Annotated in this window: 80 protein-coding genes, 1 tRNA gene, 3 rRNA genes and 1 riboswitch (2 of these 85 cut by a window edge); of the genes, 67 read left to right on the forward strand and 17 right to left on the reverse strand. The window is 47.6% G+C overall.

The window, feature by feature from the left end; translation table 11 throughout:
- The 29 genes from ACUC6J_RS00275 to ACUC6J_RS00415 all read left to right on the forward strand — a co-directional run.
- A protein-coding gene (locus ACUC6J_RS00275; protein ID WP_016818909.1) for a protein kinase domain-containing protein crosses the window boundary here: on the forward strand, positions 1–490 show its 3' portion. 449 nt of this gene lie to the left of the window's left edge; only the last 490 of its 939 coding nucleotides appear in the window; its start codon lies beyond the left edge, outside the window; its stop codon occupies positions 488–490.
- A 66-nt stretch (positions 491–556) separates the two neighbouring features.
- The gene (tilS, locus tag ACUC6J_RS00280; protein ID WP_016818908.1) at positions 557–2,005 is read left to right on the forward strand and encodes a tRNA lysidine(34) synthetase TilS; all 1,449 of its coding nucleotides are present in this window, start codon (positions 557–559) and stop codon (positions 2,003–2,005) included.
- Between the two features lie 47 nt (positions 2,006–2,052).
- Entirely contained in the window at positions 2,053–2,592 is a 540-nt protein-coding gene (gene hpt, locus ACUC6J_RS00285) for a hypoxanthine phosphoribosyltransferase (RefSeq protein ID WP_013368693.1), read from the forward strand.
- A 97-nt stretch (positions 2,593–2,689) separates the two neighbouring features.
- Positions 2,690–4,729 carry an ATP-dependent zinc metalloprotease FtsH gene (gene ftsH, locus ACUC6J_RS00290; protein ID WP_017427052.1) on the forward strand — a complete coding sequence of 680 codons (2,040 nt, stop codon included), beginning with the start codon at positions 2,690–2,692 and terminating at the stop codon, positions 4,727–4,729.
- A 280-nt stretch (positions 4,730–5,009) separates the two neighbouring features.
- Positions 5,010–6,623: an L-aspartate oxidase gene (gene nadB / locus ACUC6J_RS00295; protein WP_113050362.1), complete on the forward strand. Its 1,614-nt coding sequence runs from the start codon at positions 5,010–5,012 to the stop codon at positions 6,621–6,623.
- Positions 6,613–7,503: a carboxylating nicotinate-nucleotide diphosphorylase gene (nadC, locus tag ACUC6J_RS00300; RefSeq protein WP_016818905.1), complete on the forward strand. Its 891-nt coding sequence runs from the start codon at positions 6,613–6,615 to the stop codon at positions 7,501–7,503. The genes nadB and nadC overlap by 11 nt, the downstream gene beginning before the upstream one ends.
- Before the next feature lie 6 nt (positions 7,504–7,509).
- Entirely contained in the window at positions 7,510–8,277 is a 768-nt protein-coding gene (locus ACUC6J_RS00305; RefSeq protein WP_263559719.1) for a type III pantothenate kinase, read from the forward strand.
- Positions 8,278–8,494: 217 nt separating this feature from the next.
- On the forward strand, positions 8,495–9,379 hold the full coding sequence (hslO, locus tag ACUC6J_RS00310; protein ID WP_016818903.1) for an Hsp33 family molecular chaperone HslO: 885 nt from the start codon (positions 8,495–8,497) through the stop codon (positions 9,377–9,379).
- A 20-nt stretch (positions 9,380–9,399) separates the two neighbouring features.
- Positions 9,400–10,350 (forward strand): peptidyl-prolyl cis-trans isomerase, encoded by a 951-nt coding sequence (locus ACUC6J_RS00315; RefSeq protein ID WP_017427050.1) that lies wholly within the window; start codon positions 9,400–9,402, stop codon positions 10,348–10,350.
- 240 nt (positions 10,351–10,590) lie between these two features.
- Positions 10,591–11,529, forward strand: coding sequence for a cysteine synthase A (gene cysK, locus ACUC6J_RS00320; RefSeq protein WP_016818901.1), 939 nt, complete (start codon positions 10,591–10,593; stop codon positions 11,527–11,529).
- A 128-nt stretch (positions 11,530–11,657) separates the two neighbouring features.
- Entirely contained in the window at positions 11,658–13,280 is a 1,623-nt protein-coding gene (locus tag ACUC6J_RS00325) for an anthranilate synthase component I family protein (RefSeq protein WP_044787818.1), read from the forward strand.
- Between the two features lie 5 nt (positions 13,281–13,285).
- A complete protein-coding gene (gene pabA / locus ACUC6J_RS00330; RefSeq protein WP_016818899.1) occupies positions 13,286–13,861 on the forward strand; it encodes an aminodeoxychorismate/anthranilate synthase component II in 576 nt (191 codons plus the stop codon).
- A 3-nt stretch (positions 13,862–13,864) separates the two neighbouring features.
- Complete coding sequence (locus ACUC6J_RS00335; RefSeq protein WP_017427048.1) at positions 13,865–14,752, forward strand: aminotransferase class IV; 888 nt, start codon at positions 13,865–13,867, stop codon at positions 14,750–14,752.
- The gene (folP, locus tag ACUC6J_RS00340; protein ID WP_017427047.1) at positions 14,749–15,615 is read left to right on the forward strand and encodes a dihydropteroate synthase; all 867 of its coding nucleotides are present in this window, start codon (positions 14,749–14,751) and stop codon (positions 15,613–15,615) included. The genes ACUC6J_RS00335 and folP overlap by 4 nt, the downstream gene beginning before the upstream one ends.
- A 71-nt stretch (positions 15,616–15,686) precedes the next feature.
- Entirely contained in the window at positions 15,687–16,049 is a 363-nt protein-coding gene (folB, locus tag ACUC6J_RS00345) for a dihydroneopterin aldolase (RefSeq protein ID WP_013368705.1), read from the forward strand.
- A 9-nt stretch (positions 16,050–16,058) separates the two neighbouring features.
- Positions 16,059–16,607, forward strand: a complete 549-nt coding sequence (gene folK, locus ACUC6J_RS00350) for a 2-amino-4-hydroxy-6-hydroxymethyldihydropteridine diphosphokinase (protein WP_017427046.1) — start codon at positions 16,059–16,061, stop codon at positions 16,605–16,607.
- Positions 16,559–16,759 (forward strand): helix-turn-helix domain-containing protein, encoded by a 201-nt coding sequence (locus ACUC6J_RS00355; protein ID WP_080561116.1) that lies wholly within the window; start codon positions 16,559–16,561, stop codon positions 16,757–16,759. The genes folK and ACUC6J_RS00355 overlap by 49 nt, the downstream gene beginning before the upstream one ends.
- A gap of 46 nt (positions 16,760–16,805) precedes the next feature.
- Positions 16,806–17,834, forward strand: a complete 1,029-nt coding sequence (gene dusB / locus ACUC6J_RS00360; protein WP_017427045.1) for a tRNA dihydrouridine synthase DusB — start codon at positions 16,806–16,808, stop codon at positions 17,832–17,834.
- Positions 17,835–18,048: 214 nt separating this feature from the next.
- Positions 18,049–18,525, forward strand: a complete 477-nt coding sequence (gene greA, locus ACUC6J_RS00365) for a transcription elongation factor GreA (protein WP_013308160.1) — start codon at positions 18,049–18,051, stop codon at positions 18,523–18,525.
- Positions 18,526–18,637: 112 nt separating this feature from the next.
- Entirely contained in the window at positions 18,638–20,164 is a 1,527-nt protein-coding gene (lysS, locus tag ACUC6J_RS00370) for a lysine--tRNA ligase (protein ID WP_016818894.1), read from the forward strand.
- Between the two features lie 87 nt (positions 20,165–20,251).
- Complete coding sequence (locus tag ACUC6J_RS00375) at positions 20,252–21,589, forward strand: TrkH family potassium uptake protein (protein WP_017427044.1); 1,338 nt, start codon at positions 20,252–20,254, stop codon at positions 21,587–21,589.
- Between the two features lie 288 nt (positions 21,590–21,877).
- Positions 21,878–22,411: a hypothetical protein gene (locus ACUC6J_RS00380; RefSeq protein WP_016818892.1), complete on the forward strand. Its 534-nt coding sequence runs from the start codon at positions 21,878–21,880 to the stop codon at positions 22,409–22,411.
- 409 nt (positions 22,412–22,820) lie between these two features.
- Positions 22,821–23,591 (forward strand): enoyl-ACP reductase FabI, encoded by a 771-nt coding sequence (fabI, locus tag ACUC6J_RS00385; RefSeq protein ID WP_017427043.1) that lies wholly within the window; start codon positions 22,821–22,823, stop codon positions 23,589–23,591.
- 12 nt (positions 23,592–23,603) lie between these two features.
- Entirely contained in the window at positions 23,604–25,064 is a 1,461-nt protein-coding gene (locus tag ACUC6J_RS00390) for a class I adenylate-forming enzyme family protein (protein WP_090891354.1), read from the forward strand.
- A 44-nt stretch (positions 25,065–25,108) separates the two neighbouring features.
- Positions 25,109–26,332, forward strand: a complete 1,224-nt coding sequence (locus tag ACUC6J_RS00395; protein ID WP_016818889.1) for an aldehyde dehydrogenase family protein — start codon at positions 25,109–25,111, stop codon at positions 26,330–26,332.
- On the forward strand, positions 26,329–28,029 hold the full coding sequence (locus ACUC6J_RS00400; RefSeq protein ID WP_330721662.1) for a thiamine pyrophosphate-binding protein: 1,701 nt from the start codon (positions 26,329–26,331) through the stop codon (positions 28,027–28,029). The genes ACUC6J_RS00395 and ACUC6J_RS00400 overlap by 4 nt, the downstream gene beginning before the upstream one ends.
- A gap of 20 nt (positions 28,030–28,049) precedes the next feature.
- Positions 28,050–29,294: a beta-ketoacyl-ACP synthase II gene (gene fabF / locus ACUC6J_RS00405; protein ID WP_016818887.1), complete on the forward strand. Its 1,245-nt coding sequence runs from the start codon at positions 28,050–28,052 to the stop codon at positions 29,292–29,294.
- 4 nt (positions 29,295–29,298) lie between these two features.
- On the forward strand, positions 29,299–29,706 hold the full coding sequence (locus ACUC6J_RS00410) for a 3-hydroxyacyl-ACP dehydratase FabZ family protein (protein WP_016818886.1): 408 nt from the start codon (positions 29,299–29,301) through the stop codon (positions 29,704–29,706).
- Positions 29,707–29,801: 95 nt separating this feature from the next.
- On the forward strand, positions 29,802–53,531 hold the full coding sequence (locus ACUC6J_RS00415) for a non-ribosomal peptide synthase/polyketide synthase (RefSeq protein WP_447249586.1): 23,730 nt from the start codon (positions 29,802–29,804) through the stop codon (positions 53,529–53,531).
- Positions 53,532–53,646: 115 nt separating this feature from the next.
- Here ACUC6J_RS00415 and ACUC6J_RS00420 read toward each other — a convergent pair whose 3' ends face one another.
- Positions 53,647–54,681 (reverse strand): alpha/beta hydrolase, encoded by a 1,035-nt coding sequence (locus ACUC6J_RS00420; RefSeq protein WP_016818884.1) that lies wholly within the window; start codon positions 54,679–54,681, stop codon positions 53,647–53,649.
- A 612-nt stretch (positions 54,682–55,293) separates the two neighbouring features.
- On the opposite strand from ACUC6J_RS00420, the gene ACUC6J_RS00425 reads away from it, so the two are divergent.
- The 13 genes from ACUC6J_RS00425 to ACUC6J_RS00485 all read left to right on the forward strand — a co-directional run bounded on the left by ACUC6J_RS00425 (position 55,294) and on the right by ACUC6J_RS00485 (position 69,196).
- Positions 55,294–56,847: ribosomal RNA gene (locus ACUC6J_RS00425) — 16S ribosomal RNA — on the forward strand.
- 346 nt (positions 56,848–57,193) lie between these two features.
- A 23S ribosomal RNA gene (locus ACUC6J_RS00430) occupies positions 57,194–60,121 on the forward strand.
- 145 nt (positions 60,122–60,266) lie between these two features.
- Positions 60,267–60,383, forward strand: a 5S ribosomal RNA gene (gene rrf, locus ACUC6J_RS00435).
- The 16S, 23S and 5S rRNA genes sit together here, the layout of an rRNA operon.
- A gap of 352 nt (positions 60,384–60,735) precedes the next feature.
- Entirely contained in the window at positions 60,736–62,193 is a 1,458-nt protein-coding gene (guaB, locus tag ACUC6J_RS00440) for an IMP dehydrogenase (RefSeq protein WP_017427215.1), read from the forward strand.
- A gap of 331 nt (positions 62,194–62,524) precedes the next feature.
- Complete coding sequence (locus tag ACUC6J_RS00445; RefSeq protein WP_016818537.1) at positions 62,525–63,913, forward strand: D-alanyl-D-alanine carboxypeptidase family protein; 1,389 nt, start codon at positions 62,525–62,527, stop codon at positions 63,911–63,913.
- A 132-nt stretch (positions 63,914–64,045) separates the two neighbouring features.
- The gene (pdxS, locus tag ACUC6J_RS00450) at positions 64,046–64,927 is read left to right on the forward strand and encodes a pyridoxal 5'-phosphate synthase lyase subunit PdxS (protein ID WP_013368723.1); all 882 of its coding nucleotides are present in this window, start codon (positions 64,046–64,048) and stop codon (positions 64,925–64,927) included.
- A 16-nt stretch (positions 64,928–64,943) separates the two neighbouring features.
- Positions 64,944–65,510, forward strand: coding sequence for a pyridoxal 5'-phosphate synthase glutaminase subunit PdxT (gene pdxT, locus ACUC6J_RS00455; RefSeq protein WP_017427217.1), 567 nt, complete (start codon positions 64,944–64,946; stop codon positions 65,508–65,510).
- Positions 65,511–65,546: 36 nt separating this feature from the next.
- Positions 65,547–66,830 carry a serine--tRNA ligase gene (serS, locus tag ACUC6J_RS00460; protein WP_013368725.1) on the forward strand — a complete coding sequence of 428 codons (1,284 nt, stop codon included), beginning with the start codon at positions 65,547–65,549 and terminating at the stop codon, positions 66,828–66,830.
- 90 nt (positions 66,831–66,920) lie between these two features.
- Positions 66,921–67,009 (forward strand) — tRNA-Ser (locus tag ACUC6J_RS00465).
- Positions 67,010–67,154: 145 nt separating this feature from the next.
- Complete coding sequence (locus ACUC6J_RS00470) at positions 67,155–67,496, forward strand: hypothetical protein (protein ID WP_017427219.1); 342 nt, start codon at positions 67,155–67,157, stop codon at positions 67,494–67,496.
- A gap of 27 nt (positions 67,497–67,523) precedes the next feature.
- Positions 67,524–67,694, forward strand: a complete 171-nt coding sequence (locus ACUC6J_RS00475; RefSeq protein ID WP_017427220.1) for a hypothetical protein — start codon at positions 67,524–67,526, stop codon at positions 67,692–67,694.
- Positions 67,695–67,766: 72 nt separating this feature from the next.
- Positions 67,767–67,922 carry a small acid-soluble spore protein P gene (locus tag ACUC6J_RS00480; protein WP_014599349.1) on the forward strand — a complete coding sequence of 52 codons (156 nt, stop codon included), beginning with the start codon at positions 67,767–67,769 and terminating at the stop codon, positions 67,920–67,922.
- A gap of 197 nt (positions 67,923–68,119) precedes the next feature.
- Complete coding sequence (locus ACUC6J_RS00485) at positions 68,120–69,196, forward strand: hypothetical protein (RefSeq protein ID WP_031462570.1); 1,077 nt, start codon at positions 68,120–68,122, stop codon at positions 69,194–69,196.
- Positions 69,197–69,319: 123 nt separating this feature from the next.
- On the opposite strand, the gene ACUC6J_RS00490 is transcribed toward ACUC6J_RS00485, so the two are convergent.
- Both ACUC6J_RS00490 and tadA read right to left on the reverse strand, forming a co-directional pair.
- A complete protein-coding gene (locus ACUC6J_RS00490) occupies positions 69,320–69,877 on the reverse strand; it encodes a GNAT family N-acetyltransferase (RefSeq protein WP_447249587.1) in 558 nt (185 codons plus the stop codon).
- Positions 69,878–69,936: 59 nt separating this feature from the next.
- Positions 69,937–70,437 (reverse strand): tRNA adenosine(34) deaminase TadA, encoded by a 501-nt coding sequence (tadA, locus tag ACUC6J_RS00495; protein ID WP_017427224.1) that lies wholly within the window; start codon positions 70,435–70,437, stop codon positions 69,937–69,939.
- Between the two features lie 328 nt (positions 70,438–70,765).
- Between tadA and ACUC6J_RS00500 the strand changes: the two genes are divergently transcribed.
- A complete protein-coding gene (locus tag ACUC6J_RS00500; protein WP_019685757.1) occupies positions 70,766–73,042 on the forward strand; it encodes a PAS domain S-box protein in 2,277 nt (758 codons plus the stop codon).
- Positions 73,043–73,092: 50 nt separating this feature from the next.
- Positions 73,093–73,794, forward strand: coding sequence for a 23S rRNA pseudouridine(2604) synthase RluF (rluF, locus tag ACUC6J_RS00505; RefSeq protein WP_153794285.1), 702 nt, complete (start codon positions 73,093–73,095; stop codon positions 73,792–73,794).
- Positions 73,795–73,930: 136 nt separating this feature from the next.
- Here rluF and motB read toward each other — a convergent pair whose 3' ends face one another.
- Together motB and motA are read right to left on the reverse strand one after the other, a co-directional pair.
- Entirely contained in the window at positions 73,931–74,758 is an 828-nt protein-coding gene (gene motB / locus ACUC6J_RS00510; RefSeq protein ID WP_016818543.1) for a flagellar motor protein MotB, read from the reverse strand.
- Entirely contained in the window at positions 74,751–75,545 is a 795-nt protein-coding gene (gene motA, locus ACUC6J_RS00515; protein WP_013368736.1) for a flagellar motor stator protein MotA, read from the reverse strand. Before motA ends, motB begins: the two co-directional genes overlap by 8 nt.
- Before the next feature lie 187 nt (positions 75,546–75,732).
- Between motA and ACUC6J_RS00520 the strand changes: the two genes are divergently transcribed.
- Positions 75,733–76,026: a hypothetical protein gene (locus ACUC6J_RS00520; protein ID WP_028542600.1), complete on the forward strand. Its 294-nt coding sequence runs from the start codon at positions 75,733–75,735 to the stop codon at positions 76,024–76,026.
- Between the two features lie 117 nt (positions 76,027–76,143).
- Positions 76,144–76,443: a 4a-hydroxytetrahydrobiopterin dehydratase gene (locus ACUC6J_RS00525; RefSeq protein ID WP_007428083.1), complete on the forward strand. Its 300-nt coding sequence runs from the start codon at positions 76,144–76,146 to the stop codon at positions 76,441–76,443.
- 78 nt (positions 76,444–76,521) lie between these two features.
- On the opposite strand, the gene ACUC6J_RS00530 is transcribed toward ACUC6J_RS00525, so the two are convergent.
- The 4 genes from ACUC6J_RS00530 to ACUC6J_RS00545 form a co-directional block, all read right to left on the reverse strand.
- Positions 76,522–77,028: a GNAT family N-acetyltransferase gene (locus ACUC6J_RS00530; protein WP_016818545.1), complete on the reverse strand. Its 507-nt coding sequence runs from the start codon at positions 77,026–77,028 to the stop codon at positions 76,522–76,524.
- 302 nt (positions 77,029–77,330) lie between these two features.
- Positions 77,331–77,831 (reverse strand): C40 family peptidase, encoded by a 501-nt coding sequence (locus ACUC6J_RS00535; protein ID WP_016818546.1) that lies wholly within the window; start codon positions 77,829–77,831, stop codon positions 77,331–77,333.
- A 5-nt stretch (positions 77,832–77,836) separates the two neighbouring features.
- Positions 77,837–77,974, reverse strand: a riboswitch (cyclic di-AMP (ydaO/yuaA leader).
- 276 nt (positions 77,975–78,250) lie between these two features.
- On the reverse strand, positions 78,251–79,078 hold the full coding sequence (locus ACUC6J_RS00540) for a hypothetical protein (RefSeq protein WP_447249588.1): 828 nt from the start codon (positions 79,076–79,078) through the stop codon (positions 78,251–78,253).
- An 11-nt stretch (positions 79,079–79,089) separates the two neighbouring features.
- Entirely contained in the window at positions 79,090–81,102 is a 2,013-nt protein-coding gene (locus ACUC6J_RS00545; protein ID WP_447249589.1) for a M1 family metallopeptidase, read from the reverse strand.
- Positions 81,103–81,226: 124 nt separating this feature from the next.
- Here ACUC6J_RS00545 and ACUC6J_RS00550 point away from each other — a divergent pair, with 124 nt between their 5' ends.
- The 3 genes from ACUC6J_RS00550 (at position 81,227) to ACUC6J_RS00560 (ending at position 83,104) form a co-directional block, all read left to right on the forward strand.
- On the forward strand, positions 81,227–81,733 hold the full coding sequence (locus ACUC6J_RS00550) for a YwhD family protein (RefSeq protein ID WP_242210395.1): 507 nt from the start codon (positions 81,227–81,229) through the stop codon (positions 81,731–81,733).
- A 348-nt stretch (positions 81,734–82,081) separates the two neighbouring features.
- Positions 82,082–82,588, forward strand: a complete 507-nt coding sequence (locus ACUC6J_RS00555) for a PTS sugar transporter subunit IIA (protein WP_019685763.1) — start codon at positions 82,082–82,084, stop codon at positions 82,586–82,588.
- Between the two features lie 165 nt (positions 82,589–82,753).
- Positions 82,754–83,104, forward strand: coding sequence for a YunG family protein (locus tag ACUC6J_RS00560; protein WP_447249590.1), 351 nt, complete (start codon positions 82,754–82,756; stop codon positions 83,102–83,104).
- A 367-nt stretch (positions 83,105–83,471) separates the two neighbouring features.
- Here the strand turns inward: ACUC6J_RS00560 and ACUC6J_RS00565 are convergent, their stop codons facing one another.
- Positions 83,472–84,284: a pentapeptide repeat-containing protein gene (locus tag ACUC6J_RS00565; RefSeq protein ID WP_016818552.1), complete on the reverse strand. Its 813-nt coding sequence runs from the start codon at positions 84,282–84,284 to the stop codon at positions 83,472–83,474.
- 89 nt (positions 84,285–84,373) lie between these two features.
- Positions 84,374–84,766: a VOC family protein gene (locus tag ACUC6J_RS00570; protein ID WP_016818553.1), complete on the reverse strand. Its 393-nt coding sequence runs from the start codon at positions 84,764–84,766 to the stop codon at positions 84,374–84,376.
- A gap of 122 nt (positions 84,767–84,888) precedes the next feature.
- On the opposite strand from ACUC6J_RS00570, the gene ACUC6J_RS00575 reads away from it, so the two are divergent.
- Both ACUC6J_RS00575 and ACUC6J_RS00580 read left to right on the forward strand, forming a co-directional pair.
- Complete coding sequence (locus tag ACUC6J_RS00575) at positions 84,889–85,938, forward strand: hypothetical protein (protein ID WP_447249591.1); 1,050 nt, start codon at positions 84,889–84,891, stop codon at positions 85,936–85,938.
- A gap of 135 nt (positions 85,939–86,073) precedes the next feature.
- Complete coding sequence (locus ACUC6J_RS00580) at positions 86,074–86,538, forward strand: transporter (protein ID WP_164965646.1); 465 nt, start codon at positions 86,074–86,076, stop codon at positions 86,536–86,538.
- A 148-nt stretch (positions 86,539–86,686) separates the two neighbouring features.
- On the opposite strand, the gene ACUC6J_RS00585 is transcribed toward ACUC6J_RS00580, so the two are convergent.
- Positions 86,687–88,744, reverse strand: a complete 2,058-nt coding sequence (locus tag ACUC6J_RS00585) for a transglycosylase domain-containing protein (protein ID WP_447249592.1) — start codon at positions 88,742–88,744, stop codon at positions 86,687–86,689.
- 283 nt (positions 88,745–89,027) lie between these two features.
- Here ACUC6J_RS00585 and speE point away from each other — a divergent pair, with 283 nt between their 5' ends.
- Positions 89,028–89,855 (forward strand): polyamine aminopropyltransferase, encoded by an 828-nt coding sequence (gene speE / locus ACUC6J_RS00590; RefSeq protein ID WP_447250276.1) that lies wholly within the window; start codon positions 89,028–89,030, stop codon positions 89,853–89,855.
- A gap of 264 nt (positions 89,856–90,119) precedes the next feature.
- Complete coding sequence (locus ACUC6J_RS00595; protein ID WP_447249593.1) at positions 90,120–91,412, forward strand: MFS transporter; 1,293 nt, start codon at positions 90,120–90,122, stop codon at positions 91,410–91,412.
- A 119-nt stretch (positions 91,413–91,531) separates the two neighbouring features.
- On the opposite strand, the gene ACUC6J_RS00600 is transcribed toward ACUC6J_RS00595, so the two are convergent.
- Together ACUC6J_RS00600 and ACUC6J_RS00605 are read right to left on the reverse strand one after the other, a co-directional pair.
- On the reverse strand, positions 91,532–93,271 hold the full coding sequence (locus tag ACUC6J_RS00600) for an ABC transporter ATP-binding protein (RefSeq protein ID WP_017427233.1): 1,740 nt from the start codon (positions 93,269–93,271) through the stop codon (positions 91,532–91,534).
- Complete coding sequence (locus tag ACUC6J_RS00605) at positions 93,268–95,019, reverse strand: ABC transporter ATP-binding protein (protein WP_447249594.1); 1,752 nt, start codon at positions 95,017–95,019, stop codon at positions 93,268–93,270. The genes ACUC6J_RS00600 and ACUC6J_RS00605 overlap by 4 nt, the downstream gene beginning before the upstream one ends.
- 150 nt (positions 95,020–95,169) lie before the next feature.
- On the opposite strand from ACUC6J_RS00605, the gene ACUC6J_RS00610 reads away from it, so the two are divergent.
- The 3 genes from ACUC6J_RS00610 to argS all read left to right on the forward strand — a co-directional run bounded on the left by ACUC6J_RS00610 (position 95,170) and on the right by argS (position 98,271).
- The gene (locus tag ACUC6J_RS00610; RefSeq protein ID WP_016818561.1) at positions 95,170–96,060 is read left to right on the forward strand and encodes a LysR family transcriptional regulator; all 891 of its coding nucleotides are present in this window, start codon (positions 95,170–95,172) and stop codon (positions 96,058–96,060) included.
- A gap of 94 nt (positions 96,061–96,154) precedes the next feature.
- Positions 96,155–96,595, forward strand: a complete 441-nt coding sequence (locus tag ACUC6J_RS00615; RefSeq protein ID WP_016818562.1) for a DUF1934 domain-containing protein — start codon at positions 96,155–96,157, stop codon at positions 96,593–96,595.
- A complete protein-coding gene (argS, locus tag ACUC6J_RS00620; protein WP_016818563.1) occupies positions 96,592–98,271 on the forward strand; it encodes an arginine--tRNA ligase in 1,680 nt (559 codons plus the stop codon). The genes ACUC6J_RS00615 and argS overlap by 4 nt, the downstream gene beginning before the upstream one ends.
- 126 nt (positions 98,272–98,397) lie before the next feature.
- On the opposite strand, the gene ACUC6J_RS00625 is transcribed toward argS, so the two are convergent.
- Both ACUC6J_RS00625 and ACUC6J_RS00630 read right to left on the reverse strand, forming a co-directional pair.
- Positions 98,398–99,258, reverse strand: a complete 861-nt coding sequence (locus tag ACUC6J_RS00625) for a hypothetical protein (RefSeq protein WP_447249595.1) — start codon at positions 99,256–99,258, stop codon at positions 98,398–98,400.
- A 141-nt stretch (positions 99,259–99,399) separates the two neighbouring features.
- Entirely contained in the window at positions 99,400–100,278 is an 879-nt protein-coding gene (locus ACUC6J_RS00630) for a LysR substrate-binding domain-containing protein (protein WP_447249596.1), read from the reverse strand.
- Positions 100,279–100,479: 201 nt separating this feature from the next.
- Here ACUC6J_RS00630 and ACUC6J_RS00635 point away from each other — a divergent pair, with 201 nt between their 5' ends.
- Genes ACUC6J_RS00635 through ACUC6J_RS00650 form a run of 4 tightly spaced genes read left to right on the forward strand, consistent with a single transcriptional unit; the run spans position 100,480 to position 105,628 of the window.
- A complete protein-coding gene (locus ACUC6J_RS00635; protein WP_019685774.1) occupies positions 100,480–101,478 on the forward strand; it encodes an ABC transporter ATP-binding protein in 999 nt (332 codons plus the stop codon).
- A 19-nt stretch (positions 101,479–101,497) separates the two neighbouring features.
- Positions 101,498–102,571 carry an ABC transporter substrate-binding protein gene (locus ACUC6J_RS00640; RefSeq protein WP_447249597.1) on the forward strand — a complete coding sequence of 358 codons (1,074 nt, stop codon included), beginning with the start codon at positions 101,498–101,500 and terminating at the stop codon, positions 102,569–102,571.
- Positions 102,572–102,575: 4 nt separating this feature from the next.
- Complete coding sequence (locus ACUC6J_RS00645; RefSeq protein WP_447249598.1) at positions 102,576–104,246, forward strand: ABC transporter permease; 1,671 nt, start codon at positions 102,576–102,578, stop codon at positions 104,244–104,246.
- Complete coding sequence (locus ACUC6J_RS00650; RefSeq protein ID WP_447249599.1) at positions 104,243–105,628, forward strand: MBL fold metallo-hydrolase; 1,386 nt, start codon at positions 104,243–104,245, stop codon at positions 105,626–105,628. The genes ACUC6J_RS00645 and ACUC6J_RS00650 overlap by 4 nt, the downstream gene beginning before the upstream one ends.
- An 18-nt stretch (positions 105,629–105,646) precedes the next feature.
- Here ACUC6J_RS00650 and ACUC6J_RS00655 read toward each other — a convergent pair whose 3' ends face one another.
- Positions 105,647–106,807, reverse strand: a complete 1,161-nt coding sequence (locus ACUC6J_RS00655; RefSeq protein WP_019685778.1) for a S8 family peptidase — start codon at positions 106,805–106,807, stop codon at positions 105,647–105,649.
- Between the two features lie 405 nt (positions 106,808–107,212).
- Between ACUC6J_RS00655 and rpoE the strand changes: the two genes are divergently transcribed.
- The 7 genes from rpoE to ACUC6J_RS00690 all read left to right on the forward strand — a co-directional run.
- On the forward strand, positions 107,213–107,764 hold the full coding sequence (gene rpoE, locus ACUC6J_RS00660) for a DNA-directed RNA polymerase subunit delta (RefSeq protein WP_013368770.1): 552 nt from the start codon (positions 107,213–107,215) through the stop codon (positions 107,762–107,764).
- Between the two features lie 401 nt (positions 107,765–108,165).
- Positions 108,166–109,767: a CTP synthase gene (locus ACUC6J_RS00665; protein WP_016818572.1), complete on the forward strand. Its 1,602-nt coding sequence runs from the start codon at positions 108,166–108,168 to the stop codon at positions 109,765–109,767.
- Positions 109,768–109,980: 213 nt separating this feature from the next.
- Positions 109,981–110,349 (forward strand): response regulator, encoded by a 369-nt coding sequence (locus ACUC6J_RS00670; RefSeq protein ID WP_014599366.1) that lies wholly within the window; start codon positions 109,981–109,983, stop codon positions 110,347–110,349.
- Positions 110,350–110,597: 248 nt separating this feature from the next.
- Positions 110,598–111,452: a class II fructose-1,6-bisphosphate aldolase gene (gene fba / locus ACUC6J_RS00675; protein ID WP_016818574.1), complete on the forward strand. Its 855-nt coding sequence runs from the start codon at positions 110,598–110,600 to the stop codon at positions 111,450–111,452.
- Between the two features lie 225 nt (positions 111,453–111,677).
- Positions 111,678–112,931 (forward strand): UDP-N-acetylglucosamine 1-carboxyvinyltransferase, encoded by a 1,254-nt coding sequence (locus ACUC6J_RS00680; RefSeq protein ID WP_016818575.1) that lies wholly within the window; start codon positions 111,678–111,680, stop codon positions 112,929–112,931.
- Positions 112,932–113,190: 259 nt separating this feature from the next.
- Positions 113,191–114,528 carry a transcription termination factor Rho gene (gene rho, locus ACUC6J_RS00685; RefSeq protein ID WP_019685779.1) on the forward strand — a complete coding sequence of 446 codons (1,338 nt, stop codon included), beginning with the start codon at positions 113,191–113,193 and terminating at the stop codon, positions 114,526–114,528.
- A 94-nt stretch (positions 114,529–114,622) separates the two neighbouring features.
- On the forward strand, positions 114,623–115,343 hold the 5' portion of the coding sequence (locus ACUC6J_RS00690) for a radical SAM protein (RefSeq protein WP_447249600.1). Its footprint extends 551 nt past the window's final position; 721 of the gene's 1,272 nt are visible here — the first part of the coding sequence; it begins with the start codon at positions 114,623–114,625; its stop codon lies off the right edge, out of view.

Raw genomic sequence — 115,343 nt, forward strand, 5'->3', positions numbered from 1 at the left:
CCTGAAGCCTCAAAATATATTGGTCAATGCCTATGGAGAGGCTGAGTTGATTGATTATGGTGGCGTGTCCCTTGCAGGTCGGAGTGTTAAACAATTTACAGAATGGTACGATAGGGGATTTTGGAATGCTGGTAGCCGAAATGCTGATCCCCAGTATGATCTGTTTGCCTTTGCTCTTTTAACGGTTCATATATTGGAGAGCGAATCGTTAAAGGCGGCTGCGAGTAGGCTGCCGCAGCTACGTAATACGGCAGAATTGACAGTCATCATTCGTCGCAGTCGTGTATTACGCCCCTACGCCGAATGGCTGCTGGGTGCAGTACGTGGAGAATATTCCGATACTCGTGCAGCGGCCCGAGCTTGGTCGCGTCTGGCTTCCGCGCATGTCAGGCAATCATCTGTCAAAAGAGGAAATCCACGCTGGTTGGGATATGCTTTCACGGTATCGCTTTTGCTGCTTGCTGGAGCGCTCTGGATTGCGTTAAGGTAGCAGCATGACTTACATAAGATAACATAGGATCATCATTTTTACGGTCGGGAGAAAAGAGGGTCGTGAATGGGAACAACAAAACCGACCGGTGTTGTACAGGAAGTGCTCGCTTTGGCGCGAGAACATTCCCTGTGGAGCCCCGGAGACCGCATTGTGGTTGCTGTATCCGGCGGACCGGATTCGGTGGCCCTTTTGCACATTTTACATGAAATATCCGTTATACATATGCCATTACAACTTGTCTGCGCTCATGTTCATCATGGCTTCAGGCCAGAGGAATCGGATGCGGAGGCTGAGGAGGTACGCAATATTGCCCGAAAGCTCAAGCTTCCATTTGAAATGATCCGGGTTGATGCACCCGCTTATATAAAGGAAAGCGGCAAGGGTCCACAGGAAGCGGCCCGTGAGCTACGGTACAGCTTTTTACATGATACGGCTACGAAGTGGGAGGCACAGCATATTGCTATGGCTCACCATGGCGATGATCAAGCGGAAACAGTCCTCTTGCACTTGCTGCGCGGTAGCGGACCGGCGGGTTTGGCGGGTATGCGTTTGGCACGCACCGAAAAAAATGTGCAACTCATTCGCCCGCTGCTTCGTATGTACAAGGCTGACTTGATTGAGTATTGTAACTTTTATGGTCTTTCCTATGTGACAGACAGCACTAATTTATCGACCAAATACCGTCGTAATGCCATCCGCATGGATGTGCTTCCTTTTTTGGGGCAATATAATGAGCAACTGACACCGTCCCTGAACCGGCTGGCCGAAACGATGGCTGACGAGAATGATTTTATGGAGGCAGCTACACTGTCGGTATACGAGAAAATGGTGCATTTCAATAATGGCAGGTACATGTTTTCCATCGCATCATACCGTGAGCTATCCGTTGCTTTACAACGGAGGTTGATTAAACTAATATTAAATTATCTGCCTTCGGACAGTGGAAATTTTGATTTTCGTAAAATTGAGACCGTTCGACTAAGACTTCTCCAGGAGACAACTTCTACATGGAGCTTGGACTTGGGCGGCGGTGCGGTTGGAGTCCGCGAATATGACCAGGCGGTTTTGTTTGACCGTACGCAAGTCGTTATGGGTGAATGGAGCTATGGACTGAGCGTATTGCCTATTTCCGGTGAGCTTGAGTTGCCTGAAGCGGGTGGTATACTCCGGTGGCAAAGAGCTTCCTATTTGGATGGACAACATCCGGCGAATGAGGAAGAAGCATGGTTCGACGCAGATGAATTGACTCTGCCGTTGACTGTACGCTCGCGATTACCTGGAGATACCATGTATGTAATGGGATTAAACGGAAGAAAAAAGGTTAAAGATATTTTTATTGATGAAAAAATACCTCCTTCAATGCGTTCCGTTATTCCCATCGTCTGCGACCATTCTGGAGTTGTTCTCTGGATTCCGGGCGTACGACGTTCTGTACATGCTGCGGTGCAAAAGCACACGTCTTCGGTTATATATATGTCATGGCAAAGACGAGAGAGTCCGGGGCACCGGTAATTGCGCAGGAACGGCTTTCATAGTATAAACTTAGGAGGTTTACACCGTTGCAAAATGATATTCAGGAAGTATTGATCAGTGAAGAAGAAATTCAGAGTAAAATCAAGGAATTAGGCGCACAGCTTAGCGTGAAATATGAAGGGAAAAACCCATTGGTGATTTGCGTGCTGAAGGGTGCGTTTATCTTTATGGCCGATTTGGTTAAATCCATTACAGTGCCGTTGGAACTTGATTTCATGGCTGTATCTAGTTATGGAGTATCCACCAAATCATCAGGTGTCGTTAAAATCATCAAAGATTTGGACGCTTCCGTAGAAGGACGCGATGTTCTGATTGTCGAAGATATTATCGACAGTGGTCTGACACTGACACATTTGATTGAATTGCTTAAGAATCGTAATGCCAATTCGGTATGTGTCGTAACTTTGTTCGACAAGCCTGCACGCCGGACAGTTAATCTTGAAGCTGATTACACTGGATTTACACTTCCGGATGCGTTTGTTGTCGGCTATGGTCTGGACTATGCCGAGCACTACCGGAACCTCCCATACATAGGGATTTTGAAGCCGGAAATCTACACCAGCTAATCTCAGCCTCCAGTCCTAGGACTAAATAGGGTCCTTTGTTGAGAAGGGCTTACAGGCTATGGTAAAATAACTTAAGTGTCTCGAGAGGAGGTAGGGGATGAATCGGTTCATCCGGAATTCTGGTTTTTATTTGATTCTTTTTTTAGTTGTGGTGGGTATCGTTCAGTTTGTTAGCAACAGTAACGAAGCCTCCGATCTCCCTAGATATGACCAATTACGGCAAGAGGTTAAAGCTAATAACATCTCTAAAGTAACGGTCCAATTTGACGGTTACGCCTATCTTGTAACCGGTGCATATAAGAAGCAGCCGGCTAATGCTAAATCAACCAATTTTTCCGTATACGTTCCGCCAACGGATCAAGCACTAAGTGAACTGGTGAATGCCAGCGAAACGAACGGGTTTGAATACGTACAGAAGAAAATGGAAGGCGAAAGCATTTGGCTGACATTTTTGACTTCTATCATTCCTTTGGTGATCATGTTCCTGTTGTTCTTCTTCCTGTTTAATCAGGCACAGGGCGGTGGCGGCAAAGTAATGAACTTCGGCAAGAGCAAAGCCCGTCTGTATAACGAAGAGAAGAAGAAAGTTACCTTCGAAGACGTAGCAGGGGCTGACGAAGAGAAGCAGGAGCTTGTCGAAGTCGTAGAATTCTTGAAGGACCCACGTAAGTTCGCAGCCGTGGGCGCTCGTATTCCAAAAGGTGTTCTGTTAGTGGGCCCTCCAGGTACGGGTAAAACACTCTTGGCGAGAGCTGTTGCAGGCGAGGCCGGAGTGCCGTTTTTCAGTATCTCAGGTTCTGATTTTGTAGAAATGTTCGTCGGGGTCGGTGCTTCCCGTGTTCGCGACCTGTTCGAGAATGCGAAGAAGAACGCACCTTGTATTATTTTCATTGATGAAATTGATGCCGTTGGACGTCAACGTGGCGCCGGATTGGGTGGCGGACATGATGAACGTGAGCAAACGCTCAACCAATTGCTCGTAGAGATGGACGGATTTGGCGCAAACGAGGGCATCATCATCGTTGCTGCTACTAACCGTCCGGACATTCTAGATCCAGCCTTGCTTCGTCCAGGACGTTTTGACCGTCAAATTACGGTTGACCGTCCAGATGTTAAAGGTCGCGAAGCAGTATTGCATGTACATGCACGCAACAAACCATTAACGAAGGATGTTAAATTGGACGTGATTGCGAAACGTACAACAGGCTTTACGGGCGCTGATCTGGAAAACTTGTTGAACGAAGCTGCCTTGCTGGCCGCTCGTCGCAACCGTAGAGATATTTCGATGCGAGAAGTAGATGAAGCTATCGACCGCGTGATCGTAGGTACTGAAAAACGCAGCCGCGTAATCAGTGACCGCGAGAAACGAATTGTTGCTTATCATGAAGCAGGGCATACGATTATCGGTTACTTCTTGGAGAATGCCGATATGGTTCACAAGGTAACCATTATTCCACGTGGACGTGCAGGCGGATATGTCATCATGCTTCCGAAGGAAGACCGCATGCTGACAACCAAGCAGGAATTGCTGGACAAAATCACTGGATTGTTGGGTGGACGTGTTTCCGAGGAGCTGTTTATTGGTGAGATCGGAACAGGGGCTTATAGTGACTTCCAACAAGCGACAGGCATTGCGCGTAGCATGATCGTGGAATACGGTATGAGTGAGAAGCTCGGCCCGATGCAGTTCGGAACTTCCCAAGGTCAAGTATTCCTTGGACGTGATATCGGTCATGAGCAAAACTACAGTGATCAGATCGCTTATGAGATTGACCAGGAGATGAATCGCTTCATCACTGACTCCTATGAGCGTGCTAGAGAACTCTTGACGAAGTATTCGAAAGAGGTTCATTTGATCGCTCAAACCTTGTTGGAAGAAGAAACTCTGGAGCTTGAACAAATCAAACGTTTGATCGAGACAGGTTCTTTGAACGGCAATACGAATGAGGGAGAAGGAACACCGGAAAACGGTGAGCCTGTGATCGACAACATCGGTGATGTTCGTGTACGTATTCAAGGTAAGGATGACGAGCCTAAGAATACAACAGATCAACCGAACGATATCCCTAATCTGCAAAAACCAGAGGATGATAACAATTCAGGCAATTCCGGCGGTACTCCACCGACAACAACCTGATTATCTGGTGGATAGTTGAATAAGCATATATGTAAGCTTCGGGGAACCAGATCCTATTGGTTTCCCGAAGCTTTTTTAAATGTGGAAGATTATTGCTAACGTGATTTGACAGACACAGGAACGTTGTGTACATTTATTGTTAAATAAACGGCTGTCGCCTTCCTAGCTTAAAAGGCCAACAGCCGCTGCAATCGACTTACTATCATTTTGAACATATCCGTGAGCGCATACTGTACGATCTATGGTGTGCGCTATTCTTCTGTGAAATCAGGTGAAAGGCATGATTCCAAGATATCTAGTTGATTTTGATGTAGCGGAATTGACCCAATACGAAGCCGACGTCTTAATCATCGGCTCCGGCATTGCGGGCTTATATACAGCGATTAAGGCTGCGGAGAATCGGAAAGTGTTGCTGATTACCAAGAAAACTTTAATGGAAAGCAACACACGTTATGCTCAAGGCGGCATTGCTGCTGTCACATCGGACGAGGATACACCGGCTTACCACATGCAAGATACTCTGATTGCTGGTGCAGGTCTGTGTGAACCCGAGGCGGTCAGAACGCTTGTTCATGAAGGACCAGACGGTATTAAAGAGTTAATACGATTGGGGACAGCCTTTGACCGTGTGAATGGTGAACTAGCGCTAACCCGAGAGGGGGCGCATAGTCATCGTCGCATTTTGCATGCAAATGGAGATGCCACTGGTTATGAAATCGTGCGTGCCTTGTCACATCAGGTTGTCGCCCATCCCGGTATTCAGGTGTGGGAAGAGTGCATGGTCATTGACCTGCTGACTGAGCATGGTGAGTGTATTGGGGCCCTCGTTCAAATGCCAGATGGAGAAAGGTCGTACATCACTGCCAATTCAACCATTTTGTGCTCAGGAGGTAGCGGGCAATTATACCGTTACACGACTAACCCGGATATCGCAACTGGGGACGGTATTGCTATGGCTTATCGTGCGGGGGCAGTTGTACGGGATATGGAATTCGTACAGTTTCATCCTACGGCGTTGTGCCATCCGGGCGCTCCAAGGTTTCTAATTTCCGAAGCCGTACGGGGAGAAGGGGCCGTGTTACGCAACATTCATGGAGAACGCTTCATGGACAAGTACGATTCCCGGCAGGAGCTTGCACCCAGAGATATCGTAGCTCGTGCGATCATCCATGAGATGGAACGCACTCAGTCTACGTTTGTATACCTGGATATTACACACGAGCCGCCTGAGCGGGTAAAGCAACGTTTTCCAACGATTTATCGGACATGTCTGTCATATGGGTTGGATATGACGACAGGCTGGATTCCCATTGCTCCTGCTGCCCATTATATGATGGGTGGTATCCAGACTAATCTATACGGGGAAAGCTCCGTTAGGCGTTTGTTCGCTTGTGGAGAGACTTCTTCCACAGGTGTTCACGGCGCTAATCGCCTGGCGAGCAATTCGCTATCTGAAGCTATTGTGTTCGCCAGTAGGATTATCGAGCGGCTGCATTCATTGCCACCGCTGGTCGGCCATACTTTGATATCTTACAGTGATAACCGTGCAGAGTTCCAGGCTTCATCCGTCGTGGGACAGCGACATAAGCTGCAAGAAACGATGGTTCATTATGCTGGAGTTCGTCGGCATAGTGAAGGGCTGCAAGCAGCTTTAGAAGAGCTGCACGGGCTAGTGCCTGTTTTTCAGGCTGTGATCACCAGCCGGGAAGAGATCGAATTCGCCAATTTGCTCACCTGTGCTTTATTAGTAGCAGATGGTGCGCTACTGCGTGAGGAGAGCCGGGGGGCACACTATCGTGAGGACTTCCCTGAGACAGATGATCGCATGTGGCGAAAGCATGTCCAGCAGCGACGTGAGCAAGGCATAACGGAGGAGAGCGTTCATGACATCTAACAGCGAGCTTTATGGAGAGTTTAGCGGATATCAGGAAGAACTGACGGCACAAATTCGCAGCTGGCTGCGAGAAGATACAGGTTCTGGCGATGTGACCACACGTTGGACGATTGAGCCGGGTCACCAATCCAAGGCTGTCATTCATGCCAAAGAGAGCGGCGTGATTGCGGGTTTACCTGTGGCTGAACTTGTATTTCGAGTAGTGGACCCTTCCTTGTCGTTCACTCCGCTGGTGACCGATGGCCAATGGATTGAAAAGGGGAGCGTTTTGGCAGAAGTGAATGGGAGTACTCATGCGATTTTGACCGGGGAGCGATTGGCATTAAATTTACTTCAGCGGATGTCTGGTATTGCAACGCGGACGCGGACTTTTATAGATCAATTGCATGGACTTTCCACGCGCTTGGTGGACACACGTAAAACAACGCCAGGACATCGACTGTTAGAGAAGTATGCTGTGCGTGTAGGTGGCGGCTCGAATCATCGCTTTGGTCTGTACGATGCGGTTATGATTAAGGATAATCATATTAAGGGCGCGGGTGGGATTGCACAGGCGGTCAGCCGAGCGCGCGCGCATATACCGCATACAATGACGATCGAAGTAGAGACGGAAAACATGACGCAAGTCCGGGAAGCTCTGGAGGCTGGGGCGGATATTATTATGCTGGATAACATGTCCGTCCCAGATATGAAGGAAGCCGTTCGCTTCATTCGTGAACAGGCCCCACACGTCAAAACAGAAGCCTCAGGCAATGTATCGTTGGATACAGTGCGTGAGATGGCTGAGAGCGGCGTAGATGTGATTTCTGTAGGCAGGCTGACATACTCTTTTCATAACCTGGATATCAGCCTTGACCTTAACGCTAAGAAAGATAGGTGACACCGATTGATTCTTGTAGTGGATGTAGGTAATACCAATATTGTTCTGGGGATGTATGAAGGGCGCGAGCTGTTGCACCACTACCGGATCAGCACCTCCAGACAGGCAACCGCGGATGAATACGGCGTACTCATACATAATCTTTTTAGTATGGGCGGCGTATTTAAGGATGACATTCAGGGAGTTATTATTTCCTCTGTCGTTCCGCCGTTGGTTCGTGTATTAGAGGAAATGTGCGATAAATATATAGGCAAAACGCCGTTAATCGTCGGACCGGGAATCAAGACCGGTCTTAACCTGCGTTACGAGAATCCGCGTGAAGTAGGTGCGGATCGGATCGTGAACGCTGTTGCGGCTGTAGAACGGTTCGGCGGGCCTCTCGTTGTGGTGGATTTTGGAACGGCGACGACGTTTGATTGTATTGACGATAAGGGAAACTATCTGGGTGGAGTCATTGTGCCGGGTATCGGCATTTCGACAGAGGCACTGTATCAACGGGCTTCCAAGCTCCCTCGTATCGAGTTGGAGAAACCCAAAAAGGTTATTGGTCGGAATACGGTCCATGCCATGCAAGCCGGGATTATTTTCGGTTACGCTGGACAAGTGGATGGCATTGTGAGGCGCATTAAGGAAGAAATGCAGGCAGAACCTACAGTTATTGCTACCGGAGGTCTTGCAGAGCTAATCGCATCAGAGACAGAGAGCATTCAGAAAGTGTTGCCGATGTTGACGCTCGAAGGATTACGCATCATTTACCAACGTAACGCCGAATAAAAAGTGGATATAAGCTGCCGCTGAGTCAAGCCGATGATCTTATCGGTTTGGATTAGCGGCGTTTTTCGTCTATACTGAAATATGTTACGTTTTTGAACAATTCGGTGATCTGTTAAGGCAGGTTGTTTATATAGTGGGAAATGATGTTTCAAGGATGAGGAAATACTAACGAAAATAAGCAGCATGGCTGCCTTGGATAATAGGGGAGGATATCAATATGGAAAATAAGCAGGATCGACTTATTCGCGGTACAGCCATGGATGGAAGGGTTAGAGCCTTTGCGGTTCGGACAACTCAATTGGTAGAAGAATTGCGGAGAAGACATGATACTTATCCTACAGCAACTGCTGCTTTGGGACGAACTCTCACAGCAGGTGCAATTATGGGTTCCATGCTCAAAGGCAAAGAAAGACTGACCATTCAAGTCAAAGGTGATGGGCCGATTGGTCAAATCGTCGTGGATGCCAATGCTGTAGGGGAAGTGCGAGGGTATGTTACTGAGCCCCATGTGCATTTGCCAAGCAATAGTATGGGCAAACTGGATGTAGCGGGTGCAGTAGGTACAGAGGGATTTATTCATATCATCAAGGATTTGGGATTAAAAGAGCCGTATCGCGGTAGTATCCCGATTATTTCAGGTGAACTTGGTGAAGACTTTACCTATTATTTTGCCAAATCCGAACAGACTCCGTCAGCGGTGGGTTTGGGTGTGCTGGTAGATACGGATAACTCCGTTATAGTGGCCGGCGGGTTTATTATTCAATTGCTTCCAGGTTTGAATGATGATGAGATTACTGCTATCGAAAATGCAGTCGGCTCCATTCCACCCGTTACCGCTCTGTTGGATCAAGGGCTAGAGCTTGACGAAATGCTGCGTTGGATGCTGCCGGACGTTCGAATCCTTGATGAAATGGATATCCATTTTCAATGTGAGTGCTCACGCGAGCGCGTAGAGAAAACATTGATCAGTCTGGGAGAAAGTGAATTGAAGCAATTGATTGAGGAAGAAGGACAGGCTGAGGTCGTGTGTCACTTTTGTAACGAGGCTTATCAGTTTAATAAGGATGAATTGCAAAATCTGTTAGATCAAGCCAAGGCCTAACCGGATAGGCGGTGTAAGCGATGACTACACGGGAAAAGGGATTATGGACAGCTGTCATTATTCTGACCGTTAGCGTCGCCGCCTTGGGTGGTCTTATCATGCTTCGGGGGCTGTTAAAGCCGGGTGATGTAAGCAAGGATGACGGCGATCATACTGTGGCGGAGATGGGTCAGGAAGGCATATCGGAGGAACAGTGGGTAGCGGAACTGAAAAAGCGATATGGAACGAATACGCTGTTGCAAATGTTGAATCGTAAAGCCGTGCAGGCTGAAACCAAGCGTCTCGGTATCAAGATCACCCAAGAGGATTTACAGCAGGTGCTGGAGCAGGATAGCAAAGGGTACGACTCAGAACACGCCTACTTTGAGGAAATGCAGCGACAATTTGGCCTAGATCCGGTTGACTTGCGGAATGAAGCGGAGTACCGAATTGGCTTGGAGAAAATAGCCACGCAAGGTATTCAGGTTGAGGAAACGGAGATTGACGAGTATTGGGAACAGCACCCTGAGGAATTTGCCGTTGGTAAGCAGATCAAACTGGCAGCTCTTTATGTGGCCAAAGCAGAGGAAGCAGAGGTGTTGCTGGATCGGGTTAAGCAAGGAGAAAGCTTCGACACGCTGCTTCGGGAACATTCAGGCTCAGGTAATCTTCTCGGCGAGGATCATAGCGGACAGCTGGGATGGGTGGATGAATATGACCCATATCAACCGGAGGCGATCATGAAGGCGGCAAGAGAACTAAGCTCCGGGGACGTTGCAGGTCCCATCTCCATTAACGATGGCTATGCGGTCATTTATGTACAGGATGTCAGGCTAAAGAGTTCTTCGGATAAGCGGCAGATTCGTCAGCAAATTCGCCGGTCGCTTGCGCTGGCACAAGCCGCTCCTTTGGATGAGGTCGAGAAGAGTCTGCGTGATAAATATGGAGCTCGTATTTTATCTGGGAAAGAGGTACCTTCCGCTTCTCTATAGCGTCGTAAAAGAATCTAGATTTGAAGGAAGCACGGTGCGGATAACGCGGGCGAACAGCATTGTAGCTTATTTACTCGTATTGACAATGGAATTGAAGATTGTTATGATTAGCGTATAAAACCAACTATTTTTATCGGAAATTAAATGAACGGCATAACACGAAGAATGATTTACCTAGAATCATCTACAATATGTTTTCGCAATTTTCAATATATCATCTACAGTCAGGGAGGAATTATCATGGCTAAAGTTGTTAATAACATCACCGACCTTATCGGGGAGACTCCCCTCGTTCGCCTCAACCGGATCGTACCGGAAGATAGCGCCGAAATTTATTTGAAACTGGAATATCAGAACCCGGGCTCCAGTGTAAAAGACCGTATTGCGATTAGTATGGTGGAAGAAGCTGAGCGTGAAGGTCTGCTTAAGCCGGGCGGTACTATTATTGAAGCAACTAGCGGTAACACAGGAATCGGCTTGGCTATGGTTGCTGCTGCGAAGGGGTATAAAGCAGTAATTGTTATGCCAGAAACGATGAGTATAGAGCGTCGTAATTTGCTGCGTGCTTATGGAGCCGAGCTTGTGTTAACACCTGGCTCAGAGGGTATGAACGGATCTGTTAAGAAAATGGAAGAGCTATTGAGCGAAAACCCGGATTATTTCGCTGCCGAGCAGTTCAAGAACAAAGCTAATATCAAAATTCACCGTGAAACGACGGGTCCTGAGATCGTAGAAGCGATTCGTTCCATTGGCGGCACTCTGGACGCTTTTATAGCAGGTATAGGGACTGGTGGAACTATTTCCGGTGCTGGAGAAGTGCTTAAAAAAGAATTCCCTGATATTAAAATCGTGGCTGTAGAGCCCGCTTCTTCCCCATTGCTAGCAGGCGGCAAGCCAGGGCCTCACAAAATTCAAGGGCTGGGTGCCAACTTTATTCCTGAAATTCTAAATCGCGATATCTATGACGAAATTTTTCATGTAGAAAACGATGAAGCTTTCGAGGTAGCGCGTAGAGTGGCCAAGGAAGAGGGCATTTTGTCCGGTATTTCTTCTGGCGCGGCTGTTCACGCGGCCTTGAAGCTTGCTAAGCAATTGGGCAAGGGTAAGCGGATTGTTGTCATTATTCCAAGTAATGGCGAACGTTACCTGAGTACACCACTATACAATTTCGAGCTGTAATTATGTCGTAATTGTGTATACTATACGTAAGGAAACCCTCATTTCCCTGTAACCGGGGGATGAGGGTTTCTTTGTAAGGAGAAGAATGCAGACTTTTGGCAAAGTAATGGAAGGGGTAGCGCACACAGATGAAATGGACAGCTAGAGTGACGGAGGCGCAGTGGCAAACCTGGCAGAAGGAGGGCTGGAGTATACTTCCCTATATTGCTGAGTACCCATTGCCCGGAGGCGGATTGCCTCCATCGTGGCGGAGGGCTTGGGAGGATTCGTCGCCATATGCCTTCTTGCTGGAGAGCGCTAAAGGTGGAAGATATACGTATCTAGCCTTGAATCCGGTTGCTATATTGGAAGGCAAGGGAGAACAAGCAGTTTGGACTGATTTGCAAAGCGGGGAGCATGGTGCTATACATGGACAACCTTTGACAGTCATGAACGATTGGATCGCCCCTTACCGTGCGCCACGTGTACCTGGCATGCCTTTTTTCTCTGGGGGATTTGCAGGCTACCTGGGCTACGATGTAGCTCGCTCGTTAGAGCGTTTGCCAACTCAAGCTGCAGACGATACCGATATACCTGATTATGTGTGGATGCGGGTGAATGAGCTATGGATTTATGATCATGAAACATCATGCCTATACTGTGCTGTTCATATGCCTAACCCTGTCCGCTTCGGTGAATTCAGTAGTCAGACTGATTTGGCAAATGAGGTTATGTTGAATGAGACCGCATCGATACTTGGCAAGCATTATACGGAAGCGGTCCAACGTACAGAACGCATGGTGACTCAGTGGAAGAACATTATACATGCGGGAGAGACTGATCCAGCTTACCCTCTTCGTTGTGCTCGGCTGTCCGAAAAAGGATTAGAGGCTGTTCATCAGGAATCTGAAGGCTGGAAAACGGCATTCAGTCAACAAGATTTTGAACATGCTGTGAAACGTGTGCAGGAATACATTGCTCAAGGAGATGTATTTCAGGTGAACTTGTCGATTCGTCAGCAACGTACGCTTGCAGCCCTCCCCGAGAATATATATGAATGGCTTCGTCTGCTGAATCCTTCCCCTTATATGGGGATGCTGCGCATGCCAGATTTGCGGATCGTCAGTGGCTCACCGGAATTGCTGGTGAAGCTGGAGGATGGACGTGTGAGTGCCCGACCTATTGCAGGTACGAGAAGAAGGGGACTAACACCGGATGAAGATGCCGCTATGGCCGCAGAGCTTCTATCAAGTGAAAAAGAACGAGCCGAGCATATTATGCTCGTCGATCTGGAGCGTAACGATATCGGACGGATTGCTGAATACGGATCGGTGCATGTTCCTGAATTGCTGACTGTCGAATATTATTCGCACGTTATGCATCTGGTTTCTCAGGTTGAGGGGAAGTTAGCCACGGGTCGTACAGCTATAGACGTAATTGCTGCTACCTTCCCGGGTGGAACCATTACCGGAGCTCCTAAGGTGCGTACGATGGAAATTATTGAAGAATTAGAGCCCGTCCGTCGGGGTCCTTATACGGGGTCCCTTGGATGGATTGACTATAATGGTAATATGGAATTAAATATTATAATAAGGACATTAGCTGTTCAGGGCAATACTGCCTATTTACAGACAGGTGCGGGTATCGTCATTGATTCAGACCCGTACAGAGAATATCGGGAGTGTCGGAACAAGGCCAGAGCTGTCATGAAGGCGGTACAATGTGGGGAAGAAGAAGCCGCTTTGAGCAGGAGCGGTATCACAGGAGGGTGAGTTTAATGATTTTGGTGATTGATAATTATGATTCATTTACGTACAATCTTGTTCAATATCTGGGTGAACTTGGCGAAGAAGTAACCGTAAAACGGAATGATGAGATTGATGTGAAAGGCATAGAAGAGCTGGCACCAGATCACATTTTGATCTCGCCGGGTCCATGCACGCCGAATGAAGCGGGAATATCGCTGGATGTAATCAGCCATTTTAAAGGCCGGATTCCGATTTTTGGCGTGTGTCTCGGTCACCAGGCCATCGGACAGGCTTTTGGCGGTAAGGTTATCCGGGCTGATCGTCTCATGCACGGCAAAACGTCACCGATTCTCCATCACAATACCTCAGTATTTGAAGGCCTGCCTTCTCCATTTACAGCCACCCGGTATCATTCATTGCTTGTAGAGCGCGAGAGCCTGCCTGAATGTCTAGAGATTACCGCTGAAACCGCAGAGGGTGAAATTATGGGTTTGCGGCATAAAGAATTTGCCGTAGAAGGAGTCCAGTTCCATCCCGAATCCATTATTACGGACTACGGGCATCAACTGTTGCGCAATTTCCTAAAACGCAAGGTAGGCGTCTGATTTATGAGATATATCGGAGTCAATGGCGTCCTCACGGAAGCCGCAAAAGCCGTGATTCACGTAAGTGATCACGGCTTTTTATACGGAATGGGCTTGTTTGAGACATTCCGCACCTATAACGGGGTTCCCTTCCTGCTGGATCGGCATCTACGTCGACTGGAGGAAGGCTGCCGAATGCTCGGCATTCCTTTTCAACCGGATAAGGAGCAGCTTACGAAACACATCCAGCATCTGATGGTGGCAAATGGGCTGGATGAAGCCTATATCCGCTACACCGTATCAGCCGGTGAAGAGGCACTGGGCTTGCCATCTGGTGACTACACGCGGCCCAACCATATTTTGTTCGCCAAGCCGCTGCCCTCTACAAATACACAAACCTGGCAATCCTCTGCGCTTCAGTTGCTACGAACCCCCAGAAATACTCCGGAGGGGGAGGTTCGATTAAAATCGCTCCATTATATGAATAATATTCTTGCGAAGCGGGAACTTCAGCAGTATGCCGAGGCTGTCCATTATAAGGCTGAAGGAATAATGCTTACAGCCAACGGTTTTCTGGCAGAGGGAATAGTTAGCAATCTGTTTTTTGTGCGGAATAATACGCTGTATACCCCTGACTTGTCTACAGGAATTCTGCCAGGCATTACACGTGAGTTCATTTTGGAGTTGGCGGACCTGCGGGGCATTCCATGTGAGCAAGGGTTATACCACTGGGATGAGCTGAAACAGGCTGATGAAATTTTTATGACCAACTCTATACAAGAAATACGACCCGTGGATTTATTGTTGGAACCGGGAGGCGTAGCAAGTCATTTATCGGTGCCCTTGGCGCAGACCGAGTCCATAACAGCTTTGCTGTTGCATGATTATAGGCAGAAAGCAGGGATGAAGTGAATATACCAACTCTTTATGAACGCAGCTATCAAATGGGGGATGCCAAGCTTACACTCGGGCATTCCACCCAGATTATGGGCATACTTAATGTGACCCCGGATTCATTTTCGGATGGAGGATTAAATTATAATCCAGAGATTGCTGTTTTACATGCATTGAAGCTAGTGGAGGATGGAGCGAATATCATTGATATTGGTGGGGAATCTACCCGTCCGGGTCATGAACCAGTAGGTGTGGAAGAGGAGCTGGCTCGGGTCATTCCGGTCGTCCAGGCAATCCATCGTATTGCACCGCATATCCCGTTGTCTGTGGATACTTACAAAGCCGAAGTAGCCAGACAGGCGCTTGAAGCAGGCGCACACATCATTAATGATGTGTGGGGGTTTAAGGCAGACCCCGATATGGCACGAGTAGCAGCTGAATTCGATTGTCCGGTCATTTTGATGCATAATCGTCACGACCGTAACTATACCGATTTGGTTTCTGATATGCTGTCCGATTTACAAGAAAGTATCCAATTAGCACTGAAAGCAGGGGTCCGTAAGGAGCAGATCATTTTAGACCCAGGCATCGGTTTTGCCAAAGACTATGATGAAAATATTCATGCCATGACTTCTCTTGATACATTAAGTCAGCTGGGATTTCCGCTGTTGTTGGCTACGTCGCGTAAAAAATTTATCCGTACAGCACTGGATTTGCCAGTGGATGATGTAGTGGAGGGAACTGCGGCTACCGTGGCCTTTGGGATTGCCCAAGGGTGCCAGATTGTGCGTGTACACGATGTGGCACAAATCAAGCGCACTGTACGTATGTGTGATGCGATGGTGTACGGGTCTAAAAATCCACTGAGTTATGGTGGGTAAAGCCCGCTTCACGAATCCTTTATGTGGAACTTATATAGATAAAATCAAAAAAACAGGGGGACTTACCTAAGATGGATAAAATGAAATTGCATCGCATGGAGTATTACGGATATCACGGCGTTTTTCCCGAGGAACGTAAGCTGGGACAGCGTTACTATATTGACTTGGAACTGGAGCTTGATCTGCGTGAAGCAGGGGAGCAGGACGCTTTGGACAAAACGGTTAATTATGCTGAGGTGCATTATACCGTGAAAGATATCGTAGAAAAGGAATCTTACCAATTGATTGAAGCTTTAGGCGAACGTATTGCATCTTCCCTACTGGACACTTATACTAGTGTCAATGCACTGACTGTCAAAGTGACGAAGCCGCATCCGCCGTTTGATATTCATTTTCAGGGTGTGACGGTTGAGCTTTATCGCGCAAGAAAGTAGGAACGATACATGAATGCACATTCGACCTCTGAGGCATCAGAGGCTTATATTGCTTTAGGGGCTAATTTGGGGGAGCGTGAGCATACCCTGTATGAAGCCATTACCGCACTGGACGAACATCCGGCGATACGAGTGCTGCGCTGCTCCAGTCTGTATGAAACAGAGCCTGTTGGATATCTGGATCAGCCTTCTTTTTTGAATATGACGGTAGCCGTATCGACAACACTTGCTCCAGAGGAGCTTTTGTTTTATATGCTGGACGTGGAGAGTCGTCTGGGAAGGGTAAGACATATTCCTAACGGTCCACGAACCATTGATCTGGACTTGTTGTGGATGGAAGCGGAACAACTGGCTACGACGGATTTGGAGCTTCCTCACCCTCGTATGTTGGAGCGTGCTTTTGTGCTGGTTCCCTTGGCTGACATTGTTCCGAACCAAGATTCGTCCGGTCTGTACAGTATCGTGCATACTGCATTGAATTCTGTGGATGGAAAGGACGGCATACAGCTTTGGAAAACTTGCAGCTGGCGCAACGACTCCGCGCCTTTCGGAAGCTAAAAGGGTTCACCCAGCAGGAGTTGGCAGACCGAACGGGCATATCTTTGACTGTATTAGGTGCTGTAGAGCGAGGTAACCGTGCAGTAGACCCAGACATGCTAAACATCATTGCCCAAACGCTAGAGATTGAAGTCCGGGAATTGACGGAATGAAGATAAGTATACGATATATAAAGAAGGAGTAAAGGAGGGAACGGATATGCTGAAAATCGGCGACATTGAAATGAAAAACCAAGTCGTCCTGGCACCAATGGCAGGCGTGTGCAACCCTGCTTTTCGCTTGATCGCCAAGGAATTCGGTACAGGCTTGGTATGTGCAGAAATGGTTAGTGATAAGGCCATCATTCACGGCAACAAGCGTACACGCGAGATGCTGTTTGTAGATGAGCGCGAGAAGCCGCTTAGCTTGCAAATTTTCGGGGGCGACCGCAAATCTTTGGTGGAAGCAGCGAAAGTCGTAGACCAGGAGACGAATGCAGATATTATTGACATCAATATGGGCTGCCCGGTTCCCAAAGTGACCAAATGTGATGCAGGTGCTCGTTGGCTGCTCGATCCAAACAAGATTTATGAGATGGTATCCGCAGTAGTGGAATCGGTGAGCAAGCCGGTTACCGTGAAAATGCGTATCGGTTGGGATAGCGAGCATATTTACGCTGTAGAGAACGCTCGTGCTGTTGAACGTGCCGGAGGTCAGGCCGTCAGCGTACATGGCCGTACACGTGAGCAATTGTATACGGGGCATGCGAATTGGGATATTATAAAAGAAGTTAAAGAAGCAGTATCCATTCCTGTCATTGGAAATGGTGATGTGTTAACTCCGGAAGATGCCCGCCGAATGTTGGATTTGACCAATTGTGATGGCGTTATGATTGGACGCGGCGCTCTGGGGAATCCATGGATGCTGTACCGTACGATTGAGTATTTGCAGACGGGTAAGCTGTTGCCCGATCCATCACCGGAAGAAAAAATCCGTATTGCCATTCTGCATATGGACCGTCTGGTGGCGCTGAAAGGCGAAGCAGTAGCTGTTCGTGAAATGCGCAAGCATCTGGCTTGGTACCTCAAGGGGATTAAAGGTTCTGCACGTATTAAGGATGTAATTATGGAAGAAACAAAGCGCGACGATATGGTACGTATTTTGAATCAATTTGTATCTCAATTGCACATGGTGGAAAACGAGGGGGCTTCTACAAGCGCTGCTTCTCCTGTTACTGTTGCGCAATAAGGAAGCAGTTCCGGCTTGTGCATGCGATTGACTTTTCCAATTGCTTGCCCTATAATCGTTCAGTATAAAATCTTGATGTATATTACAAATTGTATGCAGCTCTCAAGACAACAGCAGGAAATGTTCTCATTCCCTCAGAGTGGCATATTATGTTTTGAAAGCGTGCATTCCGATGCACTTTTAAACTTTTCCCATGACAGGAGAATCGGTTGAGATGAGCGATAAAGAAGTCATTCTGACACAGGAAGGCCTTAGAAAGCTCGAAGATGAGCTTGAGAACTTAAAGTCTGTCAAACGCCGCGAAGTGGCTGAACGGATTAAGGTAGCCATCGGATACGGAGATATTAGTGAAAACTCCGAATACGAGGATGCGAAGAATGAGCAGGCCTTTATTGAAGGCCGTGTAATTACTTTAGAGAAGATGCTACGTAATGCCCGTATTATCAATAGCGATGAAATTGACACCGATGTTGTGGGAGTAGGGGCAACTGTAACCGTTGAAGACTTGGAATTCGGGGATATTACAGAGTATGCTATCGTAGGTTCTGCCGAATCCGACCCGCTCCAGAACAAGATCTCCAATGAAAGCCCGGTTGGCAAGGCTATTCTCGGTAAGAAAAAAGGAACTGTTGTAGATGTAACCGTTCCAGCAGGTGTTATTCAATATAAAATCGTGGATATCAAGAAATAAAAACACGGACTTTGGAATTTAATGTAAAAGCTTCCTTGTGGAAGCTTTTTTTCTCTACACCCGAGACGGACCCCGGCCCGTCTATTCATATTGAAGGAGCTGATTTAGCACCATGTCGGATGAAACTACTAACCAGGAATTACAGGAAAATCGCGAGGAATTAAGTGAATTATTGCAAATTCGTCGTGCCAAATTGGACGAGCTTCGCTCATTGGGCATTGATCCTTTTGGACGCAAATACATACGCACGGATGAAGCGGGCGTACTACTGAGCAAGTATGACAGCTTGACCAAGGAAGAATTGGAAGAAAAAAATATTGAAGTTAGCATAGCAGGCCGCATTATGGCTAAACGAGTGATGGGGAAAGCCAGCTTTGCTCATATACAGGATCTTAGCGGACGTATTCAAATCTATGTTCGTCAAGACACTGTACCTGAAGCGAATTATAAAGCATTTGGTATTTTGGATCTCGGCGATATTGTTGGTGTTAAGGGCGTGCTCTTTAAAACCAAGACAGGCGAAACGACGATCAAAGTATTGGATATTGAAGTCTTGTCCAAATCCTTGTATCCATTGCCGGAGAAATATCATGGTTTGAAGGATGTTGAATTGCGTTATCGTCAGCGTTACGTAGATCTGATTATGAACCCAGAAGTACAAAAAACGTTCATTATGCGGTCCCGTATTATTCAATCCATGCGTCGTTATCTGGATTCGCTCGGTTATTTGGAAGTTGAAACTCCAACGTTGCATGCCATTGCTGGCGGGGCGGCGGCGAAGCCATTTATTACGCACCATAATGCATTGGACACACAGCTTTATATGCGTATTGCTATTGAACTTCATTTGAAACGACTAATTGTTGGCGGAATGGAGAAAGTATATGAGATCGGGCGTGTATACCGTAACGAAGGTGTATCGACTCGTCATAACCCTGAGTTTACGTTGATTGAGCTGTATGAGGCGTATGCTGATTATAAAGATATCATGCAATTGACGGAAAACATGATTGCACATATTGCGCAGGAAGTACTGGGCACACAGCACATTCAGTATCAAGGTCAGGAAGTCGATCTGACGCCGCAATGGCGCAGAGTTTCCATGGTGGATGCTGTTAAAGAAGTAACAGGCGTAGACTTTAGTGTGCAAATGAGTAATGAAGAAGCTCATCGCCTTGCGAAAGAGCATAAGGTTCCGGTTGAACCGCACATGACATTTGGACATATCCTGAATGCATTCTTTGAGCATTTTGTAGAGGAAACGCTCATTCAGCCGACCTTTATTACTGGACATCCGGTTGAAATCTCGCCATTGGCGAAGAAAAATGAACAGGACCCGCGTTTTACGGATCGCTTCGAGCTGTTCATGGTCGCTCGTGAGCATGCGAATGCGTTCACTGAGCTGAATGATCCAATTGACCAGCGCCAACGTTTTGAATCGCAATTGCTGGAACGTGAGCATGGCAATGATGAAGCTCATCAAATGGATGATGACTTTATCCGCGCCTTGGAATACGGTATGCCGCCAACAGGCGGGCTGGGCATCGGCATCGATCGTTTGGTTATGTTGCTGACAGATGCGCCTTCCATTCGCGATGTGCTGCTTTTCCCGCATATGCGTAACCGTACAGTAGAATAACATCACATTATGAATATAGAGGATCAGCCGGGGTTCCCGTGTCTAGTTCCTCTTTTTCATAAGAACGGATGGAGAGGAATAGTTCTGATGAAACGCAGCGTCAAGCTTAGTCGGTTCGCATCGCCTCCTTTTATATTGGTCATCGGATATGTATTGATTATTGCATTGGGTACTTTGCTGCTGATGCTTCCTATTGCCAATCATGGTGGACATGCTCCGCATTGGATTGATTCGCTTTTTACGTCCGTCTCTGCTGCTTGTGTCACAGGATTGGTCGTCGTTGACGTCGATTCGACCTATACGGTATTTGGAGAAACCGTCATTTTGGTGCTGATGCAGCTAGGTGGGCTAGGGTTTATGACCTTAGCGACCTTGTTTGCGCTGTTGATGGGACGACGGCTATCGTTGAAGGATCGGCTGCTGCTTAAGGAAGCGATTAACGCTGATAGCATGGAAGGGATCGTGCGCATTATTCGCAAGGTGCTGATCTTTTCTTTTACCATTGAAGCAATTGCGGCTGTCGTCTTAGCTTTGCGGTGGATGCGAGAGATGCCGGTCGGACAGGCGATATATTATGGGATTTTTCATTCCGTATCCCTCTTTAATAACGGGGGATTCGATCTGTTTGGGACCAGCTTTCAACAATACGCTGGAGATTTTGTTTTCAATATGATTGCATCTGTGCTTGTGATTTCGGGAGGATTGGGTTTCCTTGTACTAAGCGACTTGTTCGATTTTCGTCGTACCCGGAGACTGACTTTACACTCTAAAATGGTGCTAAGCGTGTCGGGAGCACTCATTGTCATTGGTGCGCTGGTGATATTTATTTTTGAGTTTACCAATGCACGAACCTTGGGCGGACTGAACTGGGAAGGCAAAGTATATGCTGCTGTCTTCCAATCCGTCTCCACGAGATCATCGGGAACAAGCACGGTCGACATCAGCGGGTTAAGGCAGGCCAGTCAATTTTTTATTATGCTGCTGATGATTATCGGTGCTTCTCCAGGCTCTACTGGAGGAGGAATTAAAACAACTACGTTTCTGCTTATGGTAGGTGCGTTAATCGCCGTCATGCGAGGACAGAAGGAGATTGTGTTTTTCCGTCATAGAGTTCCTCAGGATATCATGATGCGGGCGTTGACCATTATTGTAATGGCGCTATTTATATTCTCGATTGTGGTTATACTGCTCTTAATGACCGAGGATGCCCCGTTTCTCTCTCTTGCATTTGAGGCGGCTTCTGCCATCGGAACGGTAGGGCTGTCTGTAGGAGTGACGCCAGGATTGTCTGACGCAGGCAAGCTGATTATTTGTGTGACGATGTTTATTGGTCGAATCGGTCCTCTTACGATCGCTTATGCCATTCGCCCACGTTCGACCAAGACGTTGTACCGTCGTCCTGAAGGACATATTGTAATTGGATAGCTTATCTATATAAAAGATGCACCCGTGCTGATGACAGGGGCGCATCTTTTTTTATTGCATATAACATAATCCTTTATTTGCAGCATATTATGAAAAATGCCCAATTTGAGAATAAGAGGAAATAGACTAAATAGCCGCAATTTTATTGTAAAAAAACGGCTATTTGTTTCCTTTTATGTAATTATAGACAAAATACTAGGAATATTATGTATAATATTGTATGATAGTGGGCATGAAGGGGGGGACTTAGGGAAATACCAATTTCAAATTTGAAAGGAATCGTCCATTATGTATTTATTTATTATTAGTGCTGAGGTTTTATTTTGGGTTTTTGTTGTTGCAGGGTTAGTCGCAAGGTATATGTTTGGGTTGAAGAAATTAGGGGGCCTTCTTTTACTCTTTACCCCAATTATTGATATCCTGTTGCTGATTGCGGTGTTCATCACGGTGAGAAGTGGCATGGAGATTACGACTGCTACTGGCCTGGCAGCCTGTTATTTTGGTATTACCGTAGCGTTTGGTCATAGGTTAATTAAGTGGGCCGATGTACGATTCTCTCATTGGTTTGGTAAAGGACCCAAGCCTGAACGCAAGTATGGTGCTGCTCATGCAAAAGAGGAGCGTATAGGTTGGTTGCTTCACCTGTTGGGCTGGGCTATAGGCAACGCTTTGTTGCTCGCCATCATTGTATATGTAGGTGATCCGCAGCGTACGGCGGCACTGGAGGGCATCATGCAAACATGGGCGATCGTTCTGGCAATCGACTTTGTTGTCTCCTTCAGCTATACCTTAGCTCCTAAAAAACATAAACATAAGGCTTAGCCAAGAGGAATAGAGCCTCAAGCTTGAAACGAATCAGGATGTTCAAATCGGGAGAGTCATTGACGGTGAAATGAAGTGGTTACTTTCGATAGTGGGATGAGTCTATCGTCGGAATGGAAATATTTATAAGAATATGATATTTTTATATTAAAATCGCTTTGACAGTCATCTTATCGTTGCTTCACCACTTTTTTCACACGCATGGACTCCTTTCGATTTGAACACAGACCAACAGAAACCACATTCACAATTTTTAAAATATTCTTGTCATCTGCCTAAAACGGCGCCTATATAAGTTTGGCAACTGACGAGATAATATTCCAGGAAAGATTATATATGTCTATATATGTAGACAAACGCAATTAAGTTGTTATTATGTTTAAAAATGTAAAAAGGAAAGGTGGTTTCTGTGGCAGTACTACTGAGTGGAAAGAACATTTTGATTATGGGTGTGGCTAATAACAGGAGTATTGCCTGGGGGACAGCCCAATCTTTAGCTGCGGAAGGAGCAAATCTCATTTTTACTTACGAAAATGAGAGGGTTGCAGAACGGGTGCTAAAGCTCGCTGAAACCATTCCGGGTTCCATTGTCTGTCCTTGCAATGTACAGAGCGATGAAGAATTGGATGCACTGGCGGACTTTCTCAAGGAGAAGGTAGGCGTCTTACACGGATATTTCCACAGTGTTGCGTTTGCTAAGGCTGAGGATTTGGAAGGCTCGTTCGTCGATACTTCTCGCGAGGGATTCGCGGTTGCTCAAGAGATCAGTGCCTATTCTCTGGCTGCTGTATCCCGCCGTGTATACCCGCTGATGACGGAGGGTGGAAGTATCGTCACCATGACGTATATCGGTGCAGAACGAGCCATCAAGAATTACAACATTATGGGTGTAGCAAAGGCCTCACTAGAAGCCAGCATGCGCTATCTGTCGAATGATCTGGGTACTTACGGCATTCGTGTAAATGCGATTTCGGCTGGTCCTATACGTACTTTGGCCGCCTATGGCATTAAAGATTTTAACACAATGCTAAAGCATATTGAAGAAACTACGCCCCTACGCAAGACGGTCGATACGTCTGAAGTCGGAGATACGGCGTTATTCCTATTTTCCCATTTATCGAGAGGCATTACGGGTGAAGTTATCCATGTAGATGCTGGATATCATATTACGGGGATGTAAGGAGGGAACGTTGTGCTTATTACGCATACGGATTGCCGTATTATCTCACCTGAAGGAATTATGAGTAGGGAGCGTCTGGAACGGGACGTGGCGATCTTCTCACGGATGTTGACTCTCAGAGGAATTCCTGAAGATAGTAGAGTGATTCTGAAAGCGGCCAATTCTTATTGGTTTGTTGTTTCTCTGTTTTCCCTGTGTCATCTCGCAGTTTCGGTAACTGTGGTGGACGAGCAGACTGTAATTGATGAGGTGGCCCAAATCTATGATGAAGCGGGTGCCTGTTGCATTCTGACGGATTCCGATTTAGAAGTTCCTCATGCTCTCGTTATTCTGATTCAAGATCTCATTCAAGAAGAAGCAGTACACCCGCATTGGGTGGGAGAGCCAAAGCCCGAAGCCCTCGACTTTAACAAGTGGTGCGAGAGACCGGATGCGCTCATTCTGTATTCTTCAGGTACGACGGGAAAACCCAAGGGAATCGTGAAAGCTGGTTCAGCTTTTATGGAGAATATCAGACATTCCATACACGCTATGAACTACATACCGTCTGACCATATGCTCCCCGTAGTGCCTTTCTCTCATTTTTATGGAATTTCACTTATCTTCTCCTGGTGGTTAACCTCATGTTCTCTCATCATCTGCAATCCAAAAAACCTCTGGAGCGTCATTGCAAGTATTACGAAAGACCGGGCGACGGTCGTAGACGCTAACCCCTCTGCTTTTTACACCTTGTTGCGTATGCTAAGCCGAAAACCCGAACAACTGGAATTGATCAAGCAATCCCCAGTCCGCATGTGGTGCGTAGGCGGCTCTCCACTTACTCAAGACCTCGAAGAGAAATTTAACAACATATTTGGACAGCCCCTGCTGAATGGTTATGGCCTTTCTGAACTGGGCAACGTCACGCTGGGGACGCTGGAGTGTCCGAAGGGGTGTGGCAAACCATTACCTGGTGTGGATTTGAAAATACTTGATTCTACTGGCAACCATCAGGTGGACGGTATCGTAGGCGAAGTGTGGATACGAAGTGCCGGATGCATGGAAGGTTATCTGAATCGTCCCGACCTGACACAATCTGTTCTCCAGGATGGCTGGTTTAAGACGGGAGATCTAGGCTATCTGGATGACGGAATGCTGTATGTTATTGGTCGCAGTGGTAAGACAGTCAACCGGATGGGCTACATGGTCTCCCCAGTCTATATCGAGGACCGGATTGGTTCACTAGGTTACCGATCCTGTGTGATTACTTTGGAGGATGAGGCAAAAGGGACTTTGCTTGTTGCATTCATCGAAAGTGAATCCTCACAGGTCTTACCTGTGCTCCGCAAAGAGATGAATCGGGTACTCCCTTCTTACATGTTTCCCGATCTTTTGCTTCCGCTCGACCATTTTCCTCTAAATCGCAATGGAAAAGTAGATCGTCTGGAGATGGAGCGCACTGCTCTAGAGAAAGCTGCTTCTCGCAAAGCATAACAAGATATTTACCAAAATCGCATATAGGAAAGGGAGAATGTGCCATGAGTATAAATCCAGAACTGGCAGAAAACACGCTGTTTTTGAAAAGGCATGAATCTATTCTGAAATGCCTCAATTATTTGATTGAAAATCGGCAAGAAGTGATGGATATTCTCACACAATTTTCATCCTATCGGGCCGCCAATGCAGAAATTGACTCCACGATCCTCACACTTCAAGGTGCATTGCAAGAAGTGCAGACCCATCAGCCAAGCTGGCAACGATCTATGGCTGTATTTATGCCCTCCAACGTCATTTTGTACTCCTATGCATTATACCTCTTGATTCCATCCCTGTACGTTGAAAATATAGACTTTCGTCCTTCTTCTCACGTAAACGAGTATGTCGATATGCTGCATGAAAAGCTGCAAGCAGTACACCAATTACCTATCTATATTCGCAAAGTTAGCCAGAAGGTGTTCATGGAGAATTCCGTGATGCCAGCTGATATTGTGGTGTTCACCGGGAGCTATACCAATGCGGAGAAGATCAAAAAACAGATTCGCAAGGATCAGCTCTACATTTTTTATGGACAAGGGATCAATCCTTTCATCATTGGACCAGATGCCGATCTGGAGCTGGCGGTTACCGATGTGATTCGCATGAGATTGTTCAACTCTGGACAGGACTGCCTGGGGCCCGACATCATCCTGGTACATCAAGAGGTGAGCGAGCCATTTAAAAACTTGCTGATTCAACGGATTGACGAACTCGTATTTGGGGCCAACAATGATCCGAACGCGAACTACTCCCCTATATTCTATAAAGACACGCTATATTCGGTTTCTGAATATTTTAATACGAACGATAAGTTTATTATTTACGGCGGCGGCATTGATTTCCGTACGAAAAAAATGGAGCCAACGGTTGTATATAGCGAATTGGATCAGAACTTGGAGATTATTGAGTATTTTTCGCCTGTGTTCAATGTAGTTAGCTACCAAGACGACGAGCAATTGATCAAGCGCATTTCCTCCAGTTATTTCAGCGAACGGGCAATGGGTTGCAGCTTATACGGGTCAGAGCATCTGGCAGACGTTCTACGAAAGAAGCACACATTGACCATTAATCAAACCCTTGAGGATGTGGATCAAGGCAATAAGCCTTTTGGTGGCTATGGCACAATGTCGAACTATATTTTTTACGACTATAAGCTCGTTTCGAAGCCGATCTTGATCTCGGAAATTGTCGCAGAATATTTGTCAGAAAAGAGGAGTTTGGTATGACCGCGAGCATATCCCCCTGGGATGCCATCATTGGCTACTTACAGTCGGCTGGGGCCCAGCACCTCTTTGGATTACCAAGTGACGATCTCAATATTGTAGCGTCACTCCCCTCATCCGGTATGGATTTTATTTTGTGCAAAGATCAGCGTAATGCTGTGTTTATGGCTGCAGGCTATGCGCTCACAACTAACCAGATGTCCGTATGTGTTGTGGGGAAAGGTCCTGCGCTCAGCAATACACTTACGGGGCTACTGGAAGCCAAGAACCTGGGTGCCCCGCTCCTGCTCTTGGCGCTCGGCACCGGAGGAGACAAGCTGGGTACCCGATCCTTTCAGGAAGCCGATCAAATCTCACTCGTGAAGCCGCTCGTCAAATGGGCTTATCGTGTTGAGCATGTGGATCGGCTTGTATGGGCGATGGAGCGGGCTGCCTTTTTGGCTATCAATGGAGCACCAGGTCCTGTCTATATAGAATTACCCGAGAACCTGATGGACCAGTCTGTGCCAACAGGGATTCAGTTTGCCCCGCCAGAAAAGCTCTCGTGCTCTCCGTCTGTTCGGGAACTGGATGCGGCATGGAACATCATTGAGAATGCCCGTAGACCACTCGTTCTAGTCGGAGGCGGAATGAAGTCAGGGACAAGCGATGTGATTGAGCGGTTCGCTAACCAACATGGAGCGGCTGTGTTCGCAACTGCCTCGGGACGAGGTGTAGTGAATGAAGACCATGAACTTTTCTGTGGTGTTGCCGGTCTTTATACCGATCTTAGTCTGAGACAAATCTGGCAGGAATCCGATGTGGTCATTACGCTTGGTAGTCGATTGGAAGAAACGGCTACGTTCGAGTGGGATATTTTGCTACAGGATACGCCTTTAATTCAAGTCAATGTAGAGCTGGAGGATTTTGCGCACGAATTCAGAGGCATCAAGGTGCTTGGCGATGGATATGCGGCAGTGGAGCAATGGCTAGAACGGCGCGGACAGGAGCCCGATGGAGCGTGGCTTGAAATGATCAGAGGATGTAAACAGAAGGCTTTTTCAGAGAGGACTAATTATTTGGAAGGGTTGAAAAAGGCCCCCGGCATCCACGTTCCAGAACTGTTGGACATGATTCAGACGGAGTTTCCTGAAGACCTAGTGCTTCTACAAGAGAACGGATTGCAGGATATGTGGTCCTACTTTTATCCATATTTCCGTTTTACCACAGGCTCACTTTCCATTGTCCCCAGTGACCAAACGAGTCTTGGATTCGGTGCGGCCGCTGCTCTGGGGGCAAGTGTGGCGACAGAACGCCCGGTAGTAGCGCTTGTAGGTGACGGTGCATTCAATCTATTTTGTTCAGATTTTATGACGGCGGTACAGTATCAAATACCAGTAATTTATCTTGTACTTAATAATGGCGGCTACGGTTGGCTGCAAAACCAGATGAATTATAAGCATATCTCAGGACAAGCCTTCCCATTTGTTTCGGAGGCGGTCAAGACAGGAATCCAAATTCCCCAGTATGAATTTGTCGAAAGTCTGGCAATCCGCAGCAAGGGGGAGGCTCGGGAGCAGCTTCAGCTTGCTTGGCAAAAGTACAAGGAGAACAAGCTTGTGGTCGTCGAGGTGTTTGCTGATCTTGCAGATGTGCATGAGAAAATTAGTCATGTATATGGCGACTTTCCTCTCTACGAGCAACAGGCTTCCAAGAATTAATTTCAGCGAAGGACGTGGGTATGGTGAGAAGACGTGTTGTAGTGACAGGACAGGGAGTCGTAACGCCGATCGGGCTTCATCTTACAGATTTCTGGAATTCACTGCTGGAAGGAAAGAGTGGAATCGGACCTGTCACTGTTTTCGATACAGCAAATATACCAACAAAAATTGGTGCACAAGTTACGGGCTTTGACCCGTTGGAGTATATGAGCAAAAAGGAAGCCCAAAAGGTTGCACAGTTCACTCAATTCGCTTTGGCGGCTGCCCGTCAGGCAGTCGAGCAATCGAGGTTAGTCATAGACGAACGAAATGCAGGTCGTGTGGGTGTTATCGTCGGCTCTGGAGCAGGCGGCCTCGATGTCATAGAGGAGAACTACAGAAAATTAACGGAGCTTGGTCCTAAAAGGGTCTCTCCTTATTTTGTTTCCTCGATGATGATTAATTCCGCGCCTGGCGAAATTTCTATTGCCATTGGTGCTAAGGGACCTTCGTTTGCTGTGGTCACTGCTTGTGCCACAGGAAGCAATGCCATCGGTGAAGCATTACGTACGATCCAATACGGCACAGCTGATGTCGTAGTGGCTGGAGGAGCAGAGGCCAACTTTAGTCAGCTTGATTTGGCTTCTTTTGCGAATATTCACGCTCTTTCCAGACGTAATGAAGAGCCACAGAAAGCCAGTCGCCCGTTTGATACGGATCGCGACGGTTTTGTCATCGGTGGTGGGGCAGGGGTTCTAGTGCTGGAGGAGTTGGAACATGCCTTGAACCGGGGCGCCACCATTTTGGCCGAAGTAGCGGGTTATGGATGCACAACGGACGCATATCATATCACGGCTCCAGATCCCTCGGGCTCCGGCCCGGCAGAAGCGATCAATATAGCGCTGCAAGATGGGGGCTTAACACCGCAGGAGATTGACTATGTCAATGCCCACGGTACGAGTACGCCATTTAATGATCGCATGGAGATTAATGCTATTCAAAAAGTATTTGGAGAGCATGCGCCTCGGTTGGCAATATCGTCTATTAAATCCATGACAGGCCATTTAATGGGCGGTGCTGGGGCAGTCGAATTAATTGCAACGGTACAGAGCATGATCCACAGCAAAGTACCACCGACACTCAATTGTGACAATCCCGAAGCCCCTGAACTGAATTTTGTACCGCATGTATATCAGGAACGTGAAGTCCGTGCGGCGATTAGTAATTCTTTTGGTTTTGGAGGACACAACGTCTGTCTTGCCGTTCGTAAGTGGGAGGGGGTATAAGCCTGTGAGCGAAGAGCTAATCCATATCCAGGATGTGCTTCCGCACAGGTACCCATTTCTTCTGCTCGATGGTGTGACCGGGTACGAAACGTCGCAATGGGCAAAGGGGTACAAGCTTGTTACCTCAAGCGAATGGTTTATTACAGAAGCTAATCCATACATGCCTCCTATGCTGATCGTGGAGTCGCTTGCACAATTAGCGGCATTCGCTGCGATTGACAAAAGAGGTATTTCATACCTAACCAACCTCAATGGCGTTCGCTTTCATAGCCTTGCGAAGCCTGGGGACCGAATAGATCTCTATTTTGAAGTGGTCAAGCGTCGGCGTGGTTATATTCTCGGAAGTGGCCGGGCTACCGTAGGCGAACGATTGGTGGCTGAGGCGGAAGAAATTGTTTCACTTGATCAATGACGGGGTGGAAGCGCGCGTTAAACTGTCTTTTTGTCCTCCTGACTGCCAAGTGCAGCGGGAGGATATTCACATCACGGAAATAGGAGTGAAATGAGATGAATAACATGCAGTTATTTGATTTAACGAATGCGCAAAAGCGTATATGGTATACCGAATTACTCTATCCAGATACATCCGTGTCACAGCTATCCGGTACAGCCAAGATGAAGGGTCACATCAATATCGCTGCCTTCATGCAGTCCATCAATTTGATTATCAAACAGTATGATGCGTTCCGCATTCGTATTACTTCAGTGGATGGAGTGCCCCAGCAGTATGTCGTTCCTTATGAAGAAAGACAGTTGGAGTGCTTGGATCTTACTCATATCGATAGTATTTCCGAGGTGGAAGCCTTACTTGAGCAGCACAAAAGCAAACCTTTGCCATTGCTGGACTCTGAACTCTTCCAGTTTTTGATTGTGAAGATTAGTGAGGAAGAGTATTGGATTAATATCAAAATGCACCATATTATTTCTGACGGGATCTCTATGGTGGTTTATGGAAATCAACTGACAGCCTTTTATATGGATTTAATTCAAGGAAATGAACCTAAGCTGAGCGATGATTGCTCTTATATTGAATATATTGCAGATGAGAACGCATATGAGCTTTCTGACAGGTACCAAAAGGATAAGGCATACTGGCTGGATAAATTCTCCGATTTGCCTGAACTCACAGGCTGGAAGTCATATAACCCGTTATCGCTAAGTACCCAAGCTGTTCGAGAACATTTTACTGTGCCGGAGACGCTATATAACGAGCTACAGGCATTTTGCCAACAAAACAGGATTTCTCTGTTCCAATTCTTCATGGGTGCGATGTATATCTACATACACAAAGTGACGAATCAGCCGGATGTGGTGATCGGTACCTCGTTCGCTAACCGGGGGAACAAGAAAGAGAAGCAAAAGATCGGTATGTTTGTCAGCACGGCTGCCGCCAGAACATACGTTGACAAGGATGTAGAGGTGTTAAGCTTCCTGCAGGAAGTAGCCAGGGACCAAATGTCAGTCTTGCGGCATCAGAAATATCCATACAATCAGTTAATTCAGGATCTTAGAGAAATGCACGGCAACAAGGATATTCAGCGGCTTTTTGGTGTTTCCATGGAATACCGCCTTATCAACTGGGTTGACTTGGATGACGTGCGCATTTTGACGGATTATGATTTTTGCGGCGATGAAGTGAATGATTTCGTGCTTCATATCGTGGAAATCTTGGATGAAGGCGAGCTTGTACTGGATATCGATTATCGGACAGAGCTGTTCGAACGCAGTGAAGTAACGGACATGGTGTCCCAGCTGCTTACGATCGCCGAGCAGATCATTCATACACCGCAGCTTTCCATTGCAGAAGTAAATCTATTGGGAGAAGCAGAAGAGCAATCCATTCTGGCTCTTTCGGAAGGCGATGTAGTGGATTACCCGCGTGATAAGACCATTCATGGCTTATTCGAGGAACAAGCTGAGCGCACGCCGGACCACGTAGCTGTTCAGATGGGCGAGCAGAGCATTACATACCTAGCTCTAAATGAGCAGGCTAACCAGCTTGCGAGATATTTGCGCACCGAAGGCGTTGGTGCAGATGTACTCGTGGGGATTATGGCGGATCGTTCCCTAGATATGGTCGTCGGCATGTTGGCGGTTTTGAAGGCAGGAGGGGCCTATGTGCCAATTGATCCTGAATATCCTGAAGAACGCATTCGTTACATGCTAGAGGATTCAGGAGTCCGTCTATTGCTCACCCAAAGCCATCTATGGGAGAGTACCACTTTTGACGGAAAGCTTGTGAGTTTGGACGAAGCCGCAACGTATACAGGAGATGCTTCTAATCTGGAGAGCATTTCGGGACCGAACCATTTGGCCTATGTTATCTACACATCGGGTACAACTGGCAAGCCAAAAGGAACGCTGATCGAGCACAAAAATGTAGTTCGTCTGCTCTTTAACGATGACAATTTATTTGATTTCAATTCCCAGGATACATGGACGCTGTTCCATTCGTTCTGCTTCGATTTCTCTGTTTGGGAGATGTATGGAGCGCTTCTTTACGGAGGAAAACTGGTAATTGTCCCATCCCTTACAGCTAAAAGCCCGGCAGCCTTCCTGGAGCTGTTGAAAGACAATCGAGTCACCATTTTAAACCAAACGCCGACATATTTTTATCAGGTGATACAGGAAGAATTAGCACAATCGTCCACAGAACTTAGCCTTAGAAAAATTATTTTTGGCGGAGAGGCTTTGAGCCCATCTCTTCTGAAAAACTGGCGGGCAAAGTATCCTGATGTGCAGCTGATTAATATGTACGGAATTACGGAAACGACGGTTCATGTCACTTACAAGGAAATCACAGAACATGAGATAGAAGCAGGCAAAAGCAATATTGGTAGAACCATTCCAACGCTTAGCGCTTATATTTTTGATGAGCACAGACGCTTGCAGCCTGTCGGGGTTCCGGGAGAGCTATACATTGCGGGGGATGGTCTTGCCCGTGGGTATTTGAACCGGCCAGATTTGACGGCTGAGAAATTTGTAGAACATCCGTATCGAGCGGGAGAACGCCTGTACCGAACTGGGGACCTGGCTCGCTGGTTGCCTGACGGCAATATTGAATATTTGGGCCGGATCGATCATCAGGTCAAAATTCGCGGCTACCGAATTGAGCTGGGCGAGGTCGAAGCCCAAATTCTCAAAGCTCCAGGCGTACGGGAAACGATTGTCCTCGCCCGGGACGACGAACAGGGACAAAAATTGCTGTGCGCCTACTATGTAGCCTCCAGCGATCTTTCGCCAGGAGAATTGCGGTCTCAGCTGGCAACGGAATTACCAGCTTACATGATTCCCTCTTATTTTGTTCGGTTGGAGCAAATGCCGCTTACACCTAATGGCAAGCTGGATCGCCGCGCGTTGCCGGCTCCTGAGGGTAGCGTACAATCCGGCGAGGATTATCTGGCTCCAAGAACTGCAGTGGAAGCACAGCTGGTGCTTATTTGGCAGGATATCCTGGGAGCTGCCCGCGTTGGCGTCCACGATAATTTCTTTGAGATCGGTGGTCACTCTTTGCGGGCAACATTGCTCGTTACGCGGATTCGCAAAGAGCTGGGATGCAGCATTTCGCTGCGTGAAGTATTTCAATCGCCTACGGTTGAATCCCTGGCGCGACTGGTGAAGGAACGCATTCCAACCGTGTACGAGTCCATTCCACAGGCTGAAGAAAGCGAAGCATACCCAGTGTCCTCAGCGCAAAAGCGGTTATACGTGCTGAGACAGATGGATGGGGGAGAGCTCAGCTACAATATGCCAGGTGCCTTCACCGTGGACGGACCGTTGGATCGCGTGCGGCTGGAGTCTGCGTTCAAGGCACTGATCCAGCGCCATGAATCGCTGAGAACCGGCTTTTATATGCAGGATGGAGAGCTTGTTCAGCATGTGCATAAGGATGTTCCGTTCACGTTGGGCTACACAGAGGCTTCAGCGGAGGAGACGGATACGCTCATTCACAGCTTTACCCGTGCCTTTGATCTGAGCCAGGCTCCATTGCTTCGTGTTAGCTTAGTGAAGCTGCAGGAGGAGCGTCATCTGTTGCTGTTTGATATGCACCACATCATTTCAGATGGGGTTTCCATTCAAATACTAGTGGAGGAACTCACGCAATTATATCAAGGAGAACAACTACCAGAACTGCATATTCAATACAAGGATTATGCGGTATGGCAACGGGAACAGTCGGAAAGAGAATGGCAAGACCTTGAAGCGTATTGGCTGCAAACCTTTGAAGGAGAGTTGCCGGTATTGGATTTGCCTACGGACTTCCAGCGCCCTTCGGTTCGGAGCTTCGCGGGTAGCCGTATTGATTTTACATTGGACGAGTCTGGCAATAAGGCGATACAAGAGCTTGCATCCCGTACAGGTACTACACTGTATATGGTATTGCTGGCCGCTTATTCGGTGCTGCTGCACAAATATACAGGGCAGAAGGACATCGTCGTAGGTTCTCCAGTAGCCGGCAGACCACAAGCGGAGCTTGAGGGCATCATTGGTATGTTTGTCAATACACTGGCTTTGCGCAGCTACCCGGCAGGAGAAAAAACCTTTCATGATTATCTTCTGGAAGTCAAGGAAACAGCGCTCAAGGCGTTCGAGCATCAGGATTACCCTTTTGAAAAATTGGTCGAAAAACTGGGCGTAGGACGTGATGTCAGCCGCAATCCGCTCTTTGACACCCTGTTGGTATTGCAAAATACGGAGCAGGAAGAGCAAGACATGGATGGCGTGCACTTTACTCCTTACCCGTTGGACACCGTCACAGCCAAATTTGACCTGTCCCTCAATGTAGAGGAGAAAGGCGCAGAACTAGCCTTTGGCCTCGAATATAGTACAGCTTTGTATCGGCGGGAAACTGTAGAGCGACTGGCCACGCACTTGCTTCGGGTTCTGCATGCAGTCGCGGCCAATCCTCAGTTGCAATTGGCCGAAATTGAAATGATTACACCGGAGGAGAAAGTACAGATCATTGAAGTATTCAACGCGACAGCTACTCCTTATCCAAGGGATAAGACCATTCATGAATTGTTCGCGGAACAAGTCAAGCGTACACCAGAGCAGACGGCGTTGGTATTCGGCGATGTCCGGTTAACATACCTTGAGTTGGAAGACAAGGCGAGCCGCTTGGCCCAAACACTGCGTCGTTTGGGGACGCTAAGGGAGCAACCGGTGGCTATTATGGGCGGACGGAGTATCGAGATGGTGGTTGGTATGCTTGCCGTGCTTCAGGCTGGTGGAGCCTATGTGCCGATCGATCCTGATTACCCAGAAGATCGGGTTCGTTATATGCTCGAAGATTCCGATGCCAAGCTACTACTGGTACAAAAGGGCGAGCTTATAAATGTAGACTACGGTATACCGATTGTTGACCTCAGCAGTGAAGAGGCTTATGCGTCTGATCCTGTCCAAGCTGAGGAGACAGTTCAGGGACCACAGGGACTCGCTTATGTGATCTATACCTCGGGTACGACAGGTAGACCGAAGGGCGTTATGGTTGAACATCGGAACGTGGTCCGTCTGGTCAAAGAAACCAATTATGTGGAGCTGAACGAATCCACGCGAATTTTGCAGACAGGAGCCGTGGCCTTCGATGCCTCGACCTTTGAGATATGGGGAGCGTTGCTTAACGGCGGACAGCTTTATTTCGTAGAGAACGACGATATCCTGATTGCCGATCGGCTCAAAGCAGCTATTGCCAAATACGGAATTACGACCATGTGGCTTACTTCACCGCTTTTCAATCAGCTTTCACTGCAGGACGAGTACCTGTTCAGAGGACTGAAAGCATTGCTGGTAGGTGGTGACGTACTGTCCATATCTCATATAAACCGTGTCATTGAGGCTAATCCTGATCTTGTCCCTATCAATGGCTATGGTCCGACAGAGAATACGACCTTCTCCACCACCTACAAGATTCCGGGTCGTGTTGAAGGGGGCGTGCCGATTGGGCGCCCGATTAGTAACTCGACCGCTTATGTAGTCAATGGATCGCTGCAATTACAGCCCATTGGTGCTTGGGGCGAGCTGATTGTCGGCGGTGAAGGTGTAGCGCGCGGATACCTCAATCGTCCTGACCTCACAGCAGAAAAATTTGTCCCTAGTCCTGTTAAGGAAGGGGAACGCTGCTACCGAACTGGTGATTTGGTTCGCTGGCTTCCAGATGGGAACCTGGAGTTTAAGGGAAGAATTGATGAGCAGGTCAAAATACGCGGTTACCGTATCGAACTCCCCGAAATCGAGGCTCAATTAGCCAAGGTGGAGTCAGTAGTTGAAGCCGTGGTCGTCGTTCGTGCGGATGAGCTTGGAGAGAAGCAGCTTTGCGCTTATTATGTGGCAGATCGTACGCTCACGGCAGGCGAAGTACGCCTTGCCCTATCGCAGGTACTTCCGGGCTACATGATGCCATCCTACTTTATCCAGATGGATCGAATGCCATTAACGTCGAACGGAAAAGTGGACCGCAGATCTCTGCCAGCTCCGCAAGTAGGTGCGCATACGGGACGGAAGTATACAGCTCCTCGTACACCGGCTGAGGAAGCTTTGGCATCTGTCTGGCAAGGAGTGCTGGGTGCCGAACAGGTGGGGATCCATGACAATTTCTTTGAATTGGGTGGAGACTCTATCAAGGCCATTCAGGTGTCGTCACGGTTGCTGCAGGCTGGCTATCGGTTAGAGATGAAGCAACTGTTCAAATCCCCAACCATTGCCGAGCTAGGTGCAGAAATACAAACAGCCGTGCATATGGCTGAGCAGGGAGTTGTGCGTGGAGCGGCTCGGTTGACTCCAGTCCAACAGTGGTTCTTTGGGCGGAAACAGGCAGAGCCTCATCACTTCAATCAAGCGGTCATGCTGTATCGTGAACAGGGATTTGAGGAAAAGGCCTTGCATCATGTGCTGAGAAAATTGGCTGAGCACCATGACGCCCTTCGCATGGTTTTTCGGCAGACCGAGCATGGCTACGAAGCTTGGAACCGTGATCTTGGAGAAGGAGAGCTGTATAGCCTGATCACTGCTGATTTACGGAGCGAATCTAATCCGGTTGCAGCCATTACAACGCTGTCGGACGACATCCAGCGCAGCATCAACCTGGCAGAAGGTCCACTGATGAAGTTAGGGCTTTTCCATTGTCAGGATGGAGACCACCTTCTGATCGTGATCCATCATTTAGTGGTGGACGGAGTATCCTGGCGGATTTTGTTCGAGGACTTCGCAGCAGGCTATGAACAGGTGATCCAAGGACAAGCACTGACCTTTCCGCAGAAAACGGATTCCTTCCGTGATTGGGGAGACGCTATTGCCCGTTATTCGGAAGGACCAGAAATCGAGGTGCATCGGGCGTATTGGAGCAAGCTTGGGGATCAGCCACTCGAGCAGTTGCCGAAGGATGAGGCTGTGGAAAGCCTTTTATTGCAGGATAGCGAAGTGGTGACAGCACAATGGACGGTAGAAGAAACCGATCAACTGCTGAGAAAAGCCCATCGTGCTTACCAAACGGAGACGAACGATCTGCTATTGACTGCTCTAGGCATGGCGGTATCCAAATGGTCTGGTATTGGTAAGATCGCTGTGAATCTTGAGGGGCACGGTCGTGAGCCGATTATACCGAATATCGATATTACCCGTACTGTTGGCTGGTTTACAAGCCAATACCCAGTCATTTTAGACTTGGGAAATGATCTTGAGTTGTCAGCCTTAATCAAATCAGTGAAAGAAGAGCTGCGCCGTATTCCGAATAAAGGTATCGGATATGGGTTGCTCAATACGATGGCGAGTCAGGAGGACGCAGACAGTTTCAATTTGCAGCCTGAAATTTCTTTTAACTATCTGGGGCAGTTTGATCAGGATTTGCAAGGAAGCTCGTTGCAGGTTTCTCCTTATCCGACCGGAAGCGCGCAAAGCCTGTTGGGAGAGCCAGCCTATACGCTAGATATTAATGGCATGGTGACAGACGGAGCCTTGACTCTGACGATGAGTTATAACGGAAAACAGTATAAGTCATCTACAATGAAACAGCTCGCTGGATATATTGAAGAAAGCCTACGGCAGCTTCTTCAGCATTGTGTAACCCAGGAAAGAACTGTATTGACACCAAGCGATGTGCTTGCCAAGGGGCTGAGCATTGCTGATCTGGAGGAGCTTTCGAAGCAGACCAGCCACATAGGCGATATTGAGAATGTATACAGCCTGACGCCGATGCAGAAGGGCATGCTGTTTCATGATATGTTCGAGCCGCATACAGGTGCTTATTTTGAGCAGGCCGCCTTTGACTTTAAGGGTAGTTTTGATCCGACCGCTTTCGGACACAGTCTGGATGCAGTGGTGGAGCGTCATGCCATTCTGCGCACGAACTTCTACAGTGGTTGGGGCAGTGAGCCTTTACAAGTCGTATTTCGGCACAGAGGTGCCAAACTGGTGTATGAAGACCTGCGTGAGATGAATGCACCGCAGCGTGAAGCTTATCTAAAGACATTTGCCGCTGAGGACAAAGCACAGGGCTTCAACCTGGCTGAAGATGAGCTTCTCCGTGTATCGATTTTGCAAACAGATGAAGAGAGCTTCCGTCTCTTGTGGAGCTTCCACCACATCGTCATGGATGGATGGTGTGTTCCATTAATTACACAGGAGGTGTTTGAACACTATTTTGCCCTCCTGGAAGGAAGAGAGCCTCAGCTGGCAGAGGTCCAGCCGTATAGCCGATATATTGAATGGCTGGAACAGCAGGATGAAGCAGCTGCGGCCGACTATTGGAGCCGATATCTGGCCGGTTATGAGCAACAGACGCTTTTACCTCAAGTCGGTGGAGCAGTCAAAGGAGAAGGCTATGTAGCAGAAAAGCTGAACTATCCTGTCAGCAGGGAATTGACTGAACGTCTGGAAAAGGTGGCCAGAGATGCTCATGTCACGATGAATATATTGCTGCAGTCCATCTGGGGCATTGCGCTTCAACGCTATAACGGTAGTCGGGATGTTGTATACGGAAGTGTAGTGTCAGGCAGACCGGCTGAAATTCCGGGAATTGACCGGATGATCGGTTTGTTCATTAATACAATTCCAGTTCGTGTGAAGACGGAAGAACATCTCCCCTTCACAGTCCTGATGAAGCAACAGCAGGAGCAATATATGGCTTCTCATATGTATGACACCTACCCGTTGTTTGAAATTCAGGCTCAGACGGACCAAAAGCAGGATCTAATCTCACATATTATGGTATTTGAGAATTATCCTGTGGAAGAGGAAGTAGAGCGTCTAGGAGATGGCGAGGCTGCCTTTGAGATTGAGGAAGCGGAGCTTCTTGAACAAACGAATTACGATTTTAACTTAATTGTTCTACCGGGCAAAGAGATGAGATTGTTGTTCCAATACAATGCGCTCGTCTATGATCCAGCCACGATTGAACAAATCAAGGGTCACTTGTTTCACCTCATGGAACAAATTGTGGAGAATCCTGCAATTTCCGTGGATGCTCTGGAATTGGTTACGCCGCAGGAGAGAGAACAGATTCTGAGCGTATGGGGAGAAACGGAAGCCAGCTCCAAACACCGTACCACGTTTCACGGGCTGTTGGAGGAACAGGCGGCTCGAACGCCGGACGCGACTGCCATTCTGTTTGAGAACGAGATGCTGACCTATGCCGAGCTGAACGCAAAAGCCAATGGATTGGCGAGAAGACTGCGTGCTGAGGGAATCAAGACGGGAGACCTGGTGGGGCTGCTTGTTGAACGGTCAACGGATATGATCGTTGGGATGTACGGCATTATGAAAGCCGGGGGCGCCTACGTTCCAATAGATCCAGAGTATCCGAAAGAGCGAATCAACTACATGCTCGAAGATTCGGGGACGAAGATGATCCTTGCCCAAGCGCATCTTTTGGAGCATATAGGCTGGATGGGAAGTGTCCTGTTGCTGGAAGAACCGTCGACCTATGATGCCGATGAATCGAATTTGAAGGATACGGCCAACTCTGATGACCTGGCTTACGTGATCTATACTTCGGGCACGACGGGTCAGCCTAAGGGCGTATTAGTGGAACACCGCGGACTACGAAATCTGTCGGACGTATATCGGGGACTCTTCGAAGTTACACCGCAGGATCGGATCGTTCAGTTTGCAAGTCTGTCGTTCGATGCATCGGTTTCCGAGATTATAACGGCACTGAGCCACGGGGCTACTCTATGCATTCCTTCTACGCAAGATATTTTAGATCATGCCCTGTTCGAGCAGTTCATGAACAGCAAGGCAATTACGATAGCGACTCTGCCACCAGCTTACATTATTCACCTTGAACCGGAGCGCCTGCCAGCACTGCGATGCCTGCTAACCGCCGGATCGGCCACATCGGTCGAGTTGATCGAAAAATGGAGGAAGCACGTACAGTACTTCAATGGCTATGGCCCAACAGAGGATTCTGTATGCACCACAATGTGGACTGTCCCGGACAGTGAAGAAACGATGGAACGAGTGTCCATTGGACAACCCATTGCTAACCATCGTGTGTATATCTTGGATGACCATTTCAGAGTGCTGCCTGTCGGCGTAGCTGGAGAGCTATGCATTTCAGGTATCGGGTTAGCCCGGGGCTATCATAACCAGCCTGCGTTAATGGATGAGAAGTTCGTGGACAATCCGTTTACTCCAGGAGAGCGTATGTATCGGACGGGTGATTTGGTTCGTTGGTTACCAGATGGAACTATCGAGTACTTAGGCCGAATAGATCACCAAGTCAAAATTCGTGGCTATCGGATCGAGCTGGGCGAGGTCGAAGCACACATGCTCAGAGTGCCGTTCGTTCAGGAAGTCGTAGCCTTGGCTGTGGAAAGTGAGGATGGCTACAAAGATCTAGTCGCTTACTTTGTAGCTGCTCAGAAGCTTGAGGTATCGGAGCTCCGGGCAGTTCTGTCGGAGATGTTACCTGGATATATGATCCCTTCCCGCTTCGTACAACTGGAGGACATGCCTCTGACGTCGAACGGAAAAATAGATCGAAAAGCGCTGCAGGGCGAGCAAGGATGGGCAGTTGCTTCATCTGAGGCTCCACAGACACCTGTAGAAATTCAATTAGCCGAAATCTGGCAAGAGGTGCTGGGTGTAGAGAGCGCGGGAGTAAAGGATAATTTCTTCCATTTTGGAGGCCATTCACTGCGTGCAGCTCTGCTAGTCTCACGAATTCGTAAGGAGATGAACCGCGAGATTAGCCTAAGAGAAGTGTTCGAGTCGCCTACCATTGAAGGCTTGGCTCGTGCCATTGAGGGCTATACACCGCTGAATTTTGAAGAAATTCCTACAGCGGGAGCGCGAGAGCACTACCCATTGTCCTCAGCCCAAAAACGGCTGTTTATCCTTAGCCAGCTGGAAGGCGGAGAGCTGAGCTACAATATGCCAGGTATTCTTACGGTTGAGGGAGCCCTGAATCGGGAACGACTGGAGCAGGCATTCCGTCGTCTGATTCATCGTCATGGTTCACTGCGCACCCGTTTTGTGACGGTTAACGGTGAACCTGTACAGCAGATCCTACCGGATGTTCCGTTTACGGTGGAATATGCGGAGTTGAGCGAGACAGAGGCAGAAGCTGCCCTTCAGCAGTTTGTTCATCCTTTTGACCTTGGCGAAGCACCACTGCTGCGGGTAGGTCTCATTCGAATTGCACACGAGCGCCATTTACTGTTGTTCGATATGCATCATATTGTCTCGGATGGGGTTTCTATGAATATTCTCATAGAAGAGTTCCTTCACTTCTACCAAGAAGAGGACGTATTGCCTGCGTTGCAGATCCAGTACACAGACTATGCGGTATGGCAGCAAGAGCAGCTCGGAAGCGAGCGTCTAAAAGCCCAGGAAGCTTACTGGCTGGATGCATTCCGCGGAAGCTTGCCAGTGCTGGATTTGCCAGTAGATGAAGTTCGTCCTGCGGTACGAAGCTTTGCGGGAGATCGGATTGACTTCCAGATTGATGCTTCTCTGAGCGCTTCACTCCAGGAGCTGGCTACCCGAACAGGTTCTACGCTGTTCATGGTGCTGCTGGCAGCCTATACGACGCTCTTGCACAAGTACACGGGGCAGGAAGATGTCATTGTCGGTTCACCAGTGGCGGGAAGATCCCATGCCACACTCGAGGGCCTTATCGGTATGTTCGTAGGCACAGTGGCACTGCGTACTTATCCAGAGGGCGAAAAGTCTTTCGAGGCTTACTTGAAGGAAGTGAAGGAAACAGCACTGCGGGCCTATGAAAACCAGGATTATCCGTTCGAGGAGCTGGTAGAGAAGCTGGAGCTTCAGCGTGACCTGAGTCGTAACCCACTATTTGATACTATGTTTGTTCTGCAAAATATCGAGCAGGGAGAACAAGAAATAGAGGGATTGCGTTTCACTCCTTACGATCAGGGCCATCCTGCTGCCAAGTTCGACCTCACGCTGACAGTGAGTGAAGCGGATGGGGCATTGAACTGCACGTTGGAATACGCGACTGCAATCTACAAGCGGGAGACCGCTGAGCGGATGGCAGGCCACTTTGTACAGCTTATTCAGGAAGCTATCGCCAATCCGGGATTGTCGTTGTCATCCCTTGATATCGTGACACCGCAGGAAAAGTCGATGCTGATGAAAGATGCGGACGAAGCCAAAGCAGATTATCCTCGTGACCAAACGATTCATGCACTGTTCGAGGAACAGGCTGTCCGTAATCCGGATGCAGTAGCGGTCGTATGTGAAGAGGCAACCTTGTCCTATAGCGAGCTGAATGAGCGGGCCAATGGACTTGCCAGAACGCTTCGCGAGCGTGGTCTGCAACCAGACGGACTGGCTGGAATCATGGCGGATCGTTCCCTTGAAATGGTCGTTGGGATTTTGGCCATCTTGAAGGCGGGCGGGGCTTATGTCCCTGTCGACCCTGAATATCCAGAGGACCGCATTCGCTTTATGCTTGAGGATTCGGGAGCCAAGCTGCTGCTGACACAAGCGCATCTGGAGACACGTATCTCCTTCACCGGGGACATTGTTAATCTGGACGAGGCGGCTTCCTACAAGGAAGATGTCTCAAATCTGGAGCCTACGGCTGGACCGAATCATCTTGCCTACGTTATCTACACATCGGGTACGACAGGCAAGCCAAAGGGAACGTTGATCGAGCACAAGAATGTAGTCCGCTTGCTCTTTAATGATAAAAATATGTTTGATTTCGGTCCTCAGGATACATGGACGCTGTTCCATTCATTCTGTTTCGACTTCTCCGTATGGGAGATGTACGGGGCATTGCTGAACGGAGGTCGTCTGGTCATCGTTCCATCGCTTACTGCGAAGAGCCCAGAGCGTTTCTTGCAGTTGCTTAAGGACCAGAAGGTTACCGTGTTGAACCAGACGCCAACATACTTCTATCAGTTACTACAAGAAGAACTTAGTCATCGCGCTGCAGAATTGAGTCTTCGCATGATTATCTTCGGCGGGGAGGCATTAAGCCCGGCCTTGCTCAAGGACTGGAGAGCGAAATATCCGCAAGTACAGCTCATCAACATGTATGGCATCACGGAAACGACCGTGCATGTAACGTATAAGGAAATTACGGAACTGGAAATTGGACAGGGCCGCAGCAATATCGGTATCCCGATTCCGACACTACGTGCGTACATTCTGGATGAACAACGCCGTCCACAACCGATTGGCATTCCGGGTGAACTCTATGTGGCGGGCGAAGGCCTGGCGCGTGGCTACCTGAACCGACCGGAATTGACGGAAGAGAAGTTTGTAGCGCATCCGTTTGAAGCGGGCGAGCGCATGTACCGCTCAGGTGACTTGGCACGCTGGTTGCCGGATGGCAGCATGGAGTATTTGGGACGGATTGACCATCAGGTTAAAATCCGGGGTTACCGTATCGAACTAGGAGAAGTGGAGGCGAAGTTGCTCCATGCTCCGTCTGTGAGGGAGGCCGTTGTGCTTGCCCGGGAGGATGGAAGTGGACAAAAAGTACTGGTGGGCTATTTCACTGCCGATCAGATGCTGACAGTAGGCGAATTGAGAAAAGCCTTGGCTGCTGAGCTGCCGGCTTATATGATTCCGTCTTACTTCATGCAATTGGAACAGATGCCGTTGACACCAAATGGTAAGCTGGATCGCAAAGCACTTCCAGCTCCTGAGACCAATGTGCAGACTGGAGCGGTTTATGAAGCGCCGAGGAACGCAGCTGAGGAAGCTTTGGCTTCTGTATGGCAAGGTGTGTTAGGAGCACAGCAGGTCGGCATCCATGATCACTTCTTCGATCTGGGTGGTGACTCCATCAAGGCGATTCAGGTGTCCTCTAGATTGTTCCAATTGGGATATAAATTAGAGATGAAGGATCTCTTCAAATATCCGACAATTGCTGAGCTAAGCCCGTATCTTCAAGTAGCCGGACGCACAGCAGAGCAGGGTGAAATCAAAGGTGCAGCGGAGTTAATGCCAATTCAGCGCTGGTTCTTTGAACGTCACACAGCGGAGCCACATCATTACAATCATGCTGTCATGCTCCATCGGAAAGACGGCTTTGATGAGGCTGCACTCCGGTTGACAATGGACCAAGTTGCGATTCATCATGACGCGCTACGTATGGTTTTCCGGTCTACAGAAGCTGGATATGCAGCTTGGAATCGGGGAATTGGCGAAGGCGAACTCTACACATTGGACATCGTCGATATGAGACAGGTAGAAGACCAGGCAGCTGCTGTTCAAGCCCAGGCCGATGCCATCCAGGCAAGCTTCCACTTGGAAGACGGCCCTCTGTTCAAGCTAGGCTTGTTCCATTGTAATGATGGCGATCATTTGTTGATTGTCATTCATCACCTCTTGGTTGACGGCGTATCCTGGCGCATCCTGTTTGAAGACATTGCAACAGGATACGAGCAGGCATTGAATGGAAAAGCGATTGTTCTTCCGCAAAAGACCGATTCGTATCTTGTATGGTCCGAGCAAGCGGCGAAGTATGCAGCAGGCCCTGCCCTGGACGAGGAACGTTCATACTGGCAGCAGATTGAGGAGACGATGCTGGCTCCACTGCCAAAGGATGAGGATCAGGAACCGGGCACCATTCGGGATACCGAGTCGGTTACGGTAACATGGTCTGCTGAAGAAACGGACCTGCTGTTGCGACAAGCAAACCGGGCTTATCATACGGAGACGAATGATTTGCTCTTGACTGCGCTGGGAGCAGCTATTCAGCGCTGGACAGGCATGGAACAGATTTTGGTTAACCTTGAAGGGCATGGCCGGGAAATGATCGTACCAGATCTGGATATTACCCGTACCGTGGGCTGGTTCACCACCCAATACCCTGTTCTGCTGAACCTGCAAGGTGGGCAGGAAGTATCTGCCCAAATCAAGCGCATCAAGGAGAATTTGCGAGAGGTTCCGCACAAAGGCATCGGCTACGGTTTGCTGAAGTATATGGCACCGGAAAAAGGTACTCGATTCAGCGTAGAACCGGAGGTTTCCTTCAACTACCTTGGACAGTTTGATCAGGATTTGGAAGGCAATGCTCTTAGCCTGTCTACACATTCAGTCGGTAAGGCGCTCAGTGATCACACACCACAGCAATATGCTCTGGATGTGAATGGCATGATTGCCGAAGGCCAGCTATCACTGACGATTACGTACAGCAACAGGCAGTACCGTAAGGAGACGGTAAGTCATTTTGCTGAATTATTACAGTCAAGTCTTAGCGAGGTCATCCAGCATTGTGTGACTCAGGAGCGTTCGCAGCTTACGCCGAGTGATGTTCTGTTCCAAGGACTGACCCTGGAGCAGCTTGATCGACTCACAGCCCAAACGGCCCATATTGGAGAGATTGAGGATGTGTACAAGCTAACGGCAATGCAGAAGGGCATGCTCTTCCACAGCTTGCTGGAGCCGGACTCCTCTTCATACTTTGAGCAGGCAACGTTTGAGCTACGTGGCAGCTTCGATGTAGATATCTTCTTCGAGAGCTTCCAGGCTTTGGCGCAACGACATGCCATATTGCGTACCGGCTTTTACAACAATATCACTGATGTACCGCTGCAAGTTGTCTTTAAGCAACGGCCAATCCCTCTGAACTACGTAGATTTGCGTGCCGGTACGTTGCAGGAGCAAGAAGCCCAAATTCAGGCTTATACTACTGAAGATATGGCTAAGGGATTCAGCTTGTCAGAAGATCCGCTGATGCGAGTGACTGTCATGCAAAAAGAACAAAGCCACCTTGTATTGTGGAGCTTCCATCATATTGTCATGGATGGCTGGTGCATCCCGATTATTACACAGGAGCTGTTCGATTATTATTCTGCCCTGCGTCAGCAAGTACAGCCTGTACTACCACCGGCTCAGCCCTACAGCCGTTATATAGAATGGCTTGATGCACAGGATGATCAAGAGTCTTCAACATATTGGAGCCAATATCTCGAAGACTATGACGGTAATACTGTATTGCCGGAAGCTAAAACGAAATCTCAAGCTAAAGTAGAGGGTTACGTTCTGAATGAGCATGTTCTCCATTTGGGCGCGTCCTTGACCCATAAAATGGATGTTGTCGCGAAGCGCAATCATGTGACCGTCAACACACTCATGCAGACAGCCTGGGGCCTGATTCTCCAACATTACAATGCCAGCTCGGATGTTGTTTTCGGTGGCGTTGTATCAGGTAGACCTGCTGAGATTGCAGGGATCGAGAATATGGTGGGTCTGTTTATTAATACAGTACCTATCCGCGTACAGTCATCCAAAGACGAGGCCTTTGTCAATGTGATGAAACGTACACAGGCACATTCGTTGGCTGGTCGTGCCTACGACACCTATCCGCTGTATGAGATTCAGGGGAAAACAAGCCAAAAGCAAGACCTGATTTCTCATATTATGATCTTTGAAAATTATCCGCTCGACGAACAGGTAGAACAGTCGGGTAATCACACAGAGGACAATCTCGAAGTCGCCAACTTCGCCATGTTTGAGCAAACCAACTATGACTTTAACCTCGTTGTCATTCCAGGCGAGGACATTAAGGTCTGCATTCGCTACAACGCTTCGGTCTACGAGCAAGAAAGCATTGCGCGAATCGGAGGACATTTGTTGCAAATGCTCGATCAGGTAGCTACTCGTCCGCAAGCGACGATACAGGAGCTGGAGATTGTAACACCGGAGGAACGGACGAAGCTGCTTGACTGGGGTGGCAAGGCTCATGCCTATCCAAGTGATCAGGGTCTGCATACCTTGTTTGAGGAACAGGTTGTCCGTACGCCAGATAATATCGCAGCAGTAAGCGGCGATATCCAGATCACGTATCGGGAGTTGAACGAGCGGGCGAACAGACTGGCTTCGACCTTGATAGACCAGGGACTGCGGAGTGAACAAGTAGTGGGTCTGTTGGCGGATCGGTCAGTGGAACTGCTGGTTGCCATCATGGGTGTACTCAAAGCAGGCGGAGCCTATGTACCTATTGATCCTGAATATCCGCAGGAGCGGATTCAGTATATTCTGAAGGACTCCGGCGCTGAGATTCTGCTCACACAGAGCCACCTGACGAAGCTGGCCTCCTTTGAGGGAATGGTTATGGAATTGGATTCTCCGCACATCTATGGAGCCGGAGTGGATAATCCTAATATTCCTGTAAGAGGAAACGACCTAGTGTATTTAATCTATACCTCAGGTACAACAGGGAATCCGAAGGGAACCATGATTAACCATAAAGGGATCGTGAACTACATCTGGTGGGCCAATAAGGTCTATTGTGCAGGGCAACCAACGGACTTCCCGCTGTACTCATCCATTTCGTTTGACTTGACGATGACATCAATGTTTACTCCGTTAATAAACGGAGGAATAGTACGGATTTATGATGGTATAGATAAGGCAGAGGTCGTTCAGCATATTTTGCGCGAAAATGCGGTCGATATTCTCAAGCTGACGCCGACGCATCTCAGTCTCATAAAAGACATGACCATTCCAGCGGAAAGTCGTATTCAGCAGCTTATTGTGGGTGGAGAGAATCTGACCACACATTTGTCCAAAACGATTACCGATCTCTTTGGCGGCAACATCAAAATTTACAATGAATATGGCCCAACCGAAACCGTCGTTGGCTGCATGATTCACCTGTACGATCCTGCGAAGGATACACGGGAATCCGTACCGATTGGATTGCCGTCCGACAACATATACATTCATATCCTGGATGAACAGCTTCGTCTTGTACCGTTAGGTGTGGAGGGCGAAATGTACATCGCCGGGGACGGAGTAGCCCGTGGATACCTGAATCGTCCAGATCTTACCGCAGAAAAATTCATTAGGGATCCGTTCGCTGCGGAAGGAAATATGTATCGGACCGGAGATTTGGCTCGTCGCCTTCCTAATGGAGACATTGAGTACATTGGGCGTATTGACCATCAAGTTAAAATACGGGGCTATCGTATTGAGCTTGGTGAGATTGAGGCCAAGTTGCTGGATATGCCACTTGTGGAGGAAGCTCTCGTTGTTGCGTGGGCAGACGCCAATGGACAGAAGTCTCTATGTGCTTACTTTGTAGCTGATCGGGAAATGTCTGTCAGCGAGCTGAGAAATGAACTGTCTGCCGAACTGCCTGCATATATGATTCCGTCTTACTTTGTCCAAATGGACGTAATGCCTTTGACACCAAATGGCAAGCTGGATCGTAAGGCACTGCCTGAACCAAACTCGGGTGTGAAAGCAGGAGCCGCCTTTGCTGCTCCGCGGACGGATGTGGAGAACATTTTGGCTTCGATTTGGCAAGGTGTGCTCGGCGTACCGCTTGTTGGCATACATGATAATTTCTTCGAACTTGGAGGCGACTCGATCAAATCGATTCAGGTTTCATCAAGACTTCTCCACGCAGGCTACAAACTGGAAATGAAGAATTTATTCAGCTATCCAACAATTGCGGAACTGGCTCAGCGTGTTAGCGCAGTCAGCCGAATTGCAGATCAGGGCGAGGTACACGGAACGGTAAAACTGGGACCTGCCCAGCGCAGATTTTTCGAAGAGCAGTCAAAGGATCTACATCACTTTAATCAGTCGGTTATGCTGTACCGACGCGAAGGCTTTAATACCGATGCGCTCGCCAAGGTTATTCAAAAAATTGCAGAACACCATGATGCGCTGCGACTGGTATTCCGCCAAGGAGAGCACGGAGTAGAAGCGTGGAACCGCAGTTTGGGCGAAGGTGAGCTGTATAGCCTCCAAATCCACGATTTGCAGGATGAAAAAGACCCGGCTTTGGCAATAGAAGCTGGTGCAGAAGCCATTCAGCGCAGCATCTCTCTGGAGGATGGGCCACTCTTTAGACTAGGTCTGTTCCGCTGTGCGGAAGGCGAACATTTGTTGATCGTTATTCATCATTTAGCTGTGGATGGCGTATCCTGGCGTATTCTCTTTGAGGACTTGCAGGAAGGCTACGAACAAGCAGCACGTGGAGAAGCGGTCAAGCTCCCACAAAAGACTGATTCGTACCGTGCATGGGTTGATGGGATTACGCAATATGCCAACAGCCCGGCGGCTGAACAAGAACGTAGTTTTTGGGCAGAGGTAGAAGGAGAGGGATTTGCCCTTCTTCCAAAAGACAAGGTAGACGGCGCTCTTCTCATAAAAGACACCGAGGCTGTTACGGTAACATGGTCGCCAGAAGAGACAGAGCAGTTCCTGAAAGAGGCGAATCGCGCTTACAATACGGAAGTTAACGATCTGCTTTTGACGGCCCTAGGTATGGCTGTTCACGAGTGGACAGGGATCGAACGTGTAGGCATCGTGCTGGAAGGACATGGACGGGAGCCTGTTGTACCGGAATTAGATATCACTCGCACAATAGGCTGGTTTACAAGTCAGTATCCTGTCGCTCTTGAGATGGGAGGCGAAATGGAGATCGGCGCCAGAATCAAGCGTATTAAGGAAGGCCTGCGTCGTATCCCGAACAAAGGTGTAGGATATGGTATTTTGAAATATTTGAGTGACGTATCCACTGGCTCCTCCTTCTCGGCAGAACCGGAGATTACCTTCAACTACCTGGGGCAGTTTGACCAGGATCTTGCAGAAGGAACGATGGAGGTGTCCCCTTACTCGGCAGGGTCTGAGGTCAGTGAGGAGATGGTGCAGCATCAGGCCTTGAATATTAATGGACTGATTACCGAAGGACAGCTTCAGCTTTCGGTCAGCTATAACCATCAACAGTTCCATGTGGATTCGGTAGCGAAGTTTGTCGGTATCCTGAAGGAACGTCTCAGTGAAGTCATTGGACACTGTGCACGCAAGGATAGAACCGAGCTTACACCAAGCGATGTACTCCTCAACGATATCAGCTTGGAGGAAATCGAGGAGCTGGAAGAGCAGACACGGCACATCGGTAGCATTGAAAATGTGTATAAACTGACACCGATGCAAAAGGGAATGCTGTTCCACAGCTTGCTGGAGCCTCATTCAGAGGTCTACTTTGAGCAGGCCACATTTGAAATTCAGGGAGTATTCTATCCTGAGGATTTCAAACGCAGCTTACAGCATCTGATGAAACGGCATGCCATACTGAGAACGAATTTCCATGCTGGATGGGGCGACTTCCCTATACAGATTGTGTTCAAAGAAAGAGCATGCGATTTCGTATACGAGGAATTGCATGAGCTGGAACCGGGCGAAATGGAAACGCGTCTTGCAGCTTATATGGACCAGGACAAAGCGAGAGGTTTTGATCTTGCGAATGAAGCCTTGCTGCGTGTTGCTATTCTACGTACTGCAAAAGAGCATTACCATCTGTTGTGGAGCTCTCATCACATCATTTTGGATGGCTGGTGTATGCCTCTTGTGCTCCAGGAAGTGTTTGAAACGTACGGAGCTCTGCGTGAGCAAAGGGAACCTGAACTTCCTGTAGCAGCATCGTACAGCCAGTACATTCAATGGTTAGAGAAACAAGGCGAGGAAGAGGCATCCTCCTACTGGAGAGGGTATCTGGAAGGCTACGAGCAGCAAACGAAGTTGCCGCAGGCCGTCACACAGCCATCGGCAAAAGCAGAAGCCTACGTGTCGGAGAAGCTGGTATTCACGTTGGATGCGGATTTGACTGAGCGCTTGGAACAAGTGGCCAAACAGCATCAAGTGACGATGAACACGCTGATGCAAGCTGCTTGGGGAATCGTATTGCAACGCTACAATAGAAGTCAGGATGTCGTCTTCGGAAGTGTGGTCTCGGGGAGACCTGCCGAGATTCCAGGCATCGAAAGCATGATCGGTCTCTTCATTAATACAGTTCCAGTTCGAGTTCAGGCCGAAGGAAGCGAAACGTTCTCTCATGTGATGAAGAGACAGCAGGAATTATATTTGGCTGGGCATGCTTATGATTCCTATCCGCTCTATGAGATTCAGGCACAGAGCGAACAAAAGCAAGATTTGATTTCCCATATAATGGTATTTGAGAATTACCCGGTAGAAGAGCATCTGGAAGAGAAAATTGCCAATGATGAGGCTGAATACAAAATTACGGATGTTCAGATGTTTGAACAGACAAATTATGATTTTAACCTCATTGTGCTGCCGGGACGTAGTCTGGAGTTCTTGTATCGTTATAATGCCCGTGTCTATGACCGGGAGAGCGTGGAACGGATTCAAGGGCACTTGACGAAAATTCTGACAAGCGTATCTGTACAACCTGCTATCCGTATTGATGAGCTGGAGCTGATAACGCCAGAAGAGAAATCACAAATCATGGAGGTATGGGGAGACACAGCAGCTCCTTATCCGCGTGAGAAGACCCTTCACGGCATATTTGAGGAAAAAGCTGCACTCACACCGGATCATACAGCACTTATTTTCGGCGAAACGGAGCTTACCTACGGAGAACTTCATCAGCAGGCCAACCGCCTCGCACGTACGCTCCGCGCGCAAGGGGTCAGACCAGATCAGCCAGTCGGCATCATGGTCGAGCGTTCGCTTGAGATGATCATAGGTATCCATGCCATTCTAAAAGCGGGCGGCGCTTATGTTCCGATTGATCCGGAATTCCCTGAGGATCGTATTCACCACATGCTGGAGGATTCGGGAGCGAAGCTTCTGCTGACGAAGAGCCATCTCAAGGATCGTTTCCCATTCACTGGCACGATCCTGGCACTGGATGATCCGCAGGCGTATCATGCGGATGACTCCAATCTGGAGCCAATTGCAGGACCAGAGCACCTGGCGTATATCATTTACACGTCAGGTTCAACCGGCAAGCCGAAAGGTGTAATGATTGAGCATCGCTCCGCCGTCCATACATTGAGCCAGTTGGAAGCTGAATATCCGATGTTGGCAGGTGACCGATTCCTGCTCAAAACGACATTCACCTTTGACTTCTCCGTACCGGAGCTGTTCTGTTGGTTCTTTGGACAGGGGACGCTCGTGATCCTTCCACCGGGCGTGGACAAAGATCCGGTGGCACTGCTGGAGGCTGTGGATGCGAACCGAATCACGCATCTTAATTTGGTACCTTCGATGCTCAGCGTGCTCGTTCAATATTTGAAGGAAAGCAGTACCCAAGGATTCCTTACTCTGAAATATCTGTTTGCCTGCGGCGAGACGCTGCCTGCCAAACTTGTGGAAGAGTACTATAAAGTATCACCTTATGCCGTACTGGAGAACATCTACGGTCCTACGGAGGCGGCTGTATATGCGACTCGATATACAACGAGTCGTGAGACTGCGACTCTAACGCATGTGCCTATCGGCAAACCGTACGCTAACGTCCAAGTATGGATGATGGATAGCGCTTCTCAGGTATCACCAGTAGGTGTGCCGGGGGAACTCTGCATTGCAGGCGAAGGGGTAGCGAGAGGGTACTTCAATCAGCCGGAACTGACAGCAGAGAAGTTCATTCCTCATCCGTACAAGTCGGGTGAACGGATTTACCGAACGGGCGATTTGGCTCGGTGGTTGCCTGACGGGAATATTGAGTACTTGGGACGGATTGATCACCAGGTAAAAATCCGCGGTTACCGCATTGAGCTGGGAGAAGTGGAAGCACAAATTCTGAAGGTACCATCGGTGCAGGAAGCGGTTGTTCTAGCACTGGCTGACTCCAGCGGAAGTACTCAGCTTTGTGCATACTTTGTGGCCGAGGAGGCGCTCGCAGCGGGCGTACTACGCGAGGCACTGGCCAGCGAGCTGCCAAGCTATATGATTCCGTCTGCTTTCGTACAGCTCGCACAAATGCCGCTGAATCCAAATGGCAAATTGGATCGCAAAGCGCTACCGGCACCGGAAACACTTCTGCGGAGCACAGCCGAGTATATCGCGCCGCGTACGCAGACAGAAGTAGAGCTTGCTAAGATTTGGTCCGAGGTGCTCGGCGTACAGGAAATCGGGATCAGGGATCAATTCTTCGAACTTGGCGGTCATTCACTGAAAGTATTGGGCTTGATCCAAAGGATCTCGTCCAGTATGGGTGTTCATCTCCCACTTCAAGCCGTATTTAATCTGCCGACTGTGGAAGAAATGGCGCATGAAATTTTCAAGCTGCAGGCAACAACTGCTGCCGATGAACAAGAAATGGAAATTATCCACTTCCCAGGAAAAGGAGCGCTTAAAGTATTTTGCTTCCCTCCTCGGGTAGGTCACTCTCTGGGGTACTATGAGATGGCCAAGGAGCTGGATGGGCTTTGCGAGGTGTACGGGATGGAATTTATCGGCGACCGTTTCCAGGGTCAAGATATGTTGGATCGATACATCGATGCCATCGTAGATATTCAAGTAGAGGGTCCGTATATATTCTTGGGATACTCACTTGGAGGAAATCTTGCCTTTGAGGTAGCTAAAGCCATGGAAAACCGAGGCCACCATGTTGGGGACATTATTATGGTAGATGCTATGAGAAAGATGTCCAAGGATGAATCGACACCTGAGGAGCTTGAAGAGATTGTCGAGACGGTGCTGGACAGCATTAGGGAGCAGTACAAAGCATTCCTGGCCGATCCAGCCGACAGGGAGCGAGTCATGGACAAAATGTTGGTTTACTCCAGCTACCGCGATGAGCTTATTAACGCAGGTGAAGTTCATGCGAATATCCATGCTATGATTGCAGAGGATGATAGTGTTGGTCTGGATACATCATTAGATAAATTGTTATGGCAACAGGCAACACTTGGCCAATACAAAGAATACGGGGTCATTGGAACGCACGATGTGCTGCTTGATTCCGGTTTTGTTGGGGAGAATGCTAAAGTACTGAGACAGATACTTGGTAAAATTGCAGAAGCCTCATCTAAAAACAAGCCTATTTTGTCTTAATATCAATCAACCAGAATAGTAGTGGGCAACAAAGACGCCCGGGTTCCTTTATAAAGGAAGGACCCGGGCGTCCTTTTTATTTTATGAAATCCGCAACATGCAGAGAGTAGTGCCCTTAATGATCAGTGTTTGTTTTAGCAATGGTTGACCGAGAATAATGGATATTGGAGATGAGATCACGGATGACTTGAATGACGAGCTCAGGTTGATCATGGATAATCATATGTTCGCTCTTTTTGGCGACAATAAGCTTGCTGTTGTTAGAGATGTGGAGCATCTCGCGCTGCCCGATTTGCCAGCTTTGTTCGATCTGATCATTTCCACGCTTACTTATACCGAACTGAGTCAAATTTTGCTGAATGCCTCGGGCAATTACGCGTACAGGGAGGTTGCCCAAATGCTGGCCGCGTATGGCATCTTCGGTAGTGCTCGCCAGATCACCCTCCTCGGCAACAGAGCGAAAGTACTTGGGGGAAGCAACAATGTTCACGAAAGATTTTCTATCTCGATACTCCACCCGACCGTTTAGCATTAAGTTGGGGAACAGACGAAAAGCACCCGATCTTTCTAGGAGAATGGATATGAGCGGCGAGGGATTAACCTTAGGCCGTTCTTTGGCATAGATCTTATTTGTCCGGCGGGCATCATTCTCGGGCCTAGCATCCACCAGAACCAATCCTGCGACTTCGTCTCTGTACGTCTGTGCATAGAGTCTTGAGTACATCCCCCCGAGGGAATGGCCTACAAGGATATAAGGAGCTTGGATGTCTGCATTTTTTAGAGCGGTATGAAGCTCCCGAACGATGTTTTCGCCGGTACGTGGAGTATTTGCCTCTTCGCTCCATGCATAGCCTGCCCGATCATAGGATACAACGGTGGCAAAGGATGATAGCTTCTCGGGAATATCTCTCCAAGAAAGGCTACTTTCCCCGCTCCCTGATTCAAGCACTATCGTTGGAGAGCCGGCACCCATTTTATGAATATGGAGACGATAACCTCCAGCGTCGACCATTCTCCCCAGAGGAGGATGTTGCGACTTATCATGTTTGGATGCAATCCACTCATACACAAATCCAGAGATAACGACAAGCAGTAAGCAGGAGATAACCCAAAACACAACTTTCGTCCAGGTCAGCCTTCGTTGCTTCATATAACATCTACTCCTCTATAAGGTCATTATTCAATTCACAACATCTATTTCATATGAGGTAAAATTGCTTTGGTGTGGTTGGGCCGTGATGAACTTTCATGTAAACATTAAGTTGGAGTTCTGTAGTATCTACCTATTCACTATTAAAGGCTGGGGGGAATGGCGCGGGCGTTCCTTATCATTTATACCCATCCTTTGTTTGTCAAATCATCAATATTAAAGAAAAAAACGAATATACAATCTAGGAACCATTTGAACAAAAGCCTAGGGCCCAGCTACAAACATATAGGTGTGAAAATAATTTAATAAAAAAACTTGCATTTAAAAATCCAGAATGATATACTCTAATTCCGGCCAAGAAGACATAGTAGTTGCGAGCGAGAGACACAAAAAAATGTTTTAAAAAATGCTTGCAAAGTTGGTTCGGAAGTGATATGATATAAGAGTTGATGAGGCGATGAGTTGATTCAACGAAAGAAATGTTTGATCTTTGAAAACTGAACAACGAGTGAGTAAATTGATTTTGTTCGCAAAATCAAACAAAGAGATATTTTATCTCGTCAGTTTCAAAATGAGCTAATCGCTCTTTCTATAACCAACTTCGGTTGGTCTTTAATGGAGAGTTTGATCCTGGCTCAGGACGAACGCTGGCGGCGTGCCTAATACATGCAAGTCGAGCGGGGTCAGTTAGAAGCTTGCTTCTAACTGACCTAGCGGCGGACGGGTGAGTAACACGTAGGCAACCTGCCCACAAGACAGGGATAACTACCGGAAACGGTAGCTAATACCCGATACATCCTTTTTCTGCATGGGAGAAGGAGGAAAGGCGGAGCAATCTGTCACTTGTGGATGGGCCTGCGGCGCATTAGCTAGTTGGTGGGGTAAAGGCCTACCAAGGCGACGATGCGTAGCCGACCTGAGAGGGTGATCGGCCACACTGGGACTGAGACACGGCCCAGACTCCTACGGGAGGCAGCAGTAGGGAATCTTCCGCAATGGGCGAAAGCCTGACGGAGCAACGCCGCGTGAGTGATGAAGGTTTTCGGATCGTAAAGCTCTGTTGCCAGGGAAGAACGCTTGAGAGAGTAACTGCTCTTGAGGTGACGGTACCTGAGAAGAAAGCCCCGGCTAACTACGTGCCAGCAGCCGCGGTAATACGTAGGGGGCAAGCGTTGTCCGGAATTATTGGGCGTAAAGCGCGCGCAGGCGGCTCTTTAAGTCTGGTGTTTAATCCCGAGGCTCAACTTCGGGTCGCACTGGAAACTGGGGAGCTTGAGTGCAGAAGAGGAGAGTGGAATTCCACGTGTAGCGGTGAAATGCGTAGAGATGTGGAGGAACACCAGTGGCGAAGGCGACTCTCTGGGCTGTAACTGACGCTGAGGCGCGAAAGCGTGGGGAGCAAACAGGATTAGATACCCTGGTAGTCCACGCCGTAAACGATGAATGCTAGGTGTTAGGGGTTTCGATACCCTTGGTGCCGAAGTTAACACATTAAGCATTCCGCCTGGGGAGTACGGTCGCAAGACTGAAACTCAAAGGAATTGACGGGGACCCGCACAAGCAGTGGAGTATGTGGTTTAATTCGAAGCAACGCGAAGAACCTTACCAGGTCTTGACATCCCTTTGACCGGTCTAGAGATAGGCCTTTCCCTCGGGACAGAGGAGACAGGTGGTGCATGGTTGTCGTCAGCTCGTGTCGTGAGATGTTGGGTTAAGTCCCGCAACGAGCGCAACCCTTATGCTTAGTTGCCAGCAGGTCAAGCTGGGCACTCTAAGCAGACTGCCGGTGACAAACCGGAGGAAGGTGGGGATGACGTCAAATCATCATGCCCCTTATGACCTGGGCTACACACGTACTACAATGGCCGGTACAACGGGAAGCGAAGGAGCGATCTGGAGCCAATCCTAGAAAAGCCGGTCTCAGTTCGGATTGTAGGCTGCAACTCGCCTACATGAAGTCGGAATTGCTAGTAATCGCGGATCAGCATGCCGCGGTGAATACGTTCCCGGGTCTTGTACACACCGCCCGTCACACCACGAGAGTTTACAACACCCGAAGTCGGTGAGGTAACCGCAAGGGGCCAGCCGCCGAAGGTGGGGTAGATGATTGGGGTGAAGTCGTAACAAGGTAGCCGTATCGGAAGGTGCGGCTGGATCACCTCCTTTCTATGGAGAATCGTTTCCTGCAACGGAAACATTCAAATCAGCAGGTACATGTACCTGCGACCGGATATTCAATTCGGTTCATCACGTTCGTGTGAATGAAATGGATATCCTGAACTTACTCACTCGTTGCTCAGTTTTGAGAGTTCAAACTCTCGAGCTTCGACGAATGTTTCATTCACACATCGTGTGGAACCGAAATATTCATCGGGTTTCGCTTCGATGAAGCGAATTGCACCTTGAAAACTGGATACCGAAACGAAATTGCGTTTTAGAATATTCCTTTAAGCTGATCTTGTGTAAACAAGTGAAATAAAGGTAGCAAATCGTATTTACTATGTAGATACTAGGTTAAGCTACAAAGAGCACACGGAGGATGCCTAGGCGCCAGGAGCCGACGAAGGACGTGGCGAACAACGATAAGGCCTCGGGGAGCTGTAAGCAAGCTTTGATCCGGGGATGTCCGAATGGGGAAACCCGGCTGTCTTCATCGACAGTCACTACTCACTGAATTCATAGGTGAGTGAGAGGCAGACCAGGGGAACTGAAACATCTAAGTACCCTGAGGAAGAGAAAACAATAGTGATTCCGTCAGTAGCGGCGAGCGAACGCGGATTAGCCCAAACCAAGGAGCTTGCTCCTTGGGGTTGTGGGACGTCTCACATGGAGTTACAAAGGAACCGGTTAGATGAAGAGGTCTGGAAAGGCCCGCCAGAGAAGGTAAAAGCCCTGTAGTTCAAAACCCGTTCCCTCCGAGACGGATCCCGAGTAGTGCGGGGCACGTGAAACCCCGTATGAATCCGGCAGGACCATCTGCCAAGGCTAAATACTCCCTGGCGACCGATAGTGAAGCAGTACCGTGAGGGAAAGGTGAAAAGCACCCCGGAAGGGGAGTGAAATAGATCCTGAAACCGTGTGCTTACAAGAAGTCAGAGCCCGATCTATGGGTGATGGCGTGCCTTTTGTAGAATGAACCGGCGAGTTACGTTCCCGTGCAAGGTTAAGGTGAAGAGCTGAAGCCGCAGCGAAAGCGAGTCTGAATAGGGCGGATGAGTACGTGGACGTAGACCCGAAACCGGGTGATCTACCCCTGTCCAGGGTGAAGGTGCGGTAACACGCACTGGAGGCCCGAACCCACGCATGTTGAAAAATGCGGGGATGAGGTGGGGGTAGCGGAGAAATTCCAATCGAACCCGGAGATAGCTGGTTCTCCCCGAAATAGCTTTAGGGCTAGCCTCGGAAAGAAGAATCGTGGAGGTAGAGCACTGATTGGGTGCGGGGCCCGCAAGGGTTACCAAGCTCAGTCAAACTCCGAATGCCATAGATTTAGTTCCGGGAGTCAGACAGTGAGTGCTAAGATCCATTGTCGAAAGGGAAACAGCCCAGACCATCAGCTAAGGTCCCCAAGTGTGTGTTAAGTGGGAAAGGATGTGGAGTTGCACAGACAACCAGGATGTTGGCTTAGAAGCAGCCACCATTGAAAGAGTGCGTAATAGCTCACTGGTCGAGTGACTCTGCGCCGAAAATGTAACGGGGCTAAACACACCACCGAAGCTATGGCTTGATGCTTGCATCAGGGGTAGGGGAGCGTTGAATGCGGGTTGAAGGTGTACCGGAAGGAGCGCTGGACTGCATTCAAGTGAGAATGCCGGTATGAGTAACGAAAAGATCTGTGAGAATCAGATCCGCCGAAAGCCTAAGGGTTCCTGAGGAAGGTTCGTCCGCTCAGGGTAAGTCGGGACCTAAGGCGAGGCCGATAGGCGTAGTCGAAGGACAACAGGTGGAAATTCCTGTACCACCGTAATCCGCTATGAGCGATGGGGTGACGCAGTAGGGTAGTGACGCGGACTGATGGATGTCCGTCTAAGCAGTGAGGCTGGTGTGTAGGCAAATCCGCACATCGTGAAGGCTGGGCTGTGATGGGGAGCGAAAATTATAGTAGCGAAGGTCATGATCTCAGACTGCCAAGAAAAGCCTCTAGCCAGGAGAAGGTGCCCGTACCGCAAACCGACACAGGTAGGCGAGAAGAGAATTCTAAGGCGCGCGGAAGAACTCTCGTTAAGGAACTCGGCAAAATGACCCCGTAACTTCGGGAGAAGGGGTGCCTCGGTAGGGTGAATAGCCCGAGGGGGCCGCAGTGAAAAGGCCCAAGCGACTGTTTAGCAAAAACACAGGTCTGTGCGAAGCCGCAAGGCGAAGTATACGGGCTGACGCCTGCCCGGTGCTGGAAGGTTAAGGGGAGTGGTAAGCTCGCAAGAGCGAAGCTATGAACCGAAGCCCCAGTAAACGGCGGCCGTAACTATAACGGTCCTAAGGTAGCGAAATTCCTTGTCAGGTAAATTCTGACCCGCACGAATGGCGTAACGACTTGGGCGCTGTCTCAACGAGAGATCCGGTGAAATTTTAATACCTGTGAAGATGCAGGTTACCCGCGACAAGACGGAAAGACCCCATGGAGCTTTACTGCAGCTTGATATTGAATTTGGGTACGATCTGTACAGGATAGGTGGGAGCCGTAGAACTTTGAGCGCCAGCTTGAAGGGAGGCATCCTTGGGATACCACCCTGATCGTATCTAGGTTCTAACTTGGTACCGTGATCCGGTACGAGGACAGTGTCAGGTGGGCAGTTTGACTGGGGCGGTCGCCTCCTAAAGAGTAACGGAGGCGCCCCAAGGTTCCCTCAGAATGGTTGGAAATCATTCGAAGAGTGCAAAGGCAGAAGGGAGCTTGACTGCGAGACCTACAAGTCGAGCAGGGACGAAAGTCGGGCTTAGTGATCCGGTGGTACCGCATGGAAGGGCCATCGCTCAACGGATAAAAGCTACCCTGGGGATAACAGGCTTATCTCCCCCAAGAGTCCACATCGACGGGGAGGTTTGGCACCTCGATGTCGGCTCATCGCATCCTGGGGCTGAAGTAGGTCCCAAGGGTTGGGCTGTTCGCCCATTAAAGCGGTACGCGAGCTGGGTTCAGAACGTCGTGAGACAGTTCGGTCCCTATCTGTCGTGGGCGTAGGAAATTTGAGAGGAGCTGTCCTTAGTACGAGAGGACCGGGATGGACGTACCGCTGGTGTACCAGTTGTTCCGCCAGGAGCACCGCTGGGTAGCTATGTACGGAAGGGATAAGCGCTGAAAGCATCTAAGCGTGAAGCCCCCCTCAAGATGAGATTTCCCAGTATGTAAGACCCCTTGAAGACGACGAGGTAGATAGGTTGGGGGTGGAAGTGCAGTAATGCATGGAGCTGACCAATACTAATCGGTCGAGGGCTTATCCTAAAGATAAAACGCAATGAAGTTTCGGATCCAGTTTTCAGGGTGTAAGCATCACATCGTATAAGTTCGAGTAGCTTATATGAGACGAGCTAACACACAGCATTTGGCGATGCTGATTCCTGAAAAGAATTTGCGAGGCAAATTCATGTTTGGTGGCGATAGCGGAGGGGTTCCACACGTACCCATCCCGAACACGACCGTTAAGCCCTCCAGCGCCGATGGTACTTGGACCGCAGGGTCCTGGGAGAGTAGGACGTTGCCAAGCAACAACTAAAGAGGACCACGATCTTACTGAGATCATGGTCCTTTTTTGTATATTTTTTTATATAAGTGAATTTATTTATATTCTTACTCCTTTGTTGCTTACTCAAAGTGAAATATGCTTTTGTAAGTAGAGAGGTACCTTTAAACCGTTTGTTTATAATAGTTGTCCTTCGTAGGAGTACAGTTGTTTGTACAGGGAAATACTACGGGTTAGGGCTGTTGATGAAGGCTTGACACCCCTATACCGCTTTGCTAAGATTGCAATAATATATTTTCAGAGAGCCTTGATTTGTCCATGTCGGACAGACAACAAGACCAATACAGACTAAACATTTTGAAGGAGGATCATCTTGGTGTGGGAAGATAAATTCGGTAAGGAAGGCCTTACCTTTGACGATGTTTTGTTGGTACCTCGTAAGTCGGTGGTACTGCCCAAAGAAGTAAGCGTAGCAACTCGTTTGAGTGATAACGTGAAGCTGAACATTCCTTTAATGAGTGCTGGTATGGATACTGTTACTGAGGCAGTGTTAGCAATTGCGATGGCTCGTGAGGGCGGTATTGGTGTTATTCATAAAAATATGTCGATTGAACAGCAAGCGGTAGAGGTAGATCGGGTTAAACGCTCAGAGAGCGGTGTTATCACCAACCCATTCTCATTGACTCCAGATCACTTGGTATCCGATGCTGAGGCAGTGATGGGTAAATATCGTATTTCCGGCGTGCCTGTTGTAAACGAAGAGAACAAACTGGTGGGTATTATTACTAACCGTGATCTTCGCTTTATTCACGACTTTGATCTTAAAATTAGTGAAGTCATGACGAAGGAAGAACTGGTAACTGCACCAGTAGGCACGACTTTACAAGAAGCGGAAGTCATTTTGCAAAAGCATAAAATTGAAAAGCTTCCACTGGTCGATGAAGGGAACTACCTCAAAGGTTTGATCACCATCAAAGATATTGAGAAAGCTATTCAATTTCCGAACGCAGCGAAGGATGCACAAGGGCGTCTTCTGGTCGGTGCGGCTGTCGGCATTTCCAAGGATACGTTTGAACGGACTGAAGCACTTGTAAAAGCTGGTGTGGATTTGATTGTTGTGGATTCCGCTCATGGCCATCATATTAACATTATTGAAGCAGTCCGCGAGTTGCGTAAAACATATCCTGATCTGACGATTGTAGCAGGTAATGTAGCTACAGGTGACGGAACGCGCGAATTGATTGAAGCAGGGGCATCGGTCGTTAAGGTGGGTATCGGTCCAGGTTCTATCTGTACAACACGCGTAATCGCAGGGATTGGTGTTCCACAAATAACAGCTATTTATGATTGTGCAACAGTAGCACGTGAATATAATATTCCGATTATTGCAGATGGCGGTATTAAATACTCTGGTGAAATTACAAAGGCCATTGCGGCAGGGGCCTCTGCAGTAATGTTGGGAAGTCTTTTTGCAGGTACGGAAGAAAGCCCAGGCGAGTCGGAAATTTATCAAGGACGTCGCTTCAAAGTATATCGTGGTATGGGCTCTATGGCTGCGATGAAGCAAGGTAGTAAAGATCGTTATTTCCAAGATGACGACAAGAAATTGGTGCCGGAAGGTATTGAGGGACGCGTTGCTTATAAAGGACCACTTTCCGACACTGTGCACCAGCTGTTGGGCGGTCTTCGTTCTGGTATGGGATATTGTGGTACTGCTAATATTGAGGAGCTTCGTAACGATACAAGCTTTATCCGTATTACAGGTGCAGGTCTGCGCGAGAGCCATCCGCATGATGTGCAGATTACGAAAGAAGCACCAAACTACTCTCTATAAAGTTCGGCTGTAATAGACTTGACGACAGGCAGAGCGCATTTCGCTCTGCCTGTCTTTTTTTAGAGATACCCCTGTGATAGAATAGACAAGTGTCCGCCTTCTCATGAGGTTATGGATGAATTAGGACGCTTAGGTATTTTGGACGATTCCTACCAGTTAAGAAGATTCGGGCACAGAATGCTCATGACAAGCTATATCTTGGGAAACGAAATGACACTAAATTGTATAATACTAAAACATTAATTCTTTGGCCAAGTAAAGGCTGTAACCACCGTCTCGTTATACATAGCATAGCGGTTCGGGTTGAGGTACGAGAGGAGTTTGTATTCATTTGAAAGCGAACAATTTTAAGAAAAATAATAAACGCAGCATGATTAAAAAGAGTGTGACTGCAGTCATGGTGCTTAATATGATGTATATGTCAGCCTTACCTGTTGTAGGCAATTTCGATTCAAGCGTGGCTACTTTTGCTGCTGGAGCGGCAACAGAGGCAACGAATATCACGGGGACAGGTTCTATTAACCCCCCTAGTCTGGCACTTCGTTCAGCTATTTTGATTGAGCCTTCCACTGGGCAGGTTTTGCTCTCTATGAATCCAGATGAGCCGCTCCCGCCAGCCAGTATGACCAAAATGATGACAGAGTACATCGTAGCGGAGCAGGTTAAGCAAGGCAAACTTAAGTGGACGGATAAGGTTACAGTGAACGAGAATGCTTCTAAGAGTATCGGATCACGTATTTTTTTGGCTCAAGGGGATCAACATACGGTAGAAGAGCTTTATATTGCCATGGCAGTAGGTTCTGCCAATGATGCAACAGTAGCTCTTGCTGAACGCGTATCTGGAACCGAGCAGGATTTTGTGAAACTAATGAATGAAACAGCTCAGAAAATGGGTATGAAAAATACGTATTTTATCAACTCGACTGGCTTGGATCGCAAGGATATGCCTGCAGGGTTTCAACCGGACACAGACCGGGAAACTGTGATGACTGCGAGAGACGCAGCTACTCTAGCAGGTTACATCATTAAGGACCATCCAGATTATACACGGTTTACCACAATTCAATCGTACAAATTCCGTCCAACGGATAAAGCACCGATTATTAACTATAACTGGATGCTAGAAGCGAACAAAAATATTACTAACTTTAGAAAGTTTGCTTATCCAGGCTTAGACGGAATGAAAACAGGTCATACGGCTAATGCTGGAAACTGTTTTACAGGTACGGCTGAACGTAATGGAATGCGTCTCATCAGTGTAGTTATGGGCGCTGACTCTGATGCACACCGTTTTACAGAGACGGCTAAAGTGTTGAATTATGGCTTTGATAACTTTGAAGTGAAGCAGGTTGTGGCTCCAAAGACAGTGGTTAAGGGCGTTGAGAATGTGCCTGTGACCAAAGGTACAGAAACAGAAGTGCCGATCGTCACAAAAGATGCAGTAAGTTTTATCGTGCCCAAGGGTGCGAGCAATCCTAAGGTAACCTTTACAACGAATATAACACCAGCAAGCTCTCTCGTGGCACCTTTGAAGCAAGGGGCAAAAGTCGGAACGATTACGTACACATACAAAACGGATGGCGTGGATAAAGGTCAGACGAAAACTGTTGATTTGGTTACAACTACAGCAGTAGAAGAGGGTGGTTGGTTCCGAATGCTTTTCCGGGCAATTGGTGATTTCTTCGGCGATTTGTTCCAGGGAATTAAAAATCTCTTCTAAAGATGAAACGCTAACCGGTCTAACCTGTTCTGCATTACTTATTTTGCAACTTGAAATGATTGTGTATTTGGCGTTCGTACGGTAAAATCTTAAGTTAGAAATCTAAACGTAACCCTTACAGGAGGCAACGACATGGAAACGGGAACTTCGCGTGTAAAAAGAGGTATGGCAGAGATGCAAAAAGGCGGCGTAATCATGGATGTCATGAACGCTGAACAGGCTAAAATTGCTGAGGCAGCAGGTGCTACAGCCGTAATGGCTCTTGAACGAGTGCCTTCGGATATCCGTGCAGCGGGTGGGGTTGCTCGCATGGCTGACCCTACAATTGTGGAAGAGGTAATGAAGGTTGTTTCTATTCCTGTTATGGCTAAGGCTCGTATTGGTCACTTTGTTGAGGCAAAGGTACTGGAATCTCTAGGTGTTGACTACCTCGATGAGAGCGAAGTATTGACACCTGCGGATGAGGTATTCCATATCGATAAGCGGGAGTTCACCGTTCCATTTGTTTGTGGAGCCAAGGATCTAGGGGAAGCATTGCGTCGTATCGGTGAAGGCGCATCTATGATCCGTACAAAGGGTGAGCCGGGAACTGGAAATATTGTTGAGGCTGTTCGTCACATGCGTTTTATCAATGGTCAAATTCGCAAGGTGCAAAACCTGTCAAAGGACGAGCTGTATGCAGAAGCGAAAAATCTCGGAGTTGCTTATGAGCTGCTGTTGGAAGTGCATGAGCTTGGTAAGCTTCCAGTGGTTAACTTCGCAGCGGGCGGTGTAGCAACACCTGCAGATGCTGCGTTGATGATGCATTTAGGCGCTGATGGTGTATTTGTAGGTTCTGGTATCTTCAAGTCGGATAGTCCTGAGAAATTTGCGCGGGCCATTGTGGAAGCGACCACTCATTATACGGATTACAAGCTGATTGCAGAAGTGTCCAAGAATTTGGGGACTCCTATGAAGGGCATTGAAATTTCCAAACTGGCATCGCATGAGCGCATGCAAGATCGTGGTTGGTAAGAAAGAAGGGACCGGCATGAAAATAGGTGTATTGTCGCTGCAAGGCGCTGTAGCTGAGCATATACGAAGTGTTGAACGTGCGGGTGCTGAAGGTATAGCAGTGAAGAAGATCGAACAGCTCGATGAGCTGTCCGGTCTTATCATTCCCGGTGGTGAAAGCACCACTATCGGTAAGCTAATGCGCAAGTATGATTTTATAGAGGCTATACGCCAATTTTCCAATCAAGGGAAGCCTGTATTTGGCACTTGCGCGGGATTGATTGTACTGGCCAAGACGATTCAAGGTCAGGAAGAAGCACATTTGGGACTCATGGATATTACAGTATCGCGTAATGCCTTTGGTCGCCAACGAGAAAGCTTTGAAACTGACTTGAACATTAAAGGGATTGAGGAGCCGGTTCGTGCGGTGTTTATACGCGCGCCTTTAATACAATCTGTCGGAATGGGAGTAGATGTGCTATCTGAGTATAACGGCGAGATTGTAGCAGCCCGTCAGGGTCATCTGCTGGCTTCATCCTTCCATCCGGAATTAACAGACGATTACCGGTTACATCAGTATTTTGTGGATATGGTCCGCGGATAGCGGAAAGTCAGGTTTGTAGTGTAGGAGGGATCACCTGTGTTAGATATAAAGATTTTGCGTAATGAGCTTGGTCGGGTTGAGAAAGCTTTACAGAACAGAGGTAAATCTCTGGATCTGATTAATGGTTTTACAGATCTGGATGTAAGCCGTCGTGAGTTGCTTCAGGAAAGTGAAGGACTCAAAAATCGTCGGAATGTCGTATCTGGCGAAGTAGCCAAGTTGAAGAAGAATAAGGAAAATGCGGATGATCTTATTGCTGAAATGCGCCAGGTCTCCGATCGTATTAAAGAATTGGATGAGCAAGTGCGGGAACTGGAGGTTCAGATCGACGAATTGGTGATGTCGATTCCTAATATTCCTAATGAGACTGTGCCTGTAGGCGCTTCGGAAGAGGATAATGTGGAAATTCGCCGCTGGTCGGAGCCGCGCGAGTTTTCTTTTACACCCAAAGCGCATTGGGAGTTGGCTCAGGATCTAGATATTCTCGATTTTGAGGCTGCAGCTAAGGTGACGGGTTCTCGTTTTACATTCTATAAGGGACTGGGAGCGCGATTGGAACGTGCGCTAATTAACTTTATGATGGATCTGCACAGCAGTGAGCATGGTTATGAAGAAATGCTACCTCCATACATTGTAAATCGAGACAGTCTGTACGGAACGGGTCAGCTTCCGAAGTTTGAAGAGGATTTGTTTAAACTGCGTGATACCGAGTATTATCTTATTCCTACGGCCGAAGTTCCGGTAACGAACTACCACCGTGAAGAGATTATGAATGCAGATCAGCTTCCTAAATATTATGTGGCATACAGCTCTTGCTTTCGCTCAGAGGCAGGATCAGCAGGGCGTGATACACGTGGCTTGATTCGTCAGCATCAATTCAATAAGGTGGAAATGCTCAAGCTGGTTCACCCAGATACCTCTTATGAAGAATTAGAGAAAATGACGAATAACGCTGAGCGTGTTTTGCAGCTGCTCGGACTTCCATATCGGGTGCTGGCACTTTGCACAGGAGATATGGGTTTTACGTCTGCCAAAACGTACGATCTGGAAGTATGGTTGCCGGAGAGCGGCATGTACCGTGAGATTTCTTCCTGTTCCAACACTGAAGACTTCCAAGCGCGTCGTGCAAACATCCGGTTTCGTCCAGATGCGAAGGCAAAGCCTGAATTTGTACATACACTGAACGGTTCAGGATTGGCTGTAGGACGGACTGTAGCTGCTATTTTGGAGAACTATCAGCAAGAGGACGGAAGCATTGTGATTCCCGAAGTGCTACGTTCATACATGCGAGGCATTGAGGTTATAACTCCTAAACAGTAAGCCTTGCATTCTTAAAAATTCTGTGGTAAAATAATTTTGTTGCGCCTGAGTTGTTTAATAGAGGGAAGCAGCTTTATCCATTTACCACCTGGAGAGGTACCGAAGCGGTCATAACGGGGCGGTCTTGAAAACCGTTAGAGTGCAAGCTCACATGGGTTCGAATCCCATCCTCTCCGCCATATTCTAAATAAAACCAAGCCATTCGAATCTGATAGCTGGTACATTAGGCTCTATATGCTAATGATCAGGAATCGTGAAGAATGGCTTTTTTGTTGTATAAAAAACCTGTTTTTTTCACACGTTATCAGATGTGGAGGTGCTGGCATGAATCGAGAAATGACAGTGGATCAGCAAAAGCTGGTAGAGGCCTGGCAGGAACAACTGCCGATTCTTTTGAATTCAGGGGATAAATCACAGGTACAGGCAGATGAAGCTGATAACCGGGCTATACGAATCCATATCGAGGTAGAAGGCCGACAAATGTACTCCTTTAACTTTGCATGTACGTATGTAGATTCTCGGGAGGTACAGGTTAGCTTAGTCGATGTAGAGCGTGACGGACGGTCTGTGGATGAACGAACAGATATCATTCAACAGCTGGTGTCCGATTATACGCGGCACATTCACCAATGCGCCCAAACATTACAGTCATTAACGCACTCGTAGTCATGAAGGTATGAGGAGGAAGGTTACATGACCAAGGCCAAAAACGGATTGGATAAAAACCTGTCCAACATTGTCGATGATTTGGAACAACGTCCAGTCAATAGTCATCAGGCACAGCAAGTGCAGCAGGATCGTAATGATCGTCGTCATCAGGATTCACTGAATCACGATAAAACGGAAGATCTGAACCATCTATAGTCCTATTTTAAATGGTAATAAACGGATTCGTTGATGTGCCAATAATTTAGACTGAGAATGGAGGATGCGTAAATGGGCAAACCTAGAGCTGTTCCTGTTCCCGAGGCTCAGGATTCTGGTGGAAGTAACGAAAAGCGTGAGCGTAGTCATCAACAAGAGCCGTTATCCGGTTCCAAGAAGGTGAAACAGCGCAATCACGTGGATCACCATAACAGACAAGGTTCATAAGCAGTCAGACTTTTCTCCTAAAAATATTAAGAAGTATAGTACACCCTGGTTAGAGAGCCAGGGTGTCTTTGTGCTTATTGCAAGAAAATTTTCCAATAAGTGTTTCGCCGTTTATGAATATGAGTTAAAATAGAGGGTGTGTATTTTTTTGTTAGCATAAAAAAAGGGGTTAATTATGAGAGGAGAGAATCTACACAATGAGTAAAAAATTATCCGTCTTGGTCCTCACTATGGTGTTGCTAATGACGGTAGCGCTGGTAGGTTGTAGCAAGAAGTTAGAACCGAAGGAAGCTGTTACGACTGGTACAGCAAATGCGATGAAGTTGAATTCCTATGAATCCAAAAGTCAATTTACCGTTAAGGAACTGACAATTACCTCCGCTTCTGTGCCAGCTGAGCAAAGTGCAATGGTAACTAGCATGCTGAAAAATGCTGATATTACACTGGATGGCGTATACCAAAAGGAGCCTTTCCAATCTGAAATGACGCTTGGCATTCATTTGAAGGGTGATCTTTCTACTAGCTTTACGATTCCAATGGTAATGACTAAAGATAAATTGTACGTTAAAATTCCTAATATTCCATTTTACCCGCTTCCACAGGATGTTGTAGGTAAATTCCTGCTCATTGATCCACAAGAACTGGCTAAACAAACGGGACAAGAATTTAACCCTGCAACCATGGATCAGGAAAAATCTCAGAAATTTGCGAACGAAGTGATTGCTGCGATCATGGGCGAGTATGATCAAGCTACGTATTTCTTTGATATTGATCCTAAAGATGCTAAATTGCCGCAAGGCGTTGAAGCTAAACAAGTGGTTCAGTTTAAAATCACGAACGATAACGTGAAGCAAGCGACCAATACATTTATCACTAAGGCGCTTCCTAAGGTCCTGGATATAATGTCTAAAGACGAATATGCTGGCATGCTTCAAGTGAAGAAGGAAGAACTGGCTGAAGCGAAAAAAGAACTGCAATCCAACACCAGCGAAGTTAGCAAAAAGCTGGATGAGTTGAAGAACTATTTGACAGTGAAACAGTTTGACATTAACACTGCTTTGAACAAGGATAACGTTCCTGTGTATCAGGATCTGAATGCGAACGTGGAAGTGAATGATCCTTCTACGAAAGATAATGTGAAGTTGTCTGTAACAGGCTATTCGCAATACAGCAAAATCAATGAAAAAGCATCATTTAAAGTGGGGATTCCAACAGCGGACCAAGTCCTCACTATCGAACAACTACAACAAAAAATGCAAACTGTATCTCCTTAAACAGAGGATGACAGGATTACAAACATCATTTCTTCGAATGTGATGTAAGAAAACCGCTCGGCATAGGCCGGGCGGTTTTTTTGTTCATGATTAAGTTGTCCTCTGTGCAGTTGTTCAGATTCGTCACACGTCATCTTCAGCTAGAATCCCGAACATCTGATGATCCTGCCATTCGCCCTGAATCTGTACCAGCTTGCGAGCAATACCTTCCGGTTGAAAGCCACACTTCTGTAATACACGTTGTGAGCGATCATTATGCAGAAGGGTACCTGCTTGGAGACGATGTAGAGATAAGGCGCGGAAGGCATACTGTATGATCAACTTTAAAGCGGCCGTCATATGTCCCTTACCCTGCTCATGTTGATCCATCATATAGCCGACGTCGGCGAATTGTCCAACTCCACGCACCAGATTGGAAATGGAGATGTAACCTATCAGCCGTTCTTGTTTTAAGAGAAAGATACCAAACAAGTACCCTCGATCTTCTTCCGCTTGACGCAATCTCTCACGGATGTAATCCTGTTGTTTTTTTAAAGTGAAAAGTGAATCCTCATACAGTGGCTCATAGGGCGCATGAGAGTCCCTATTTCGAAGTCTAAGGGCGAGAAGGGCTTCGCCATCCTCCAAGCTTAGGGGACGTAAAAAGATACCTTGAGGCGTATTATACAAGCTCATAGGCATAAGAGATCTCCTTTCACGCGGAATTAGCAGTGAGATGAAGAGCTTTGGACTTTTCCTCCTCAGGATGGAGATGAAGGAGGAGACAATTTGGCAGCCGCTCTTTTTTGCCGGAGCTGCCGAAAAAAGTTTGTTAGCATGGAGGCACATTCCTCCTGAAGTACACCGCGGGTTACTTCTGTACAATGATTGAACCGAGGCTCCTGCAATAAATTCATTAGCGTGCCTGCACAACCCGCCTTGGGATCTGTGGTGCCGTATATTAGATGGGGGACGCGTGATTGCACAATGGCTCCAGCGCACATCGGACACGGCTCCAAAGTGACATACAGCCTGCAATCCAGCAGGCGCCAAGCGCCCAAATGCTCACTGGCCTGCCGGATGGCAACCATCTCTGCATGTGCAGTTGGGTCGGTGTCGGTCTCGCGCAAATTGTAGCCGCGACCGATGATTTCATTATCTTTTACAATGACAGCTCCGATGGGGACTTCACCCAACGCTTCTGCCTTGTACGCTTCCTGAATGGCTTCTCTCATCCAATAGGCGTGATCCATAATGGTCACTGGGAAAATGCTCCTTTCAAACGCGGAATTATCCAACGAACAAGTATTCCGTTGTTAACATGATGTGAATAAAATTGTGGATAACACCATACTTGTCCACAGATTTATCCACAGTTTATAATAACATCTGTGTATTTGTGGACTATATGTGGATGATTATCTTAATACATTGTAGGTAAATGCTCGCCTATTGACAACATTGTTCACAGGATGTGTATTTATGTATATCCGGTAAATGTAAATGCTGGTATCCCAGGCACTATTACGGTATCATTGAGTTAGCAATTGCCAGTAATCGCCAGCATACGGCAAGAGGTGAGAAATCAGTGTGTCGATAAAAATCAGAATAACGATCATTTTGTCGGGGTCGGTCCTGTTTATCCTATTGTTAAACATTGCACTCAATTACTACACGACCCACGAAAATCTAAGAAGTGACAGTGAAACCAAAATGGTTCTGACGGCTAAAATCATCGGAGGAGCTATCGAACAAACCCGACATAGCTGGGAGGCCGTTGACAAGCAGCTCGGATATAATCTGTGGCTTTCTGCTACGTTGGCTGCCAATCAGCTCGATCCCGATATTCGTAATATCCAGCAGGAACAGCTACAACAGATAGCTACACTCCACAGGGATATTAATATCTCTTTGATGATCCGAGATGGACAGGGATATAAGGTTGTTAAATCTTCGAATCCTAAAGAGCTAACGTCATCCGATCCATTAATGGGGTATTGGAAAAATGCAGTTGACCAATTATATAAACATGGACAGGTGGCCATGGCGCATGGTCAGAACCTAGATCATTTTTGGACCAGTTCTTTTGATTACACAGATTCAGGTTCCTCACATATTAATAAATGGGGATTTTATTATGACCAAAAACGTAACTACTTAATTCGAATATCCTTCCAGGATACTTCAGTCCAGGATTTTATACCTATCCTGAGCCCAGCTGAGATTGTGAAGCAGACTCAGCAAGTGGATTATCGCATTTTGGAGATAACAGGAATCAACCCTGCAACCTTTGGTGGCGCTACGATGGACAAGAACGGTAACGATCGAAAACACTACTACATGTACAACGAACCGATCCAATTCGGCACGTATCAACTAACGAGAGTGCCTGAGGATCGTTTGGCTGTGTCCAGGGCGATCCTTTCGGGAGAGAGTATCGTACAAGATTGTTATATTAAAGGCGAACGGGTGCTTGTCAGTTACATACCTTTTTATCCGACAAACCGTGATTCCTATGTCATTCGTATTGTCATGAATTATGATACAATCGCTTCTGTTATATCCAAGCAATTAATCAGTTTAGTTGCTATTTCCATTGTTCTATTGGAGGTTGTGATCATTGGAAGCTATGTGCTCGCCAGCCTATTTGTCCGTCCGATTCAGTCGATATTGGGAAAAGTGAACGAGATGGCTGACGGCCATTTTGATACACGGCTAGAAATTAAGGGCGGCCATGAGCTTGCACAGCTGGGTGAGCGCATCAATGCGATGGCCTACAACCTGGGGATGTATACGAGAAGACTTGAACAAATGTATGAAGAAAACCGTTCTGTAAAGGAGCATCTAGAATCGGTTATTAATCAGACGGCAGATGCAATTCATGTAACCGATCAGGAGGATCGTGTTGTTCGGGTCAACCATGCCTTCGAAGCTTTGTACGGGTGGACCAAGAAAGAATTGGTTGGCCGTAAGCTGGAGTTTGTGCCTCCGCAGCAACAGGAGGAGTATGAATTTCAGAAGGAGAGCCTGCTTCAGGGAGAAAGCATCGTATCAAGCGAGACCCTACGAATGCGTAAGGATGGAAGTACAGTAGAGATTAGTATGAGTACTTCACCTATTCTGGATGAACAAGGCGAAATCTTAGGCTTTATCTGTGTCTCGCGTGATATCACAGGGCGTAACCGGATGGAGGAACTGCTACGTAGATCAGAGAAGCTGACAACCGTAGGACAACTGGCGGCAGGCGTAGCGCATGAGATTCGTAATCCATTAACCACGCTACGTGGCTTCCTACAACTACAGCAGCAAAATCAAGTGTTGAATATGAAACACAACGATATTATGATGTCTGAGCTGGATCGCATCAATTTGATCGTTAGCGAGTTTTTAATATTGGCAAAGCCACAGGCAGTACATTTTCAGAAAAAAGATGTTCGTTATATTGTGAGTGATGTTATTTCTTTGCTAGATAGCCAGGCGCATCTGTTGGGTATTGTATTCAACCTTCAGGTTACGGACGAGCCTGCCTTGGTATATGCTGAAGAAAATCAGTTAAAACAGGTATTCATTAATTTACTTAAAAATAGCATGGAGGCTATGAGTAAAGGCGGCATCATCACAATTCATTTGTTCTTAGAGGGAGAAAGCGTTAAAATCTTCATACGGGACCAGGGAACGGGTATTCCCGCAGAAATGCTATCCAAGCTGGGAGAACCTTTTTTCACAAATAAAGAAACAGGTACAGGACTAGGGCTTATGGTCAGCCAGCGTATTATACAGAGCCATAAAGGCACACTGGATATTGAAAGCATAGAGGGAGAGGGAACAACCGCCCTCGTGCAGCTTCCGATTGCCAAGCCCGAGTAACGGGCTGGGGGCAGGAGGAAGTGTGTTCGTAGAAATGGAGGGTACACAGGTTGCGCATTAACAAATTTATCAGCGAAACTGGCTTTTGCTCGCGCCGGGAGGCGGACAAGCTGGTAGAGAGCGGCCGCGTGACGATTAACGGCGAAGTGGCCGTGCTGGGCAGTCAAGCGGAAGAAGGCGATGATGTCCGTGTGAACGGCAAGCCACTGCGCGATAAGTCCGATCACGTCTATATTGCATTGAACAAGCCAGTCGGCATTACTAGCACGACAGAGAGTCACATTAGAGGCAATATTGTCGATTTTGTGGGGCACCCGCAACGGATATTTCCAATTGGACGCTTGGATAAGGATTCGGAAGGTCTCATTTTATTGACCAATGATGGGGACATTGTGAATAAGATTTTACGGGCAGAAGGCAAGCATGAGAAAGAATATATGGTAACAGTGGATCGTCCGGTCACACCATCCTTTGTGCAGGGGATGTCCAGCGGTGTGAAGATACTCGGTCATCGGACGCTGCCCTGTGAGGTAACACGTGTATCTGAGTATGTATTCCGTATTATTCTGACAGAAGGGAAAAATCGTCAGATCCGACGTATGTGTGCTGCCTTCGGTTATGAAGTTAAAAAGCTGCAGCGACTGCGAATCATGAATATTCGATTGGGGTCCCTTCAGAAAGGCGCCTGGCGCGATTTAACAGAGGCTGAAAAGCTGGAACTAGGCCAGATGCTTGATTATACGCTTAGCTAAGGCCAGAGGCCTTCTTATAGCCTTCAGCGCTGGGTTCTCCTATATGGCAGGGCTAGACAACAGGAATCACTAAATCAAAAGGCACCAGCTGCATAAAAAATGCGGCGGTGCCTTTGTTCATATAACATATTCATGATCAACCTTCATTCGAGCTTGAGGTAGGACTAATAACTTGTGTGCCGTTCTGATATTTGCGAAGAACGGAAATTTCGACACGACGGTTTTTGGCGCGTCCTTCTCCAGTCTGATTGCTTGCCAATGGTCGATACTCGCCATATCCGATGGATACAAACTTGGTAGGATCGAGCTGCGGATTGAGCAGCAAAATACGCAAGAAATTGAGCGAGCGCTTGGCACTCAAATCAAAGTTGGACGGGAACTGACTATTGGAAATAGGTACATTGTCGGTATGACCGGATACGATAACATCATAACCAGGAAACTGCTGGAGCATGCTGGAAATGGATTTGGCTAGCTTTCTCGCTTCTGGCTTTACTTCGGCCTGCCCGGATGAAAACAGGGCATTATCACTAATGGTGATCATCAGCTGAGATTGGTTCAGCTTGGTGTTCAGTAGAGTGGACAGGCCGTTATTTTGAATATACTGATCCATTTGTTTTTTAAGCTTCTTTAAATCTTCTTCTTCCCGCTGGGCGAGTTGCTTCTGCAGATCAGAGGTAGAAGTGGCTTTCGATTTTAAAGGTTGCGATACCTCTTCTTTATTTTTGCCCATATCCATGGATTGTGACGACGGATTCGCGGCCGAGTGATCCAGCACGCCAGTACCGCCACTAAAAGCTGAACTCAAGGATTGAGCCATAGTTTCAAATTTTTTGGCATCGAGCGAGCTCATACCGAATAAGACAATGAAAAGAGCCAACAGAAGGGTCATTAAGTCGGAATATGGCAACAGCCAGCTTTCGTCAGCATGCTCTTCATGCGGTTCATGTCTCTTTTTACTCACTGGAATCGCCATCCTTCTGGGTCATCGAAGCCCGTTCGGTTGGAGTTAGGAAGATTGCTAGCTTTTGGCTGATGGCAATCGTCGAGATACCGGATTGAATCGAAAGCAGACCTTCGACCATCATTAACTTAAGTTCCACTTCTTTTTTGGAAAGCCGTTTCAGCTTGTTGGACATTGGATGCCATAGGACATAACCTGTAAAAATACCGAGCAACGTTGCAATAAAGGCGGCCGCAATGGCATGGGACAGTTTTTCCATGTCACTAAGGTCGGCTAGAGCGGCAATCAGACCTACAACCGCACCGAGTACCCCGAGTGTTGGAGCGTACATACCGGCTTGGGAGAAAATTAGTGCGCCTGCGCGGTGTCTATCTTCGGTAGCGTTAATGTCTTCCATCAGAACATCGCGTACGAACTCCTGATCATTACCATCGATAATCATACGCATACCGCCGCGCATAAAGGGATCGTCGATCTCTTCGACCTTGGATTCCAGCGCGAGCAGACCTTCACGACGGGTAATGGATGCCCATTCGGTAAATGTACCGATAAGCTCCTTGCGATCCAGCAATTTCTGCTGGGTGAAAATAATTTTAAACAGCTTTGGCACCCGTTTCATGTCATCCATCGGAAACGCCATGAATATACTTGCTGCTGTTCCGACGAAAATAATCATGTAAGCAGCGGGATTATTGACCAGATTGACGACTGGCGCGCCCTTCAGGATCATCCCGACGACCAGTGACAAAAGCCCGAGCACAAGTCCAATAATGGTTGTAATTTGCATGATACACCTCATCCATGAGAATAGATTTTGAATCCTTTCATGCCGCATGGGTCGTCCTTGCCCCAAGCGCGTCATTATGAGACGGATTATAGTATTTATCGACAAAACTCTCTTTTTTGTTAAGGGCGAATTTCCGGTATAATAAAGTGATTATGTATTGAATCGCTGAACCACTGGAGGAAATAGCATGGGAGTAAAGCATGGGCGCGAGTATGAACAAATTTTGAACGATTTGACAGAGGCTGTGGGACGCATTCCAGATAGCTATGAATTTTTTGAAATGGAAGCAGAAGATTGGGACAGGCTGGACCCAGCGGGGCGCCAGGAAGTCAATGAGGCTTTGGCAGAAGACTTATTTTATGCACTGGGCACAGAACCTATAATCACTGTAGGCAGCGGTGTTGTGATTTATGAGCCGGAGCAGCACCGGATCTATGTACTCATCGGGGATGAGGAGCTGACGTCGGTCCCATTGATTTGATGGCCGTCTTATGGATTTATCAACGGGGCCGTGGTAATATGTACACCAATATATCGTAGTTTTGGCCGCATTTAAGCGGCTAAAAGGCTTCCGTATAAACGGGGAGGAGTTCGTAACATGCCTTTTACACAAGAAGAGATTGAAGCACATCTGGAGAAGCTGGAGGGCTGGGAACTGGAGGAAGGACGTTGGATCGTTCGGAAATATAATTTTTCCAGTTTTATGAAAGGAATTGCCTTCGTGGATGAAGTTGCCGCTATATCTGAGGCATTTAATCACCATCCATTTATTACGATTGATTACAAGACCGTGACTCTGCGTTTGACCTCCTGGGACGATGGCGGTATTATGGCCGTAGATATTAAGGAAGCCCAACAATATAATGAAGCTTTCGAAAAAATGCGCAGCAGTCATTGAGTTTGTAATGATCTGTCGTATATATGAAGAGCGCCTTCGTTATACAACATCGCGGTTGTATAGTGAAGGCGCTCTTATTTATAGAACCCGATTCTGTTGTTCAGGACGATATACCATACAATGGAACGGCTTTCTGCCATCTGGAGTCTGGCGTTCATAGGTATCCGTCAGCTCAAATCCAGCTGCCTTGTAGGCTCGGATAGCCCGCTGATTCCAAGTGAGAACCTCTAGGTCAATTTCATTCTGCGGATGCCGCCGTCTGGCTTCCTCGGCAATGGCCCGGACAAAGTCGGAGCCTGTGCCATGTCCGCATCTTTCGGGATGCATTCCAAGACCCAGCCGGGTCACACCGACCATAGGGAAATATTGAGCAAATCCCGTCAGCTCATTCTCTTCGTCCAGGACCGCAACATATTGCTCTTGGCGAAGCGTGGGACTTCCAAATTCGACTTCAAGTGCCTTCATTTGTTCCCAGGGAAGCCAGCCGTATATGTTGTAGGGGGGATCATAGCGCCACTCACAGATTTCAGCCGCTTGATGCTCGTCCATCGGTACGATCCGGTAGTTGGATATTGAGGCCGGCACTTTTTCATTCCTCCTTATGCAGGTACTTCAATCATTAACCACAGATTGTAGACAAGTTGTAGGAGAATGGCAAGCGTGTTTATTTCGTACCTAAGTCGGGTATACATTCAATAAGAAGGATTTACTGCTCATATGCTCCCCCAGCGGTGACGGTAAAACCGACGATGTTCGCTAAAATTGAAACCTTTTGAGGTGTCAGTTCGTCAGTAATGATAATCATTGCGATGTAGTGGACATAAAAAACCGCAATTCGATTCCGGCCAGAATCAAATTGCGGCTAGGGTTAGCTTGCTGTGCGGTAGTTATTCTACGTTGTCGTCATCAGGAATATCTGAAGCTACAGAATGGTAAGCGTCTGTGCTCATAATTCTTTTTGCACCGACATAACGGTTAGCGTAATAATTTTCGTTCAGTGAGCTAACTACTACACCACGTGAAGTCGAGGAGTGGGCGAATTTCCCTTCACCTACGAAGATACCTACATGGGAAACGCCTCTTCCTGTGGTGTTGAAGAACACCAGGTCGCCTGGTCTCATTTCATCGCGGGATACAGAAGAACCCATTTTGAATTGTGATCCAGATTGATGCGGCAGTTTAATTCCCAGTTTGTTGAATACATACATTGTGAAGCCGGAGCAATCGAATCCCTCGAGTGTAGTGCCTCCGCTTCTGTAGTTCGTTCCTTTGGCATCTTGGATGACCTGGTCCATCTTAGAGTCTGCAAATGCACTGCTGCCACCGAATGTAAAAGATGTAAAGGCAATGGCGAGACCCATGGCTGCGATCGTTAGCTTCTTCTTCAAAAAAAATATACCCCTTCCAATGCCTGCGAGGTTAGCTTAAGGATTCGGTAGAAGGTTCCCCTATGACCACTCTGTTGCGAGATCAATTCACCCAAACTGGTTCCCCCGCTTCCTAGGTGCCAGGAATTAGGCTTAACTTAAGATGTGCACCTTGGAGAGCAGTATTCACGACAACGATGTTTTTAAGATAAAGGTTACAATAAAGATTACAAAGTTGTTACTATCAGTTCACTGCGATTATTGTAACAAAGACAGCAGGCTTTGGCAAATGTTTCATCGCAAAAAGTTACAAAAAAAATCTGTTCCTAACGCTCCAGGAACAGATTCTGTTAACAGTATTCAGTTATGTGCTGTTTGCACGGGAAAGAAAAAAGTTTTTTCGACAGCTGAAAATACAGGAGAGAGCATATTGTGAGGGGTTAGCCTCTCCTGGAGATATCGATGTGCCATAGCCGATACTGTGAACTGATATGCCACAGCCTGACCAGACTGGTAACAAAATGATACGATTGCTGGAGAATCAGCGCCAACATACCCGTCCAAATCATCGCCACGGTGCCAAATAGACCGAAAACTAGCAACACACAAGTACCTAGCAACAGGGATACACCAACAGCCGGAAGAAGCTGGCGAAAGAAGGCGAGCAGGGACGATAGTATGGTGTGACCACTGACAGTGCCCAACTGCATATACAGGATGCACTGCCGAATGACCCAACCGTAAGCTATCCACCCCATGGCATAGGGCAACAAATGTAGCAGGTAAGAGGAAGATTGCAACGTTCCTACTACAATAGGATAGAGTCTCGGTACCACCCAAAAGGCGGGAAGCAGCAGCAAACCCAACTCGATGATGTAATACAATAGCGATGACATACCGTGGCGTTTCATCCCCTTGAAGAAGGACAGGCTTTGCGGTTCAGACGCATCGGTATGCAGGCTTTGATATATGCCAGCTCTAATGAAGGGAGTGATTAGTATGCGCAATACGGTCGCCCCTAGTAATATCCACAAGTACACATGTACTTCCCGGCTGTCCATCAAGGCGATCTGGCCCTCCATCCAAAACAAGGTCTTTCCCAGTTCGTTTTGGCTCTGATCAGGATAACGTAGCAGCAGCGGGATAACGGCAGACTGTACCAGCCTATAGAGAAATACTCCCCACAGCAGACGATACAGAAATAAAATGATAACGATATAAAAGCGTATGCGTACCAGCGCCCAGCCTTCTTTTATAACAGTCCGCATCTATAGACACCTCACCATGACAGACTTCCAAGCAGTGTCTCCAACAGCTTGGTTACACTTACACTCCAACGGGTTTGTTGTTTTTCATCCAATTCAGCCTTCAGGCTATTATTAATATGCTTGTTCTCCAGTGCAATAGTGTATAGAGGATCTACAGTCACATAGGACACGGGGGAAGCGCTTTTGAGTCGGAAAGTTGTACTTTTGCCCGCACCATCCCATGCCTTGAATATCGTTGAGCCATCCTTGAAGGTAAATTGAACAGGGATTTTGGGATAATCTGCTCCTTTTTTGCTGAGCGTCACGACTGCTTCGTATCCATTCTCCAGCTTGTGGTTCATGATGCGATCGACTGAAAAGTCCGCCATCTGGCCGTCATATACATATTGTTCAAAATAGTGGCTCCATGATCGTCCGGTCACTCTCTCCACGACATGTTGAAAATCCTGTGAGGTCGGATGCTTGAATCGATAAGTCTGGACGTAGGTCCGCATAATCCGGTCCATTTTTTTCATACCCACCTGACGCTCAATACCTCGTAGTACTAATTTACCTCGAGAGTAGGCATTTTGTGCATATTCAGCTGCCGATCCATACTTCCAGGACTCACGGTTTAGCGGCTGTGGGGAAGCTACCTGTCCCGATTGTAATGGCAAGTTGGGGGTAAGCCCATATTCTTGTTCCATGAGCCGTTCCTCTGCATAGGAGGTGAAGCCTTCATCCAGCCAAGGCTCCTCAAATTCATTGTTGGCTACCATTCCGTAGAAATATTGATGCCCAATTTCATGAACCAGCGTCCGTTCCAGATTATAGCCAGGATTCAGTTGGTCCGCAGCTGCGGCCGTGATGAGTGTCGGATATTCCATGCCGCCGGCTCCACTGCCTGTTTTGGGTGGAACGACGATGGATAGAGTGGAATATGGATAAGGCCCGTACCATTTGCTGTAGTACGAAAGGGCAGCCTTGGCTGCGCTCATGTAACGTCCTTTGAGTTCCTTATGGGACGGGTCCAGATAGAGCTTGATTTTGACACCAGGAACCTCAGTAGAAGAGAAGGGTTCTTCTACGGCTACGAAGTTGGGTGAAGCAGACCAGGCAAAATCGTGTACATCATCGGCATAAAATTGATATATTTTCTGGCCGTTCTGTCGTACTGCACCACGGGTGGGGAAACCGGTCGCTGCTACGATGTGTGTTTCAGGCACCCGAATCCGTATACTGTAAATTCCAAAGTCGGCATAGAACTCGGAGTTGCCATGGTACTGATGGAGGTTCCAGCCCTCTTCGGCGCGTCCACGTTGTCCTGCAGTCTCATAGACGCTGAGCTTTGGAAACCACTGTCCAGCCATTACAAAATCATCTGTCGCACCCATACGAGCAAAAATGCCAGGCAGTTTGACTTCAAACTTCATATATAGTGTGATTTCTTCGCCACCTCGTACCGGCTTGGGTAGACGCACCTTTATGAGAGAACGGTCGCTTGCGTTACCGTCATCTGGTTGTACATATTGAGTGCGGTGCATGAGAGATAAACCGTCTTCTGTTTTTAGTTCGGTCAGCGTCATGGAGCCAAAGCCGTCCTTAGGCATGGTGTCTCCGCGCAGCTTTCCGCCGGATTCTTTCATAAAGGTGGTTTCCATGGAAGAGAAGGCATTCGGGTATAGATGAAGATACAGATCATTCACAGTTTTCTTACCCGGATGCTTCCAGGTCAGTGTCTCAGTGCCTCGCAAAACCCGTCCTTTTTCCAGAGATACATCAATGTGATATTCCACCACCCGTTTGCTGAGAATTTCCGAAGCGGGCTGTGGAGGGTTCTTGGGCAGGTCGGGCATGATGTTGGCCCCTAGAGGCTTGCCCATATTTGGCGCAAGCGCAGACTCAGGCTCGGAGCCGTATAGTGGTTTGCCTGCGGACTGAGAGACGGATTGCGATTGGGGTTGCCAGGCAAACCATAACGTCCCTGCGAGGAGTCCGAGGGCTAGTGTGGACAATAAAACGATTTTGGTGCGTGCTGGGGTCATACAATGGATACCTCCCGTTGACAAGCATCTACAGCATGTATATGTTTGCTTTCGGGAGATTATTAGTTAAAATATTTATAGTGTAGAATGAGTGTGAAGACGGAAATTGGAGGTCTAGTGACGCATGAGTGAAAATCAACCGGACGGCAAAAAGCAGATTGCACTGAATATTGTCAGTGGCAAGAGTAAACATAAGGGCTTCGGCGCAGGCTCAATCGACCTGAACAGCATGTCCCCGGTCATCATTGACCGCGGAGAGGCGAAAATTGATGTCGGTGCCATGCATGCCAAAAGTAAAGTAGAACGTGGAATCAAGTTCTCTACGAATAAAGAGGACGTACCGAACGGACGCCAGGTATGGCTGGTATGGGTAGCTGTGGACCGTACGCCCGAAGGACGTATGTATGGTGGCGCGACGGCCTGCGAGATGCTGATTGACGACGAAGCCAAACGCGGCTGGAAAATTCTTGCCGATCATGTTAATCGTATGGATTATGCACTCAAGCGCCGTTTCATGCTGGATGATCTCGGCAGCGAAGATAAAGCGGCGCTCAGAAGCCTGCTGATTTCACATAATCAGGAATGGTGGGAAGCTTCGCCTGAGGAATTGAAGCAGGCGCTGGAAGGGTAAGCCTAGCATTAACGAAGTAACAGTATTGTAGAAAAGCAGCCACTGTAGGCTGCTTTTTCCTGTAAGAAGAACCGAATTGGAATCTCTATTTAAGCTCTATGATGCCTTCAATTGTTAGTTTTCTGACCTCATAAAATATGTACCGGACAATAAAATAGTAGTCTACTTCCTTTTCATGTAAGTTATGAACATCATCGCCTTGACATTATGGAAAGGCATTCACTATAATTCAAATAGAAATCGGTTTCAATCCGGTTTTTATTTAATTCGTGGAACCGGTTCCTAAAAAGATGAAGTTTTTTCCTATCGCTGTTTATGAATGTAATCTCTAAATAAGGTGGCATCGTTATGTTTAAATGGTTGAAAAAGAAGGCGGCTCCCCGTATTGAAGAATTCGACATGGTAGCGCCGGTTAAAGGAAAAGTGGTTTCCCTGGAAGAGGTTCCAGATCCTGCATTCTCGACAAAAGCTATGGGGGATGGCATCGCTATTCATCCGTCTGAGGGTAGGGTCACCGCTCCTTTCGCGGGAAAAGTTGCCCATGTCATGGAGAAAAGCAAACACGCTCTGATCATTGAGCATGAATCCGGAGTACAAGTTTTGATACATGTCGGCATTAATACCGTTTCCCTCAAAGGACAGGGATTTAATCCTAAAGTCCAAGTAGGAGATAGCATTAAAGCAGGGCAATTATTGATGGAATTTGATCTGGATGCAATTCAACAGGGTGGATTACCTGTAATTACTCCAGTAATCGTTCCAGACGGGCAAGATATGATCAGCCATGTCGAAATACTGGATAATCCATCTGCTTCTCCAGATGTACCTGTATTAAGAGTTCACTTGAAAGCATAGTTAGCATTTTTGTGTCCTACTATCATGCTCATAGAAAAAATTCTTTGAATGTAAAGGTAAAATATGTAGAAGAAGACTAACCAGGAGATCTTGGTTGGTCTTTTCTTTTAATAAGTAAGTCCAGTTTAGGATAATGTAGAATGGTTTTGAAAGGAGAAATGTATATTGAATGCAAACTGTATTTTGAAATTAGAAAAGGCGTTGTTTCAGGCTTGGTCTTTGGAGTCTAGCTCTAAATGGACAGTCGATAATCCTGCCGCCGGACAATGTGGCGTCACAGCGCTCGTCGTTCAGGACAGGCTTGGCGGTGATATTTTGAAGACTTGGCTGGATAGCGGCTGGCATTATTACAACCGAATCGGTGAGGATATTATAGATTTTACGGAGTCACAATTTTCAAGCCTTCCACAGTATCAGCATGTACACTCCAACCGGGAAGAAGCATTTTCAGACACCAATGCAGAGCAGTATGCAGCTTTAAGCCGGAGACTAGGGGAATCGTATATGGGTACATAATTAAAGTAACAAATTCGACTGGGCAAAGCTGGATATTGACTGCATACGAGGGGCCGGGTGGTTCAGCTATAGGGGGAGATACTGAGAAAGACTCTATAGCAGAAGTTGCGCAGGATTTGCTGAATCTAATTGAGGTCACAAAGCCCGCCAATTTTGAAAACTTGGGTTATTATGAGGATACAGGATCTACTATTCATTATGGATGCAAGGATCAAGTCTGTTTTATCAGGAAAGCACCACAGAGCCATATGCAACGGACGAGTGAAATTACGGGGTGAACAGTAAAATATCAGAAGTAGATCGGTACCTTGTCGAGGGCGGTCTACTTCTTTTTCGTTTAGGTAAGTATTGTTGCTCACGAATAAAACTAATGCAGCCAATGGCTGGGAACGCTTAGAGACGAGGGCAGCCTGGTTTTGCAATTGCCTTTAGCCGAATTTAATTGCGCTTGTGTAAGAAAGATGCTTCCCTCCAGATTAGCCCCACTTAAATCAGCATCTCTAAAGTCTGCCCCGATAAGGTCAGTCATGCTCAAATCAGCTTCTCGCAGGTCAGCAGCAATCAGTAGAACGCCTCTCAGGTTGGCACCTCTCAGATTAGCGCCTCTTAAATTGGCCCCGATCAGGTCTCTACTTTTGATTTTTTTACTCAGTTTATGGTTCTCCATGTTTTTCTTACATTTTTCTCGCACTAACTCACTTGTTTGTACAAGTAAATCATTGACTAGCGCCCTATGGGTGGGTACATGAAGATCTATGAGGGATTTTGGATCTTGATCTGTAAGCTGCTCGGTTTTCGCCATTGCTTCTTGTAACTCGGTATAGATGGAGTGAGTTTCTTGTAAGCTAAGGGCTTCATTTAGGTAATAGAGCATTTCATAAAGCTGCTGCATGATGGGAAATAGATTGAACATTTCATCAGCTATTGCCGGGTCGTCTCGCCAGCTTTTTCCGTTGTATGTAACTTGGGAAATTCTTTGACCTGCCCCAAAGCAATCATATACTGTACAGCCTCGCAAGCCTTTATTCCTCAGGTTCTTATGAATGTCACAGCGATAATCCGCATTTAGGTGTTGACAGGGAGTTCCTCCATCCTTGTTAAAGGCAAAATCAGCAGATTTGGCATAAGGCAAGGCGACACAGCATAAACCAAAACATTTTTCACAATCGGCAGTATACAATAAATACACATCCTTTTATTAGCACCTACTACATGTAATAATACCAAAAAAAGATGCAGGATGGTGTATTGCTAAGTAAAATAGGTCGATTACCCTTTTGCCAAATTCAATTGCCATGAAACACCGTATTTATCTTCGACCCAGCCAAACTGTTGGCTTACGGGCGAGGCTTCAAGGGGCATCAAAACTCGGCCTTCCTGAGATAGCTGACCAAACACACGATGAATTTCTTCTTCCGAATCACAAGTGACGAATAGCGATAAAGCTGGAGTAAAAGAGTGTTTGTCCTGATGGTTATAGTCTATGGCCATAAAGGTTTGCCCTTTGAGGTTGAATACGGCATGTAACACGGTCCCATCTTCCTGATGAAAAATGCTCATGATACCAGACGGCTTAAATACAGAGGTATAATATTGCATGGCTTCCTCTGCTTGACCGGGGAACATGAAAAACGTTGTGATTTTTGGACTAGAATCCTGCATCAGATCAGCTCCCTTGAGTGGATTATAGGTGATAACATTTTTTCTCTTTAGTAATAGAAATATTCATGATTAGAGAAGTACTTCATAAAGAAAGATAGGCATAACTGGGAAGGGGAAACCAGATGATAGATGCGACAGCAAAGTTTATTGAGATGGTGGGTTCAGGCAGGAAACTGGACGCCAGCATTATTTCGGCCTATACGGATGTAGTTGCCCAATACGGAACCGCGGAGGATGCTTGGGAGTTATATTGGCTTTTTGTAGAAGATCCTGATCACTATGTTAGGGGTTTGTTACTTGGGCCGATCATGAGATGCGGAGATGTTGCTCTGGCGCAGGATATGTACGAGCGTTACGTTCGAAATCAGACATCCCAGGAACATATACCTGATGGTGTGCTGCATGTGTTAGGTTATTTGGGTTATGTGGAAGCTGCGGCTGATCTCGTCGCATGGTTGAACGGGCCCTATGGGGCAGCATCCGTGGATGCTTGTTTGGGGCTCGTACATCTTCCATGCGAATCGTTTCGTGAACGATTGGCGACTGAATTGGAAAAAGCAGTAAATCAAAATCTGTTTAATGAATTCTTACCTCTACTGAGCTTTAAATGTACTACAGAGGATATGGTTCCGCGATTGGTGCATTGGGGAGAGCGGCATGCTTCCGTAGACTGTAATGCGGGAATTATTGCTGGAATTGCATTGTTTGGAGAAAAGCAGAAGGATACGATCCGATCTATTTTGTGGAATCCGCTTTGGGAGGCTCATGGAACGGCTACGGGAAGTTGTGTGTGGTCTTATATTGCTATGCAGCATGTAGGGTTGACCTTTAGAGAGCTTATTCAGGATATAAAAAGCTACGATGTATTCAAAGCAGGTGTACAGGCATTGGAGTACCGCTTGGATGTGTTATATGAAATGTTGGAACTAAAGCTCAGCTATAGAGCTCGGCCAATCCGGTTCGCTCGCTGTAACGAGGAATCATTTGCTCAAATCTATAGCGATTTGTTTAGCTGGTCGACGGAGCATAAGGATGACTCTATGATAGGTTGGATGAACGAACATTTGGGGTATGAGCACCGGTTGCTGGAACAGTATGATGAGATTAGGAAACGAGTCGAGATCAAAATGGTGCATGAAATTGAGCTGGAGCATGTCCAGACGGGGAGTTAACCGGGTTGAGATATAAGAAATTTTGGTATAAAAGGACGAAATGACGGAGTTTGGCGGCGATATAGGGATTCGCCCAGTCCACGGGCTGATGTCCCGCATAGGATACATCAGCCTAGAACACAAGGAGTGAAACACATGTCTTTACTGCCACAAGTTCCTTTCGGAACGCAACCGGGTATTCCGGGTCCATTCACACCGTCAGGTCCTTCGATTCCACAATTTCCTGATATACAGGATTCGTTTCCGTCTCCGGTAGGTCCGCCACCAGGGCCAGGCCCCTTTTCGCCCCAGCCTTTCTCACCGCCGCCGCAAGGGCCGTTCGGTCCGCAAGGTGGGCAACAAGCTCAAGCACCAACTTCCCCACCACCACCATTTACGCCACCAAAGCCGCTAGTTTCAACATTTGCGGTTGACCCTGGAGCCATTTTCGGTTGTTTGTTCCGCAATACGTTTGTATGGCTGACGAACGGAGAGCGTTTCTGGATGTACCCTGTCTTTGTAGGCAGAACATCGGTAGCGGGTTTTCGGTGGAGTGGACGTTTCTGGTTTTACTATGGTGTAGACACCAACCGTATTGAGTCGTTTAGTTGTTTTTGGTAATAGCGCAGCTTTAGGGAAGAACGGGGCTTAACTGGGGAATGGCTGATGGCACTGGCAAGAGAGCTATAATGGGCGAATGAAATAAGTGAAGTAAAGATAAAAAAGACTGGGAGAGCGCATCATGGCGTTTCCCAGTCTTTTTTTGCTATTACTCCATCCACCATCGCTTAAAATTGCCCCACCAGGATTTTTTTTCGGCCTGCCGTTCCGCTTGGTCAGTAGGTGCCGATGCCTGTGGGTTATTCTGCCCCGATAGGGTCTCTTTCGGCTCGGTACCGCTAACGAATACCTCCAGCCGCTTGTCGGGACTGTCCGGCGCAGCCAGCTTGCCGCTGGCCGGATCAATATAGGCGCTGACTACGCCGTCAGGGATCGGGAAGATTTTGGGCGGCACATTCTCCAGCGCTTTTTCTGTATATTGTGCGAAAATCGGTGCCGCCCGCCGGGCATCCTGCGTGCTGATGGCCCTGCCTTTGTCATATCCAACCCAAACAGCGGTGGATAGCTCGGGGGTGAAGCCGACCATCCATGCGTCCGTGTTGGTCGTGCCGCTCTTGCCGGCAACCGGGCGTTTGATCAGCTTCGCGACCCGGTTGCCGGTGCCGCCTTCTTCAAACACGCCTTCCATGAGGCGTGTGAGGACATAGGCGGAGGCGGGCTTTACGACCTGCACAGGCGCAGCCTGCGGTGCTTCGTACAGCGATCGTCCGGCCGCATCGGTGATGCGCAGCACCGCTACCGGAGCCACCTTTTGCCCGCCGCTGCTGATGACCGAGAAGGCCGAGGCCATCTCGAACGGGCTGACGGGGGACACGCCCAATGCCAGCGAAGGCACGGGCTTGAGCTCGCTCGTAATGCCCATTTTGCTGGCGAGGTCCATGACCTTATCCGCTCCCACCTGCAAAATGGTGCTGACGGCATAAATATTATCAGACGCCGCAATGGCGCGCCGCAGATCTATTTCGCCCCAATATTTGTCTCCAAAATTTTTGGGCTTATAAGTTTTACGGTTGTTGTCGTAGTGGAACAACGTTGGTCGGCTTTCGAACTTAGACGTACTTGTCAATTCACCGGAATCGAGCGCGCTGAGATACATGATCGGCTTGAAAGAGGAGCCTGGCTGCCGGGTTGTGGCTAGCGCATGGTTATATTGATTCCCTACATAGTTCGTTCCGCCGACCATAGCCTTGACATGTCCGTTACGCGGGTCCATAGAGATTAATGCAGTTTCCAGTCCGTTGCTGTTCTTCATGCCCTCATTGACAGCCGCCTCGGCTGCCTGTTGCATGTGCATGTCCAGCGTCGTATAAATGCTTAGCCCGCCATGCTCAAGCACCGCTTCGCTAATCCCAAGTTGATGAGTCGCTAGTTGGCGAACGTAATCGCGAAACCAGGGAGCGGCTTCCACTGTCCGACGCTGGCTCTCGGGCCGCAAGGGCAGTATTTCTTCATAGGCCTTGCTGGCTTCAGCTGGTGTAATTTTACCGATGAGTGCCATAGAGTCCAGTACAATTTTCTGCCGATCCTTTGCGTTTTTCATATGATTATAGGGTGAATAGTAGGTCGGTCCTTTCGGAATACCTGCCAATAGGGCGCTTTCGGCCAAATCCAGATCCTTTGCGGATTTACCGAAATACATTTGCGAGGCCGCCTCAATGCCATAGGCCCCATGGCCATAGTAAATTTCATTCAAATACATTTGCAGCAGCTCATCCTTGGAATACTTCATTTCAAGCTGTGCAGTATAGATGGCCTCTTTGGCCTTGCGCGTCCAGGTTTTCTCGTGAGATAAGTACAGATTGCGCGCAAGCTGCTGAGTCAGCGTGCTGGCCCCCTGTGACATATCCCAGCGGGTCAAATTAACGATTACTGCCCGGCCCAGGCCTTTGAAATCAAAGCCAAAATGATCGTAAAACTTCCGGTCTTCCACAGCCAGTGTAGCTGCTATTAAATCGGGCGAAATATGATCAAGCTGGACAGGAATAGATTCCTTGCCTCCGGCAGAGAAGGTAGCAATGACTTGCCCCTGACTATCGAGCAGACGTGAATTCCGATCTGTATCGGCGAGTGGAAGACTGGTTGTGTACAAATAAGCGAGCAGAATGCAGGCGGCGATGACCGTCAGAATCGTGAGAGACATTAGCCCTTGAAAGCATCGAAGCCAAAGCGGTTTACGCTTGGAGGATCGCCCGGTAGTATCGGTCATCATGCCACCTCCTTCCATAGTTGATGTTCTCAGTATAGTCAATCCGAAAGCGTCTATTCATCAGATGCGCATACGTATCTATTTTAAACAAGATTAAGCCCTAAAAATGCTTTTGCAGTCCATTCAGGTATCGCTTATAATGCAAAAAGTGTGAAATTCAAGTGTGTTTGGTACAATAAATATAGCAAACTCGGCGTTTGCGTGTTGCAGTTATAAGGGAAAGTCCATGTTTATGCTACCGGATTGCCGGACACATACTTTGATCAGAAAGAAGGTTGGAATGATGGACTTGTGGTTTACGGAGAAGCAGACTCCCTCTTTCGGCATTACAGCAAAAATCAAACAAACCTACGTCTCTGAGAAAACAGATTTTCAAGATCTGGCAATGATCGAGACGGAGGAATTCGGCAATATGCTTGTTCTGGACGGCATGGTGATGACAACGGTTAAGGATGAGTTTGTATATCACGAAATGGTAGCGCATCCGGCCTTAAATACACATCCGAATCCGAAAAAGGTTTTGGTTGTGGGTGGCGGCGATGGCGGCGTTATCCGTGAGGTCATCAAGCATCCTGAAGTGGAAAAGGCTGTATTGGTTGAGATCGACGGTAAAGTCATTGAATATTCTAAAAAATATTTACCTGAAATTGCCGGGGAGTTGGACGAGCCTAATGTGGAAGTGCTGGTCAATGATGGTTACATGCATATTATCGAACACAAAAATGAATACGATGTGATTATGGTCGATTCGACGGAGCCAGTGGGTCCGGCAGCGCCGCTGTTCGAACGTGGGTTTTACCAAGGTATTTTTGAGGCGCTGAAGGAAGACGGCATTTTCGTGGCGCAGACGGATAATCCTTGGTTCAAGGCTGACCTGATTCAGAAGGTCAACAAAGATGTAAAAGAGATTTTCCCGATTGTGCGTGTGTATGGTGCAAACATTCCAACCTATCCAAGCGGTCTATGGACATTTACATTGGGCAGCAAGAAATATGATCCGCTCGAAGTGGACGAGAACCAAATTCCAGAGATGGACACTCGATATTACAGTCCGCGTCTGCACAAAGCAGCGTTTGTACTGCCTAAATTTGTGGAAGATTTAACAAAGTAAACATTTTAAGAAGCGTCGTAGTGATCTTTATCGCCAGTATAGAGCGAAAAGAGCGCTATAGACGCTTTTTTTGTGTTAAATCAGAATGTAGTAGGGATGAGAATATAGTGGACACTGAATTTCCTTTTAAGATAAAAGAAGGAAATTTAAGGGTGCGTGTAGAACATACAAAAAACCAGACATTTAACAGATTTGTAATCGACAGGGGAGGTTTGGTTATGGAAATACATAAATTGGCGATGTACCAAAGAGGGGGAAACTTTTTTGATCAGACGCTCTTTTTATTACCTGTTGGGGTCTCAGACGATCTCCAACGCAGCAGATATCATCTATATGTTGAGTGTGGTGGTGTTGGTGTTCAGTTCAAGTAATTCCTTAATGACGACTATTTTAATCCCGTTGTTCCGGTTGTCAGCTCAAGTGCTTAGTGGGCTTGTTGCACCGATCGTGCTCGGTCGATTTCGACTGACGCAGGTTCTTCTATTTTCCCAGTTTGGGCAGTTCGTCATTTTTACGTTGCTGCTGCTTTATTTGTGGATCGTACCTGAGCAGAGGTCGTTTCTGTTTATTTTTGTAATGGTGTTCGGTATGTCTTTCCTAGATGGCTGGACCAATCCTGCGCGTAATGCGCTTGTACCCCGTTTGGCTACGGGTGAAGGACTGATGCGTGCCAACGGCATGGTAGCGGTCAGTGATCAGGTGGTCAGGTGTGCAGGCTGGGCATTAAGCGGAATTATTGTGGCTTGGCTGGGTTCCCTGAATACGCTTGCAATTGCCTCCTGTTGTTATCTCGTGGCTGTAACTGTCACGTCCTTCATTCGTGATCCGCTGGATCAGAAGCACCTAGGTCTTGAAGCTTCGAATTCCCCAACAAATGCGGAAGAACCCGCAAAGGAAAAGGAAAGAGGCTCCCATTGGAAAGAGCTTGGGGAAGGCTGGAAAATCATTTGGCACAACCGCCGTATTCGTTCTCTGATGATCGTCGATAGCGTGGACAGTATTGGGGGAGTCTCCTGGCTCGGTGTATTTATTTTGGCGTACGTCAGCCAAGTGTTGCATCGTGATGAGAGCTGGTGGGGCTTTATGAATGCATCCTTTTTCTCCGGCACGATTTTGGGTGGGTTAATTGTTGTTGGCTTGGTTAAGCGGTTGCAAAAGAACAGCTTTTTGTACATGCTCGGAGCTTTGCTGGTGTATGTACTGATTACCATTGTATTTGCGCTAAATACCATTCCCGTGGCTGCGCTTGTTCTTTTTGCTGTATCAGGCTTACCTGTTCAAATGGCGGGCATTATTCGCCGCACCTTGCTGCAAAGCAGTGCACCGGCAACCCAACTACCCAAAGTGATGGCAGGGATTGATGTAATTACCAATCTCGCTTTTGGCCTGGCTTTATTATTCATGGGCTGGTATGCTGACCGATTCGGCATGGTGCAGGTGTATTTGCTGGCTGCGGCTATGACTACCATTGCTGTTCTGATCGGCTGGTGGTATCGGCGTGATTTTCAGGAAGACGAACCGATTGATCATCCGACCGCTACGGGAGCAGGGATATGAACTACATAAGCAATAGCTCCTTTCTGTGCCACAACAAAAAAGTCGGTTGCATAAGAGCAACCGACTTTTAAGGAGAACGTTTTTTACGAACGTAACGTCCTGTTACCATAACTGCGATGTTAGGCCGTAGTGAACTGGCTGTTATAAAGCGAGGCATAATGGCCGCCGCTTGCGAGCAGTCCTTCATGGGTACCGCTTTCGACGACATCACCGTTTTTCATGTATAAAATCAGATCCGCTTCGCGGATGGTTGATAGTCTGTGGGCGATGACGAAGCTGGTGCGTCCATCGATCATTTTCATAAAAGCCTTTTGGATACGGGCTTCTGTAAGGGTGTCTATGCTGCTGGTTGCTTCATCCAGAATGAGCATAGGTGGATCGACGAGAATCACTCTCGCGATGGTGAGCAGCTGCTTTTGCCCTTGCGACAGGCTGTCGCCTGACCCGCTGATGACCGTATCGTAACCATGAGGCAGGCGCTTGATAAAGCTATGCGCATTGGCAGCTGTCGCAGCCGCGATAACTTCTTCGTCTGTGGCCTCTGGCTTCCCGTAAGCGATATTGTCCCGAATCGTTCCGCTGAACAGCCATGTATCCTGAAGCACCATACCAAAGTTAGTCCGCAGGCTGTCCCGGCTCATATCGTTGATATTCACCCCATCGATGGAGATCGAACCGCTGTCCACATCATAAAAGCGCATGAGCAGGTTAACGAGTGTGGTTTTGCCTGCTCCAGTCTGCCCGACAATAGCTACGCGGGTGCCTGGCTTGACCTCCAAACTAAAGTTCGTGATGAGCGTCCGTTCCGGATTATAGGAAAATTTCACATGATCAAACAGAATCGTGCCTTTGCTACGCTCCAGCTGTACGGCGTTCGATTTTTCCGGTTGCTCCGGCGGCGAATCCAAAATAGCAAATATGCGCTGAGCAGAAGCCGTAGCAGCCTGAAACTGAGTCAGCACCCCTGTGATTTCATTAAAAGGTTTGGCAAACAAATTGGTGTAGATGAGAAAGCTCGATAAACCGCCTACCGAAATCCCACCCAAAATGATCGAAATACAGCCAATCATAGCGGTGACTGAAAAAGTCATGTTGTTGACCAAACGGGTAGAAGGATTGGACAATGATCCATAAAACTGTGATTTAACTCCCGCTTGATACAATTGCTCGTTTCGGGCGGAAAATTCCTCAAGCGAGCGATTTTCATAATGAAAGGCAGTAACTACCCGCTGTCCGCCAATCATTTCTTCCACATAACCGTTCAGACTTCCTAAAATTTTGGCCTGTTCGCGGAACATACGTTGCGATCTTGTAGTAATGAACCGTGCAACGCCATATGTGATGGGGGCAGACACTAATACCACCAGCGTCATCACTGGACTGATATACAGCATGAGTACAATCGAACCAACAATAGTAATCAATCCGGTGATCAAGGTGGAAAAGCCCTGCAACAAGCCATCCGACACGGCATCCATATCGTTCACAAAACGGCTAATACTATCTCCTTGCGGATGATTGTCATGAAAGCTTAACGGAAGGATATTAAAATGATCGAATAACTCCCGTCGCATATCATTTACAGTCTGAAAAGCAATGCGGTTCGTCAAATATGTGAGCAGCCAACTAAATAGACTGCCTACAACATATACAACGCCTAGTCCAGCTAAAATCTGTGCAATACCTCTAAAGTCTACCGTTCCCTTATTCACCATATGGTCGATAGCCCGACCAATCATATAGGGTCCGACCAGACTGGCGAGCACGCTGAGAATCGCACTGACGATGACCCAAAACGTTGTTGATTTATATTGTCCCACATAGGTTAACAATCTTCTCCAGGTTTCCTTGCCACTCATTGGTCTACCTCCTGCGTTGAGAGCTGGGAGCGATTAATTTCCTGATATACCTCCGAGCTGCTCATCAACTGATCATGTGTGCCGATCCCGACAATCCGGCCTTCATCAAATACAATGATTTTATCGGCATGCTGTACACTGCTTACTCGTTGTGAGACCAGCAGGACAGTCATGCGGGTGCTATTTTCCCGAAGCGATTTCCGAAGGGCGGCATCAGTTGCAAAATCAAGTGCGCTTGAGGAATCATCCAAAATCAGTATTTCCGGATTGCCTACAATAGCTCTGGCAATGGTAAGTCGCTGCTTTTGGCCGCCTGACAGATTAAGTCCACCTCGCGTGATCGGGGCGTCGAATTTTTCCGGTAAGTTAGAAATAAATTCATCCGCTTGCGCGATAGCGGCGGCCCGGGCGACTTTCTCATCGGTGGCATGTTCATGTCCCCAACGGATATTATCCGCTATAGACCCTGTGAACAGCAGTGCCTTTTGTGGAACAATCCCGATTTTCTGCCGCAATTGCTCCAGCTTGTAATGCCGTACGTCGATGCCATCGACACGTACACAACCTTCTACTGCATCATAGAAGCGGGGAATCAGATTCACGAAGGTGGATTTTCCCGAGCCTGTTCCTCCTATGATTCCAACCGTTTCACCGGGATAGATGTCTACGACTACATCGCTAAGTGCCAGTTGTCCTGTCTTATTGTAGCCAAAGGAGACATGATCAAAAGAGATGGCTGGTACTGGGCTCATTTTACCCGTTCTTACCTGATCGAATGATGCAGAATTGGCAGTATCGGAAATCGAAGCTTCCGTGTCTAGGACCTCCTGAATTCTCGCGGCTGAAGTGGCCGCCTTGGTGAACAGAATAATGAGATTCGTCACCACAATCAGGGCCAGTAAAATCTGCGTAATGTAATTAATAAACGCAATAATCTCTCCTTGTGTAAGAGATCCATATTGGATATGGATACCGCCGATCCACAGAATGGCAATAATAGCTCCGTTGACCACCAGTAAGGTGGCTGGGCTAAGTAGAGCAGAAATACGGCCGACACGAATAGCGGTCTGGGTCAGGTCATCTGAGGCAGTATTGAACTTTACTCGTTCAGCTCCTCTTTTGGCAAATGCACGGATAACCCTTACACCTGTGAGATTTTCGCTTAGCACCAGAGCGATTTTATCGAGCTTTTTCTGGTATAGCTGGTACAGCGGAGAAGCCTTCGTAATGACTACATACAGAATCAAAGCCAGAACGGGTGTAGCCGCCAACAGCACCAAAGCAAGGCGGAAGTCCAGTATCATGGACATGATGATCGCCCCGATACAAATAAAAGGAGCACGAATAACCAGACGAATCAACATCGCTACAGCTGTTTGCAGCTGATTGACATCATTCGTAATTCGGTTGATGAGAGAGGGCGTACCAAATTTATCGAGATCTGCATAAGAAAACGATGAAATATGCTTAAACATCGTATTGCGCAGTGTGGTTCCGAATCCTTGGGAAGCACGGGCTGCGTAAAACTGGCACACTAGAGAACTGCCAAAGCCCAGTATAGTCATGAGCAACATTAAAAGACCCATTTGCCAAACATAATGGGTGTCTCCCTTACCAACGCCATGATTAATCATTAAAGCCACCATAGTAGGCAACAACAATTCCAGAATAGCCTCAATTAGTTTAAACAGAGGCCCAAGAATCGTTTCCTTCTTATAGGGTTTCAAAAAAACAGCAAATTTCAGCAAATCAACCATCACCTAACCTGAATATTGTATAAAGTTTTCTATTGTAATTGCATATCTGAATATGATTATGGCATATCCCCAACCATATGAATAATATTTAATATATATTAGAGATATAGGTTTTACATATATCAGGACCGGAGGTTCATGATGGAATTGAGACATCTCAAGTATTTTTTAGCGATTGCAGACGCTGGACAGATTACAGCGGCAGCCAAAAAGCTGCAAATCGCACAGCCTCCCTTAAGTCAACAGCTTATGCAGCTGGAGGAAGAGCTGGGTGTAAAGCTTGTGCATCGAGGCTCACGAAGCATTCAATTGACAGAGGCGGGAATCATTTTACGGAACAGGGCCAAGCAGATTTTGGAGCTGACGGATGCTACGACAAGGGAAATAAACGATTTCGCCATGGGGATGAAGGGGACGCTCACCATTGGAACGGTTTCTTCCTCTGGGGCAACCCTGATGAAAGACAGGCTTTCCGAATTTCATAAAACCTATGCGGGTGTAAAATTTGAAATACATGAGGGAAATACCTTCCGGATTCTCGATCTTCTGAACAAAGGAATTGTAGAGGTCGGTATCGTCAGAACCCCTTTTAATACCACTGATTTAGGGTGTAGATATGCGTCCACTGAGCCGATGGTAGCAGTGATGACGGAAGAACATGATTGGAGTCCCGAACAGAAGAGCATATCATTGGCTGAGCTGAAGAACAGACCACTCATCGTATATCGTCGTTTTGAGCAATTGATCCACGACACCTGTATGAAGCATGGCTTTGAGCCAAACTACTTTTGCAAAAATGACGATGCCCGCACCACGCTTCTTTGGGCCAACGAAGGGCTGGGTATTGGCATGATTTCGAGCTCCGCATTGTCTTTGGGCAGCAATAATCATTTAATTGTTAAGGAAATTATGTGTGAAGATTTGCACACTCGTGTGGCTGCCGTCTGGTTGAAGGATAAATACATGTCTTCTTTGGCTTCCCGGTTCATTGAAAGTTTTAGCCAGGCATCCAGTGTAGCTGACCTACAGTAGTTGAATTTTTTAAGGGCGAAAGCATCTTTTTGTAAAAACTCATTTGAATTGCAATCGGGAACTGGATATAGTAGTACAGTAGGATAGCGATAGAATGGAGTTTGAACACATGCCACACAATGCAAAGGTTCGAATCCGTCTTCATAGTCATCATGACGGAGAAGATGTGGTACAGGAGCTTCCTGGAGAAGCAATCGTTCGCGGGAAGCATCTATATATAAGGTACGAGGAGCCGCAAGAGAGTCCTGAGGGCGGTACGACACGGAACACAGTCAAGATCGGACCGGATGAGCTAAAGCTGATTCGTCACGGTGAGGTACAATCAGAGCAGTCGTTCGCGCTGGGACGCAGGTTGCCTGGATTTTACCGCTCGCCTTATTTAAACCTGAACATGTCTGCGCATACGCAGAAGCTCGATATTCGGATGGATGGATTCACCGGACAAGTGAGCTGGACTTATGATCTATACGTATTTGAGGATTTCTCGGGGCATTTTGCCATCAGTTTGCATATACAGGAGGAGCAACAATCATGACAAGCAATCCACTGGAACTTATTAATCAAAAGGTGACCTCAGCAATCGAGGCAGCGGTGCTGGCTGCTGGAATCGTGGGTCGCGAAGAGCTGCCGACCATTACGCTGGAGGTACCTAAGGACAAGTCACACGGTGACTTAGCTACCAACGTAGCCATGCAGCTCACTCGCATTGCGAAGAAGAATCCGCGTCAAATCGCTGAAGATCTGATTGCGAATATGGACTTAGCTTCCGCTTCTATTGAAAGTGCTGAAATCGCGGGACCAGGCTTTATTAACTTTCGTTTGAACAAGAGCTACCTCTATGCAGTGATCGGACAAGTACAGGAGCAAGGAGCAGATTACGGTCGTGTACAGGTAGGTGAGGGCAAAAAGGTACAGATCGAATTTGTCAGCGCCAATCCGACTGGGAGTCTTCACTTGGGCCATGCACGTGGTGCAGCCGTAGGGGATGCGCTCTGTAATGTGCTTGATTTTGCCGGATATCAAGTCACTCGTGAATATTACATTAATGATGCGGGGAACCAGATTTACAATATGAGCCGTTCCATCGAAGCGCGTTATTTGCAGGAGCTAGGACAGCCTGCGGAGATGCCGGAGGACGGATACCATGGTGAGGATATCATCGGGTTTGCGAAGGAACTGGTGGCTGAGAAGGGCGATTCTCTGTTGTCTATGGAACCAGGAGATCGTGCCGCTTATTTCCGTGAATACGGTCTGGAAAAGGAACTGAATAAGATCAAGCGTGATCTGGAGCGGTTCCGTGTACCTTTTGATTCCTGGTTTAGTGAAACATCACTGTATGATAACGGTGAAGTGCTTAAAGCGCTGAATGAGCTGCGTGACCGTGAGGAAATTTATGATAAGGACGGAGCTACTTGGCTGAACACGACTAAGTATGGTGACGATAAAGACCGCGTATTGATCAAAAATGACGGCACTTATACGTACCTGACTCCGGATATCGCCTATCACCGCGACAAATATGCTCGTGGGTATGACACGATCATCAACATCTGGGGAGCGGATCACCACGGCTATATTCCACGGATGAAGGCCGCAATGGAAGCACTGGGCAATGACCCGGATAAGCTTAAAGTGCTGATTGCCCAAATGGTCAGCTTGTTCCAAAACGGGGAAAAAGTAAAAATGTCCAAACGTACTGGCAAGGCCGTAACGATGGAGGATCTGATGGAAGAAGTGGGCGTAGACGCGATTCGTTACTTCTTCACCATGCGTAGTATGGATTCGCATCTGGATTTTGATATGGATTTGGCGATTTCTACCTCCAATGAGAATCCGGTATTCTACGTGCAATATGCACATGCACGTGCATGCAGCGTATATCGTCAAGCCGAAGAGCAGGGTATTGCTGTACTGCCATTGGCAGAAGTTGACTTGTCGAAGCTGACGGCTGAGCATGAATACGATTTGTTACGCAAAATTGGCGAGTTGCCAGAGGAAGTATCGGTGGCAGCTGCAAACTTTGCGCCGCATCGTATGATTCGCTATGTCTACGAGCTGGCATCCATGTTCCACAGCTACTATAAAGCAGAGCGTGTCATCACGGAGGATGCCGCTCAAACGCAAGCTCGCTTGGCGTTGTTTGGCGCGGTCCGCACGACCATTGCCAACGTACTGAAGCTGGTGGGCGTGTCTGCACCGGAACGTATGTAAGTAAACAACTGCAACATAATGATTTTGTAGTCATATGTATAATGGTTAAAGGAACCGTTCGTGCTGCCCTCTAGGGAGGCTCGTTCGGTTCCTTTTTTTGGTTTGAATACAATAAGTTTGAGTAGCTTAATAGCGTTCCAGTACCAGATTCGTTTTCAGGGAATCGGCAGGAATCAGCCATCCTTTGGATTGTAGCAGATTCATCAGCTTGGTGCGGTTGCTTGCGGCAGTATTGTAATCCGAAGTTTTGAAGGAGATTTCGATGATATTGTCGGTACCCGATCCGTTGGCGCTGCGAATAGGCCATACTTCAACGTCAGTATCCAAGCCCTGAAAGCTGCCCTTATATTTGTTGACCTGTACAAGACCGCGTACTCTGGAGTTTGCCAAGGTATGTTTGCCCCAGTTGCTGCTTTTCCAGTTTTGCAGCTTGCCCGGAAGATTGTCCTGCAATTGTTTTAATGCCTGATCCGGGGAAGGCAGAGCTAATCCTTTGGAGGCGTTCGTTTTCTTATCATTGGAAAAGCTTAATGTCTGCTTGCTGTATCCCCAATCCACCTCAGCCTCATAATTATCATCAGAGGCACTGAAACCTTCTTTATTCGCTTGGGTAAGTGCTGCGTCGATATTCCCATTTGTGATCGTATATCGCTTTTTGTAGGTTAACTCATAATTTTTTTTGTCCTCTTTTTTGCGAAATCTAACGTTCCAGCCCTCGTCATTCAATTGCAAGGAGTCTGTATCAAAAAACTCGACGCTTAATCGTTGCGCATCTTCACTGACTCCGAACTCATTTACAATGCCGCTTTTTAAAGAGCCATCCGCATTGAGGACCTGAGCTGTATCCAGCAGCAGCTTTACCTCATAGCTTGGTGTGGCATTGGCAGCGGCTTGTACGGGCTCTGCACCTTTCCATCCTGTTGCGAGCAGCACTGCACTCAGAGTTACTACTGACATGAATTTAGTGATACGCAGGCTTGTTTTCATTTCATCCTCTCCTGTTCGTCCGAATAGGTTACACGCTTCACTTTACGGGTGATTTGTCAGTCGTATGTCAAGCTAAGATGGTATTCTGGTTAAAAAATACCATAATTTTTATATGACAGCTAAGATTTAATCTTGGTTCCATCATAAATATTTAGTGAATCTGTGAATCAGCGCGGAGCGATGACGATCTTTGTTGCTGACCATATAAATATGCCGCTCAACAGGCTGTCCCGGAATAGGTCTTATGATCAGTAAACCCCGCTCAACCTCTGATTGAACAGCAAGGCGAGAGACAAAGGAGATGTGTTCTCCCAGCATAACCGCCTGTTTGATAGCTTCCAGTGAATCCAATTCCAGATAGGATGGAAGTCGGCGCCTTCCGCGCTCCAGCCATTTGTCAGTCACGTGGCGTGTGCTGGAATCCTTCCCATGCAACACAAAAGAGGAAGAAGCGATGCGCTCGGGTGTTACATCGGTTTCGCTAGCGAGCGGATGAGTGGGTGAGCAGATGAGCACCAGTTCATCTTCTCCCAAGGATTCTGAGAGCAGCGTTGGGGATTGAAACGGCTCTGCCGAAATAATGCCGAGGTCAATTTCGTGGCGAGCGAGCATGTCCTTGATCACGGGCGCTGTTTTCACGGACAAGGCAATGTGAATGCCCGGATGCTCGCGGGCAAACCGATGCAGCACGGCAGGAAGCAGATAAGTAGCAGGTACATAGCTTGCGCCAATCCGTATACTCCCTCGTTGGAGCGTATCGAACTCACGGACAACCCGCTCAGCCTCAGCCGCAAGTGCATTAATCTTGGTGGCATAGTGCAGCAGCGCATTTCCGGCATCCGTCAGGATGATTTTGCCCATACGTGTATCAAACAGCTTTACTCCAAACTCACGCTCCAGATTTTTCATATGAAAAGTAACAGTGGGTTGTTTTAGGCCGAGAACCTCGGCTACGGTGGTAATTTTATGGTGCTTGTTCAGCAGCTCCACAATATGTAACTTTAGAAGACTTAAGTTCACTTAGAATGCCTCGCTTTCAGTTAAGTCAAACAATCATGCTTATTCTCTGGGCAACAGCATCAACCGCCTCTATATAGATTAAATCTATGAGTGTTAACACAATTCATTGAAATAATTAATTTTGTTTTAACTTCCCAATAACACAGGTTGCGAATTCAAGTTTTACACTGGGGTCAGTCACAAGAACAGGCAGGTAATGCGATGAATCAGGATCTATATATTCGCGGATTAAGTAAAACCTTCGGCCATACCACTGCGTTGCATGAGACGAATCTGGTCGTACGACAGGGCAAATTCACCACACTGCTCGGACCGTCCGGTTGTGGGAAGACGACGCTCTTGCGCTTGATTGCTGGTCTGGAGACACCAGATACCGGCACAATCACGATGGGAGAGGAAATTCTTTTTTCGGCTGAACGCAAAAAGGATGTTCCCGCACATCTCCGCCACTTTGGTATGGTCTTTCAGGATTTTGCGTTGTGGCCGCATATGACGGTGTTTGAAAATGTGGCCTTCGGCTTGCGAGCGAGCAAGCGGGGAAAAGGGGCTGTTAGCGCTCAAGGCAAGGAACTGCGAGCAGTGGTGCTAGAGGCGCTCGATAAGGTGAGGTTGTCAGGGATGGAGGATCGCTATCCCCATCAGCTGTCCGGTGGTCAGCAGCAGCGGGTTGCTTTTGCAAGAGCAGTTGCTATCCGGCCTCGACTGGTTTTGTTCGACGAGCCGCTCAGTGCACTGGATGCCGTGCTACGGGAGGAGATGCGCATTGAGATGATATCGCTTGTGCGCGATCTGGGGCTGACCGCCTTATATGTCACTCATGATCAGATCGAGGCCATGTCCATGTCTGATGAAGTAGTGGTTATGAAAAGTGGACATATTTTGCAGACCGGAACACCAGAGGTGATCTATGGTTGTCCGTCTCATCCAGAGGTGGCAAGCTTTATCGGCAAATCCAACTGGATCGAGTTGGAACGGACACTATTTCGACCTGAACATGTCCGTTGGGAACAGGAACAAGCGGATCAGCACACTTTTACAGTAGAGATCCTGCATGTCAGCTATGTTGGCGATCGCTATGAAATTCGTCTAGTAGCCGAAAACGGCGAGCAATGGACTGCGTATCACTCCACCCGCTTGCCCATAGGCGAACAAATGCATATTTGGGTATCACCGCAATACATCCACCAACTTGAAACATAGGGAAAAGGGGTTATATAAGATGATGAATAGGCGTGTTTTTCGTACAGGATGGAAAAAAGGGGCTATGCTTGCTTTAACATTGACTTTTGGACTGGCTGTGGCAGGCTGCGGAACGGCTACGACATCGAAGGATGGGGCACAAGCCGATGGATCAGCAAAACCAGCGGGCGCAGCGGCGTCCACCGATCAGAAGCTGGTTGTTTACAGCGCAGGCCCGGATGGACTGGCGAAAAAGCTGGTAGCGGGGTATGAGGCGCAGAGCGGGGTTAAGGTTGAGTTATTTCAGGGAACGACAGGTAAGATTTTAGCCCGCATGGAAGCGGAGAAGACGAATCCGGTAGCGGACGTGGTTGTGCTGGCCTCGCTTCCGTCTGTACAAGGCTTGAAAAAGGAAGGACTTACACTTCCCTATCCAGATGCCAAAATTGCGGACAAGCTAAACCCGGATTGGTCCGATAAGGAGGGTAACTATTTCAGTACTAGTGCTTCTGCTCTAGGTATTGCATATAACACGAAGTTAGTGAAAACGCCACCTACTTCATGGGCCGATTTGGCGAAGCCTGAGTACAAGGATCAGGTTAACATTCCCGATCCATCGCTGTCTGGCTCAGCGTTGGATTTTATGACAGGCTATCTGAGCGCCAAGGGCGATGGAGGCTGGACGTTGTTTGAGCGGTACAAGGCTAACGGTGTGGCCATGGCCGGTGCCAATCAGGAAGCGCTGGATCCAGTGATTACGGGGGCTAAAGGTGTAGTTGTCGCTGCGGTCGATTACATGACCTACAAGGCTAAAGCCAAAGGCGAGCCGATAGACATCGTTTATCCGACAGAGGGAACGGTCATTAGCCCGCGTCCTGCCGCAATCCTCAAGTCCACACAGCATGAGCAAAATGCCAAAGCGTTCATTGATTATCTGTTGTCGGACGAAGCACAGAAACTAGTAGCAGATGCTTCCCTACTCCCTGGACGCACGGATATCAAAGCTGACAAGCGTGCAAACCTCGACGAAATCCCATTGCTGAAAACCAACTGGGAATGGATGGGTGAACACGGATCAGACGTGACGGAAAAGTTCACGCAAATGTTCAAATAAGCCGATGGGAGGTTTGTCTGTTAAACACATCAGGGGATGGTCCCTGACACTTGCTCTGATCGCGCTTTTTATCCTAATTGTACTGCCGTTGCTGCAAATCTTCATCCAAAGTGTGTATGTTGATGGGACATTTCAATGGGCTGCGCCTTTTCGAACGTTAGCTGCTTCTCAATTTGCAGGAGTGCTATTCAACTCGATCTGGCTAGGCATCTGTGTGATCGCAGGAACGACCGTCCTTGCACTTCCGCTAGCCTGGATCATGTCCAACACCCGACTCGCACACTGGCGCTGGTTGGATGTCGTGCTGCTGATTCCGTTTATGACTCCGCCCTATATCGGTTCCATGGGATGGATCCTGTTTATGCAAAAAAACGGGTATATGGAGCAGTTGCTCCCGGATCTGCATTTCTTAACGGCTTCCTTCTTCAGCCTTGGCGGCATGGTGATGATCATGAGCCTGCATCTGTTTCCATTCCTGTACCTGCTGCTGCGCGGGGCGCTGGTGAGGATTGGCGGCAGTCTGGAAGAGGCGGGTGCTGTCATGGGCGGAGGCTTTCTGTACAGGTTCCGTCGAATCATTTTACCGCTGCTACTATCGGCATACGGAATGGGTGCGCTGCTCATTTTCGTTAAAACGATTGCCGAGTTTGGCACACCCGCTACCTTTGGGCGACGTATCGGGTATGAGGTTATGACTTCTGAAATTCACAAATATATTTCCAGTTGGCCCATCGATTTTGGCAAAGCGACGTCCATGGCCTCGGTGCTGTTAACGGCCTGCCTGCTTATGTGGTATGTGCAATCGGTGATCAACCGAAAGTTCACATACAGACTGGTAGGGGGTAAAGGTTCCCGTCCTTCCCGTCTTCGTGTATCCAGCTGGACTACAGCACTGAGTGTCATGTTCATCCTATTGCTGCTCATCGCAGCTATTGGCATCCCTTACTTTTCAATTATTGCGGCCTCCTCCATGAAGCTGCGGGGAATCGGATTGGCATGGAACAACCTTACACTCGACTATTACAAGGAACTGCTGTCGTGGGGTTCTGAAAGCATGGAAGCGCTACTGAACAGTGTATTTCTCTCTTTGGGTGCATCGACGCTTGCTGTGGTGCTGGGCACCTGGTTTGCGCTTGTTATCGGTGGATCACGCACGAAAATCCAACGGACAGTTGATGCATTCAGTTTACTTCCGAATACAGTGCCGGGAATTGTTATGGTGGTGGGTCTGATTTTGTGGTGGAATTCGCCGTGGATGCCCATTCCGTTGTATAACACATATGGCATGGTCATTCTGACGTATGTTATTTTGTTTGTTCCTTATACGGTGCAGTATGTCAAAAGCGCCTTTACACAGGTGGACACTGGTCTTTTTCAGGCGGGACAGGTATTCGGCGGGCGTCCGTCTTACATATTCCGCCGGATTGTACTGCCGCTGATTGGACCGGGGATGCTCGCTGGTTGGATGATGACCTTTACCATTGCTTCACGGGAGCTGGTAGGATCGTTGCTGATTTTACCGCCATCCGTCCAGACGTCTGCAACCTATATATTTGCCCAGTTTGAGCAGGGACAGGTGTCGCTTGGCATGGCGATGGCTGTTATATCGGTTGGTTTGACCACACTGCTACTGATCTTAATGGAAAGCTTAAACTCGCGGAGAAAGTGGAAATGATGATGACCAAGCTTAGGATTTGGGGTGGAGCGGGCGAACATGGCCGCTCCTGTTATGTTTTTGAAGGAAAGCAGCATCGTATCATGCTGGATTGTGGCGTAAAAAAGGAAGGAACCGGGCAATATCCGGTTTTTCCGCCACAGAAGGTGAAGGAGCTAACTACTGTTTTGCTGTCTCATGCACATGAGGATCATTCCATGGCGCTCCCCTTACTATACAAGTACGGATATCGGGGAGAGGTCTGGACGACCAAGGCTACCGCTGAGCAGCTGGGCTCCTATTTTCGCTCCTGGCAAACTTATGTTGAATCAAGAGGCGGCGAATTGCCCTACAGTGAACAAGATATCCAATCTATTACCTATCGCTATCTAGAAGACGAAACGCCGTCAGGAGTGTGGCATGAAGCTTGTCCGGGTGTGAGAATGATGTGGGGACGCAGTGGACATTTGGCTGGTGCAGTGTGGTATATCGTAGAAATGGAAGGGAAGCGGCTGTTCTTTTCTGGAGACTATAGCCGTGAATCTGAGCTTCTTGCTGCCGATGCACCGGACTTGTGTATGAGGGAGGGGGGAGATGACCTTCCTGGATGCAAGCCAAAGTCCAATCTAGTGGACATATCTATCATGGACAATGCTTATGGTATGGATATAGACCCGCAGCCTATTAAGCTGGAGCGGCTGAGGGTCGAGATGGAGCAGGTATTATTGTCTGGCGGCCATGTGTTGTTGCCAGTGCCTGCCTTTGGCAGAGGACAGGAATTGATCGTATGGGCCAGCGAGCAATTTCCTGAACAAGCAATAATTATAGAGCCTGACCTGTGGCACGGATTGAAACAGTTAAATCGATGGAAAGAGTGGCTACGTCCGGGAGCTTCCACGCGAATAAAACATGTGTTGAACAGTGACAGGGTGTTTGTGCCTCGTGATACTGCGGGACGGATAAGTCTGCTGGAACGGAACACGGCCACTATTATCGTAACAAGAGACGGCATGATGGATTCCCCGCAGGCGCGTTGGTATTATCAATATCTGTCGGATCACCGCAGTATGCTGATCGATGTGGATAGCGGGGAGGGTATTAGGAACATTGTGATATTGACCGGGCATGCTTCCAATGGTTCTTTTGGTAAACATCTGTTGGAACGTGCAGACGCCAATGACATCTGTATAGCTCGGCATTTGATTTACAAGGTGCACCAGGGATTATCGGATGTACGGCAAATGCTGAAGGAGATGCCTAGCAAACAGGTTGTACTCGTTCATGCACCCAAATTGCAGACCGACCTTGTACGAGATGAGTTAATAAGAGAAGGAAATAATGAACATGGAGGTCCTGCCAGAGAAGTTCACTCTTTGGAGCCAGGTGCAACGATAGAGGTTTAGTATTCATCAGATCGTGGTTCACTTTGTGCCCTCTTGCATCAATCGGAAGGCATCCACTTCTCCAAGCTTGGTGGAGATGGAAGTGCGTCCAGCACTTTTACGAAGGCGTAGCGGTGTGGCAGTGCGCTTAAGCAGCGCTTTAATTTCTCCGGGCTCCAGTTCCGGTCTCAGTGAAAGGAGAAGTGCGATGCTCCCGGTCACATGGGAAGTAGCCATAGAGGTGCCGCTCATTTCATGATGCTTTCCATGAATCCAGGAGGATCTGATCTTCTCACCAGGTGCGTACACGTCTACGAATTGCCCCCGATTGCTAAAAGGAGCGATACGTCTGTATTTGTCGGTAGCTCCGACTGAAATCGTCTGGGAATAGCGGGCCGGATAGTCAATACTTCGACGCTTACCCTCATTTCCCGAGGAAGCTACGATTACAATGCCGTTATGATATGCTTTATTCACCATATCAAGCAGTGCCTTGCTACGCGACTTCATACCAAAGCTCATATTAATAATATCGACACGATTTAATACACACCAGTCGATACCAAGAATGATGTCAGAGACATAGGCGGCTCCATTATGATCGAATGCTTTTACAGGATGAATTAAAGCCCGTGGTGCTACGCCAACCATACCTTCGTCATAGTTGGATGCCGCGATGGTTCCTGCAATATGAGTGCCATGGCCGTTGTCGTCATAGGGTAGCATGGTCCGGTTCAACAAATTGATACCTCTGGCAAGGGAATGGCGAAGATCAGGATGATGAAAATCCGCTCCTGTGTCGATCACACCGATTCTGACCCGATTCCCTGTCGAGGAAGGCCAAGCCTTGTATGCACGTACCTGTTTGACTCCCCATGGCATAGAAATGCTTTTCTCTGCTTTCGGTATATAAGCCGTTTCTGCGTGAACCTTTATGCGGGTATCTTCTTCAACGGTAACACCGTGGTGATATTTGCCCAGCCTGTCTCCCCCTGAAAGCGGAGCGATGAGAGCACGGATTAGCCTAGCCGGTTGTACTTGCCGTAATCCCGCAAGCTCAGGTTTCAGCTTCCTGAGATAGGACAGGCATTCCCGGTATTGGTGAGGCTTATCGAACGTGATAATCTGTTTGTTCCGTCCACTGCCGGACGGCTCCGAAATACCCTCATGCAAACGCTGCAAAAAATCCGGATAGTCCATTTGAGACGGTCCCCCTCCGATGAGCCATGCTGAGGTATTGTATGAGCAAGCGTCAGCTACGGCATGGGAAACTTGCCCCTTTTTTATGGAAATAGGCCTGCTTGTCGTGTCAAAGTAGCTATGGACACATACGATACATGGAGGGCATAAGCTCTTGTGCAACAACTTTGGGAGGCCTCTCCCGGAGCGGGTACAGTCGGAGGCGGGGGGAACCCCGTCTTTTTACGTGTGCCGTCTTGTGCAGAGGGATATTCTTGGAAATTATGACGATACCCATGTTTAACTTGCAATTTGCTTCCAAATAGGTTTTACTTAGTTTTGATAATGGATATGTTAGTATTGCATGTATCGTGTATGCTCTGAAACATGTTCTTGTGAATTACGTGTGAGAGGAAGTGTCCCTAGGTGAGTACACCACTCAACTTGAAGATTGACCCGGAGAAAGTCCACGAGACTCCAATGGTGGATTTGGCATTTATGGTATTGAAAGCAGCCAATACTCCATATTATTACCGTGACCTGATGAATGAAGTCGCCAAATTGCGCGGCTTGTCCGACGAAGAAATTAATGACGTTATTGCTCAGCTATATACTGAAATCAACATTGACGGGCGTTTTGCCTGTGTCGGTACGAATCTGTGGGGCTTGAAACGTTGGTATCCGGTAGATAAATCCGAAGATGCCCTGACAGGCGCCAAGCGTCCTCGTATCATTAACGATGAAGACGATGACGACGAAGATGACTATCATGAGGAAGAAGAAACATACAACTCCGATGACGACTTCGATGCAGATAGCGAAGACGAGGATGGCGAAGACGAGCTGTTCGACGGAGAAGATGACGATGATAGTGACGATGACGTAGTTATTGACGATGAAGACCTCAGTGATGAGGAAGATACAGATGATGAAAATGACGATGAGTCGATCGAAGACGACGACGATTCACTTCGTTAGGAACAGGTTGCAAGGGGAGATACGCTCTCCCCTTTTTCATGACCGTTTTCTTGAAACCCCTGCTGATTTATAGCTTTCAGATAGATTTATTCCAATCAGGTTCAAAGGACAAATTAACACAGATAACTTCCTTGACAGCGGATTGGACACGGGGTAAACTATTGCTTGGGCTTATGATTGATTCACTTATATGTTTGCTTTTTGTATAAAAGTGCCCCGTACTACGGGAGTGCTTTTTTGTTTTTTATAGGGGTGTTTTCACTCATGAAAGAGGGCTAAGGGCGGCGGATTGGAAAATATAACCGCTGCCTTCTTCATGGATGATAATCCGTGCAAACGGGTTACGATAACATCATAATGTCGCCTGAATTTTTGCATCTTATCTAGGAGGGTTTTGAACAGTGACGAAGTATATTTTTGTGACAGGCGGGGTTGTGTCTTCCTTGGGCAAAGGGATTACGGCAGCTTCACTGGGGAGGCTTTTGAAGAACAGGGGACTGAAGGTAACGATTCAAAAATTTGATCCTTACCTGAATGTCGATCCAGGTACCATGAGCCCTTACCAGCACGGTGAAGTGTTTGTAACGGATGATGGTGCGGAAACGGATCTCGACTTGGGACACTATGAGCGCTTTATTGATATTAATCTGTCCAAGAACAGCAATGTCACAACAGGCAAGGTATATTCCAGCGTGATCAGCAAAGAGCGTCGCGGAGAATATTTGGGCGGTACCGTACAGGTTATCCCTCATATTACGAACGAAATCAAGGAGCGCGTGTACCGTGCAGGCCGTGAAGCGGGTTCGGATGTCATTATTACGGAAATCGGCGGTACTGTAGGCGATATTGAAAGCTTGCCATTTTTGGAAGCCATTCGTCAGCTTAAAAGTGAAGTTGGGCGCGAAAATGTGATGTACATTCACGTAACGCTCATTCCTTATATTAAAGCTGCTGGTGAGGTTAAAACCAAACCAACTCAGCACAGTGTGAAAGAACTGCGCAGCATCGGCATTCAACCGAATGTCATTGTTTGCCGTACAGAGCATGAATTGTCCTCCGATATGAAGGCTAAAATTGCATTGTTCTGCGATATTGATGCGAATGCAGTGGTAGAATGCCGCGATGCTTCGACTCTCTACGAGGTTCCGTTGAACCTACGTGAAGAAGGTTTGGACGAAATCGTAGTTAACCACCTGAAGCTGACAACACCTGCACCGGATATGACCGAATGGGAAGGGTTAGTTGATCGAATCAGCAAGTTGGACAAAACGGTTGAAATTGCTATTGTTGGTAAATATGTTGCGCTACATGATGCATACTTAAGTGTTGTTGAGTCACTTTCTCACGCTGGGTTTGATGCAAATGCGGACGTAAAAATCCGCTGGGTGAACGCTGAAGAAGTAACGGACGAGAACGTAGCTGACATGCTGGGCGGCATTGGCGGTATTCTCGTACCAGGTGGCTTCGGCGATCGCGGAATTGAAGGCAAAATCAGCACCATTCGTTATGCACGGGAGCAAAAAATTCCGTTCTTCGGTATTTGCCTGGGTATGCAGGTATCTGTTATTGAGGTTGCTCGTTCCCTGGCTGGTCTCGAAGGAGCCAACAGCTCGGAAATTAACCCGGCTACCGATTATCCTGTCATTGACTTGCTTCCTGACCAAAAAGACATCGAAGATTTGGGCGGTACCATGCGTCTTGGCCTGTATCCATGTAAACTGGTGGAAGGTTCCCTGGCAGAGGCTTGCTACAACGACGAGCTGGTGTACGAGAGACATCGTCATCGGTACGAATTCAATAACGAATATCGTGAAGTTATTGAAAAAGCAGGTCTTCGTATTTCTGGTACTTCACCGGATGGACGTTTGGTGGAAATTGTCGAGCTTCCTGAGCATCCATGGTTCCTGGCGGTACAATTCCATCCAGAATTTACTTCCCGTCCGAATCGTCCACAGCCTTTGTTCCGTGAATTTGTAAAAGCGGCATTGCAGCTTCAAGGTTAATGCTGCAGCTTGAAAGACCTCCTTTGGGAGGTCTTTTTTTATCCCATGCTTCCTGATTATGAAAGAATATTCCACAATTATGTATAAGAGCAGGATTTTCTTTTTGCAGGAGCGAATATAGTTTTAGGTATGGGACGGATATTGTACGTCATCGGACGCTGTTATGGCAATAGCTGCATGATCCTCGTTTTAAGATCTTAGGAGGTTAAAACATTGGAAAAGAAAAAAGTATTAATCGTCGATGACCAGAATGGAATACGGATTTTACTGATGGAAGTGTTCGGAAGTGAGGGTTATGAGACCTTTCAGGCAGCGAACGGGAAAATTGCTCTTGAGATTGTTGAGAAGGAACCACCTGATCTGGTTCTGCTCGATATGAAAATTCCAGGTATGGACGGACTTGAAATTCTGAAGCACCTAAAAAGCATGAATCCCGACATCAAGGTTATTATGATGACAGCGTATGGAGAACTGGACATGATTAAAGAGGCGACGGAGCTAGGTGCACTTATGCATTTTACCAAGCCCTTTGATATTGATGAAATGCGGATCGCCGTGAACAAACAACTCAGAGGTGACTAGGGAAGTCATTTTGGTTGAGGACTCTGTTAACAAAACAGGGTTTTTTGTTTGTGATTATGGGAAATACTGAAAGTAAATCCTCTCCTTATACAATTCTATGGAAAAACGGCGTCCTAAGCGTGATTTTTGTATGTGTTGATATGCAAAAGCTTGTTTAGTATTTAACATGGGTTGTGGTATAATAAGCCCGTATGTGATGTCGGCTAAAAATATAGACAAACCCAAACACCTTTAGGAGGACTGTAACCATGCCATTGGTATCTATGAAAGACATGTTGAACAAAGCACTCGAAGGAAAATATGCAGTAGGTCAATTCAATATTAATAACCTGGAGTGGACTCAAGCTATCTTGGGCGCTGCTGAAGAAGAAAAATCCCCAGTAATCTTGGGTGTTTCTGAAGGCGCAGCACGTCACATGGGCGGATTCTACACTGTTGTTAAAATGGTAGAAGGTCTTATTCATGACATGAAAATTACGGTTCCAGTTGCAATTCACTTGGACCACGGTTCTAGCTTTGACAAATGTAAAGAAGCAATCGACGCTGGTTTCACATCTGTTATGATTGACGATTCCCACAGCCCAATCGAGAAAAATATCGAAACAACGAAGAAAGTTGTTGAATATGCACATTCCAAAGGCGTTTCCGTTGAAGCTGAAGTTGGAATGGTTGGCGGTCAAGAAGATGATGTTGTAGGCGACGTAATGTACGCTAAGCTGGACGATTGTGTACGTATCGTTAAAGAAACAGGCATCGATACACTGGCTCCTGCACTGGGTTCTGTTCATGGACCATACAAAGGTGAACCAAACCTGGGCTTTAAAGAAATGGAAGAAATTCGCGATGCTGTGAAAATGCCACTCGTTCTTCATGGCGGAACAGGTATCCCTACACATGACATCCAAAAATCCATTTCCCTGGGTACTTCCAAAATCAACGTAAACACTGAAAACCAAATCGCATTTGCGAAAGTGGTTCGTGAAGTGCTTGCTGCAAAACCAGATGCTTACGATCCACGTACATTCATCCAACCAGGTCGTGAAGCAATCAAACAAACAGTTATCGGTAAAATCCGTGAGTTCGGTTCCAACAACAAAGCGTAATAAGTTCCAACTAGTCATGCCTCTGCATAGACTGGATGCATTTCTTCGATGTAGCTGTAATTATGCTGCACAAAATATTTAAATCTGTACAGTTGAATAGTGTGGTATGGAAAGCACACCGCTTAGCCGGTGTCTTTCCATTTTAACCACTTAAAAAGTTGAAAGTTTATGGTTTCAGTTCATTGTTTGACCGACTGCAAAACACGTAGGGGGACCCTCAAGCTTATGGAAAAATTGATGATCACCGGTGGACGGCCGCTTCAGGGTACAGTTTCCATCAGCGGTGCCAAAAACAGTGCCATCGCCTTGATTCCCGCAGCCATTCTGGCAGAGTCGGAAGTCATTTTGGATAATTTGCCGCTGCTCAGTGATGTGGCGGTGTATTCCGAAATATTGGAGGAGCTTGGCGCAAAGGTTACCTGGGAAGGTAGCCAGATGAAGATAGACCCTTCCTCCATTAAATCCATTCCTATGCCGAATGGACCTGTTAAGAAATTACGAGCCTCTTATTATATGATGGGGGCTATGCTGGGCAGATTCAAGGAAGCGATCATCGGTTTGCCAGGAGGATGTAATTTTGAACCCCGGCCCATTGATCAGCATATCAAAGGTTTTGAAGCGCTGGGTGCCACGGTTACGAACGAGCACGGCGCTATTCATTTGCACGCCAAAGAACTGCGCGGCACCAAGATTTATTTGGATGTCAGCAGCGTAGGAGCAACCATTAATATTATGCTGGCGGCCGCACGTGCCAAAGGCGCCACAACTATCGAAAATGCGGCTAAAGAGCCTGAGATTATAGATGTAGCAACTCTGTTAAACTCCATGGGGGCGATTATTAAAGGCGCTGGTACGGAGACGATTCGTATAGAAGGTGTGTCGGAGCTGCATGGTTGCCGTCATTCCATCATACCTGACCGTATACAAGCAGGCACTTATATGATTGCTGCTGCGGCAACCCGTGGAAATGTATTGATTGACAATGTAATCCCTAAACATATGGAGGCTCTCACTGCCAAAATGCAGGAAATGGGCATCGGCATCGAGGAATATGATGAAAGTATTCGCGTACTGGGTGCACCTTCCTATGGGCATGTCGACGTTAAAGCCTTGGTATACCCCGGCTTCCCCACAGATTTACAATCTCCCATGACCAGCTTGCTAACCCAAGCTCAGGGTGTTAGTGTGTTGAGCGATTTTGTGTACAGCAATCGTTTTAAGCACGTCCCTGAACTGGTGCGAATGGGGGCTAAAATTCGCGTAGAGGGTCGGTCTGCCATTATTGAAGGTGGTCAACTGAATGCGGCTAAAGTGAAGGCTGCAGATCTGCGCGCCGGAGCGGCCCTTGTCATTGCTGGACTTACAGTAAGCGAAGGGGTAACCGAGGTGGCAGGTGTCGAGTATATTGACCGTGGTTATGATCATCTCGTTTCGAACCTGCGTCTTTTAGGCGCAGATGTGTGGCGGCAGACTGAGTAATTAAACCATGTACTTTGTTTGAATTTACTGTAACCAAAGCGGAATAACGGGTAACGCCTATGCAGCCGCTGCTTGGTATAAGATTTGGTCCATACCTAACAATCTTTTATCAAAAAACCGGAATAATTCGGTATAATTCAGGCAGCTGGCTGCATAACTTTATTTGTTTTGGTTAAAATTATGTTGATGGTGTTTATGATATCATTGTCTATCATTTAATTGTATGAATGGACTTAATAATTGAATAGGTGGTTATTATATGGATCTGCAAATTTCCGATCTGGAAGAAATGAAGCTGACCGACCTGTACAAGCTGGCCAAGCAATACCAGATCCCGTACTACGGAACGCTCAAGAAGAAAGAATTAATTTTCGCCATCCTGCGAGCACAAGCTGAGAAGAGTGGATTAATGTTTATGCAGGGTGTTCTGGAAATACTTCCTGAAGGTTACGGCTTTCTGAGGCCGATCAACTATCTCCCGAGTACCGAAGATATTTACATCTCTGCTTCACAAATCCGCAAGTTTGACCTGAGAACGGGCGATCTCGTTTCCGGTAAATGCCGAACGCCGAAAGAAAATGAACGGTATTTTGGATTGCTTCAAGTTAACGCCGTCAATGGAAGAAGTCCTGAGCAAGCTGCTGAGCGGCTACATTTTCCTGCACTGACTCCACTGTATCCGCAAACCAAATTAGTCCTTGAAACTTCCCCCAACCATTTGTCTACGAGAATTATGGATGTACTGGCCCCTGTCGGACTCGGACAGCGCGGACTTATTGTGGCACCTCCCAAAGCTGGGAAGACGCTTCTCCTCAAAGAAATTGCCAATAGCATTTCTACCAACAATCCCGAGATTGAGCTATTTGTCTTGTTGATTGATGAACGTCCTGAAGAAGTGACTGACATGCAGCGTTCTGTCAAAGGTGAAGTTGTGGCCTCTACATTTGATGAACTTCCTGAAAATCACATCAAAGTGGCAGAACTGGTGTTGGAGCGTGCACTGCGTCTCGTAGAACATAAAAAGGATGTTGTCATCCTGTTGGATAGCATTACACGGTTGGCTCGTGCGTACAATCTCGTCATCCCTCCTTCTGGTCGTACTTTGAGTGGGGGTATTGATCCGGCAGCATTTCACCGTCCAAAACGCTTTTTTGGCGCAGCTCGGAATGTGGAGGAAGGCGGTAGCTTGACGATTCTTGCCACAGCGCTGATTGATACAGGATCTCGTATGGACGATATTATTTACGAAGAGTTCAAAGGCACAGGCAACATGGAGCTGCATTTGGACCGCAAACTGGCAGAACGTCGTATCTTTCCTGCGATTGATATTCGTCGTTCCGGTACACGTCGTGAGGAAGTGCTGTTGAACAAGGAAGAACTAGATACGATCTGGGCTATTCGTAAAAATATGACGGAAAGCCATGACTTTGTGGAAGGCTTCCTCAAAAAACTGCGTAACAGCAAAACTAACGCTGAGTTTTTAGCCTCGTTTGATTTGACAGCACCTTCTTCCAGCGGCTCGCAAGGTAGCTCTGGTGGCCAACAACGAAGAACTACGCGTTCTACCACAGCGTCGGTTCCCGCCACAACCAATTAAACCCAACCCATGTATTTTATCTGTTCCGTAAGTAGACAGCCATTACTATTTATTTGGTTAATGGCGCGTTTAATGGAACGAAAGGAGCTCCATAATGTATTTGGTGTATGCCGACGAAAAAGGCAATGTATATGATCATGCTTCTTTGTATGGGCTTGCCCGTAGTGCAGACATGATTGTTGAAATCATGGAGGATGAGCTTATTCCGTTGCCGGAAGGAGCCACACTGGTAAGCCTGCCCAGCACCCGCCCGGTCGGTATGAACCCTGAAACAGGGGAAATGGTCTCTCTTCCGGGAAATATGCAGGCAGTAGGGGCTTTGTTACCCCAAGGCTTTACACGTCTGTGTCTGCCGGGATATGTGAAGACGGATAAGGAGTATAAACTCCCGTTGTTCGGTTATTCAGCCGTTGTCTGGAAAGATGGGGCGTTTTATGTAACAGCAGAGCAGAGTGACAGTCCTTCCAAATGGAATCCCGAAAACTGTGACCGCAATCAAGTTAAATTGGGAGTTCAGCGGATGACAGAGCAGTATCCCGAAAATAGGCTGTACCAGCATTTGTCTAACTGTGCGCTGGGGTACGAATGCCTTACTTCCTCGAATACGTTCCTGAATCGCTGGGAGGGGGGAGTTCCGGTATCTTATTCTTGTAATGCGGGCTGCTTTGGTTGTATATCTGAACAGCCGGATGACAGTGGTTTTGTATCTCCTCAGACAAGAATGAACTTCCGTCCCCGCGTGGAAGAGATTGTAGAAGTTATGTTGGAACATTTGAAGACACCTGAGTCTATCATCAGTTTTGGGCAAGGTTGTG

It is taken from the genome of Paenibacillus sp. JJ1683 (genome assembly GCF_053006485.1).

What these genes read in the sequence shown, in the direction of transcription:
- ACUC6J_RS00525 (WP_007428083.1), top strand. Translation starts at nt 76,144, where the DNA reads ATGCCTTTTACACAAGAAGAGATTGAAGCACATCTGGAGAAGCTGGAG.
- ACUC6J_RS00470 (WP_017427219.1), top strand. Translation starts at nt 67,155, where the DNA reads ATGAATCGAGAAATGACAGTGGATCAGCAAAAGCTGGTAGAGGCCTGG.
- ACUC6J_RS00420 (WP_016818884.1), bottom strand. Translation starts at nt 54,681, where the DNA reads ATGAAGCAACGAAGGCTGACCTGGACGAAAGTTGTGTTTTGGGTTATC.
- fabF (WP_016818887.1), top strand. Translation starts at nt 28,050, where the DNA reads ATGGTGAGAAGACGTGTTGTAGTGACAGGACAGGGAGTCGTAACGCCG.
- ACUC6J_RS00655 (WP_019685778.1), bottom strand. Translation starts at nt 106,807, where the DNA reads ATGGACTATCCGGATTTTTTGCAGCGTTTGCATGAGGGTATTTCGGAG.
- ACUC6J_RS00380 (WP_016818892.1), top strand. Translation starts at nt 21,878, where the DNA reads ATGTATTTATTTATTATTAGTGCTGAGGTTTTATTTTGGGTTTTTGTT.
- ACUC6J_RS00545 (WP_447249589.1), bottom strand. Translation starts at nt 81,102, where the DNA reads ATGACCCCAGCACGCACCAAAATCGTTTTATTGTCCACACTAGCCCTC.
- motA (WP_013368736.1), bottom strand. Translation starts at nt 75,545, where the DNA reads ATGCAAATTACAACCATTATTGGACTTGTGCTCGGGCTTTTGTCACTG.
- nadB (WP_113050362.1), top strand. Translation starts at nt 5,010, where the DNA reads ATGATTCCAAGATATCTAGTTGATTTTGATGTAGCGGAATTGACCCAA.
- ACUC6J_RS00395 (WP_016818889.1), top strand. Translation starts at nt 25,109, where the DNA reads ATGAGTATAAATCCAGAACTGGCAGAAAACACGCTGTTTTTGAAAAGG.
- ACUC6J_RS00680 (WP_016818575.1), top strand. Translation starts at nt 111,678, where the DNA reads ATGGAAAAATTGATGATCACCGGTGGACGGCCGCTTCAGGGTACAGTT.
- ACUC6J_RS00540 (WP_447249588.1), bottom strand. Translation starts at nt 79,078, where the DNA reads ATGCGGACTGTTATAAAAGAAGGCTGGGCGCTGGTACGCATACGCTTT.
- ACUC6J_RS00335 (WP_017427048.1), top strand. Translation starts at nt 13,865, where the DNA reads ATGAGATATATCGGAGTCAATGGCGTCCTCACGGAAGCCGCAAAAGCC.
- hslO (WP_016818903.1), top strand. Translation starts at nt 8,495, where the DNA reads ATGGAAAATAAGCAGGATCGACTTATTCGCGGTACAGCCATGGATGGA.
- ACUC6J_RS00585 (WP_447249592.1), bottom strand. Translation starts at nt 88,744, where the DNA reads ATGACCGATACTACCGGGCGATCCTCCAAGCGTAAACCGCTTTGGCTT.
- ftsH (WP_017427052.1), top strand. Translation starts at nt 2,690, where the DNA reads ATGAATCGGTTCATCCGGAATTCTGGTTTTTATTTGATTCTTTTTTTA.
- ACUC6J_RS00520 (WP_028542600.1), top strand. Translation starts at nt 75,733, where the DNA reads ATGGGAGTAAAGCATGGGCGCGAGTATGAACAAATTTTGAACGATTTG.
- pdxT (WP_017427217.1), top strand. Translation starts at nt 64,944, where the DNA reads ATGAAAATAGGTGTATTGTCGCTGCAAGGCGCTGTAGCTGAGCATATA.
- ACUC6J_RS00555 (WP_019685763.1), top strand. Translation starts at nt 82,082, where the DNA reads ATGTTTAAATGGTTGAAAAAGAAGGCGGCTCCCCGTATTGAAGAATTC.
- folK (WP_017427046.1), top strand. Translation starts at nt 16,059, where the DNA reads ATGAATGCACATTCGACCTCTGAGGCATCAGAGGCTTATATTGCTTTA.
- pdxS (WP_013368723.1), top strand. Translation starts at nt 64,046, where the DNA reads ATGGAAACGGGAACTTCGCGTGTAAAAAGAGGTATGGCAGAGATGCAA.
- ACUC6J_RS00650 (WP_447249599.1), top strand. Translation starts at nt 104,243, where the DNA reads ATGATGATGACCAAGCTTAGGATTTGGGGTGGAGCGGGCGAACATGGC.
- greA (WP_013308160.1), top strand. Translation starts at nt 18,049, where the DNA reads ATGAGCGATAAAGAAGTCATTCTGACACAGGAAGGCCTTAGAAAGCTC.
- rho (WP_019685779.1), top strand. Translation starts at nt 113,191, where the DNA reads ATGGATCTGCAAATTTCCGATCTGGAAGAAATGAAGCTGACCGACCTG.
- ACUC6J_RS00475 (WP_017427220.1), top strand. Translation starts at nt 67,524, where the DNA reads ATGACCAAGGCCAAAAACGGATTGGATAAAAACCTGTCCAACATTGTC.
- ACUC6J_RS00615 (WP_016818562.1), top strand. Translation starts at nt 96,155, where the DNA reads ATGGAGTTTGAACACATGCCACACAATGCAAAGGTTCGAATCCGTCTT.
- ACUC6J_RS00610 (WP_016818561.1), top strand. Translation starts at nt 95,170, where the DNA reads ATGGAATTGAGACATCTCAAGTATTTTTTAGCGATTGCAGACGCTGGA.
- ACUC6J_RS00485 (WP_031462570.1), top strand. Translation starts at nt 68,120, where the DNA reads ATGAGTAAAAAATTATCCGTCTTGGTCCTCACTATGGTGTTGCTAATG.
- fba (WP_016818574.1), top strand. Translation starts at nt 110,598, where the DNA reads ATGCCATTGGTATCTATGAAAGACATGTTGAACAAAGCACTCGAAGGA.
- pabA (WP_016818899.1), top strand. Translation starts at nt 13,286, where the DNA reads ATGATTTTGGTGATTGATAATTATGATTCATTTACGTACAATCTTGTT.
- ACUC6J_RS00400 (WP_330721662.1), top strand. Translation starts at nt 26,329, where the DNA reads ATGACCGCGAGCATATCCCCCTGGGATGCCATCATTGGCTACTTACAG.
- ACUC6J_RS00375 (WP_017427044.1), top strand. Translation starts at nt 20,252, where the DNA reads ATGAAACGCAGCGTCAAGCTTAGTCGGTTCGCATCGCCTCCTTTTATA.
- ACUC6J_RS00600 (WP_017427233.1), bottom strand. Translation starts at nt 93,271, where the DNA reads ATGAGTGGCAAGGAAACCTGGAGAAGATTGTTAACCTATGTGGGACAA.
- speE (WP_447250276.1), top strand. Translation starts at nt 89,028, where the DNA reads ATGGACTTGTGGTTTACGGAGAAGCAGACTCCCTCTTTCGGCATTACA.
- cysK (WP_016818901.1), top strand. Translation starts at nt 10,591, where the DNA reads ATGGCTAAAGTTGTTAATAACATCACCGACCTTATCGGGGAGACTCCC.
- ACUC6J_RS00480 (WP_014599349.1), top strand. Translation starts at nt 67,767, where the DNA reads ATGGGCAAACCTAGAGCTGTTCCTGTTCCCGAGGCTCAGGATTCTGGT.
- ACUC6J_RS00570 (WP_016818553.1), bottom strand. Translation starts at nt 84,766, where the DNA reads ATGCAGGATTCTAGTCCAAAAATCACAACGTTTTTCATGTTCCCCGGT.
- ACUC6J_RS00625 (WP_447249595.1), bottom strand. Translation starts at nt 99,258, where the DNA reads ATGAAAACAAGCCTGCGTATCACTAAATTCATGTCAGTAGTAACTCTG.
- ACUC6J_RS00315 (WP_017427050.1), top strand. Translation starts at nt 9,400, where the DNA reads ATGACTACACGGGAAAAGGGATTATGGACAGCTGTCATTATTCTGACC.
- folB (WP_013368705.1), top strand. Translation starts at nt 15,687, where the DNA reads ATGGATAAAATGAAATTGCATCGCATGGAGTATTACGGATATCACGGC.
- ACUC6J_RS00580 (WP_164965646.1), top strand. Translation starts at nt 86,074, where the DNA reads ATGTCTTTACTGCCACAAGTTCCTTTCGGAACGCAACCGGGTATTCCG.
- ACUC6J_RS00550 (WP_242210395.1), top strand. Translation starts at nt 81,227, where the DNA reads ATGAGTGAAAATCAACCGGACGGCAAAAAGCAGATTGCACTGAATATT.
- ACUC6J_RS00645 (WP_447249598.1), top strand. Translation starts at nt 102,576, where the DNA reads ATGGGAGGTTTGTCTGTTAAACACATCAGGGGATGGTCCCTGACACTT.
- dusB (WP_017427045.1), top strand. Translation starts at nt 16,806, where the DNA reads ATGCTGAAAATCGGCGACATTGAAATGAAAAACCAAGTCGTCCTGGCA.
- ACUC6J_RS00640 (WP_447249597.1), top strand. Translation starts at nt 101,498, where the DNA reads ATGATGAATAGGCGTGTTTTTCGTACAGGATGGAAAAAAGGGGCTATG.
- ACUC6J_RS00415 (WP_447249586.1), top strand. Translation starts at nt 29,802, where the DNA reads ATGAATAACATGCAGTTATTTGATTTAACGAATGCGCAAAAGCGTATA.
- ACUC6J_RS00490 (WP_447249587.1), bottom strand. Translation starts at nt 69,877, where the DNA reads ATGCCTATGAGCTTGTATAATACGCCTCAAGGTATCTTTTTACGTCCC.
- ACUC6J_RS00325 (WP_044787818.1), top strand. Translation starts at nt 11,658, where the DNA reads ATGAAATGGACAGCTAGAGTGACGGAGGCGCAGTGGCAAACCTGGCAG.
- ACUC6J_RS00575 (WP_447249591.1), top strand. Translation starts at nt 84,889, where the DNA reads ATGATAGATGCGACAGCAAAGTTTATTGAGATGGTGGGTTCAGGCAGG.
- tilS (WP_016818908.1), top strand. Translation starts at nt 557, where the DNA reads ATGGGAACAACAAAACCGACCGGTGTTGTACAGGAAGTGCTCGCTTTG.
- lysS (WP_016818894.1), top strand. Translation starts at nt 18,638, where the DNA reads ATGTCGGATGAAACTACTAACCAGGAATTACAGGAAAATCGCGAGGAA.
- nadC (WP_016818905.1), top strand. Translation starts at nt 6,613, where the DNA reads ATGACATCTAACAGCGAGCTTTATGGAGAGTTTAGCGGATATCAGGAA.
- argS (WP_016818563.1), top strand. Translation starts at nt 96,592, where the DNA reads ATGACAAGCAATCCACTGGAACTTATTAATCAAAAGGTGACCTCAGCA.
- ACUC6J_RS00635 (WP_019685774.1), top strand. Translation starts at nt 100,480, where the DNA reads ATGAATCAGGATCTATATATTCGCGGATTAAGTAAAACCTTCGGCCAT.